The organism is Chitinophaga caeni, from assembly GCF_002557795.1.
Classification (GTDB): Bacteria; Bacteroidota; Bacteroidia; order Chitinophagales; family Chitinophagaceae; genus Chitinophaga; species Chitinophaga caeni.
The window spans coordinates 3496787-3612129 of the sequence record NZ_CP023777.1 but is presented as its reverse complement, the minus strand read 5'-3'; the positions used below and the strand labels follow the sequence as shown (position 1 = coordinate 3612129).

Below are 115343 nucleotides of genomic sequence, written 5' to 3'. Positions count from 1 at the left end.
TTAAACATCAAGGGAAAGAGCAAACCCCAAACGGCCCCCCAAAAGTGTGCACTATGACCAATATTGCTTTCCCTTCTTGACATGTATGCAGAATAAACCAAGAATAAAATACCGTACACGATAAAAGGTATCACGAACCAGATCATTGCCCAAGGTTGAAACAGGATAGCAGAAAATACAACTGCCGTCACTGCTCCACTAGCACCAACAGCACGGTAACCGAATACATTTTTGTATTTAAAATAATCGGAGATATTCGGCATGATTAAACCTGTCAAGTATAACAAGGGAAAATATAGTTTTGATCCGAAAACCATGGCAAATATTGTCTCCACATCCTTGAAAAAATAAAGGGTCAACATGTTAAACAGCAGGTGATTAAAATCACTATGCACGAAACCAACCGTAATAAACCTGTACCATTGATTCTTTTCCCTGATCTCGTATGGCCAAAAACAGAGCTTGTCAAATTGATCCGGGCGATTGAAGCTGGTGAAAGAAATCAATACCGTTACGATGATAATTATATAAGTAATAGACATAATGTAAATTATAAATTCAAAAATAATAAAATAATTACTGGTGGTGATACTTCTCGTGGTTAATTACCGTGAAAGCACGGTAAAGTTGCTCCAGCATGATTAAACGCACCAATTGGTGGGGGAAGGTAAGGGCGGAGAGGGAAAGTTTCAGATGCGCCCTTTGTAAAACGGCCTGGTCTATTCCGAATGCACCGCCGATCAGCAGTACCAGTTGGCGGGTGCCGCTATTGAGCCTTTGCTGTAAAAAATCAGCCAATTGAACCGTTGTATATGATTTACCATATTCGTCAAGAGCCACCAAGAAATCATTGGGCTGCAAAAGATCCAAGATCAATTTACCTTCTTGTTTTTTTAACTCGGCAGTTGACAAGCTGGCTGCCTGTTTCACCGGTGGTATCAATTTTAACTCGAAATCAGTATAATGTTTCAACCTTTTCTGAAAGAGCGCCATTCCTTCCTGGATATAGCTATCATGCTCTTTTCCAATACTCCATAACTGTATTTTCACGCTTTTCCCTTACTTTTAATTGGCTGTAAAAATAAGGAAAACAAAAATCTATAAAAGGTAGGGAAATAGATTTGTTGGTTTCAGGAAAACATCCTACATTTGCATCCCGCAATCAGCAAAATTGCAGTAATAATGGCTCCGTAGCTCAACTGAATAGAGCATCTGACTACGGATCAGAAGGTTTCAGGTTTGAATCCTGACGGAGTCACGAAAAAAAGCGATGATCTTATTTAGATTCATCGCTTTTTTATTCCTTGATAACTTCCGTAAATTAGAGATCAAGTTTATAATGCAATGAATTCAACTCCCATGGCATCCCAGCAAAAATTAGCGCGGCTAACTGGATTTATTTACCTTGTAGTTGTACCTACAGGCTTTTTTACACTCGGCTATCTCCCTACCAGTTTTATCAACTGGAAAGATGCAGGTGTCACGGCACAAAATATTAAGGAAGCAGAACTGCTATTCCGATTTGGCATTGCTTGCACCGTAATTTGTTACCTCCTTTTTTAGCCTTGCCATTCATATTGAACCAGTTGCTATCACGTATCACTAAAAAGATGGGTATCGCGATGCTTGTTTTTGTATTACTGAGCGTATGCATCTCGATGCTTAACATTTAACATTATTTAGCAGTATTGACCATTATTTCCAGCCCTAAATATATCGAGGTATTCGGTTCATGGCAAAACCACGCGAATTATTATTCCAATTAAACTTATACCAAGTAGGACTACAATTCAACCATCTCTTTTGAGGTTTATGGTTGTTCCCGTTCGGTTACATTGTATATAAATCGGGAATGTTCCAAAAACATTAGGTATGTTATTAATGCTGTGCAACCTGGTTTACCTGGTAGATTTCTTTGCTGATATTTTATTATCCCAAGTATATGGCAATGCTGTTATCTCAGATTATATTTTGTATCCTGCCAGTATTGCCGAATTACTCCCAACCTCCTGGTTGTTAGTAATCGGCGTAAAAAACAGGCCTCAAGATCCATCGGTCAAGATTTGTTAAAATTCAATTAGATTCATCAATAAATGATTCATTTTCCCCGAAAACAGGGTATCTTTAAACTTGGATAAATATTATTAGATAACTATGGACTTATTTAAATCTAGCAATCCCGTACTTACGGAAAAATCGATTAAAGACGCAGCCAGGTTAGATTACACGGAAAGAATGACCGTGAACGGCACGATTGGCAAAGTAGGTTTCTTACTGTTCCTGCTGGTAGCCGCGGGCGCATTTTCTTGGTCAATGGCAGCGAGGGGTGTAGCCATAACAGCCATGTTATACGGCGGCGCTATCGTTGGATTGATCTTGGCGATCGTAATGACTTTCAAGAAAACATTATCACCCATATTAGCCCCGGTATATGCGTTAGCAGAGGGATTATTCTTAGGAGCAATTTCCATGCTATTTGAATCCTTATACAACGGGATCGTATTGCAAGCAGTAGGCATCACGATCGGCGTATTCTTCTGCATGCTGTTCCTTTACAGGGCCAGGATCATCAGGGCAACAGAGCGATTTAAATCCATCATGTTCGTTGCTATTTCAGGGATCGCCGTATTTTACCTGGTTGCTTTTGGATTGAGTTTTTTCGGTATTTATATTCCTTTCTTATCGGAAGGCAGTCCTTTAGGTATCGGTTTTTCCGTTGTTGTAGCGGGAATTGCGGCATTGAGTCTAATCCTGGATTTCGATAGGATAGAGGAAGGGGCAAATTATGGATTGCCTAAGTATTACGAGTGGTATGCGGGCTTTGGCTTACTGGTTACCATTATCTGGTTGTACCTTGAAATTTTGAGATTACTATCAAAATTGCAAAGCCGCAATTAATCGTATTAAAATACAATTAGCTTTTATTGGCAGCTTCTTCAACGGGGCTGCTTTTTTTATTACCAGATTTTTTGGAGCTTCAGCAAGCTCTCTATCAGTGTACAACTAAATAAATCGAGATATTCTTCGGGGTGCCACTGCACCGCGGCAATCAGTTTATCCCGGTGTCCGAAAGCTTCAACGATGCTATCATTTATATACTCCAGCGTATTAGCGACAGCCAACACTTTTAAGTCCGGGCCAACTTGACTTAATAATAACCCTTGATGGTGTAATGAGTTAACCTCAAACTCTTCCCGTCCGAGCATTGAAGCCTGTTCCGTTGGCAAAACGGTGTGCACGGGTTCTGTTCTTTTTGCACTTTTGGGATGATAAGGCAGGTGTTGCTCCAACTTGGAACCGAACTTGGCCGACAACATCTGGAAACCGCCACAGATACCGAAAATAGGTATTTCCGCATCAATGTATCCATCTAGTTTGGTATCGTAAAAATATTGTTTAAATACATCCTGGTTAGTAGTTCTATAACCGGGAGCCGCCCCGTAAGCCAGGGGGGCAACATCCAGTCCGCCGGGAACGAGTAACAGGTCTACATTCAATACATCATCCTGTGGCATCAAGATCCTGGGTTTCCCGAAGCGGGTAATAAATTCAAGGTAGGGAGCCGAGGCGCCAAAAAACTGGCTCTCATCATGGCGGTATCCAACAATACCAATGGTTTTCATAAATAAATATTATGCGAGAAAATAGAGATCGATTAAAAATTACGAAATTGTACCCAATCATACAAGTTAGCCGGTGATAAATCCTTAGACCGATTAGGTAAAATTCAAATATCCTGGGTATCTTCGCCCTCCAGAAGAACATTGATTTTCAATATGCACCAGGATATATCCGTCATCATACCCATTTACAATAGGCCGGGAGAAGCAGCAGAATTATTAGAAAGCCTTTCTAAACAAACTGACCGCGATTTCGAATTGGTGATGGTGGAAGATGGTTCTTCTATTCCCTGTAAAAGCGTTTGCGACCGGTTTGCCGACCAACTGCGCATATCTTATTATTTTAAAGAAAACGGTGGTCCCGGCAAGGCGCGGAACTACGGTATGGCAAAAGCAAAGGGAGATTTTTTCGTTATCCTGGACTCGGATTGCATTATACCGGCGCATTATATAGCCACGCTAAAAAATCAATTAAAAGAAGGTCTCCGCTTTTACGGTGGGCCAGACGATACGCTACCTACCTTCACGCTGATGCAAAAAGCAGTTAATTATACGATGACGGCTTTTATTACTACCGGCGGCATCAGGGGCGGCAAAAAGAAAGTAGCTAAATATTTTCCCAGGAGCTTTAATATGGGCTTTGTAAAAGAAATGTATGACCGTATCGGTGGATTCATCGATATGTATTACGGGGAAGATTTAGATTTCAGCATGCGTGCGATCGATCATGGCTATCAACCTGTATTGATTCCCTCGCTCTATGTTTTTCACAAGCGGAGAACCAGCTTCCGGAGTTTTTCGAGGCAAGTATACCGGATGGGGTATGCCCGTATCATTATTTCCAAGCTACATCCCGGTAGTTTGAAATTACCGCACGCGGCTCCGGCGGTATTTTTTATTGCTTTATTGGCTTGTTTATTCTTAAGCTTGCTAACAATTAATATTTGGTGGATGGCGCCTTTCGCCTGTTACGCCGTCATGGTATTTCTCGATGCTACCTTGCGTAACCGTTCCCTTACCGTGGGAATATTGGCTGTTGTTGCAGCATTTACACAACACTGTTCTTACGGTTACGGGTTTGTAAAAGCTATTATAACCGGGGCCAAGTTTAAAGCCAAATCTTAACAACCTGCAATCAACTGGTTTTGAATACCATTCAACGTCAATATTAAAAAAATAATAAAAAAACACCTTAATATAGCGTATTCATCCAGATTTCCTCTAAAAAGAAAGAGGATTGTTAATAAATAGTTAATATAATAATAACTCTGATTCGTTAACAATTAATTTTCAATTCATTCAAAACTTTAGTTGCTCTATTTACGTAGATAGATAATAGTGCAGAATTTGTAAATGGATAGTCAAAACTCGTTTATTGCCAGCTAAACATAGAGTAAACCAGTATTAAAACTGGTGGCGCAACCACACTGCGTCTAACAATTTCGGGGTCGGTAATTTTTACCGACCCCTTTTTTTATGATCATCCATTAGAATGATTTTCTATTATATTTGTTTCAAATGAAAAGAAATGGATCGCAAACCTAAATTGGTGGTATTAACCGGGGCGGGCATTAGCGCTGAAAGTGGTTTAAAAACATTCCGCGATAGCGGTGGATTATGGGAAGGTTATGATATCGAGGAAGTGGCAACCCCGGAAGCATGGGAACGGAATCCCAAGCTGGTATTAGAATTTTATAATTTACGCCGCGATGAAGTGAGAAAAGCACAACCTAACAGGGCACACCTCGCGCTGGCTTCCCTGGAAAACGAATTCGATATTACCATTATAACGCAAAATATAGATGACCTGCACGAAAGGGCCGGTTCTTCCCAGGTGCTGCACCTCCATGGACTTATCAACAAGATGAGAAGCGATTTGGATGTACATAGGTTATATGATGTCGGTGAAAAAATCAGCATCGGGGATCTTGCGCCGGATGGTGGACAGTTCCGTCCACACGTAGTTTGGTTCGGTGAAGCCGTTCCGATGATGGGAACTTCTATGCAGGTAGTGCAGGAGGCAGATATCTTTTTACTGGTAGGGACATCGCTGAATGTTTACCCCGCTGCCGGGCTTATACATTATATTCCCAAAACCGCACATAAATTTGTTATAGACAAACAGGTTCCCAAGATCGGGGATGAGCTTGGATTTACGATCATTGAAGCGCCGGCAACCGAAGGTATCGAAGATTTTCTTGATTATATTAAGATGTTATAAAATAGCGGGGTTTATAGATGGATAGAAAAAATTTTTTATCGCTAGTATGTACGGCCGGGGCAGGGGCCGCCATTCCATTGCCGAGCAAGGCAAGTAATATTCCGGATGAAAGTTTGCCTTTAAAAATTCCACCCTATTTAAAAAGGGGAGATATAATCGGTATAACATGCCCTGCCGGTTACATTACCTACGATGATATATTACCTGCCATCAGGATAATGAAAGATTGGGGCTTTGAAGTCCGCATCGGCAAAACTGTAGGGGATCGCTATTACACTTTCGGCGGGACGGACGAGCACCGGCTGGATGATTTTCAAACACTCCTAGATGACCCGGAAGTCAAAGCCATCATGTGTGCCAGGGGAGGATACGGGATCGCCAGGATTATAGATGATATTGATTTTTCAAAGTTTCGCAAACGCCCTAAATGGTTAATCGGTTTTAGCGATATCACGGTTTTGCATTGCCACCTGGATAGAAACCTACAGGTAGCGTCCTTGCATTCCAAGATGTGTAATAGTTTCCCTGAAGATTTTACCGGTGCGAGCCAAGAAGTGCAGGCAACGATCTTGTCGATCAAGGAAGCACTAACAGGACAAAGAATGGTTTACAATGCGGCATATAATGAACAAAACAGGCCCGGGAAAGGAAGGGGCAAGTTAATCGGTGGCAATTTGTCGATGCTGCAAAGCATAGCAGCCACCCGTTCTGACATTCATACGAAAGGTAAAATCCTCTTTTTGGAAGATACCGGCGAATACCTTTATAGCCTGGATCGTATGATGGGCAATTTACAACGCTCTGGTAAATTGGATCAACTAGCAGGTTTGCTAATTGGTGGATTCACAAAGATCAAACCCGATGATCCGGGAGAAGAGTTCGGAAAAAGCATATACGAAATTGTAATGGAGAAAATTGCAGGGATAAATTTCCCCGTGTGTTTTGATTTTCCCGTTGGGCATATCAAGAATAATTATGCTTTGAAATGCGGTATCATACATGAACTCAACGTAGCGGAAAACGGCGACAGCAGCCTCGTTGAAATCCGTTAATTATTTATCTCCAATACTTTCCCTCGTTTTCTTAGGGAGTTTCGCAAATACAAGATCATAAGAATCTTGTATAAGTTTTTTCATCATAGAATTGGAAATACTGCCATCGTTGATAATAGTGTTCCAATGTTTTTTATTCATATGGTAACCGGGGATGATAGCGGGGTAGCGTTCCCTTAATTCTATTGCTTCACCGGGATCACATTTCAAGTTTACACTTTCAAAGCTAGTAACATCAGTTAAAGCGAACATCTTACCTGCCACGTAAAATACCAATGTTTCTTCCCCGAAAGGGAAACCTTCGCTCGTACCCTTCAATGTTAAACAAAATTCCCTGAATTGTTCTATATCCATTTGCAAATAGAATATTAATCCTGTAAATATTACAAATCTAACCGAAAAATTACATCTTGTAACTAACACCCAGTTGAAAATAAATATTATACATCGGGAAATCCATCCCTTTGAAACTTGAAGGGAATACCGGTCTTAAGCCCCAGTTCAATTGCGCCTGCAAATTGAGTTTCTTTCCCAGGCGCCTTTCCCCGGCAACCCTTACCCCGAAGTCAAAACTACGCACCTCGTCTCCAAAATCAAATTCTGCCTTATCAACAATAATCTTTTCACCGGTAGGACCACCGTTTCGAATATAACCATTCGATACGTTCCCGGAAAACTGGCTACTAAAAAGCCAAGCCATGTAAACTCCCGCTTTAACACGCCAATTTTCATCCGGAATAAAAACAAAACTAACAGGAATGTTTACATATGCATTACGGATTTCAGTTTTATTCCTGCCCGTAAATGTTCCTTCAAATGTTCCCGTTTGCCCGCCTTCGGTTACATTGATTACAGTCGGGAAGTACAAGACGCTATCCTTCACGTCCATCCCTTTGTAATCGAGCCCTACGCCGATAGCAACAGCCATCTTTTCATGGAAGCGGTAACCTAGTTCATACCCTAGCGATGGGGCAAACGTCGGCTTCCAACTATAAATCTTGCGGATGGTATTCGGCAATGGTATAGGACTGGTGCCGCCGATGTTAAGGCCCGCTATGATATGGTGTTCCCAACTAGGTGTATATATACCGGCCGTTTGGGATTTCACATTCAGAGATGATAAACAGGCTATTAATAACGCTAAACAAACATGTAATCTATATCTAAAAAACATATGGCTACTTTAAGGTTTCATTTTGATTGACAAACTGTCGACTACCAACCGGCTGCCGATAGCCCCGCGGTATTGGTCCCCATCCCGGCTCGAAGAAGCAACGATCGTTAACATAAAATCATCACCGTCAGCGGGTTGCCTTATATAAGTAAAAGGGATAGAGAAGTGTGTATATGCTTCCCTCCTTGAGCCATCAGGCAAATAAGCCGTAGCAATAATCCTGGGAGAGTTATGGATATTCGTAGCGTCCAAGCGTTCGGTACCGGAATAGATTACAGCGTATAAGGCGCAAGAATCCGTGATCCCGGGTAAAATATTCCCATCCTTATCCTGGAAGTTTTCGCCGGGCGTGTACTTGTAATAGCCGGTAAAAAATTCCGGTATCCCCTTGGAGATAGGCTGCCCGAACCTTGTTGCCTTCAACGGTTCAAGCAAGGCATTCTGCGAATCGAATATGCCGAGGAAAAGTGAGCCGGCAAAAAGCTTAACGCCGAATAAGCTAGAAAGGGTGGTACCTTTCAAAGTGACCAGCTCGGCGGCTGTATTTCCAAACCTGGAATCCGTAGTTTGCCGCAGGGGATAAGCATCCGGACGTTTAGGTACACCTGATAGCGCTACGCCGGGATTCCCGGAGGACCACAATACCGTACCATCCTCTTCTACCGGGAATTCGTATTGATCCCTTTCGTTCTTATCCCAATATTCAAAATCAAAATCCCAGGTGCCGGTTTGTACAACTTCTACCTTGTACACCTTTGTCGAGGTTTTACTTGCCGAAGTAACCGTGTAAGTAATTGGCTGATTGAAATGTATTGAATCACCGGTAGCGGGGCTTACCGTAGCACCATCGGAAACGGTGATCGAGGGCGCTAAGCCGGATTCGTAAGCGCTCTCTTTCAAATAAAGCATAATTTTAGAATTCGCCTGGTCGATGAAAACATCCCCCGTAGTTAAAGAAGAGTCGACCACGAAAGATTCGATATCAGCCTCGGGATTTAGCGGTGCATCTTTAATACAGGAAGAAAGTTGCAATGTAACAATACAGGTAAAGCCATATAAAATATTACTCCATTTACATTTTTCCCAGCATAACCAGGTAGATCTTTTCATAAAGATAAGCATGGATACAAGCAGTTGTAATTAAGAAATTTCTTTAGTTTCACTAAATTTAACAAACAACTTAGCATAAGGTTAAGGTTCCGTGATATGAAGCAAGGTAAGAAAAATAACAGACTTAGGCTCAACCTCGATAAAGAGCGGGTAAAAAGGATATTGGTATATGCATCGAAATGTACGGTAGGTGCATTGATTGTTGTTTTACTTTCAAAGTCTTTGCATTACGAAGACTATATCTGGTGTTTAATTTCCGTGATGTTAGTTTTAAGTCCGGATGGCAGCGATGCCATGTCATTAGCGATCACTAGGATCAAGGCAAATATCGTCGGCGCCATTTCGGGTTTAAGCATGCTTTACCTCCACCAAGATAAAATCATCATGTTATGTTTCGCTATCATTATAACGGTGGCGCTATGCAACTTACTGAAATTAGAAGTGGCAACAAGAACGGCACTGGCTGCAACCATCATAGTAATGACGCACCCAACGGGCCCGCATGTTTACGATGCATCGGTTGAAAGGGTGTTATCGGTATTAGTAGGATGTAGTATCGGCCTGCTAATCACGTTTGCTTTTCACAATAAATATATATTAAAACCGGTCGAGCATACTAAAGACAGCAACGAAGCATAAAACACCCCGGCATCATAAATTAATTATATACCAGTTAAATATAATGAGGAGAAAAAGGGTAGGGTTTGTTTTTAAAAAATGAAAATATTAGTCGCACAATTACTTTTTTTTACTTAACTTGTTGTAGTGGAACTTGCGTAACATACCCTAAGTTAAAGAATCTATTGCGAGGCAAATCCTTTTAATGCTTATATATTCCTTAATATAAGGGTGGTATCAAAAAAAGTTATTGAGTAAGCACATTTCTAAACCATTTAACTATAAACGATTTCATCAGGATAATATTCCTAAACTTTCAGAAATCATTGATTTAGACTGAAAAAAAAGTAAAATTTTAATATTTAATTAATACTTTTAAGACCAGAAAGCACACTAACCGAGTGCAAAACCTAATAATAAATAAGCTTGACATTACGTCAGAAACATTTGTTAACCTATTTTATACCGTTCGAATGCAACATTACCTGTAACCCAAAGGACAATAAGCATGTAATTGCTTATGGGTTGATGTATGTTATTTTGTTCCTGCTAGTCCAGTAACAATCTTGAGAAGATTATTCCTTTCTAATTTGTCCATTTACTATTAAAGACAGTTCAATATTTGACATTCAAATTATTACCATTTTATCTTGATTAAGATATACCCAAGGTTATTAAATTGGAATGAGAACGTAATAGTTAATTAATACAAAGATAAATACACCTTGGAATGATGAAATTTTATACTGTCATAGGTTTAGGTTGCTGCTTATGGAATACAGCTAGTTTTGCACAAACCGCTGCACCCAACGCCATGTACAGCGCTTATGCGGATCTATTCGATACCCGTAGCACTTTGTACAATGGGCCGGCCTACAACTCTTACTACGATCCCCAAATTTACGACAACAAGCACCCCTTCATGGGAACGGGGGAATTCGTCTACGGTTGTGTCGTGTACGACGGCAGATCTTACGAGGATGTACTCATGCAGTACGACATGGTGCAGGACGAATGTATCGTGGCTTACATGGATGAGCGGGCGAAAATCACGCTGCGTAAAAACTTGGTAAGCGAGTTCAACATCGATGAGAAACGCTTCGTAAACGTACCCGCAGCTCCCGGGTTAAAAGCAGGTTATTACCAGGAGATTTACAGCGGCAAATCCCGCATCCTGGCACGGTACCAGAAGAACTACCGCAGCAGGGTACCATACGGTAACAGGGTGTGGAGCTTTATCGATGATGTACCGGTAACCTACTTCCTCTATTACGGTGGCACGTACCGCTCTTTCGAAGATGAAATCACCTTGTTCCGCGCCTTGAAAGAACGGAAAAAGGATCTCCGCAAGTTTATAGATGACAGGGCTATTTCTATCAGCCTTGACCCTATCTATTCCTATATCTTGATCGGGAAATACCTCGACGGTTTTTTCGGGGATGCTGAAAATGTAAACGGGCAATAAACATTGTTTGTATGACTTATTATCCAAAATCTAATTGAACTTTTTCCATGAAGTGTTTATACACGGTATTACTTATCGTGGGCGGTAGCATTGCCGTTACTGCCCAATCGAAAAAATCGCTGGATGGCAAGGTCAGCCTGGAGCTCGACAGCGTGAAGATCTCCGCCTTGGTGAATGCCATCGAGCGGCAACAACCCGTATTTTTTTATTACGATAGCGCCGGGTTATCCGGTATCAACCTCAGCGTTCACGTGAAGGATAAACCCCTGGACGAAGCGCTTTCGATCGCCTTCGATACCTCGGGGCTCTTCTTTTCCGCCGATGACGACGGGCATATTTTTATCACGGTGGGCCAAGCTATCAGCATGAACCCCGGCACCACCACCCTGAAGCCGGGCGGGGCGGCAGCGACCTTACCGGGAAGTGCCCTGCAAACGGCAAGCCCGCCTACCGCCGGTACTTTCGTCCCCCCGGCGAGGCTCTCTTCGGAAGACAATAAACTCTACACCATAGGCACCGCTTCCGACCATTACGGCGAAGGCAAGGCCACGCTCTCCGGCTATATACGCCATAATGAAACCGGGGAGGGTATCAGCGGCGCTTCCATCACCGTGGAAGGCACACCGCTGCGCGTGATCAGTGACCAGTACGGTTATTACGTGGTTACCCTGCCCAGGGGGGCGAGGGTACTGCACGTCAGCTACCTCGGCATGGCCGACACCCGCCGCAAGCTGCGCGTGTTCGGGGATGGCAAACTCAATGTCCGCATGGATAATTACGTCACCGCGCTCAAGGAAGTGCGGATCTCCGGCGAGAAATCTTCCAACGTGCGTTCCACCGTGGTCGGTATGCAGAAGGTCGATATCAAGACCGTCAAGGAATTGCCGCGGCTGATGGGCGAGGCCGACGTGGTGCGCGTGCTGCAAACCCTGCCCGGCGTAACCAGCGTGGGCGAAGGCAGCACGGGCATGAACGTGCGCGGTGGCGCCGTGGACCAGAACCTCGTCATGTTCGACGGTGCGACCATCTTTAGCCCCTCGCATTTCTTCGGTTTCTTCTCGGGCTTCAACGCGGGGGTGGTCAAGGATGCCGAGCTCTACAAGAGCAGCATACCGGCGCGTTACGGCGGTAGGCTTTCCTCCGTGCTGGAGGTAGTGACCCGCGAGGGCAACCGCGAGAAATTCTCCGGGAGCGGCGGCATCGGGCCGCTCAGCGGCAACCTCACCCTGGAGGGACCTATCGGCAAAAAAACGACCTTCATCGCGGGGGGCCGGTCTACCTATTCCGACTGGGCACTCAACCTCCTCGATGACGATAGGTACAAGAACAGCAGCGCTGCCTTTTACGACCTCAATGCCAAGATCACGCACCGCTTCAACGACCGCAACACGCTGTACCTGTCCGGTTACTGGAGCAAGGACCGCTTCAAGCTGGACGGTGATACGCTCTACCGCTACGGTAACCGCAACGCCGTGCTGAAATGGAAACATTTCTTCAATGACCGTGCCTTCGGGCTGTTCAGCGCCGGTTACGATTACTATGACTTCGATATGGAAAGCGACCGCTCCACCGTGAACGATTTCCGCTTCCGTTTCAATATATCCCAACTGCATGCTAACTACGACCTCGTGTACACGCTGGATAATACGCACAAGCTCACCGCCGGGCTATCGGCCACGCGCTACGAGCTGCAACCCGGCGAGTACCGCGCGGTGGGCAAGGGCCAGGCATTACCCCGCGGCGTGCAGGGCGAACGGGGACTGGATGCCGCCGCTTACATCGGGGACCTGGTCAAGGTGAGCGCCGACCTCTCCATCGACCTGGGGCTACGGTTCAACTATTACTCCTACCTGGGGCCACACGATGTCTACAGCTACATCCCGGGCGCCCCGCGCGAAGTAAATAATATCACGGATACGGTTACACGTTCCGGCAACATCAAGGGTTACATGGGGCTGGAACCGAGGGTAGCGCTGCGCTATAGCCTTAACGGCAATACCAGCATCAAGCTGGCTTATAACCGTACCCGCCAGAACATCCACATGTTGAGCAATACCACGGCGATCAGCCCGCTGGACACCTGGAAGCTCAGCGATGAATTTATCAAGCCGGGCACCGGGGATCAACTGGCGCTGGGGCTGTACAAAAATTTCAGGGACAACAGCATCGAGACGAGCGTGGAAGTATATTACAAGCGCATACGCCACGCCGTTACCTACAAGAACAACGCGGAGTTATTCCTCAACGACCATATCGAGACGGACATCGCCAACGCTAACGGCAGGGCCTACGGCATCGAGTTCCTGGTGAAGAAGACCTCCGGTAAACTCAACGGCTGGTTTGCCTACACCTATTCCCGCACGGAGTTGCAGATGGACGACCCGCTCGTGCCGGAGCCGATTAACGGCGGCGCGTATTTCCCCGCCGACTACGATAAACCGCACGTGGTGAACCTGGTGGCCAATTACAAGGTATCGCACCGTTTCAGCATGTCGCTGCTCGGCAATTACAGCACCGGCAGGCCCATCACGCTGCCGGTGGCAAGGTATTACTACGGCGGCTCCTACAGGGTGCTTTACAGCAACCGTAACGCGCACCGGGTGCCGGGTTATTTCAGGACGGACTTCAGCGTGAACATAGAGGGTAGCCACAAGCGGAAGAAATTGGCACATAGCAGCTTTACCCTCGGCGTATACAACCTCACGGGGCGCAGGAACCCGTACTCCGTTTACTATATCTCGGAGGAAGGTAAAGTTAACGGGTACAAGCTCTCGATCTTCGGTAGCGCGATCCCCTTCGCAACGTATAACTTCAAATTTTAAGCACCATGGATAGGAAGCACCTACATAAGAACTGGAAAATGTATATAGCCGCGGTAGCGGCAACGGTTTGGTTACTGGCATACTGCCGCGATCCTTACGACCCCGGTATCAAGGGGCAAGACCTCGATTACCTGGTGGTGGATGGCATCATTACAACGGGGGAAGACACCACGGTCATCAAGCTATCGCGCAGCGTGCCGCTTTCCGAGGAGGTAAAAACGGTGCCCGAGAAGGGCGCCGCGGTGAGCATCGAGATCGAGGGCGCCGAAACTTACGGCTTGGCGGAGACGGCGCCGGGCGAGTATAAAGGTATTGCCACGAAACTGGCCGCCGGGCAAAATTGCCGCCTGGTCATCGCCACGGCAAATGGTAAGCATTACAGGTCGGCATCCGTGCCGGTACGGCGTACCCCGCCGATCGACAGCATCGGCATCTACCGCTACCACGATGGTATGCAAACCTACGTGGATGCAAGCGATCCCTCGGGCGAAACCAGGTATTACCGCTGGAGCTACGAAGGCACTTACGAGTACCGTTCCCAGTACATCGCCTATATTTATTTCGACAGGACCGACAGCCTCATCAAGCAGAACGGCTACGATTATTACATCGAGCTGTACCGCTGCTGGCAGGAAGATCCCAGCACGCAGCTTTTCGTGGCCACCTCCGAACAACTCGGCCAGGACGAAATCTACCATGCCCCGCTGAAACTTTTCACCCACAACGATCCGCGTTTGGCTTGGGGCTATAGCATGCTGTTAAAACAGTATGCCCTCACGCCGCAAGCATATGACTATTACAAGAACTTGCGCGCCGTAACCGAGCAGCTCGGGGACATCTTCGGGCAATTGCCCAGCGAGCTGCGGGGAAATATCAGCTGCGATGAAGATCCCTCGGAAACGGTGATCGGTTTCATGTCGGCCGCCACGCTTAGCAAGAAAAGACAATTTTTTGGGCGGCCGGGCAACTGGACCTACCGGGAAGTTTGCGAGACGGCGGACACCGTAACAACTACTACAAAATTGGGGCGCTACCAGCACTTCTCAACCAGTAACGTGTTCCCGGTTTATATCAATAACGATGATCAGAAGAAAGAGCTCGGCAAGATCAGGAATTTCAATTGTATCGACTGCCGGAGCCAGGGCGGCACGAACGTAATGCCGGAATTTTGGCCATAATAAAAAAGGAATGCATACATCATTCTGTATATACTAACCTGAAGCGAATACTATGAGAGTTTACCTATTTAAGATTACAGTCATTTTAACAATAGTCATCATTCCATATATATCCGGGGCACAAGCTCCCGATCCACAATTACTTGATAAAAGTAACAGGGATCTCGCTTATATACACGAGCAACTAGATCATTATAATAGGTCCAATTATCAACAGCAACTATACGTCCAAACAGATAAGGATACTTACCTTGCCGGGGAAACCGCCTGGTTAAAACTATACTGTACTATTATGGCTTTCAAGGGATTGCCCGATATGAGCAAGGTAGCATACGTTGAGATACTGGATGGCAACAACGCGCCGGTTGCACAGGGGAAAATTGGGATTGATAAAGGTAAGGGAGAAGGCAGTTTATTGTTACCATTGGATATTCCAAGCGGTCATTACACGATCTGCGCTTATACTAGATGGATGCAAAATTTCGGAGAAAAAGCATTCTTTCGCAAGCCGGTTGCAATCATCAATACTTTTGAACCTTTGCCCGTTGTAGATGATGTTACGAGGCAATTAACAAGCATGAAGTTCGTTGCGGTAGGAAATAAACTTGTAGATGGATTGCAGACCACCGTAGCTTTTTCTTTCAACGATCAATATGGAAAAGGTCTGCCCGCGCAGGCGGTTTTACTAGGTAAGGAAGGAGAAGAGCTATTACGGTTCAAAGCAGGCGATAGGGGAATAGGTTCCTTTACATTTAGCCCGCAGAAGGATCAAGAATATAGCGCACTTGTTACATACCGGGGCAAAGATACTTTGTTCAAATTCCCGGGAGTTCAAGAAAAGGGCACCCTCGTTTATACCGGCACGACCAAGACCAATGATGTATTAGAAATAAAAGTTGCAGGCAATGAAAACGTTAAAAGTAAATATTACTACGCTGTTATTCACCGCGACGGGAAAATCAAACACCTGGCCAGGAGCAACGCCACCGGCGATTCCTCGTTTTTCTATATCTCTTTCAGCTGGATGTATGACGGTGTTAACGAAATAACAGTGCTGGATGAGCATTACAAGGTAGTGGGAGAGCGCTTATTTTTCAAACCGCCCGGTAACAAGTTAAACATCGATACTAAAACGGCTAAAGCCGTATATGGCAAAAGAGAAAAAGTAGACCTCGCATTAGGCACCAGCGACAATTTGAGTAAAGGCATCGCTGCCGACCTCTCGGTTAAAGTCTACAGGCTGGATTCCTTAACCGGTGTCGACCCTTACGATATTGAAACTTATTACCTGTTTACATCGCACCTGGTGGGCAGCCAACAAGATCCCAGGTATTACTTTAGCGGGCAACCCGGTAGTATGGAGCAGGCCAATGACCTTTTACTCGTTGCCGGGAAAAATAGCATTGACTGGGCACAAGTATTCGAGACGCAGGGGAGAAGTGATAAAAAATTCATATACCCGCCGGAATTAAATGGTCATATTCTAACCGGGCAAGTCACGCTAAAATCAAGCGGGAAACCCATACGCGATGAAGATATTTATATATCCGTGCCGGGAAAAATACCCCGCTTTTATGTTACCCGGAGCGACCGCAACGGTAATATTGCAGTGGAACTGCCCGGGTATTATGGTGATGGAGAAATCGTGGTTCAACCGGCAGATGGCCGGGCAGATGCCGTAATTAATATTAACAGCCCTTTTTACGTGCATAGAAAAGGTGGAAATACAAGCCTTGGTAATAAACTCTCCATTGATAAAGCAACTTTAGCGGCGCTTAAACAAAGACACCGGCAATTGCAAATCGTACATACATATTTCTCCGACAGCCTAGCTCGCGTGGAGGTACCCAAAGAAGCGCTTGACAGTTTACCCTTTTTCGGAAATGCTGATGAGCAGTTTAACTTGGACGACTACACGAGGTTCACGACCATGGAAGAAGTGTTTAGGGAATATGTGAGAACCGTTATGGTACGAAATTGGAGGGATACGCTTCACCTATTAGCGCTCAACAATGCTAAGGCCTCACCCGGATTTTTCAATACAGACCCCTTGGTATTGATTGATGGTGTACCGATTAAAAACAACAAGAAATTCTTCGCCTTCGATCCGCTAAAATTAAGGAAAGGAACGGTAATGGCAAGACCCTATTTCTACAATACTTCCGTATCGATGGGCGTGGTTTACCTGCAAACATACAAGGGAGACCTGGCAGGATTCCCTTTGGACAATTATGTTACAATCATGGACTATAACGGCATACAATACCCGAAGAAATTTTATTCGCCAGATTATAGTACTCAAAATAATAAACGCTTGCCGGATTACCGGAATTTATTGTACTGGCAACCGCGTGTTAAAACAGACGCATCGGGAAAGGGCCAACTGGAGTTTTATACCTGCGATGTAGCAGGGGAATATCTTGTAGTGGTAGAAGGTACATCCGATGATGGAAAATTAGGTATTAGTACTGCACGGTTCAAGATTCAATGATGGCTATATTCCAGTATCATTCAGCGGATACTTCGATAATGGCCCGGGAATCTACCGGGCCATATTTTTAATCCATCCAGTGTAAGTGGTAAGATAAGTGCTAATACTTTACATCTTTCCTTGAATTAACTTGTAAAATAAATTTTGAAAACCCTTACAGTGAAATAAAAAATAAATAGTAAGGATTTGCAATTCATTATTAGAATCAATTATTGACAAAACTAGTTAAAGGAACAAAAACATAAGGGTTTCATGTTATCATAAAAAATATGTGAAAAAAACTTGGTTTAATAAAAATCTTTTTCTATAACTTTGTTATCAACAGAAGAACCCCATTTGGAAAACCCCAATTCTCCTAATAGTAAGTTCTTCCTTTTATAATCCCGAATTGCCCCGAGAGCTGCAAGGAAATATTTATAAAGGGATTATCTGAAACAATAGTACTGTATTAAGGATTGATTAAGATTAATTAAAAACCATATTAATGCACCCCAAAAAATGGCTAATCAAATATTAGCAAGGATTGATTATTGAAGTACCTGTACTGACTATTGTTTTATTCAATTATTTTATTGTGATGGTTCCTGTTTAATTACAGGAGCGAGCCTTATTGCATTGACCCCAAAATAAATCCAATGGCGAATAACTTTAACAGTTACCAGCATGATTTTTTATTGGCTACCGGGCTGGATTGGAAAACCAATATTGACACTTATATTCAATATTACCAAGCCCGCGTATTAGACGATATGAGAGAACAACAAAGCACCAAGCTGAATCAACTGATCGAGGAAGTCAAGAAGTTACAGTATCCATAATTCTCTGCATTACCCCCAAAAATTTATTCATGATTTTTAAGTCCATTGAATTTTTAAAAGAACAACTTACGGTTTATACGGATGGATTCCCAGCCAGCGATCTCCCAGGTGTTGTGAAACCTTATATCAAAGCTGAAAACTTAGCCGCGATAGAAGAGGGAGAACTCTTGAACCTAAATAATTTGGTAATCACCTTGGTAAATATCAACGAGGATGCCACGCTAAAGAATATCCCCAACTATCAAACAGATGTTGAACATACCATTTACAAAAATCCACCTGTATATCTCAATTTATTCCTGTTGTTCAGCGCATGCTTTAAATCGTATAGCAACGCGTTACTGATGTTATCGCGGACCATCCGCTTTTTTCAAGCAAAAAATACATTTACACATAAAAATAGTATCACGCAGGTTAAAGATATGGATAGCTTCCATCTCGTGATGGATTTATATTCCCCTTCTTTCGAGCAAGTGAATTACATCTGGAGCACCTTGGGCGGAAAGCAAAGGCCTTTCGTTATGTATAAACTCCGGATGGTCGAAATGAAACGTGAAAGCATTGATGAAACCAGGGGCATTATCAAAACCATCAGCATGGAAAATTCATCCATCCTCAAATAAGTTTCGAATGGCATTTACTATCACATATCACACGTTATTGGAAGTAAGGATACTGCACCATTATTTCTTGGATAGGGGAACGGATTTGTACGACCTCATGAGTGATACTGAAAAAGGATTCATGTTAAGGGGCTACGATATTGCCAAGTTCATAAGGATCGCCCCCACGGCTGCATGCTCAAAATTATTAGCCAAGTACAAATGCGTATTTAAACAAGCTCCTTTCGGTTTTCTCATCGGTATCCAGGCAACTGAAGTAGTGGGAAAGATAATACCGGCTATACAAGTAGAAGATGCTGATCAATTTACATTTACTTATAACGTAGTTGATCCTTATTTTAATAATTATACTGCTTTACCATTAGTGTACCCGGGTCAGCAACTATATTTTATGCAGAATTTGACACAACATGCCCCTAAAACATTCCCGCATTTATGTCAATACGCAAAAAAATATAATGCCGGGGAACTTTACGCCTCCGGTGACATCGTAGCGGATGCGGATACCCCGGCAAAATTGTTCCTAGCTAAAAAATTCACTTCCAATCAAGCACCGCCGGGTACCGATTGGATCAATGATCCGCTGATATCAGGAAAACCGCTGCAATATCTTAACCGTCAAGACCTGTTGCCTTGGAAAGCCCGCCTCGCCAGGATTGCTTCGGGAGAGAACGGCTTGAACCCCACGGTGACATTGAAAAACAGGGCAGGCATTACGCTGCAACCTAATTTCAAAATAATTCAAGAAAATGCAGCAGATACCGTTTTAATTGAACTGCAAAATTTCCCGGCAGATGTTTACGAACTGGAGATTGATGACCCCGCGATTCCATATAACTTCAAACAAACGTTTTATAACCTATCTGGAACCGAACTGCCGTCAGGGATAATTGATTTCACCGCCAGGAGTAACGCGGATGATTATTCATTAATCGGGGCCGACGGATCGTTGAGATCGCCCGTCTTCGAAATAAGATTTAAGAACAGGTATAGTCAATGGAGATATTTAGGCGAATCATTTACCAACAAACCTGAAAGCGGGCCGCACCCTTTCACCGCTAAAGGCGTGATCGCGGTAACTGTCAAAAACAAGGATAATGTCAATGTAGACGATATGCCCAATCCGAATATCCGGATGGTTAAGACAGAGCACCCCGCAGGTAATGAGCAACAATACAATATTGTTTCTGAAATATATATCAATTAACCAATAAACTTTTCCAATTATGGCTACAAGCTATAAAACTCCAGGAGTATACGTGGAGGAAATCTCGAAACTGCCGCCTTCGGTGGCCCAAGTTGAAACGGCGATCCCTGCTTTTATCGGTTATACTGAGAATGATACTTATAATGGGCTTAGCCTGGTAAATAAACCCACCAGGATTAAATCGCTGAAAGAATATGAAGAAATATTCGGGATGCCGCAAGCCACTACGATGACACTTAACATCGTGAATAGTGATGGCCAAAGTGCATTGGGTAGCGATGTAACGGTACCTGCACTTAGCTTCAGGATGTATTATAGCTTGCAAGTTTATTTTGCTAATGGCGGTGGTCCATGCTATATAAATTGCATAGCTAAATACACGAATATCGCTGGTAATTCTGCCCAGAAATACACGCAGCTTTCAAATGGCTTGGCGGCCGTCAAAAAAGAAGACGAACCCACTATCCTCATATTTCCCGATGCCCTGGTGCTTGATTCCGGAGATTTTCATACCTTATTTCAAGATGCATTGAAACAGTGCGGGGAATTGATGGATCGCGTTGTATTGATCGATGTATTAGCTCCCAACGGTAATGATACGTTTGCCAGCCAGGCCAGCACATTCAGAACCGGGGTAGGAAATAATTTCCTTAGCTACGGCGCGGCATATTATCCTTACCTGAGAACTAACCTCCTGCCTTATATCAATGAAGCCACACATGCCGTAACAGGATTCGGCATTGCTGCCGGTACCATGTTGCGCTTGGATGAAACGACGCCGGGAGTTGACTTGACCAAGTCATTATACCACGCCAATAGCAAATTATATTTTGATATCAAAAAATCTCTTTCCAAGATACAAATCATCTTACCACCCAGTAGCGCCATCGCGGGGGTTTACTGCCAGGTGGATAGCACCAGGGGCGTATGGAAAGCGCCTGCTAACGTAAGCCTTTCCTTGATTAAAGAACCGATGGTCAGGATCGATGATGAAGATCAGAAAGATATGAACGTTACAGGTACGGGGAAATCTGTCAATGCCATAAGAACTTTCGCCGGTAAAGGCATTATCGTATGGGGAGCTAGAACGCTTGCCGGAAACGATAATGAATGGCGCTATATCTCCGTAAGAAGGTTCTACAACATGGTTGAAGAATCTGTAAAAAAGGCTTCGGAACCATTTGTTTTCGAGCCTAACGATGCGAATACCTGGGCCAAGGTAAAAGGCATGATAGAGAACTTCCTAACACTGCAATGGAGGGCCGGGGCATTAATGGGCGCCAAGGCCGACGATGCTTTCTTCGTCCATGTAGGTTTAGGTGAAACGATGACTGCCCTGGATATATTCGAAGGAAGGATGATCGTGGAAATAGGTATGGCCGCAGTTAGACCTGCCGAATTTATCATTTTGCGTTTCTCGCACAAGATGCTTGAATCTGCATAATTCTTCACCCCAATAAAAGTAATTGTATGCCTGTTGTAAAAACCCCGGGAGTATACGTTGAAGAACTATCCTTGTTCCCCCCGTCTGTTGCGCCGGTAGCTACAGCCGTGCCCGCATTCGTTGGTTATACCGAAAAAGCGCAGGATAGTAATTTAAATTCATTATCCAATATTCCTACCAAGATTACTTCTTTCCTTGAGTTCAGCCAGTTATTTGGGGGAGCTTATCCAACGTTGAGCTACACGGTGAAAGTTGACCTTACCCAAGCAAATACGATATTGACCGTAAACCCCGATAAAAGATTTTTCTTGTATGATATTGCCCGGCAATATTATGATAATGGCGGCGGTGATTGTTACATCGTTTCTGTTGGAAGTTACGATGACACCATCGATGCGGGGATATTAAAAACCGGGATCGAGGCATTGAGAAAGTTTGATGAACCAACCCTGATTGCCTTTCCCGATGGGGTATTATTGAAGGATGGAAGTGATCTACCTGATTTCAGTAATTATGCCGATTTGCAAAAAGCCGCGCTGGCGCAATGTAATGACTTAAAAGATAGGTTTACATTGATGGATATCATGCAGGGCAACCTCAAGGAGGATGTTACGAACAAACCTATCAGTAATTTCAGGGACCAGGTAGGCGTAAATTTCTTGAGCTATGGCGCCGCCTACTATCCATGGATAATTAGTTCTTACGGTGTGAATGTTAATTTTCGGCAATTGAAATTTATTGACCAGGCCGATGCTGATATCAACAATATCGCTGCATTTTCTTTAAACGCCAATCAAACGGCGCTCGTAGGGGCAGTGAATACACAGGTTGCCGAAACAACCGCCATTATAAAAGATATTGGGGAAGATGTTCAGACTTCCTTTAAAAATGATATCGCGAACAATGATCTCAGCTTGTATTACGGTGGTTCAAATTATATCAACTCATTTCTTTCCGAACTGGAAAGCGATGCAAGGAACACGCTTTCTTTCAAGTCGAAATTGACGGACTACCTGCAACTCATCGGAACCATGGTGCGCAGTTTTGCAATAGCTGAAACGGCATTACCCGCAAGTTCACCAGTAAAGCTCGAAATTCCCAAGATAAAATCGGATCCCAAGCTGGTGACCGCGCTAACCGCCCTGGTGAGCCTCGAAAAAAATCCCAAGGTGATCGACAATACATTAAGCGGCCGCACGATAGCGGAAGTTGATGCCTTGTACGCCCCGCTTGATGCGGCGCCAAATTGGTTTGGCGGCACTAGTTATGGAAGCATTCCTCAGGGCAATAAAAATTATGCCGCCAGTAAAGATGGCTGCTTGGAGATTATCGCTGATGTAAAAAAGGATATACTGGGCATCTTGCTTTCTTCCTTCGATGCCCTGTTAAATGCCGCGCTATTCCATGAAAGCAATGCCGCTAACCTGCTATTTTCAATTCACCCCTTCTTTAAAGGCGTTTCAGATAAAGTAACGGAAACCATGAGAACAATCCCCACATCGGGAAGCATAGCCGGGGTTTGTGCACTGGTTGACCGTAGCCGGGGTGTTTGGAAAGCGCCGGCAAACGTGAGCTTATCCTCGGTACTCGGCCCGGCGGTGAAAATCGATAACCGGGAACAAGATGATCTCAACGTTACCGCTACGGGAAAATCGATCAACGCGATCCGTGCATTTACCGGGAAAGGCACCTTGATATGGGGCGCCAGGACTTTAGCCGGTAACGATAACGAATGGCGGTATGTACCTGTAAGGCGCTTTTTCATCATGGTAGAAGAATCTGTAAAGAAAGCGTCGGAACCTTTCGTTTTCGAACCTAATAACGCCACCACATGGACTAAAGTACGCGTTATGATCGAGAACTTCCTGTCATTGCAATGGCGTGCCGGGGCCCTACAAGGCGCCAAGGCGGAAGATGCCTACTTCGTAAACATCGGCCTGGATGAAACCATGACGGCCGATGATATCCTGAACGGCCTAATGATCGTAGAAATCGGTATGGCAGTCGTTCGTCCAGCCGAATTCATCATCCTTCGTTTTTCACATAAAATGATGGAACAGTAAATAACTATTAACTAATTAAAACATCATAACATGGCAAACTATCCATTACCAAAGTTCCACTTTTTAGTTGAATGGGGTGGTACAAGAATCGGGTTTACCGAAGTTTCCGGCCTTAGCCTAGAAACCGAAGTGATTGAATACCGCGAAGGCAGCAGCCCGGAATATAGCAAAATCAAGATGCCGGGTCTTCAAAAATTCGGGAACATCACGCTAAAAAGAGGTGTATTCGCTTCGGATAATGAATATTATGATTGGTTCAATACCGTTAAGCTAAATACCATCCAACGCCGCGATATTACCATTAGCTTGCTCAATGAAAACCACGAACCGGTAGTGGTTTGGAAAGTAAAATCCGCCTGGCCCGTGAAGGTGCAATCGCCGGATTTAAAATCAGATGCCAATGAATCAGCTATCGAAACATTGGAAATTGCCCATGAAGGGCTCGTAATTGATAATGGTTAATTATGGCTGCAAACAACAAACAACATTACCTGAAAACATACCCTGCGGTAGCTTTTTACTTCAGGGTTGCCTTCGGAAGCGGCAACGAAGATGATGGCGATAGCCGGTTTCAAAGCGTTGCCGGTTTAAACGTGGAGTTGGAAACAGAAAACCGGAAAGAAGGTGGCGAAAATAGATTTGAATATGCTTTGCCTATCCGTACTAAGTACCCCAACCTCGTACTTAAAAAAGGATTGATACAAAGCAAGAGTCTTAGGAAATGGGTAATCGACAATATATATGCCATTACTAATATGGCCTCCGATAATCCCTTCAAGAGATTGATCACACCGAAAGATCTAACGGTCACTTTACTAAACCCCGAAGGGGAGGAGCTGATGGTTTGGAATATCGTGAAAGCATTCCCGAAAAAATGGAGCATTTCTGATCTCAATGCCGAACAAAATGCCTTGGCGATTGAAACCATCGAATTACAATACCAATATTTCACCGTTAAAGATAAAGTAAATGCCAGTTGAAATACGCGAACTCAATATCCGTGTTAATGTAAACCAGGTTCAGCCGGAACAGGATTCCATGCAGAACCAATCACGGAACACAAATACAACCACGGGCGAAAACGACCGCGAGGAAATCATCGCTACCTGCGTAGAACAGGTGATGGAAATATTGAGAAATAAGCAAGAACGATAATTATGACCAAACTGAAAATCATATCATTTGATGATCCGAAAACCCGCATCCCTGTTGGGCAAATGGATGTATTGATTAACCCCGATACATATAGCAAGAAAATAGAAATCAAATACTCGGAAAAACAGGCGCCCGGTACCACGGGAAAATTACCCAAATTCTCCAAGATCGAACCGGATAAAATGGATTTCGAATTGCTCTTTGATAGGACAGGGGTCATCACGGATCAACCACCGGGATTGCTGGGTGTCGAGGAAGATATCGATCAACTCAAATCTCTCACGGTAGAATATAAAGGCAACAAGCATAGGCCACGTTTCGTGAGCCTCTATTGGGGTACGCTCAAATTCGATGGCTGTTTGCAGAATATGGACATCAGCTACAAATTATTTGACCCCAGGGGATTACCGCTAAGGGCTGTTGTCAGGACTACCTTCATGGGTTGTATAGAAGATATTAAAAGAATTAACAGGGAAAATGCTCAATCGCCGGATCTAACACATGTAAGGGTTGTCAAACAAGGAGATACATTACCATTGATGTGTTATGAAATATACGGTGATTCTAAATACTATATCGAGGTGGCAAAATTTAACGGCCTCGATAATTTCCGGGAAATACAACCTGCTGATAAAATCAAATTTCCACCCTTAGCTTAATTATAATGCCGGAAGATAGAACAATATTACCCGATACTGCCGCTACCGTTGTTAGTTTTGAAATAAAAATTAACAATGCAGCCATTCCGCTTACCATCGCGGTTGAATCGATATTCGTACAGAAAGAACTGAACCGGATACCGGTGGCTAAAGTAGTATTGATCGATGGTAACCCTGCCGAAGAACAATTCGAAACATCCGACGGCAACTTATTTATTCCGGGAAATGAAATAGAAATACTGGCCGGCTACGATTCGGATAATAAAACGCTGTTCAAAGGACTGATCGTTAAACAACAAGTAAAAATACGGAGCAATAATTCCATACTTATCGTGGAATGCAGGGATAAAATCATCCAAGCTACAGGGGTTAAAAAAAACAAGTACTTCTCCGAAGGGGTAAAAGACAGTGATATTTTCAGCGAATTACTACGGCCTTATAATCTCGGCACCGACATTCAAGCAACTGATATTAACCATAAACAAATCATCCAATACCAATCTACTGATTGGGATTTCATATTAACCCGTGCAGATGTTGCGGGAAAAGTAGTGATAGCCGATGATGGTAACATCCAAATTAAAGAACCGGATTTAAATAGTAATCCCATCATTTCACTCGTTTACGGCGCCACTATTTTGGAACTGGATGCAGATATAGATGCCCGTTATCAATATAAAAAAGTCCTAACCAGGTCATGGAGTAGTGATGACCAAGCTATTACCGAGGTAGAGATTAGCGATCCCGGTATCCAGTTAAACGGGAATATTGAGGCAGGGGACTTATCAAAGGTCATGGATGCGGAGCAAGTAGTCCTGCAACATGGTGGCGACATCAATTCTGAGGAATTGCAAACATGGGGTAGTAGCTTCTGGGAAAAACATCAAGCTGCAAAAGTCCGGGGAAGGGTAAAATTCAAGGGAACCGAAGCGGTAAAACCAGGCAAAACAATTGAATTAGGCGGTGTTGGCGACCGCTTTAACGGTAAGTGCTTCGTGGGTGGAATCCGGCATTTCATTAGCGCCGGGGAGTGGCAAACGGATGCCCAACTTGGAGTTGACCCGGAATGGTTTTCCAAGAATTATAATAATGAAAATAACCCTGCCGCCGGTTTAGTACCGGGGATCACGGGATTACAAATCGGCATCGTTACACAACTGGAAGGTGATCCCGACGGCAAGAACAGGATCAAGTTGTACTTGCCTATTATCAATAAAGATGAACAAGGTTGTTGGGCCAGGGTATGCACCTTGGATGCAGGGCAAGACAGGGGCTCCTTCTTCCTACCCGAAATATCGGATGAGGTCATCGTTGGTTTTCTCAATGATGACCCGAGGGAAGCGATTGTGCTCGGCATGTTGAACAGCAGCGCCAAACCAGCGCCGCTCACGGCATCAGACGACAACCATGAAAAGGGATTCGTGACAAGGAGCAAGATGAAAATGATATTTAATGATGAAAAATCATCCTTTACACTTGAAACACCCAAAGGCAAATTTTTCATACTCGATGATGATGCGGGAATAATCAAGTTGGAAGACGATTTCGGCAATAAAATCATATTGGACCAGGATGGCATTAATATAGAAAGTAGCAAGGACATGAAACTAAAAGCCAGTAACAATTATAACCTGGAAGCCTTGAAGATCGAGTCCAAGGCTAATACAACTTTACGCGCTGAAGGCTCCGCCGGGGCCGAATTTGTATCGAGTAGTACCGTAACGATTCAAGGCGCTATAGTAAGAATTAATTAAACTCATTATATCATGCCTCCTGCTGCAAGAATTACAGATATGCATACTTGTCCCCTCGTATCGGGTGTCGTACCACACGTTGGGGGGCCCATCTTACCCCCGGGAACACCGGCAGTATTTATCGGGGGGGTACCTGCTGCTACTGTTGGCAGCATGGCGCTTTGTACCGGGCCTATTGATTCAATTGTAATGGGTAGCAGCACGGTACTGATAGGTGGTCAACCGGCAGCCAGGATGGGTGATAGCACGGCACACGGTGGTATTATCGTGGCCGGTTGCCCAACAGTTTTAATCGGTTAATATAAAAACATCAGCATATGGAACAAGATCGCGCATTCTTAGGAAGGGGTTGGAGTTTTCCTCCAAAATTTGATAAAGCAGCTAAAGGCTTGGTGATGCTCGAAGAAGAAGCAGATATTGAAAGCAGCTTATCCATCTTATTATCTACAAAATTAGGCGAGCGGGTCATGCAGCCAACCTTTGGTTGTAACCTCGACAATATGGTATTCGAGAGTATGAACCTTACCATGCTGACCTATGTTAAGGACCTCGTCGAGAACGCCATCCTGTACCATGAACCCAGGATCGAGCTGGAAGGAATCGAGATAGACACGGGTAACCAGTACGAAGGCGTATTGAATATAGAAATTCAATACATGGTTCGCACTACGAACTCAAGGTATAACTATGTTTACCCCTATTATATTAATGAAGGCACCAATGTGAAAAGCTAAACATCCATGAGCAAAATGAATTGTCCAACCAAGAACCCCTTACAACGCGATGGCACCAGTCAATTCCAACGGATGTTGGAAGCGCTGGACCCGTCTTATGCACGGATCCATGATTTCAGCACGGCGGATTGGATGCACTTTGCCTGGTATTATGCCTACAAGGTAGCCTATTTTAATGTTGGGAATAACTTGAACGCGCAAGGTGACTGGCGGAGTTTTATGGTGGCTGAAGAAGAAATCAGTCATTTCCTTGCTTCCGTCAATCAAGAAGAAAACGGCGCCGCTGTTGAACCCCACCTCGCCCTGTTTCTGTCTTTCCTGTTGTTGATGAAGGAACCACAACAACAAATGAATAGTTTAACGAAACAGCACCTGGATTTCTATTACAAGAATATACTACAATTGCGAAAGCAAGCGCCCGCTATGGATCAAGTCCATATCGTATTCGAACTTGCCAAGCATGTTAAGGAACATAGGCTGGAAGATGATTGCTTGCTCGATGCCGGGAAGGACAGTAAAAGCATCCCGCGAAATTACATCATCAAGGATAACCCCGTAATATACCCGGCGAAAGTATCCGCTTTAAAATCTATTATTCATAAGGATAATCAATTTGTGAGATCCGCCGAGGTTGCTAATTCCCTGGATGGGAATGGCACCGCCTTACTTCCCGAAAACCCAACATGGTATCCTTTCGGCTTCGAGAATGTTCCATTGGAAAAAGATAGCGCCGCGATGATCAGCCTACCGGATGCTAAACTGGGATTCGCGATCGCATCCGGGGTGTTATTGATGAAAGAAGGGCAGCGAACAATCACCGTTAGTATAGATTTTAATTTTCCAAATTCCGGCGTTAATTATAGCAGGTTTAATTTCTTAGAAGATCAATTAAAAATATTTATCACGGGCGAAAAGGGTTGGATTACCCCTTCTACTTTAGATATCGTCCAATCACCAACTGCCGGGCAACAGAAGCTAATTTTCGAGCTGGTCATCGATAGCGCTGAAAAAGCCATTGTCTCTTATGATGCCGCGCTGCATAAAGAACGTTTCAACACCGATAGGCCGGTGCTACGGGTATTGCTAGAAACCGGCATTGGTGCCGGCTATAAAACATATAAGGAATTAAGCAAGGCAAGCATCAAGAAAATTAAAATCAATGTTGCCGTTAGCGGGATGAAGGAAATTACTATTGAAAATGACGGGGGAAAACTTGATCCGGCGAAAGCCTTCCTACCTTTTGGGCCGATGCCCAAGAAAGGTTCGAATTTTTATATCGGCAGCCCCGAAATATTCCAAAAAAAATGGGAAAAGCTCTCCTTAAACATCGATTGGAAAGATAAGCCGGGTAATCTTTCAGATCATTATACTGCTTATAGGGATCGATATATGGGTGAAAAATTCACCCGGAATAAATACGATCTCGTTGTCAACAGCAGCAATAACTTATCAACTGCCTCCGGGGCGCAAGAGATCGTTGTGAATGATAATTATTTTAAAGTGGACCTCGCATATATCAAGAACAACCGCTGGTCCACGGCCCAGGAAAGGAACCTATTCGCAACGGGAGCCATGGAAATTACGCCCGGCGGCGGGAATAGTATCCTGAACCTCAGTTATGGCTGGCTGCAATTATTCATTACCGGGTTCAATAGTAATAAATCCTATTTACAAAATTATATACAATCTTCCCCTGTAAATAACACTTTCAATTACCCTTTATTTAACCCCGGTTTCGTGATTACGGATTTCAATCAACAAGCCTTCGGGGCAAATACCAAGGATAATTTTTTGCGCTTACAGCTGCAACAGGATTTTTTTCACTCGGTATACCCGGTTTTATATTCTGCTGCCATGGGGATTCCAGGCGCTGTAATACCCAAGGAGCCTTATACGCCGACGATCGCTTCGATCACTTTAAATTATGAAGCGGGAGAAGAAAACGAGTTTAATATCGGCATACAATCTAATTCTTCTAAACTGGAAAATTATCAATCGAGAAATATTCAATATTTCCATGAAGCGCCATTCGGTCAAGCGGAACAACATGTATTTCTAAAAGAGCAAGCAAAATTTTTGCAAGACAAGCAAAATATCCCGGCAGTACCGGTATATTTATCGGAAGGAAACTTGTTTATAGGTATCAGCGGGGCTATCCCGCAAACATCTATCCGGCTACTCTGCCAAGTTGCCGAAGGGAGCGAAAACCCCGAAGCGCCGATGTTTGAAGAAAGCGCGCCACTTGAATGGTCCGTTCTCTGCAACAATGAATGGAAGCTCTTAAACAGGGATTTTATCATCGCGAACGATACCAATAACTTCCTCAAACCCGGAATCATCCAGCTACAGTTGCCTATTGAAACCACGACGAACAATACGCTCTTCCCGGGAAACCTTACCTGGTTACGGGCACAATTACCCCCGGGGATGCCCTACGATGCAGTGTGTAAATTCCTGGATATCATCGCCCAAACCGTTCAAGCGGGATTTATTAACCAGGGAAATGACTTAACGCATTTATCTACAGCCCTGCCTGCCGGCACCATTAGTAAATTAATCAACCGCGTGTCCGCAGTAAAAGAGCTAAAACAACCGTTTAATTCCTTTGGAGGAAGACCGGAAGAAAATGATACGCAATTTTATACCAGGGTCAGTGAAAGGTTAAGGCATAAAAACCGCGCTATCATGATTTGGGATTATGAAAGGTTGGTATTGCAAAATTTCCCGAATATTTACAAGGTAAAATGCCTGAACCACACGTCCAGTAATTTCGAACTGGCGCCGGGATTTGTAAGGGTTATACCCATCCCGGACACCAGGAATAAAAATATCTATAACATTTACGAACCACGGGTCAGCAAAAATATGCTTACGGAAATTGAAAATTTCCTACAGGGAAAAATCGGCTTCCATATCGACTGTAAAGCTGAAAACCCCCAATTTGAAAATATACAGTTCGACTTCAAAGTGAAGTTTTATCCCCAGTACGACCCGAATACTTATCTCAAGATTTTACAGGAAGCGTTAAAACATTATTTAGCCCCCTGGGCTTTCGGGGAGCACAATTCGATTCAATTCGGAGGAACATTATATAAAAGCAAGGTGATTGCATATATAGAAGATTTGAAATATGTTGACTTCATCACCGATTTCAAAATGTACAATATGAAAATAGGCTCGATAGACCAGGATATGATCATAGCTGAAAATTCAAGGGCCATATTGACAACTTATAAAACACACCAGGTAACGCCTATTCAACCCCCAGTTTGTCCATGAAAGAAACACTAACCATACCCAAAATAATTAGTCCCGACCTGGGAAAAGATTACGCGTGGCTGCGGGAGGCCGGGATGCAGCATATCGAGCAGCTGGCCAGTAAAATTTGGACTGATTATAATACGCATGACCCAGGGATCACCATCTTGGAATTGCTGTGCTGGGTAATCACCGATTTACAGTACCGCTGTAATATGCCCATGGAGGATATCCTAGCCAGCGAAAAAGACAATGTGCTGGAGATGCACCGCCAGTTTCTTTCAGCCTTGAATATCTTCCCGAATGCACCGGTGACGCCCAATGATTACCGTTCACTCTTTACCAGGGTAGAAGGCGTTAAAAATGCATGGTTGCAGAAATCCAAGCAAAGCATCATCGCTAACTACAATACGCAACCACCCAGCTTACGATACGCGGCTGCGTATGAATTGCCGATCGCAGGGAAAGAGCTTTCCTTCGAGCTGAATGGGCTTTACGATATACTGCTAGATATAGAACCGGAATATGCCGCCAACCTGGATGATATCAAATCTAAAGTGGTATCGATTTATCAGCATTTCCGGAATCTATGCGAGGACTTAGTAAACATCCGCGAAGTACCGACGCAGGAAATTGTCATATGCGGGGAAATTGAATTAGAACCCCAGGCAGATCCTGAAGATACCTGGGCGATGATTATTTATGCCATTGAAAATTACCTCTCGCCATCGATCCGGTTTTACACCTTGCAGGAGATGCAGGCTAAAGGCAAAACTTCGGATGAAATCTTCGAAGGCCCGCAATTCGATTTTTATGATATTCCGCTTACCGGGAACCCGATTCCCGATGAAGCACACTTTTACAAAAAAGGTTTCGTGGATATGGATGAAGTAGCAAGCGCAGCATTACGGGAACAGGTACGATTGTCGGACATTATTAAAATCATCATGAAAATCCCGGGGGTAAAGCTGGTAAAAAGCCTGCAATTTGGCTTTTGCGGATGCGATGAACTGGATCCGTTTAATATCAACCAAATACTGGGTAAAAATGAATGGTTGCTTTGTGTTAAACCGGGACATAAGCCGGTTCTCTGCATGACCAATTCCGTCATCAACTTTTACAAGGATGTTATCCCGGTAGAGCTTAAAAAACTGGAAGCACAAGTAAAGTTACAAGGCTTAAAAGATGCTTTTAAAGTAGATCAATCATTAAAAGAAATAGAAGATTTACCCATGCCGCAGGGAAAATATCGAAATATTTCGAATTACGGTACCATGCAGCATCACCTGCCGGAAACTTACGGCATCAGCCAAGCGGGCCTTCCGGAAACGGCATCCACGGAAAGAAAAGCATTGGCCAAACAACTGAAAGCATACCTACTGTTTTTCGATCAAATTTTAGCAAATTATTTCTCGCAATTAGCTAATGTAAAAGAATTATTGAGCGCGAATAGCGATATCAAGAGAAGTTATTTTAATAATGTTGTAAAAGGAATCAAGGGTATTGAAGATATTTATGAAGATGCCGGGGATTGGGAAAACAGCCTGGATTGGCTGATGCAACAAACCGGGTTAGATAATTATGTCGAAAGAAAGAATAAATTCCTGGATCATCTCCTGGCCAGATTTTCTGAAGCGTTTAACGAATACGTATTTTTATTACACCGGATATACGGGGAAGACTATGATCATGCCATCATCCAACACAAAAGAAATTTTTATAACGATTATAAAAACATGAGTACGTACAGGGGAGATGCGCTGGATTATTATAATAAGAAAACCCCGGCTCAACGACTCCTGAACGTGAGCGGTATGGAGAAAAGAATCTCCAGGTTGCTAGGCTTCAATCATTATAAAAGACAAGCACTATCTCAATTACATTACGATATTTTCAAAATAACACCGGCCGATCCATTGTCAAAATTCAACTGGATTATCGACCAGGCAGGAACCGGCATTTTCTCCGGAACAGGGATACATACCACGGAAATTGAAGCCTATGAAGAAATGGGTTTAGCTTCGATACTGGCTTGTAATAGGGACAATTACCGTGTATCACTTTCAGCAGATCAGTCCCTTGTTAGCATAGATTTAGTTGATAGCAATGACGCGGTAGTCGCTACGGCAAACAGTACATTCCCCGTTTTACCGGGAGAGATCGATAGCGGCGTCTTTAGCAATGCTGAAACAGCAATTGACGGGTATATTACCTACTTCACTGATGAATTTAGATTAGAAGGGATGTACGTGGTGGAGCATATTTTACTACGCCCTGATAATACGCCCCCCGGTGGCATGATACTAGATACATTTATGCCTTTATGCATAGATGTAAATGGGAATTATTGCCGCCCCCTGGATCCGTACTCTTACCGCATAGCGGTTATTTTACCAGGGTATAGCATGCGTTTGCGCAACAAGGATTTCCGGAAATATGCCGAAAGGATGATCCGCTTAGAAACACCGGCGCATATATTACCAAGAATATGTTTTATAGGCATCGACCAGATGAAGGAGTTCGAAGAGCAATACGAACTTTGGCTTACAACACGTATAGAGAGAGCCGAGCCTATGAAACAAGTGCCCGATGCACAGTTGAAAAAATTTATAGAACTCCTTGAAGATTTATACACCGTGTATGAAACAGGAACACTAGCTGATTGCGATGACGATACGGATAATAGAAACCCCGTGATTTTGGGTAGAACGAACTTAGGTTCTCTCGAAGTTGCCCCGGAAAATGAATAACAAGTTTTTTACGAGTAAAAATAATATTTACCATGGCTACCAATCAATTTTTGATGTTGGAAGAAATATCGATGGATTACCATGCTTTCCGCAAGGACCAGGTACTCACCGAGAAACAATTGAACGATATTATCCATTATTTTGAAGACCAAGACCGGATGTCACGTACCTACCTTGTAGGTGTAGGATTGGTCTGCGGCCTGGTATTGAGCTTTGAAAACAACCCGCGATCAATAAGTATCAGCAAAGGTTGCGGCGTAACCACGGACGGCGATTTGCTATGGATGGAGCCGACCACCTTCCATCATTTCAAAGCCTATTCTAACCGGAAAAAGGGCACGAATGATCCCATTTACGATCCATTTTGGCCCGGTGGCGCCCAAATACCGCTCTGGGAACTCGTTATCCCGGACGAGCATGGAGAACTACCTTTAGAATCTAAACCTTTAACTTCATTTACCGCTGGCACTCAACAGAACCTGGGTGATATGGTTGCGTTGTTATATTTAGAATATTATTTACAAGATCCTGATAAATGCAGCGCGATAGATTGCGATAACCAGGGGCCACATCAAATAGCCAATATCAAGGTATTACTCCTGGCAAAAGAAGATATGGAACAGGTAATCAACCGTGACCCGGCGGCTGAAGAAATCGCTGATTCCATCTATAAAAATTATCATCAGGGGCAGCAATCGCAAACCGATCTCCCCGTATTAAAAGCGAAGAGGATCATATTAAACAGTACTAACACAGCCAATCCCACGATGCTTGCGAAAGATTATCTCGGCGCGGCGAAACTGGGCGCTGCTAACTTGATTGCCGCGATTCAAAAATTGTACGGGTCCTACCAGTTCATTTTAGACGCCAACCAGCAGCAGAATATAGTTCTTTTGATAAACAAGTTGAGCCAAGCACTGGAAGCCCAGGTTCCTATTTACCTGGCGCAATATGTTTATGATTTTTATAAAGATATCATCGTTACTTATAATGAATTAAGAGCTGCACTGTCTGGCTGCTTACCTATTTGTTGCCCGGATAAATTTGCTTTCCCAAAGCATATTATGCTGGGCGAAGTCAATAAATCCGGCAGCATTCCGGCGCCTTACCGCCATGAATTTTATCCTTCCCCGGCAGTTACATCTTGCAGGGATGGAATAAAACGCAGTAAAAGCCTCTGGTTAAGGTTGATAGGTATGATTCAAAGATTCCAGGCTACTAACCAGCCCCGCGATATCCGTATTACACCGTCATTAGACTATAAACACCTGCTCGAACATCGCGCCATTCCTTATTATTTCAAGGAAGTAGCTGGAATGATTGATCATTGGAACTACCAGCTATCCCGGAAAGGCTTGCAAAAACATAACTTATCCTACCATGCTAACCAGTACGGGTTCGGAATTGACAGCACTTTGAACCCATTGGAATACGATATAGATAAAAATGATTTTTACAGGGTTGAAGGACACCTGGGACAACCCCTGGCTACTGCCTTTAGCAATATCATTAAATCGCGCGATGAACACAGCCTCGCCTTTGATATCATAGCATTGAGAATTAATAAATCCGGTAACATAAAAGATATAAACATCAATGATTTTGATTGCCAGTTTGAAGATCTACAGGCCATACTGAAAGCCTTCCTGGTAGAGCAAAATTGTTTATATGCAAGCGTGACTAAGTTTTTTAGCGGGTTCAATAGCAACCGCAATAAAGGTTTCCATTCGCAGTTGACATTATACACCGCCGTACCTTACCAGTACATGGCGGTGGCCGCTAATAACAGCAGCCTCGGGTTGATAAGCGAAGAACCGAACACGGGCGGAAACACGGCACACCTAAGAATCAATACCAATATCAACTCACTCGAAACAGGAACTGAAAAATCCCCCGGCGGCCTAAACATCAACACAAATATGGATGATACCAGTGTCAAATCACGTTTGAGTACAAATATTGATAAAGATCAACCATTCTGTAAAACAGTGTATGTTGTAGATAAAACCGTCAACGATAACCTGGTCGTGGAAAATGAAGCGATCGGAATTTATATGGCCGGAAATCCTTATGAATTGAAGTATTCTGCGGAGAACTACATCATGCAACTCAAGGAGGCCACCGCGGGTGATGAACGTCTTGCATTATTGAGCGATGATGAAAAATTGCTGGTTTATGAAGCGCCCATTTATGTAATAGCCAATATAGCGGAAGCTTCACAATTAAGACCTTTCGATATTATTGATATTAATGAAGATTTGCTCGGTAAGTATATCAATAGGATGAAGGTTTTATGCAAGTATGCCAAAACCTTAAGGGCCAGGTTAGACAATATCCTCAATAAAAGTACTTATACAAGGAACGGCTTTGAAAGTTATTACATCTTTATCCTACAACAGTTGATAGCCAATTGTTGCGCGGCGGAAAAACTTGAAAGTCTCTTGGAAGAAATTCAAAGACGTAAAAAGAAAATATTAGATAGTTTGTTATTTGCAAATTATGCCAAGGCGCATCCAGGCTTAGAGCATAAGGCCGGCGTACACCGCGGCGGAACATTCGTGCTTGTATATGCTAACGAATACCGTGACAAGGGGATCGATTTTACCAGGGCTACCAACTTTGCCGCCCGCGGCAACGAAGATACCCTTAATTTGCGCGCCCCCATCAGCGATATTGAAGAATTTGCCTATTACCTGGTCAGCAATCAAGGAAAAATAAACTTTGAAAAAGAAGTTGACAATTATAAAAAAGAACATAGGATAAAAACCGGAAGTTTAGAAGAACAACAATTTGATAAAACGCTTTTGCGGTATATCAAGGAAATTTGTGCCAGGTTAAATAGGGAAGAGGAAGCAGCTTTAGCCGATAACCTCGTGGTGGCAGATTTCACGTTACCATATTTATGTTGTAGCGATTGTCCTCCTATGACATTTATATTGCCCCGGGAAACATATAACCTTAGCTTACCAAAAGCCACGGCTTGTTCCGATGAAGAACCGCTGTTATTTCAAAGACAGCCGGCGACCGGCACTGTAAAAACTACCGATGCATTAAAAGATACCATAACTGTTGAAGGCAATAATGTATTCTTCAACCCTGCGAAAGTTCCCGCGTCAACATTAGGGCAACCTATCTCATTTACGATAGATGACCAAGTAACCAATTGTAAAATCACCGTATATAAGCACCCGCAAGCAGCCTTTACATATGAAATAATCGAGCTTAATGACAAAGAACTTAAAGTCGAATTTCATAATCAAAGTAACGAAGACTCCGGGGATGAATTTGTATACGATTGGGACTTTGGCGACGGCAGGGCGGTTGAACGCAAGACCAACCGCGAAGTAGTACCGGTAACTTATAACCGCGAAGTATTAAAAAGGTTAAAGATAGATGGCAACATTCCTATCAAGCTGAATGCCATCAATTCCGGTTGCAGTGATAGCGCCGAAGACAACGTGCAATACGAAGTTAGCGGCCCCGTGAGCCTCTCTTTGCCGGTAAACGTTATATGCCATGATAGCAACCCGGTAGCATTTACTGTAAGCCCAACAAACGGCGAAGTAAAAGCTACAACAGAAGAAAAATCTGTTGAGAAAATAGGGGATAACCAATACCAATTTAATCCGTCCCTGGTAGCGAATTACGGCACTGCCATTCATTTTACCGTGAACGGGGAAGCCACGGATTGCCAAGTGACGGTGTATAAACGCCTTACAGCTAATTTCAGCGTTACAAATATCAACCTGATACCCGGCTCACCATTCCTGGAAGCAACATTTAACAACCTGAGCAACCCTGGATTATTACCGGGATATACCTACCACTGGAAATTTGGCGATGGCCAGGCACATTCCAGCAATAACGAGCTGCCGTTTACAATGCGGTTTAATTACCAAAATTTGATAGCGCAAGGCTTGAAGAGCATACCGGTGACACTTGAAGTGGTAAACCCCTCATGCGGTAGTAGTAAACAAGGTACTGTACCACTACCAACAGGCGAACAGCCCAATACCTGCTCCCAGTTAGTCAAAGAGCAGGCAACTAAAGACCTGCAATATTTTAGTTCTGCCAGGGTATTGAAAGCGCTCAATAGCATCCAGGGAACAGCGGAGTACAAGTTACTCTTACCGGTCGTCACGGAAACTCAAAATATCCTTAACGCGGTTAATAGCAGCACATTCGATATCAATCTTCCAAGTAATCAAGTAAAGTTATACAGGAGAATCATAGCATTATTAAAAGAATGTTATGCAAGTAACTTCAGCGATGGTATCAATCAGATAATTGTTACTTATATCATCCGCTCGATGATCGAATTAAGTATTAACCTGGTTAAATGCACAGATAAGGTTGACAATAATAGTAAGGAGATGCTGATGGCAATACTGAAAACATTCCTGGGAGAGATACCGAAAAGCATTAAAGAAAAATTCGGTAGCATTAACGGCAAGAATGTCCTGGGTATTTTCATCGAAGAATATTTATCCAGCAAAGCTTGGTCAGATAACGAATTGGAAAAATTGATCAAGGAAATACTTGATAAATTAAAATCGCTTCCGGTATAAAAAACAACCGTAAATGGAGCCACAATTATCGCATATTATTCACGCGGTAAACGTACAAGTAAACGTTGCTGATCGCGGGCAAGCCAATCACTTTTACACGGAAGTTTCGGCCTACCTGCAAGATATATTATTGCCGCAAATGAAATGTTTATGTGATGAACAGGGAGCGGATTACCATCGACTGGAAAGGGTAGACGTAGTGCTCGACATCGATAAATTAGATGATTGGCAGGCAGTACTAACACGCTCCGTTATTACAGCCATGCTGGACGCAATAGCCCGGGATCCATCAGCGTATTCCCAGTTGGGGACGATCTTGGGAGCCCATGCAACGCCGGAATTAAAGGACAGCAATTGGGAAATATTCTGCCATTTCCTGGAAACCGGCTACCTGCCATGGTTTGCACATTCGGGGCAAGATTATTTTTCGGAAACATTTCTATTGGATCAATTAGCGAATGCCTCCCATTCTTGGAAAGCGATGACATGGGAAGCTTTACAATCGCATGCAGGAGCCGTAGAAAGGCTTTCCAAGCAATTTAGCTGGGAGTTCAATATCTCTTTATTAGAATGGTTGAGCGGCATGAACTTCCTTCCCAAAGTAAATCAATGGCTACTAGCGGTAGACAGGCCTGGATCAACAATTTCTAAGCGACAAATCCAACAGCAGTTTATAGAGATTTTTATACAAAAATATATACAAGTTTCGACAGAAATTATAGGTACCGCCAGCATACTTCATCATGCCATGATGAAAACCGAACAATCATTACAAGAAAACAGGGAGGCAAATGATAGGGTATTATCCAACGATGCAATACTCGAACAGTATGTTCATGACCCCGTTCAGGATAGCGGGCTTATTATCGGAAATGCTGGCCTAATACTATTGCAACCGTTTATCCAATATTATTTCAAAGAAACAGAACTATTGGAAGGGGAACAATTTACAAATGCAACATCCCAGGTATATGCCGTACATCTACTGCATTACCTGGCAACGGGGAACGAATATGCCCCCGAGCAGGAACTGCTTTTTGAAAAATACTTATGTGGCATGCATATTCGGCAACCTATAGAACGGTTCGTTAAGTTAAAGGAGCGGGATAAAGAAGAGGCTGTTACCTTGCTAAATGCCGCTATAGCGCATTGGGAAGTATTAAAAAATACTTCGGCTGAAGGGCTGCGGGAAACCTTCCTGCAAAGACCGGGGAAGCTGATCCTCCAAAATCATCACCAACTAATCGTGGAAGCTAATACTGTAGATATTTTGTTAGAACAAATACCTTGGTCCTATAGCCTGGTTAAATTCCCATGGACGGCACAGTTACTGTATGTAGATTGGTCTTCGGCTAACAGGTAGCTTTTATATTTCTTCAAACGGTTTTCATATATGAACAGCGCGAATATAGCAAGGGATTTTTTTGTAGGCGATGTAATTTGTCCCAACTGTAAAGTGCTGGTACAGGTTACTATACCGACCGGGATACGGATGCAAAGCAGCAATTTGGATTACCTCGAAGTTGGGGACTTTATTCATATCCCTTCGATGGATGAGATGGAAAGCGCCGGTTACAAAAAGTTAAGCCAGGGTGAAAAGCATGGTCTAAACCTGTTAGAAATATGGGATTGCGTTAGCTGCAACACTGTTTTCCATTGGGCTATTGTACGAATCATGAAAGGATACTTACGGTCAATAAAAGCCATCCAACTAGATCAGGATTATTTAGATGAATGTCATTTTATAAGTGAGCAAGCGATCATGGTAGCCATGTCAATTTGCGGTTTGCCATACCTTGATTTTATTGACAAAGACTGGATTACTATTATCAGGCAGCATTTATAAAGTATTAGAAATATGAGTAAAATAGAAATACTGCCGTCGCTCCACCGTGTAATAGATTGCTTACGATATGTAATCAAGCAGCGGATGGATCATTATTTGGGAAGGGAAACGGCGCCGAAAGCATCTCCTGAATTTATACTGCCACTACAGTCGCCCTTAGGTGAATTTATAGCCCGGCATCAACTCAACCAGCAGGAAATAACGGTCCTATTCCTAGCGCTCATCCCGCATATTTACCCATCCTTTTACGATGAAATTTTCGCTTCATATATTGATTCTCCTACCGATTTTCCGCAGTTAGGCGGAGTTCGTGCAAAATCAGGGCGCAACTTTTTACCTACCGGGCAAACCGCTTTATTTATACTTGCAGGGCAAGAACTCGATAAAAGAATCAAATTTCAGCATGTATTTAACCCGCAGCATTTATTTTCAAAGGAAAGGATACTTTGGTTAGAAGATGTAGCGGAAGGAGAACCCTTTTTAAATGGCAAAATGATTCTAGCCGCGGAGCTCAGCAGTTATTTTATCAATGGGAAACTTCCATTACCTAACTTAAGCATTAACTTTCCAGCCCAACATTTAGATACCCAGTTGGATTGGGATAGCCTCGTATTGCCGGAAGAAACCAAGTTGCAAATTGAAGAAATTATCCGCTGGGTAGACCATCACGATTATTTTCAATCGCAATGGGATGCAGAACAGCATTTTAAACCGGGCTACAGGTCGCTGTTCTACGGCCCGCCGGGAACAGGGAAGACATTTACAGCAACATTGCTCGGCAAAAAGACGAACAAACCGGTATTCAGGATAGACCTGAGTATGGTCATCTCTAAATATATCGGTGAAACGGAGAAAAACCTTTCTTCGCTATTTAACCAAGCAGAAAGAAAAGATTGGATATTATTCTTCGATGAAGGAGACGCGCTTTTTAGCAAAAGAACAAACGTTAGGGATGCGCATGATAAATATGCGAACCAGGAAGCAGCATATTTATTACAGCGGATAGAACAATTTAATGGGCTTGTAATATTAGCGACCAATTTCAAGAACAATATCGACGAGGCATTTACGAGACGCTTTCATTCGATCATACATTTCCCGGCGCCGGGAAACGCGGAAAGGATGCAAATTTGGGAAAAAGTGCTGCCCGGGAAAGCACCGAAATCCGGGGAAATTGATCTAACAAGCCTGGCCAAGAAGTACGAGCTCACCGGCTCCGGCATTATGAACGCCGTTCAGCACGCCTGCTTTCTTGCACTGGCAACAAATAGCAGGGCCATCACGCAAGAAATGTTATTGGCCGGGATTAAAAGGGAATACGGGAAGGAGGGGAAGATTTGGTGATTTTTGCCCGATCAAATTTTTCTATGGTATGATCAATTAAATGCGCTATACTGGAAAAATTATTCGCAAGTTTTACTATTAGCTTTTCAAGATTTTCATGTTCTAACTGTTCCCAACCTTCCATTAATGTTAATGGTCCAAACTTCACGCTCACATTTTCCCAATCCTGTTTAAATTTCATAAAATCCTCCCTAAAGCTGTTCGCAAAGTCCCGGCTGGTAATTGAATATCCTTTCAATTCCCGGAGTTTTAATGCGTGAATATTGTAAAATACCTTGTTCCGTTTTATGGTTTCATCATTTACCCAAATAGCAAAAAAAATTCTTGTCTTTGCATTTATCGGGTCAATTTTGTCATTGGTCCATTCTTTTTTATACAACTTCAAAACGACCGAGTTTAAAGTAACGCCAACATAGATATCAAGATGCTTTTCCTTTAGCATTTCCTTGTTTAGTTGATCAGCCGATTTTCTAAATTTTTCTAAATAATATTCATAGTCCATGATTCCAGCTATTTTATTTATTAAGGATGAAGGGAACAATGAAAAATTGGTAAGAATTGAAAATGACCATATAAATATATAAAAAAACATTATTGTCCGACTAAATTTTAACCGGGGAACAATTTGATCCCTCAAAAGTTCGATTCAATGTTCATTTGTTCGTTTCTTGTACTTTTTTGCTTGCCCAAAAAAGGCACCAAAAAAGGGCACAAATTGGCCATTACGGCCGCCAATTTGATCGCTCGATCCGGCCTTTCTACTACTGTATGGCCAAACTACTCTTCGCTATCAACGGTGCGAAGTTCCACGGTTCTCTTGGCGGGGGGTGAATGTTTCATCCTTCGCTTATATCCTTGAACAGGTAAGGAATTCAAGTACCTTTAAAGCATTTTTCGTCAGACAACAATGATAAAAAATAACAGTTTAATTTACCTTCCCTGCATCCAATCTTCCATTTTTAACTTGCTCAAATAAAAGGGGAATTGATTATAACCTTGTATTTATACTTAATAAATTGATTATTGAAAACCCGCTGAAAAACTTTTCTGCAAGTACTATTTCCGGGATAATAATTCAGTATTGAGTAGCTTATGGTTCAAATTCAGGCAACAAACAGGTGGGTCATTACTCAAGAAATGTTGCTAACAGGGTTTAAAAGACACTATGCTGAGGAGAGAAATCATGTAGTCTAAACAAACAATAAATGTTAAATTTAGCTGTGAAAACGTATACTACGAGATGTTAAATTCAATCCAATTTGAACCAATAGATATCTATCAAGCTAGAAGTTTAGTAAAACAGTTACTTCCAGGGCTATCTGATCAGCAAATTGAAGAGCGGGTTAAGATGGTAGATGAAGCACAGATGATGAAGATCTCTGGAGGCAAGAGGGCATGGGGGTATTTTGTGGACAACATGATATACTTACAATCTGCCCCGGATGGAACCTCGCGTACACAGGTAGTTAAACATGAAGTAGCACACTATATATTTAACCGTTACCTCAGCGATAATGAAAGGGAAAGGTTCATCAAGGAGTTGCAGAAAGAGAACCCCAAGATGTACTATATGACACATGATGAGAAATTGGAATTTGTAGATGAATATATAGCTGATAAATATCAAACTATTGAAAAAGATAAGTCAATAGGTTCATTTATCAGGTCTATACTTCGGAAGATAGCACGCTTCCTTGGTTTCTCTACCCCGTTCATAAGGAATATAAACCAGTTCCTAGAAGCTATCGATGAAGGTGCTTTCACTAGGGTCAGCTCCGACGAACTCAATGTTTCCCGACCTCTCCTCTCCGTTAAAAACCATTTCAACGGTAACACGAAGCTATATATAAATGCCAAGGATATCTTTGCTGATTTTGTTAACCAATACATGAATCCCGGGGAAAATATACAACTTGAAGATGGAAGTATCGATTTTGACAACATCCCATCATCGAGGGAAGAAGCTGTAACACGAACACTATGGAATTTCCAAGATGAACTAGAAACTCTTGAAAAGAAAAACCAGGTTACCGAACTATCAGCAGAGGAACAATATGATTACGAGATGTACAAATGCGTCTTGTATAGGGATAAGAGGGGACATTACCCTGTGTTCGAGGAGCTAACAAAAGACTTCTATCCCAATATGAGGTTCATCAAGAGGGGAGAGTATTACCATGCTACGGAGGGCAACAAGGAATACGATTTTACATACGATTCATACGAAGACTACCATGAAAACTTACAAGATGACCAGGTAACAGCAGATACCTACGATGATACAGTTCCTGGAAATGAAGGATGGTTAGATAACCAGGACACCATCAACCCGCTAAAGAAGGCATCACAGTCTGTAAAGGAATTCATGTCCACGGTAACGGTAAAGGTACACGACCATTATGAGCTTGTAAACCCTAGCTATGTTTTCCTCAAGTTATTAGAAAATTTAAATAATATAAGATTAAACGATGCCTCCCTAGTAAACGAAGTAGGGGAGGAGATGGATCAGATAAGAAGAAACTTCATATCTAACGGTATGGGAGAGGTAGCTGATGAGTCCAGTGTAGACTATAATATATATAAATCCCTTACCGATCTTTTAAATAAAACAGAAGTATATTCCGATCATAAGGGTAGGAGATTACCTGAAGGTATATCTTTCAGATGGGAAGGTGATAACCAGAGGGGGCACTATGTTTTCGTCAGGGGTACCGACGTTATAAGTCCTATACTATCTTCAGGTAAGAAGATGACGACGGAGAACTTCTTCGAGAAGATACACTTAGAAACAAAATTAGCTTACGATCTTATAAAACTATTATATACCAAGGAAGAAGCCACGAATACTATCAACTCCCTTTACATGGTTGCTAACTCTATGAGGAAAAAAGCTCCCATGTTCGGTTCATATACATTAGAGTGGAAAGAGGGTAAACAGGTAATCACCAGGAAGTACGGGGAATTTGAAGATGAGACGGCGATCGCCCCCGTTAGGAATGCTGTTTCAAATATCCTTGCAGGAAAATATTCTATCCTCGATAATGAATACAGCCACGAGATAGCATCCAGGAACAATAAGGATGTAAACAAGATCAAGCTTGCCAAGGATATCATGCAGGACCTGGGGATGATCACTGCCCAATCTTCCGTATTCATGATAGGGAATACGGCTGCACACGTATTAGATATCTTCGATGCCATCATCAAGATGTCCAAGAAGATAGGTACGGTAAAGGGGAAGGAAGAAGATACGGAAGCCCCCGTTATTTATACCCCGCAAGACATGCTATCCGACTCGAAAGGTTACATCAAGACCTTAGCCAATACGATAGCCCAGGGTAATAAGCAGATGGGTAGATCCACGTCATACCTAGGTGGTGATAGGAAGCCCCGGTGGTTCTATATGAATTCTACACAGGGGTATGATACCCTTTACACCATGGTAAACGGGGGGATACCTAGGGGTTTCCTATCTAACAGGGGAACCATCTTTAATTATAATATCTTCAATTCCGGGGGAGACAACAAGATCTCTACTATTCACTCTATCAGGGATCACGACAGCATAGGGGAGAAAGACTCTACAAGGAATCCTATATTATATTCACAGGAGCTTTCAAGGGACTTCTTCGACAGGAACTTCCAGTATTCTTTCGTGGACTTCATGGCTACGAATACAAGGAGGGGATTTACTTACCTGCAACAGTTCTATACTATTTCTAATAAGCCGAATATGCTAGCCGCCCAGGTGGATGTACTAACCCCTGAAAAGGTGAGGGAAGCCATAGGGCTAGTAATACGTCAAGAGATGTCCCGCACGGCTAAAGGTATAGCTAATTACGATAAGAACGTGAAAAATAGGGTTACCTATCTTGTAGGTCTTGACAAGGCATTGGAACCTACCGCTACAGATAAAGAAGTTGAAGAGGCAATAGGTAAAGTATATGATGCTTTAAGACTTAGGGCACTTGATGCTTTCGAGGGATACATGGATTTAAACCCCGTACTAGATGATAGCTTCGGGAAAGTAAAAAGATCATTAGAAGAATATAATAGGTTAGATGAAAATGTACTTAAGATCTATGATAGCAAGGGTATAAAGATAAAAGATATAGTAGGGGCTCACAACTATGATAAGTTGACACAACAGGGGGACAGGGATATCTTCAAAAAAGTAGTTTTCCCCACTTTCCACCTCTTCTATATCAACTACTTCATCAATTCTATCTTCCTGAATCAGCTTGTAGCAGGTGATGAAGCCCAATATAAAGATCAATACGATGAGATCAAGCGTATGTCGATGGCCTTCGCTATAGGTTACGGGGGTAGGGTAAACTCCATGTCAGGGATGAGGAGGACATTCAAGGTAGCGGTGATGAAGGATTTGACAGACTTTATAGATAATTCTACAATAATAGGTAGACGCTTCAAAAGGTTGTTCGGTTCTAAGTATGATCTTACAGATGCGCAAGGTTTCGCAACACCTGAACGTGTAGATAATATTAGGAAAGGGTTCTCAAGGGAAGCAAATATAGGTTCAACGCTGAAACCTGTATATTTTGGCATCGACCCTGAAGGTATTGCGCGCGGTATAAAATATTCTACCGTCGAGATCACCAATGAGCTTGCGGTGGCATTTCCAGAATTGGCCAAGTTAAGGTTCCAGATGACATTTGGAAACACGGAATATGCAACCGATCCAGAGATACAGGATTTATATGATAATTATATCAATAACAGGCTCGATACCAAGGAGTCTGAAAGGTACAAGAAGTTAGTCAACGGGATAATAGATGCGGGTAACCATGTCGACGAGGTGGTATTCGATTCTGCTTTTAAAGTGGGTAGGCCAGCAAAATCTACAGACTGGAAAGCCGATGGTAAAATCTACGGTGACTCTATCGTTACTTTATCCAGTGATAATTATAGGCACCAATTGAATCCTAGGCACGATGCGGATGCTAAGACACGTAACCCATCGCAGTTAACATACCAAGTTAATACTAACGGCAAGAACTTCGCAAGACAATCCAAGATGTTGAATCTCAATGCCTTGGCACATAAACATGGTCTTACCTCGGTGATGAGGAAGGTATACCCCGATGGCCAGATAAATAGTGCTGCCCGTCACCAGGTTAGGAAGATGGTATCTGAACCTTTATCCAAGGTTCCGGGCAACGAGCGCTATGCAGAGTTCATGAATGATCTCGACATCTCTCTTAACCTCCCTAACATCACTAATAAACTACAACAGTCATTCCTAGCGAGCGTGTCGAAGAGGACAGTAGAGATTAGACATAAGGGTTCCAAGCTTGTATTACAGTCATCATTTGGCACGACAGGTTCTACTGTAATTAGGGACATGCAATACCATGAACCGAGGTTAGTATTTATAGATGAAAATGGTAAGTCTTCGACAGAGGAGGGATTCGATGAGGATAAGATCCATACCTATTATATGGAGGTATATCTCCCGGATATATATAAGTCATCGGATCTTAATATCGAGGATATAGCATGGATAAATGACCCGGTATATTCTTCAATCTTAGGCTACCGTATACCGTCTACAGAGTTACACTCTGCTGTACCTTTAAAGGTAGTAGGATTTTATCCGAATAAGTATGGAGATAATATAGTGATAGCACCGAAAGAATTGGTATTACTTCACGGGTCAGACTTCGATATTGACTCTTTATATACGGTGAATAAATTTGTAGCGAAGGATGATATTGTCTACAAGGGGGAGAAGCTAGCATATAAAGGGGTAGCGGTAAACTATAAGTTCAATGGTAGGGCTACTGTAAAGATAAGGGAAGGGCAACCGGAGTATATAGCGTCCAGGTTAGAAGAGATTGCAGATGAGATAGAGAAGCTGAAGGAGAACAAAGTTGATGATGATAATTTATCCAAATTAAAAGATCTATATCCGAAGGTAGAGAACTTATTATCAGAATCTATATCTAACGAGATATTAGATACTTTCCTAGATACGATCACTGCACCCGAGAATATAGATGACATGATGACACCGATCAGCATGGCAATGTTCAATGATATAAATGATGAAAGCTCGGTATTCTCCTTATTCGCAGATCTCAATGCCCGTAAACAAACAGGTAAGCCTTTACCTGCTAGGCCACAAAGGCATATGTACCCATCAGATGAAGCATTCCAGGATGCCGTATCACAATGGAACGACGACGCCTTGTCGTATATAAGGACAAAGCGTAACTTGAACACCTTGGAAGATGAGCTAGAGATGCACCAGGATAACTTCCGTGCAGCCATAGCTACAGGTATATCTGCTAATGCGTTCAAGATAGTTTCTTATCTTTACATGGGTGCTAACAGGATGGATATCAATACCGATCTTAAAGAGGAAGAGCAAAAATCCCCGGAGCTAAAAGAGAATTTTCACATAGAGTTAGATGGCAAGACCTATACTGGCTTCTCACGGTATATCTATAGGAACGGTGAGTTACAAGATGGGAAAGAGGGTAGGAAAAGGATAACATCTTTCCAGGTGTTAGACTCTATTATCAATGCCGCTATCGACCACGTTAAGGAACAGATACTTAACGTTATAAATGTATCTTCAGCTACTATCAATTCCTTTCTTACCATGATTGCTATGGGGGTAGATCCTAATATAGCATCACTGTTCATGACGCAACCTTCACTAAGGGAGTTATCCAATAGGCCAAGGTCATCGCTGAACTTAAATAATATAATGTCAGAGATAAAGGTAGCTGCCATGAAAAACTTTGGAGGTCAATCATACAAGGTAAAGTATAACCAAATAGTAAATAATGATGAGTTGAAGCCAGGGGTTAAGCGTACACAAATAAACTCGCTTGCATCGAAGTACTTCAACGAATCTGTAAGTAGTGATTCTTATCAAGATCTCGAACTGACAAAAGAAACGTTATCCACCAACTTCATTGTAGATTACGATCCTGATAAGATGGATGAAAACCAGTTACTATTCCAATTGAAGGTTCTCTCGGAATATAAGAAGTTAGACTTTATTGCTGGCTACTTATCTAAAGGATCTAGGGCTCTCAAATCTCTCCAGCAAATACCTTCTAATTTCGCCGACATACAGAATATATTATTACTATATGATAAGTTCTTCGATATAGACACTGCTATAAGAGCTGTAAATGGATCAGGTGAAGTAGTGAAAGTAGCTGGAAAGATACCATTCGAAAATGTTAACTTGTTCAATGTACCTAATATAAGATCTTCTATAGAGGTACTTGCATCTGTGGGTAATTGCCTAGGTAAATTCTTCCTTAGGGAAGGGAATAAAATGGTGAAATTCTCGGATGATGTTAATACGTCTATGCTTTCGGCAGGTATTGATAACACCCAGTTTGCAGACGACCATGAAAATGAGGATTATATCAAGGAGTTTGACAAAGGGTTCTTGGATTGGAATGCTGCTAGATCGTTACTGAAGATAAGGGAGAACTTTATAGAATACCTGATGACAGGCATCGCTTTCACCCTCCCCGGTGGAAGAAGGTTAAACATATCCACGTTGAATGAACCTATATTAGATTATACATATTCAATAAAAGAATATGATGTAGATGCAAAATCTTATACCCAGGTGACAAGGACAGCTACCGTGACAGGTACCGCTGCTTGGACACGTAGGTTCTTGTTTGAAGGGTTTGAAACGGAGAAGGATGGTAAGAAAGTTAAACTTAAACCTTTGAGTAAACTTATCTCGCAGTACGGGTATAGGAGTTTGGATTCTAATAAGTTTATATCTAACCTACAGATAAAATACAAATACGAAGGTAATGTCCCGTACATATCATTCGGAATAGGGCCGGCACTAGATGTTGTAGAAAAGGTTGAGTTTGAGAATGCCTTCTATAAAATTAAAAACTTGTGCATATATGAAGATGGGAACGGTAATGACATAGATCCGGAACCGTTAGGAGTAAACGAGTTCAACGAGTTACAATATAACCTTCTAAAATATGACATCTTAAATAACGGTTTAGGATTCGGTACTTATTCATATTCACAAGTTGTAGCAATACCTATATATAGGGAAGTATCAAAGCAATTAGATAAGATGATGTTTGAACTATTAGATGAAAAGAAAGCTAAATACGATTTGAATAATTTGAAAGAGCATTTCATGTTACAGCTTGCCCTGATGAATATAGACAAGGTTAAATCATTAAATAAGTATATTAATACAAATTCACCAATCGCTGGATATGATAAAAATTTTAATACATATTATGACTTAATAATTGAGAACTATAGCGATAAGGAATTATCATATAGTAGTCTCCCATTTTTCGGTAGGTGGGGGAAAATATTATACGTAAAAGTCATTGATGAAATTAACGATGCTTCACCACATCTATATTACCAAAAGATAGGAACTTTCAACTATTCAAGTGTTTATACTTTTTCAGCTAGCTTGTTAGAGCAGCCTTATAAGATATCCGAGCATTTTAGGCCCTCTACACTTTCATTGTCCGTCTTAGACCTAGAAAAATTGAAAAATGGAGACTTTGCAGCATATGTAAACCTTGAGCTTGAAAAGAAAGCTACACTTATAAAAATTGGAAATGAAATTTTTATAAACACGATATCCGATTATTCAAGACTATTTGCTAAAAGATTTACTGTCCTAAGCATAACCAAAACAAAATCTAACCACAATGAAATCTATATTTTGATACTGAAGGAAAGCTAAAAAATTATAATATAAAGGTAACTAAATCACAAGTATTTTTCTATTTAACATAATGTAAATTATAATACACTTAAAAATAAAGATGTTTACTAGGATCGTTTTTCCGCGTATAATTCTATTTATCGGAACCCTGCGATTATAAGACATCCATATATTGATTTTAAGCCAGTTTTAATTTTGCCCGGACTGCATCCATAACCAATATCAACGCCAAATTTGGTTTCCCGGTTACATAATTACCGAGTAGAAATCTTGTTTGATCGTTCCGTTCGTGGAAAGTCCATTGTAAATCTTATCAAGAGAGCTTATATTGTACCGTTATACAATTTGCTAAACCCGCACAATTAAATATGCATATTAAAAAACAATTGCTCGCAGGCCTCTGTGTATTAGCTTTTAATGCGCCGGCTGCTTGGGCACAATCTCAGCCAACAGGAAGCGAATCGATCTTCGATCAACACAAAGCTTTCTCCCCGTTATTTTATACCCAAAATGGTAATGAATTCCGGAGCGCCAGCGGTATTCCCGGGCCAAAATACTGGCAGAACAGCGCAGATTATAATATCAGCGCCAAACTGGATACCGTGGAACACGCGGTTTCCGGCAGTACCACGATCTCTTATACCAATAACAGCGGTGATGCCCTGGAATTCTTGTGGCTCCAAATGGATCAGAATATTTACAAGGAAGCATCTAGATCTGAATTAACGAGCCCCGTTGCAGGCGGTAGGTTTTCAAACAAAACATTTACAGACGGATACCAATTAAAATCTGTCAAAATCACGCAAAATGGTAGTACGCAACAAGCGGATTACCTGGTAGATGATACCCGTATGCAGATCAGGCTGAAAAACGCGCTGAAAGCTAACGGCGGCAAGATACAAATCAGCTTGGAATATTCTTTCAAAATCCCGGAATACGGAACCGATCGTATGGGCCGCCTAAATACTAAGAATGGTTGGGTGTACGAAGTAGCACAATGGTTCCCGCGGATGGCGGTTTATGATGATGTACTGGGCTGGAATACTTTACCATACCTCGGCGCCGGTGAATTTTACTGCGAATACGGCAATATCAGCTACAGCATTACCGCCCCGGCTAATTTGGTTGTTGTAGGTAGCGGTGAGTTAACCAATGCTTCCCAAGCTTTAACGCCAACGCAATTGAGCAGGTTCAACAAAGCTAAGAACAGCGATAAAACCGTGATGATCATCGACAGTACCGAGATCAATACCAGCAACCGTAAAGGTAATATCACCTGGAAATTTAACTGTGTGAATACCCGCGATGTAGCTTGGGCTGCTTCCAAGGCTTTTATTTGGGATGCTGCCAGGATCAATTTACCAAGCGGTAAAAAATCCATCGCCCAATCTGTTTACCCGATCGAAAGCGCCGGGCAAACTGCATGGTCAAGATCCACTGAATATGTTAAAGGTTGTATCGAATTATATTCTCAAAAATGGTATGAATATACTTACCCTTCTGCTGTGAACGTGGCAGGGATCGTTGGCGGTATGGAGTATCCCGGGATTGTATTCTGTTCCTGGAGAAGCCGTGGTGCCGGACTATGGGGCGTTACCAACCACGAGTTTGGTCACAACTGGTTCCCGATGATCGTTGGCTCTAACGAGAGAAAATTTGCTTGGATGGATGAAGGTTTCAATACTTTCATCAACGGCATTTCAACTGAAGCTTTTAACAATGGTGAATATAAACGTGAATCCGTAAATCGCAATGCAGCCCCGATGATATTCAATCCGAAGTCTGAACCGATCATGCATAAACCGGATGTATTACAAAGCGGCTTCCTCGGTATCGGCGCATACTATAAACCAGCCATGGGCTTGAATTTGTTGCGCAACCAAATACTCGGTAAAGATCGTTTCGATTACGCGTTTAAATCATACATCGATCACTGGGCTTTCAAACACCCTACCCCTTGGGACTTTTTCCGTAGTATAGAAAACGCTGCCGGAGAAGACTTGAGTTGGTTCTGGAGAGGATGGTTCATAGAGAACTGGAAACTGGATCAAGCTGTTTCCGATGTAAAATATGTTAAAAATGAAGCTGCTAACGGTTCATTAATCACCATCGAAAATTTACTGGAAATGCCAATGCCGGTTGTAATAAAAGTAACCGAGACTAATGGTAAAAGCGGTATCGTTAAATTGCCGGTTGAAATTTGGCAAAGAGGTTCCAAATGGACATTCCAATATAATTCAACTTCGACATTGAAAAGAGTTGAAATAGATCCTGAAAAGGATTTTCCCGATGTGAATCCTAGGAACAATATTTGGTATGGCGAACAACAATAATCTATAATCTATTACTTCCAACCAAATTTTGATTTGATATAATATTTTAGAATCCACGGGGGTTCGAGCATCAAAGCTCGAACCCCCGCCCGGTTTAAGGGTATTCTAAGAAACCATATTGAACATAAATTATTAAGGGGATCGCAATCAAGCGATCCCCTCTTGTATTTATTCAATTAAGAATGGTGATACTAGGTTTAAACTTATCTTAACGGTACTGCCTATTTGAATAAATTCAAGGTTAAGCCTAACTCGAACATACCGTCCGTATAATTTTTCAAGCCGCTCGTTTGCGATGTGTACATCGCATGCACTCCCAAGGTATTTTTATACGACAAGCCCGCACCCAGAGTATAATTCTTACTCGTATGATACATCCCGAACACGTTAAATAAATTATTAAAAAACGTAGCATTGGCCCCGAAATCAAACAAGTTATCATAACCCCGAACACCCCGGAAACAAGCTTTCGGTTCAATCATGACTTCTTCTGAAACCGGCAATTTATATGACAATGCCGCGTAAAATATTGCGCCGTCAATTGTCCGGTTCTCTTCCTTTCTGAATGTATTCATGATATTTGGTACAGAAGCTTGCAATGTAAACTTCTCCGAGGTATATGCCACTCCGAAATCCCCTTCGAAAAATGCTTCTCTCCTGTTATATAAACCAATCGAAGGGTCATCTTCGTTTCCTACTATGGCTGACCTATCAAGTCTTTCATTATTAAATCCTGCCGATATACCAAAATTTAAGCGATCTCCCCTATCGTTTACCGGTAAATGATAGGCATATGTCAATGCAACCCGTGTACGATTGATCAACCCCGCTTCATCGTTAAAAATATTGATGCCCGCCCCTACTCTATTACCTACATAATAATCTGCCGCGGCCGATTTCGTTACAGGTGAACCGGGGCTTTCATTAAACTGCGCCCGGTATGCCGTGGAAATATGTAAACCCGTATCAAGTCCTGCCATGGCTGGATTGGCAAGGTATTGATTGGTAAAATATTGCATCCCCAGGGGCTGTAAAGAGCCTGCCGTTTTTGAAAAGTTCTGTGCCAGCCCGGTAACCGGCAATAAAAACAAAACGGTTAATACGGAGAGGAAAGCTACCACCCCGCTAAAGGATGGCTTTACATTCCGGGGATGAATATCTCCCCGGAATGATGAACAAAATTTATTGCACATAATCTTATTTTTTCTCGGTTGCACAAGTATTAATATTTGTCGAGGATGATAGTGATAAACCCTTTCACTTTTTTCAGACCCGGACCGAAATCGATGATATAATAATAGGTGCCTTCACCCAAACGTTTACCATTTACCGTTCCATCCCATTCATTCATATAACCTTTCTTATAATAAATCATCCTGCCTGCACGATCAAATATTTTAACCTCGTTACCGGGGTAAGCGTCGATGTTCTTAATGATCCAACGATCGTTGCGGCCATCACCGTTTGGAGTTAATATATTCGTGCCTTCGATATTGAAGTCTTCTTTTACGGTCACATCTACTGAGGCAGAAGAAGAACAACCATCGGCATTGGTAACAGTTACACGGTATGTTGCCGGCTGCATCGGTCGAACAGATAAGATGGCGGAATTCATGCCGCCCATAATACCATCGGCCATATCCCAAACATATGTCACACCACCGCTGGCTGTTAACCTCGCGATATCTCCCTTGGAAATTTCCCAGCCTTTATCACTTGAAATTGTCGGCGTAGGCACGGCGATAGCAGTTAACATGAAAGTTGTGCTTACTTCATCCAAGCCACCATTATTTGAGCCACCATCATCCTTCACTTTCAAGGTAACGAAGGCAGTGCCAACGGCATTCGGTTTGAGTTTATAAGTAATGGTAATCGTTGCACTATTACTATTGTACTTCGCTACCAAAACATCAAACATATCCTGGTCGGCAGTAATACTTGGGCTGATCGTTTGACCGCTTTCAGGTCCAGGGGTAACTCCGGTAACCTGGATCGTATGCGCCATGATATCGGAACACAATTTCTGATCGCTGATCGGATCAACCGTAGGTGGTTCGTTTACATCTAATACCTGGATCGTAAACATCGATTCATAATATAGACCACCGTGATCCGTCACCCTGATTTTTACTTGGTAAGAGGATTTTAGTTCATAGTTCAGCGAAGTATTTAGCAATAACTGTGTGCCGTTAACCAAGAAATATTGATTGTCCATTTCCCCGGCTGGTAAGCTGAATGTAAAGCTCTCGTTAGCATCAGGATCAACAGCGGACAAATTACCAATTAGAGTATTCGCCACGGCTGTTTCCAGGACCTCGGCAGCGCTTAACTCCAGGGAAACCGGGGCTTCGTTGATATCTAGCACGTTGATTGTGAAAGTTTGTTCGCTATATAAACCAGCTTGATCAGTTACCCTAACTTTTACCTGGTAAGAAGCCCGTTGCTCCAAATCGAGTGCTGTATTCAATTGCAACTGGTTACCGTTGATCAAGAAATATTGGTTATCCAATTCTCCCGGAGGCAAACTAAAGGTCAATACATCATTGATATCGGGATCTGCCGCGGTCAAGGTTCCAATGTTGGTGCCGGTGGCCGCATTTTCATTAACATCATGATTGCTGAGCGTGAGGCTGCCCGGTACCTCGTTAACATCATTCACTGTTATGATAAAAGTATTTTCTGTAAACAATCCCGCTTGATCCGTAACACGTACTTTAACCTGGTAAGAAGATTGCTGCTCGAAATCTATAGAGGTGTTCAATGTAAGTTGTGTGCCGTTGACCAGGAAATATTGATTATCCAGTTCCCCTGCCGGTAGGCTGTAAGTCAATACATCACTATCATCAGGATCATGGGCAGATAATTCACCGATCAATGTCCCGATGGATTCGTTTTCATCGATTTGCAGATTACTCAACATCAAGTTACCGGGACTTTCATTAAGATCCATCACTTGAATATTGAATGTTTTCTCATCAAATAAACCTGCTTGATCGGTAACACGTACTACAATTTGATAAGTACGCTTCTGTTCATAATCAAGATCCGTGTTTAATTTCAATTGATTGCCATCGATGATGAAATACTGGTTGTCCAGCTGATTAGCAGGCAATGTATAAGCCAGCGTTTCCGCATTGTCAGGATCATCAGCAGATAAGGTACCAATAATTGTTCCCGTGGCCGCATTTTCATTCACCTGGTTATTACTCAAGGTTAAAGCATCCGGCGCTTCATTTACATCCAACACGTTGATCGTGAAGACTTGTTCAACAAATAGCCCTGCTTGGTCGGCAACCCGCACTTTTACCTGGTAAGAGGCTTGTTGCTCGAAATCAAGACTCGTATTTAATACAAGCTGGTTGCTATTTAAAGCAAAATACTGGTTGTCTAAGGACCCTGAAGGCAATGTATAAGTCAATATATCTCCGGCATCTGGATCAGTAGCAGTAAGCAAACCGATCAAACTTCCCAAAGCAGCATTTTCGCTGATACTGTTGCTGCCCAGGTTAAGATTCAACGGCACTTCATTCAGATCATTCACCTGGATGGTAAATGTTTCATCCTTCGTCAAATTTCCATTATCAGTTACCCTAACCCTTATTTGGTAGGATGATTTCGTTTCAAAATCTAAAGCTGTATTTACATTTAATTGGTTACCGTTAATGCTGAAATAATCATTATCCAATATTCCCGCGGGAAGGCTATAGGTAAATGTGCTGCCGGCATCAACATCAGCAGTTGATAATATGCCGATGGTTGTTCCTAACGCAACGTTTTCATCTACCTTGGTATTATCTAAGTACACCGTGGTAGGCGCTTCATTTACATCGGAAATATTGATCGTGAATACCTGTTCAAATAGCAGCCCTTCCGAGTCCGTTGTTCTGACGCGGATAGAATAGGACGATTTCGTTTCAAAATCCACCGCCGCAGCTAACAACAATTGATTTCCTGAAATATTGAAGCTGGCATTATCATCATCCCCGGTTCCACTAACCAAGCTATAAGTATGGGTATCTCCAGGATCGATATCTACTGTACTGAAAACACCGATTACGGTATTTAAAGCGCTGTTTTCATCAATGGCGCTATTACTGAGAATTATTCCTGAAGGGGCGGTATTTAGGCTGATTAATTTAATAGTAATCGTTGCTTCCGCGCTAGTTTGCAAACCGTCGCTTACCGTTACTTTAATATCCGATTGCGATTGAATGTCGTAATCGAGCGCAGCATCATTAATAGTAATGACACCTGTTGTTGGATTAATCAAGTAATCAGGAATACTGTTAGCGTTTTGATCTGCGTTCTGCGTGATCGCCCAATCCTGCAAATTGGCCGGATCAAGTTCGGTAGCTGCAACTGTGCCTACAACTGTATTAACAGGGCTCTTTTCTTCAATGCTAAACTCACTTGTCGTGATGACCGGGGCGGAAATATCATAAGTGATTTCTAGTTGGTTAGAGGCCAGGTTTCCATTGCCTAAGGCATCGGAAGTCTTGTCTGCCGGCAACTGGATCAAGATGCTTCCTTCCGCTGTTGGACTCAGCTCTATAGTATAATGAATATTATCCGGTGTAGCTAAATTGGACGCCGTGGCATTCGTGATGTTAAATTCCGAGATCGTTAATCCAGTAACCGCCTTGTCAAATGTTATCGTCACAGTGGTAAGGGCATTTACCCTATTTGTACCCGATAATACCGGGATTGATTTCTCGTTATCAATCTTATATGAAACACTCGAAGGACCGGCTGTCCCGATTGGATTACCATGTAAATCTTCGATATCCCTGCTGAGATTTTCACTAATAAATACCTCTCCTTTACCCGACAAACCACTTAAAACAACATGGTACGTTTTGCCGTCAATAGCCGTAACTGAAAGGGTTGGCGCTGTAAGTGAGCCGCTTGTAGTAGCCGAGAAATCATCAGCCGAAACATTTACCACCGCTTCGCTGAACACCACTTCGTAAGACACTTGGCTAAGATTGCTTTCGGCCGGGTCAAGCCTGTTTATGCTAGTTATTGATGGTATGATTCCATCAACGGTATTACCGAGATTTACAGCTGTAAATGCCAGATCCGCATCATTGCCCAAGCTATCTTTAATCGTAGCGGTATTTAGTTGTAAGTTTTGAACTGTAACGCCGATAGCCATATCGTCATCGGCTACCGTGTATTTGAAATGCAATTCCGTTGTGTTGGAGGCCGCTTCAATGGTAGCCGTTCTCGTTACGCCGCCTATGATCAAATCTAAGGTTGCTCCTGCCGTGGCTGTAACAGGTTCGCTGAAAGTAGCTTTCACATCGAGTACATCCCCTAGGATTACAGTATCCTTACTTGCCGAGATGGTAGTAACCGTTGGTTGCTGAATATCGTAGATATATTCTTCAATGTCATCGATATTATTATCCAACTTATTGCCCGCGATATCTGCCACTAATACACTGTCTAAACTCATCGCAACATTTCCGGTGGCCGGCATTCCAGAACTTGGATCAATCATGAATGTAACCGTGTATTCAGGATTTACAATCACATCTTGTGTTACCGTAAACGGAACGGGCGTAGCGTAACCGGATATCAACACCTTGATAGCATTATCAAGGTTAGTCACCAATTCGCTGAAGGTAAGTTTATAATGAAGCACGTTATTGTTAGTCGGTGATGCATCCGTCCGGGTGATAGACAATAATTCGGGTTGTTTTGCATCAACCAAAACTCCCGTGGTGACAGGCAAATTGTGCAATACGAAGTCGGATTGTGTATTGCCGATTGCATCTATAATTACGGCGCCGTTTAAATTAAGAGAGTTAATGGTAATACCATCTAAATCCTCATCATCTTCAAGCACCGTATATTGGAATGTTGCCACATTCGATACAACGGATGCCAGCTCTGCAAAAACAGTCCCGGAAGCCAGTTGTATTGCCAATCTTGGAGTACCGGTAATGTTTATGTCTTCATCGTAATTCAATGCTATTGTAAGTACCTCGTCTTTCAAATATGTTTTAGAAGCAGGAACGGAAACCGAACTTATAACAGGATCCTGTTGATCAATGTCATAAGAAGGCCCCGTAATCAATGTATTCAACATACTATTGCCCGCGATATCTTTTATTTGAGCTGCACTGGCTCCCGGTATCTCTATCGTAAGAGTTCCCACCGGGGCATACCCCTTCACTTTAAATGTATATACCTTGTTATCTGGAGTTAGGATATTACTAACTGCCGATGCCAACGGAACGGTTTGGAACTTCACCGAAAACTTGTCGGCAGTAAGACCATTCACAGCTTCGGAAAACTCGATCCTATATACTACTGAATCAGTATTCGTTACGGAGGGTGATAACCGCGTAAATGAGGCCAGGCTCGGCCTTACTCCATCCACGAGAACATTGGCTGTAACGGGTTGCGGTGTAGGAAGCGCGAAACTACTTAAAGCGTTTCCATACAGGTCCTCTATATCACTGGTAAGCTCCAAGCTCGTACCGAGCGTAATACCATCAGTATCCAGATCACCTTCGGCAACGGTATAGGAAAACAACATCGAACTATCCCCTGTTACGGTCGCATTAGCAGTTTTGGAAACACCGCCGATCATAAAATCATAGGAAGCTGTAGCCGCATTGTTGATCTCTTCATCGAATTTCATTTCGAAAGTCAGCACATCGCCAATCTTGTAGGTACTATCGGCAGGATATACAACGCTGATTACTTTAGGGCCTAGGCCGTCTACCAAAATGCCGCCAGTTGAAGGAATCACCGAATACGAGGCAGCTAGGAACCCGTTTCCCGCGGCATCCACCACCGATGGAATATCAATTCCAACAATGGCTATACCATCAAGGTCAAGATCGTTTGCTTGCACCGTGTAGCGGTAAACAAGCGCCGTATTATGGTTCGTAACGGAATTGGTTTCACTGTTCAGCGTTGCGTACTTGGTTTGGCCACCCACATTCAGTTCCAATTGGGAAGTAGCGGCGCTATTATTTAAAACTTCGTTTGTAAATAATGTTATATCTAACTGATCCCCTACTTTATAAGTACCTGGAGCGGGTATTGCAGCTTCAACAAAATGCGGACGGATACCATCTATATTAACTGATCTTGCGGGGTAAACCGTGTTGCCGCCGCCAATCGTAGGCAAGGTCAGATTCGCTTCCACCGTTTGCGCGAGATTCGTTATGGCCCCACCGTTTAAATTCAAAGCATTGGTTGCCTTGGCATCTAAAGCAAGGGTACTGTCTCCTTCCTGGATCGTATAGCTGAAAGTCAGCACGGTGCTACCCGATCCGCCCGAATACGTAAAGGCTCTTTCCGGTAAAATATTCGTTGTAATTGAAGGTGTGCCACCTGCCGTATTCACAGATACCGCCTTATCAAAAGTAAGGGTGATATTTACCGCGTCACCGGTACCGAATAAATCCGGGCTGGCAGGAAGTACCGAAATGTTCTGAACGCTTGCCACTTCGGAACTTATATTAAAGCTTACAATGCCGGAAACCGTTTGCGCTCCACCGGAGCCGGTATTTCCCAAGTCTGAAACTTCTATAGAAATCTTTGCATCCGTACCGTAATAAGAAGGATCAGGTTGGAATTGCAGGGCATTCAATTGGGAAAGAACGGTAGATAAAAGTCCCGTCTCCGACAGGGTCGTATTAAACGCGCCCGTGGTTCCGAATCTCAGTTTACCATTGGTCGCGGTAAGACTAAGCTGAATATTCCCGGTTCCGAGATCAGGGTCTGTAATATTAAAAGGATGGGTAGCGGAGAAGTCGTAGGTATCGCCTTGGTTCATATCGATTGCCAAAGTTGGAGCAGTTAAAACAGGCGGATCATTTACAATGTCAATGTTTATACCAGCAACAAAAACCGATTCTGCACCGAACCAGTCCGTGTAACTCACCGTGATCGACTTCCAAGTATATGCCGGTTCTGTAACTGAATGACTGTACTTAATATTTTCTATCGCCGCTGCTACCTGGGCCAAGGTGACTGACGAGTCGGCAGGTGTAATGGTCAATTCCCCGTTTGAAGGGTTAAAACTACTACTTAATGAACCGTACAAGGTGGCATTATCATTCACGAAAGATAAAACATCATCTCCCGTTTCATAATTCGTGGTAATCTTAGCGGTGATTGTCCCGGCAAAACCCGCATCATCGGAGAGGTTTACCATCGATGTAATATTAACTGCGGCACCGTCTTCCGTAAAGCTAGGCGCAGAGGTTGCAGCGCCTAAAACCGGGCTGGCGTTGGTAACATTAACAGTTCTGTCTGCCAAAGAGGCCAGGTTACTCACCGTGATACCACCACCATTTACAAATTTAACAGAGAAATTTCCCGTGATGGCGCTGGGTGTGGATTTATAATTGCCATAGCCGGAATTGATATGAATTTTATATTGGCTGGGGCTTAATTCTTCTATACTGGTAACCGTTGTTCTATAAACATCATTTTTCGTAATCTCGAAATTAGCAGCAGAAAGTCCGCTGATATTTTTATCGAAAGTAACCTCCAGTACAACATCGGTATTACTACCCACGGTAGCCGCTAATGTACCCCAATTCGTGATATTTAAATCGGGGGCAAACCTGTACATGATATATTCATCGCTAGCATTGGGGCCATCATTTACATAAATAATCCCGTTTACGATAACCATACCATGCGGTTGTTCATAGTAATTATTCACTAAATCCAGCTCCCCGTGTAAATTGGCGCCCAATGATTCCAAGGGCGTTGTTGCCGCTGTAAGTGAGCCATCGTATTTTTTAATATCGAAATTAGTACCATCGGTACTTTCCGTTACAAAAATATCCCCATCATCATCTAAGGCTAATGCCGAGTAATAGTTACCCGACAAGTAAATGGACTTCGAATAAATATTAGGGGCAACCCTGGTGTATTTTAAGACCTGTTTCCCGGTAACTAATCCCACGATGAAAATATCACCGTTGGCATTCACTTCCATATCATATGGCACCGAGTAATCATTCGCGATAACAGGTATGGCATTATCAATATTTAGTAATGTACCAGTAGTAGAAGACGTAATTGGTAATGGGTATTTCACTAGCACGAATTCTGTACCGCCGCCGATAGCATCCAAACCCACCCCTACCATATCACCTTCCGGAGTCATAGCTAATGTGCTGACAAAATCTTGAATTACGTTGTAGTTTACCGGATTAATACTGCCCGAGGAAGGGTCAAACTCGAAAAAAGCCTGGGCAATCGAGCTAATATAAGCCTTTCCCCCGTTGTAAACGATACCGAATGGAGCGCCGCCCGGGTCAAATGTAATTGCCGGTGTGGAGCTAACGGAAGAGGAATTTGCAGGATCGAGTTTAACCGCAAAATACAGGTTTGATACCGGATCGTAATCCGTGTACAACAAGTTGCCTTGATCATCTTTTCCCAAGGAAGTAAGATGTTGTCCCGTGACAACTTGCGTTTTCAAGTATTGCGCCTTTAAACCAAATGGCAACAAGATGCAGCCGAGCACAATCAGCCACACCTGCCGGTACAGGGTAAATTTTTTCGTCATGTCAAACTAGGTTATATGCAGAGGAAAGGGTTCTGCCACCCGGAAACGGAGTATTCATGTATACTTTCGAAATCCTTGTCGGCAAATATTTTCCCTTTTCCCTGTTCAACTATAATTCGTTGTGTCTTGTTAAATTCAACATTTACTTTGATAATCTGCGTACTTGGTAAACCGTTACCGGATTCCAAAGAAAAGCTCCTGGTCCCGCGCGGGGATTGGATTACTTCACGGTGCAGCAAGGATGTAACGGTGCTCCAATCCTGTTTCAAGGCATAGGGCAGCACTTCTTTCCAAGCTAAGCCGGCTTCGTAACCAAGCAGTGCATAAATGTTGGCCTTTTGGCCTGTTAATTGTTCGAAGGGTTTGACGAAGGATTGGTTAAGGGGAGTTTCATCATCTCTATTCCACATCATGGAAGAGTAGAATTGCATATCGATATGGGCTATGTCAGCCAACACATCATCGTATGCCATGGTTTCGATAACAACCAGCGGTATTTTCTTATGAAAACCTTTGGAAATCCAAAGTTTCAAGAAATCTGTACCCTGGTTGCCGCTAAAGATCGCGTGTACATAAGGAGGTTGGGTCTTTACAAGCGATTCAAAAAAGGGTTCATAATTAATGGCTGTTCCCGGTTGGTGCCCGGGGTAATCGTGTAAAACGGTGAGGTGCACCGCCGTTCCACCAGCGGCTTGGGCGCCGTTAGTGAAAGCGCTATTCAAATGGTAGCCTGATTCATACAAAGGCAATACGATGTGACCCGCATCACCAAATTGTTTTTGTGCCCAATGGCCGAGTGCGAATTGGGATTGCCACAGTTGATGGGATGCTAAAAAGGTATTAGGGTTTAAATGCTTAGCAGAAGGAATATATTCCCCCATATCAAAAAAGAATGAAGGTCTATGTTGCTTATCAATAAATGAAAATATTTCCGGTAAAGCTTTGTAACTGATTAGTCCGGAGAAAACGTCTACTTGATCTATAAATTGTAATTTCTTGATGGCTTGTTGCGTCATGCGCATACTACCGTTGCCCGCGTATTCGTAAATGAATTGCAGGGGACTATTTTGAGGCGCAGTTACACCCATCCCTATCATCCATGCCGTGGTAATGTGATGGTGATAATAAGGGTACACGCTTGAATAAGGAGTTAAGAATCCTATTTTTATCGGTCGTTGCATTGTTTCAAATCTAATAGCTTATGCCCTACTTGGAAATAGTCCTACCGTGCAAATAATAAAATTTAAAGTAAGGTACGGCTGCATGTTATTATGCGGTTGATTACCCCCAGTCGTATTAACAGTCGCTTGTACAGATCCGCCTTGTAAATAAGTATCCGCAGTTGCACCAGCTTCGGCATATGCCAATACCGGCCTTGCCGTAGGGCCACTACCCACTCTTGGAATGGAAGCCAATACTTTATTATCGCCCGGAATATTTGATGTTCCCGTGGCTGAAGATACGGGCAGTTTTGCTGATACATTCATAACTCCATGCGTATGCGCCGGCATCTGGTTCAATAATAGGGTCACCGTTTCCGCACCTGACCTTTCCCCTAACGTCCGATTTGTTAAACCTGGGCCTTGTCCCTGGCCGATAGGCGTCCTTCCCCTCAAATCAGGCAATTGGAAAGTTGTTACGCCATTACCGCCATAAGTGTTGCCGATTATTGCATACAGCACCTCGTTAGAATTTATCGCCAGCAACTGGCCTTGACAGAACATAAAATTAGTAGGTGCGTAATTACCTCCGAAAATTTTTATAATTGCTAAAACCTCATCCATTGTATCGAATTATAAACCTTACATATAAACCAATAAATTATCCCCGTGCCGGGAAATCCCCCACAAGAACTACTTGCAGGTTCAAAGCCAGGTACGGTGCCATGTTATAATGCGCCTGGCTAGCACCCATCATTGTTAAATCCGGCACTATACCTGTTTCAGCAGCCCTCAAATAGGCGCTTTCATTGCCAGCGGCTTCCGCATACATATTAATATCCAACATACCGGTGCCACTACCTTTAATCCGTGGTACCGATGCGGGTAAACTACCTGTTTGCAGGTTGCCCACCGTGCCTTCCCCACTCGTCACCGGCTGCCTGAATGTAGAATTCGACAGTGTATGTTGATGCATAGGGATTTCGTTGGTAACTAATGTTACGGTTTCAGCACCACCAAGTTGACCTAATTGATAATAGCTACCACCAATATTGCTTCCCGCACTCAACATGCAGCGTCCCCTTAAGTCTGGAATAGCAAACGTGCTCCTACCATCACCACCGTACGCTGTACCAAAAATTGCATAAAGTGCGGAATTGCTTGCTATCGCTAAAAGACTTCCATTTGCGCTGACTAAATTCCTCATATCGAAATTCCCTGCAAACATGATGATCACACCTATAAATTCATTCATAAATCCTTCAAGCTAAAAAAGTGTTAGGTAATGCTACTTTCAATCCGTATTCCTCCTTGCAATGATGCAAATGAGTTTCCACCAAGCTACAGTTAATCAGCAGCCTGTTCATCGCCAAATCTGTTTTACCGCTAAATGCTAGCCGGTAAAAATCATCTAACGCGCTATACATAGCCCAATCCGTTGCTTTATCATTCTTACGAATATCCGTATGGGTTAATTGATAATCCTGCTGCACCCAACCTTCGTGAAGAACGAGTTGTTTTAAATCCTTCATCCAAAAACCGTCTTCACCACGGATAACCGTACCCACGGTGAAAGGATTTTTATCAGAATTATTTAGTTGCACCTGGATTTCTTGCCCTGTAGCCGTCGTGAGCTTGGCCATCGTTACTTTTTCAGCATCTATTTTTGTCCTTAATATCCCCTTTTTATCAACCTGTAAACGAAGCACTTCATATCTCCCGGGCGAATAAATCTCCATATTGGAGAAATGATTGTCTCCCGAAATGCCCATTAACCTGGCAATATCCAGTAAACTGGCAGACGGGTAGGCAGCATGATAGGTATCGATATAATCCAGGTGGGCGCCAATCTTAGCAGAAGTCACCCTACCGATCTTAGCAGGCAGCGTGCGCTGTTCATGTAAGTTTTTACCTATCGACCAGCCCCTGTTTAAAATGAATAATTGCTTATTATACTTTTCGGAAGCATGCAATAATTTTAAATGCTCATCAACGGAGCCGGCCAAGATACCGGCAACAGCTACTTGCTTCCCGGCTTTCCAAGCCTCCATGATCATCCTGAAATGAAATTCCTTAGGACTAGCGATGATAACAGCATCTACATTTTGTTGTTGTAATAGTTGCAGGTAAGCATCAGTTGATCCGGCATAAGTTCGTGCGCTATTCTTTTTTAGAACGGTTACTGCATCATTCAAGGTTGCAGGATTAAGATCGCACAAAGCGGTGATTTCGATCCCTGGATGCAAGGAAGCATTATTAAAATGTAATAACCCCTCCTGCCCTAAACCGATTATTCCTACACGCAACTTCTCCTTTGACTTGGTAACAGTTGTTGGTAATAACGTGAATCCAGCGCCAATGATGGCCGCTTGCCGCAAGAATGTTCTACGGTGACTTCTATCCATATATAATTTGCACTTTCAGTAAGTGTTAATGGGGTTTATCGAAATAAAGCGGTTAAAATTTGGCTGACGATTTTGGAACGGCAATCGGGAGCTAAAATAGAAAGATCCCTGCAAAATATTGTAAAAATTTTCAATTTGGCAGGAAATTAAGTTCCACAGATATATTTTTCCTTATCAGTTAGCTGTATTCAGACAGTTTTTCACATTGATATTCAAACTGCTACAAACCAGACGCTTCATGAAGTGTTTAGTACTAGGTAAATAAAAAATTTTTTTGTCAATCAGATTTATCTATTTACTTTTGTACTGTAATTTTTAATATTACAGTTTATTTTTTACAGAACAAATATACCAGGTATGAAAATAGCGTTAATCGGAGCCTCCGGCTTTGTTGGAAACACGGTTTTAAATGAATTACTGAATCGCGGCCACGAGGTAACCGCGATAGCCAGGAATGTAGATAAACTAGGACTAGATAGTTCTAATTTGACTAAAGTTCCAGCCGATGTTTACGATACGGCAAGGCTTGCCCAAGTTTTGAAAGGGCACGATGCAGTGATCAATACGTTTAACAGTGGTTGGAATAACCCTAACATTTACGATGACTTTCTCAGGGGCTCCGGGAGCATACAGGAAGCAACGAAACAGGCCGGCGTAAAAAGAATATTAACTGTTGGTGGCGCCGGTAGTTTATATATCGATGGTCAGCAACTGGTAGATAGCCCAGGATTCCCCGAGGCATTTAAGGCCGGGGCATTGGCGGCACGCGATTATTTAAACGAATTAAGGAAGGAAGCTGTGCTGGATTGGACATTTTTAAGCCCGGCGATCGAGATGCATCACGGCATTGAAAGGAAACGTACAGGCGCTTACCGCAGCGGTTTAGAAAATCCGGTATTTAACGATGAACAACGTAGTTGGATTACCGTAGATGACTTAGCGGTGGCTATCGTGGACGAAATTGAAAATCCTAAACATATTCGGCAACGATTTACCGTTGCATATTAAAAACAGGAACTAACCGGTATCCCCCGCTCCCCGGGGGATATTTTATGACCTTAGCCCGTTACTTTTTCCTGAAAGAAGAAATATTATCCCCGGCATATGATTTAAAAAATTTACTGAAATGTGCCGGGCTTTCAAAGCCTAATTCATAGGCGATTTCCTTCGCAGATTTATCCGTGTAATGCAAGTACCTTTTAGCTTCCAGTATAATCCTGTTCTGAATCAATTTGGAGGGAGATTGTTGGTTCAGTAAAGCGAATAAGTTGGTCAATGTTTTCGGGGATTTATTCAAACCATCCGCATAAAACTTAACGCCGTGCTCCTTGCGGAAATTCCCTTCCAGGATTAAACTAAACTTCCTGACAATATCCAACTTATCATCTGGTAAATCACGGTAATCGTCACATTGCTCTTTCGCTACCCTGGTGGCTTTTATAATGAGGCGCTTCAGCAGGGTACGCAGCATTTCCCCTTGAAACTTATCCTTGAATTGCCATTCATCGCCAAAAGTTTGTTCCAACTGCGCCATGTCGCGGACTTCCTTCTCCCCTAGCAATATGAACATCGGGTGATGTATCCCGTAAAACAGGAAGCCGACGCAACCTACCTCCGCGTCATGATCCAAGATGCAATAAAATTCCCGGTTAAACTGCCAAGCTAATAATGCTGCCGGGTGCTCGAATGAAAAATGCTGGTTGGAGACTAAGGGTAAAATGGATTTAGATGGCATTTTATAATTTATCTCATCAATGGTAACCGTTTGCTCCTCCCCCTTGTTATAAACGAATGTATTGATCGTCTGCGGTACTTCATCGCGCATCCCCAGCCCATGTAAAAATTCATTATTTACATGCATGATAAATCTACCCGCGGTATTTGAATCGTTAAACTCCCTGATCATGATATCGTGTCCTTATTTCAAATTTGTCGAAAAATATATTGTTGAATATTCTTTGCCAATGATGCAATTGCTTGGGAACATCCGGGGCATTTGCGTAATATGTTTCAATGTTGTATGCCGCTGCCGTTGGGTATTGGCAAGGATTAGTATGGTAATTATGTCAAACTGCTATTGTGCGCTCGTATTTTTAAAATTGTTTAACAAAAGTTTTCCCGTTGAATTTATAAACACCTCCTGCTGCCATTCCAAAAAGCAAGTTCTTGTCTTGGTCTTCATAAATGCTCCAAATCATCGGGTTAGATAGTTTTTCACTAATTGAATAGTTTGTCAACTTTTTACCGTCATATTTCCAAGCTCCTGAATCTCGATCTCCAAACCAAATGTTTCCTTCAGAATCTTCTTCAATGGCAAAAACGTGTTCAAGAGTGCCCCGTGGTGATTTATCTCCTCTTCTTGTGCTTGCCGGATGGATTAAATTATACTTTTCAGAAAAATTTATGATTGAATTACCTTCCATTAGCAAAACGCCAATCCCATTATTTCCTATCCAAATTCGACCTTTTGAATCTGCTAATACACTTCTTATATGCAGAAGCTCATTATCTTTAAGTTTTAAGGTTTTATGGTCAAAAATAGTTACCATTTTACCATCATAGTTAAATAGTGCTGCATAGGTTGCAATCCAAACGTTACCGTCTTTATCTTTCGAGATACCCGTTACGCCATAAGAATTATCAGGGGTTTCATTTTTAGGTTTTGGAAAAATCAGATAGTTCATATTGTTTCCATCAAAACGGTTTATCCCGCCTTCTTCGACAGCATAAAACCACAAATCCCCAATGGTTTTATTCCAGTCATATTTTGGTTCGTTGGCTTTAGTCGAATAATTAGTAAAAGTTCCTTTGTCATACACACTTGCTCCATTTGAAGTTCCAATCCAAATTTTGTCATTATTATCTTCCTGGATTGAACGGATTTGATTACCTGGTAAACCGTCATGGGTGGTAAAGTATTCAAATGATATCCCATTATAAACACTTACACCTTCTTCATGACTTCCAAACCAATAATTACCTTCACGATCTTGAAAGATAGCACGTATTCCCGAAGTAAATTTCAAGGTATCGGTTTTTGAAGTCGCTACCAATCCTGGCTTGTTTGCTTCTTTCCTTGTTGATATCCTTTCAGAACAAGAAAGGTTCAGTGTCAATATGAGCACTAAGAAAATCAATCTTACGCTTTTGTTCATTTCGGGTTTTTATAAATTGACGCACAATTCGTTTATATGTATGATAAAATTAAACATATTTCTATACATTGTTGTCCGACTAAATTTTAACCGGGGAGCAATTTGATCCCTCAATAGTTCGATTCAATGTTCATCTGCTCGTTTCTTGTACTTTTTTGCTTGCCCAAAAAAGCCACAAATTGGCCATCACGGCCACCAATTTGATCGCTCGATCCGGCATTTCTACCACTGGATGGCTTCCCTATCAGCAGTGCGTGGATACAGGGTATTCTTGGCGGGACTACCCGGGATTTTGAATAGATCATCCTTCGCTTATATCCTTTACCAGGTAAGGAATTAAAGTACCTTTAAAGCATTTTTAGTCGGACAACAATGATTCTTTATAAAAACTTAGTATTCCACCGATAGAGTTTTTCCTGAAAACTATACAATAAAATTAGGAATACCCCGGCGATCAAAAGATCGGCCCGGGGAGATTCCTTTCACATCACGGGTTGTCAATACTTCTCTAAAACAAAACTTATAAATCGTATTAAACTACATTAAATCCTTATACAAACCGGCTGCGACGGTTTTTAACAACCCGGCATCCAATCGTTGTTTAAAGTCGGGGTTGATATATTCAAAATGAATCACTCCTTTTTTATCCAGGATAAATACGGAGGGCACCGGTAATAGCAAATCTTTATCAAGCCCTCCCGTTGAATTAGGTAGTAATTTATGGTATGCTTTGGGCGCCATGTAAGCAATACCTAGGCTTTTAGCTGCGTGTAGATCTGCATCCGATAATAAAGTGTATTCCAACTGATCCTTCTCGGCGGTCATTTTCAGATTACCGGGGCTGTCGGTGCTAACGGCAATTAATTGGTATCCCATCTCCTTTAATGCGGGAAACGCTTCTTGCAATGCCGAGAGCTGTTTATTACAAAACGGACACCATCCACCCCTGTAAACAACCAAGACGGTCGGCTTATTCATAAATTCAGCATTAAGATCAACGCTTTTACCTGCCATATCTCTTAACATTAATGCCGGGATTTTTTCACCATTCAGCAACGGGCTTATATCTTCAGGCATGCTTGGATATTGATCCACCTGTTGAGCTTTTAAAGACGGCATTAATGAGCATAACAGCAATATTAGCACCGGCACCCCCTTTGTTAGAATTCCTTTTAACATGTTCATTTTTATTAGCTTATATAACATACTTCCATTTTCAGCTTAAAGCCTAGATACCGGGGCTGTACTAAATACATCAAATTTCCCCGGTACCATGGCTAATGATGGTTGGATTATTCGAGAGTTACTTTAATTATACTTGGCAAGGTGGTGAATTCGTTTGGATTAGGTACCGCTTCAATGGCTTTACTTTCATCCAACGGTGTTCCTGCCAAGTTAAATTGGGTAATGCCCGCCCCCGGGAATTGATTTACGGCTGTGCCGTCATCATACAAACCTATCGTATTGGATATATCTCCTTTTTCCATCGCATCAACACCATTATCCTTGCTGGCAAAAAACCAGTCATTCGACAAACCGTACATTGTAGCAATAGCAACACGATCCCCTTTGCTTACATTTAAGTCTTGGCTTACCTTGCTACCCGCAGCACCGTTAATCATCGGCAATAAAACAGTAGAACTTTCTGCTGGCAATACGTACACATTTTTCACACCCGGCAAAGTTTCCAAGTAAGCAGCCAATACGCTGGCATCACCTTTTTGAGCCAAGTTTTTCAACCCTTTGCCGCGATCATTTTCCCCTGTCTTATAGATCGGGTTATCGATACCGTTGTACACGACCACGAGAACAGGCGATAACGGGGTAAAGATTCCAGTTTGACCAGCGATATAATCGCCCAATACGGAGTTATCACCCATTTCCGCAATATTTGTTAAGCCGTTTTTGGACACTTCTCCATTTACGTATAATGGATTGGGCATTAATAAATTTCCACCGGCGATATAAGAGACTGCCCAAACACCCGGACTGAATGGCGTTTCATTCATCGTTCCCCCCGATATATTTTCTATTGTCAGTGTAAATTGAGAGTTTCCATCATAGTGTAAACTGGCTTTCATCAGGTTTGATGCCGCTTCGTATTTATTGCCCTGTTCATCCATGCCGGATATTTGCATAATATTTTTAGGGGATGTTTCCGCGGTACCGGGATGTGTAACGCTGGCACCGGGAGTTTGGTTGATGCGTGTTCCATTGTCCCACAACTTAATTTGACTTGACACATCGCCTTCGATCGGCGTACCATCTTCACTGTATAATTTTATACCGGGGTTTTCCGGTGCGAAGAATAAGTCATTAGACCAACCGTACATCGTTGCAAAGCTAATCGCCTGTCCCTTGGCAGCATAAAACTGTAAAGAGATGGATTCTCCAGGCATCACTACAGGAGCGGCGCCGTCATTTTTGAATGTACCTGATTCTACCAGTGGGCGGGAATCTAGAATATTTTCAATCGAGATAGTTACCTTTTGTTGCTTGGGCTGATCGTCGTCCTTATCGCATGACAACAAGAAAAAAGGTAATAATCCAAAGCTCAGCCATTTAAAGTTTTTGTAGTTCATAATCGTACCCCGTGTTTGGTTTATAAATGAATTACAAAACTAGCTGACTACGAAGTTGTAAATGGTACCTGCTTTTCCCTAAAAGTTGTCAATATTTCCCGAACCAGTTTTTGAGGCCCAAAGCCAGCATTATATCAATATGTTATAATTACGTGGCTTTCAATTAAATATAATAAATAACGAAATATATTCTTTTCACAGAATTTTAACAATTTGGTACAACACCTATTTCCTTTGGATGGAATTATTACTTTTCCAGCAATTTACATAATCTTAAAAATTCATCTTTCCGCCTGGTGGATACCTCCAACACTGTTTGATCGGAAAGTGTAACGAATCCACCTTTACCCTTGGTGTATTTTTGTATATAATCCATGTTTACGAGGTGGGAATTATGGACGCGGAAAAAATGAGGGGGTTTCAACAGGTCTTCAAAATGCTTCAACGTTTTCGATACAACGAATTTCTGTTGATCTGCCGTGAAAATATAGGTATAATTCACATCTGCCTGGCAGCGGATGATTTCCTGCATTTTCAGAAACACGTACCCATCTATGGTCGGGATGCAGATTTTTTTATGTTGCTGTCCCGATGATTCTAAATGCGACATCAGCACTTGCATTTTGCCGTTGAGCGCATCTTTCTCCGACTTTGCCAAAAGCTTCTCCATCGTTTCATTAAACTCTTCCCCGGCGATAGGCTTGAGCAAATAATCCATCGCGCTGAATTTAAAGGCAGTTATCGCGTATTGTTCAAAGGCTGTACAGAATACGAGATTAAAATCCTTGAACCTCAACTGTTTTAACACGTCGAAACCTGTTTGATCCTGCAATTGGATATCTAGGAACAAAATATCCGGCTTAAAGGAGTTGATACCTTTTACGGCAGCTTCGACATTGCCGTAAGTCTTGATCGAGGCAATATGTTCACTATAATGATTCAACAATTCCAATAATGCGTCGATACAATGTTGTTCATCATCCACGATCGCGATATTCATACCCATATAGTTTAAAACTTTTGGATTAGCGGCAATAATAATTCCACTTTAACCCCCTTTAACTTATCGATTATTTGTAAAGTGGCCAGCGCTCCCGATGTATGTTGCGCATTCAATATATCGAGCCTGCTCCTGGTGATGCTCATACCAAGGGAAGCAGGTTTTCCTACCGTATCGGCATGCCTGCGCCCCTGGCCATTATCCTCAATACTGCAAAGCAGTTTATTACCCTGCATAGCGATATTGATCTCGATCATCCCATTTTCAAAATCACCATGGAAGCCGTGCCAGATAGAATTTTCAATAAAAGGCTGTAAGAGCATCGGCGGCAACAAGATATTCTCGGCGTCAATCGCTTCGCTACACGATATCCTGTAATCAAACTTACCTTGTAAGCGTTTTCGTTCAACGGCCAAGTACATTTCTACAAACTTGAGATCTTCTTGTAAAGATATTTCAGGATAAAGGCTGTTCTCCAAAGTTAACCTCATAAGTTTGGAAAAGTTAGCCAAGTAATCCCTGGCCGCTTTCGTATCGTTTTTAAGGATATAATCGCCTATTGAGTTTAACGAGTTAAAGATGAAATGCGGGTTCATTTGGGATCTCAAAGCTTTCAACTCCGTTTCGGCTACCAGCGTTTTAAATGCTGCTTCTTTCTTGATAGAGATCATGTCCCTCCTTCTTTTATACAAGATAAATCCCAGCATGGCAGCGCAAAGCAATCCACCGCCAGCCAACATTGTAGCCTTTCTCATGGTTGATTGGCGTTGTATTTCAGCCTTCGCAGCGGCTTCTTTCTTTTCGAAATCAAAGCTCATTTGTTTGCGGGTAATTTCCCGGTCTTTTTCCTGGTTGTATATGGAATCCTTCAACGCAGCATGTTCCTTGAAAGCTTTCATCGCCGCGGCCCATTGCCCGCCGTGTTCATAAGTTTCGCTGATGGCAAGCAAGGCTTCACTGATTCTCAGCGGAATTTCACTTTCGCGGGCATTTTTTAGCGCCGCTTCTTGGATCTTCAGCACTTCAGCCGGGGGGCCGCCTATAGCACTTGCCAGGGAAATTTGAGCAATCGACAGGTCCCCTTTATTGCCTTGTTCACGGTATAATTCAATCGCATGTTTCAAATATTGAACTGCTGAATCTTTTTTGTTTTGATCGCGGTAAACCATACCCAAATTAGTTAAGTCGCTCGCCACCTTTTCACGGTTTCCAATTTCGGTATTGATCTCAAGAGATTTTCTAAATTGTTCGATCGCCTTACCGGGCTGATGCATAAAGTCATACAGGGACGCTATGTTGGAATAACAAGAAGCCATTCCCCGCTTGCTACCGAAATCGGTATAAATTTTTAGAGCATCCTGTTCATATGCCAGGGCCTTATCATATTGTTTCCAATTTTTATATACTAAGCCGATGTTGCTCAATACGCTGGCTTGCAAATAGGGATCATCGTTACCTTTAACTCTTAATGCCGAAAGGAATGCATCGAGGGCTTTGGGGTAGTCATTGAGGGTTAGGAAAACAGTCCCCATATTATTATAAGAATGTTGCACACCCGGTTGATAGAACAGCGACTGGAATGCAGCCAAAGCTTCTTCATGATCCCTTAGTGAAGCCACGTAATCCCCCAAGGCAAAATGACTGATTCCCCGGTTGTTCAGGTTTTTGGCATAACTCAGGCGGTTCCCTGATTCCTTGTATATCGCGATGGCCCTATTGTTATATTCCATCGCCTTACCATATTCACCTTTAGCCCAATAATTAACGCCAATCCTGCTGTTGGCGACAGCCATACCGTTGATGTTATGCAATTTTTTTGCGAGCTGTTCCGCTTCCATGGCAAGCTCCAAGCCCTTATCGGGACTTACTGAATAATAGTTAAACGCCAGCTCATTCAACAGTTTCAACCTTGTGGTATCTTGTTCCGTATGCCTGGAAAGCAAATAGTTTAATGAATCAATTGACCGCTGCAACTGCTGTGCTTCAAGCGGGAATATCATGTAAAATGCTACCAGGAATAGCAATAAGAATTTCATGGCGGGGGTATTAGGGTAAAGAATCGTTACCAAATATAGCGCTATTAGCAAAAAATAAGTATTCAGCAGCAGTAAATAACCGGGATTGAGCGGGTAATCATTCCATATTGTAAGCCTTTAGCAGGCATCCTAACTTAGATGTAAACAATTAAAACCCTAGTACATATGGAAGCGAGTAATCAAAGTTCCGGGGCGACCGCCGGTATCATGGATAAGGAAAATTTGAAGTCCTTTTATAAAAAGCAATTACCGGGCATCCTGAAAACAGTTTTCCTGAAACCGGTCAACGGCACTTATGACCTATTTAAACAGCCCGGCGAAGGCGTATATGGAAACGCGCTACTCTTGATGTTAAGTACGATGATATTGTATTTCTTAACGCCGTACATTTTAGCGGGGAAATATTTAAGGGAGATATTGTCCTTCGGCATGCTATTAAAATGCGGATTGGTTGCAGGGTTATTCATGCTTATTATTTCGACGCTTTCCTTCGGCATTAAATCCATTAGCGGCAAACCTGTATTCAAGCAAGAACTTTTGACCGGCGCTTTATGCGGGATTGGCTTGGTACTGCTGTTAGTGGTAGTTTTATTGGTTAAAATGTTCGGTAGTTCAGTGAATGTTTACGATATGATGAACCCCGCAGGAATTATCAGGAGTATAGGATTTATGATGGTATTTATTGTTTATATCTTCCTGTTCATGATAAATATATTCCAACAATCATTAAGGGCAAGTGGAACGCAGGAAACGATCAGTTGGTATATTTCGCCTATCGCGATTATGTTTGCGTTTTATATTACCGGTAAACTGGCCGCGGAATTTTTAATGCCTTCCAGCCCGTTTTAAACCGTAGCATTTCATCCGATCGATTGGTGTACGAAACCCGGGTTCGGTTTTTGAATGTTTGTCCCAATGCCCAATTTTATTTGCTGGTTCGGGCTTAAAAGCCAGAACCAGCAAATAAAAATATTGAGAACCTGGAAATCTCGCTAGGTTTAGACGCCCGCATAATCGCGCATATAACTATATTTCTTCGTCAACTTCCCAGCATCGATGATCGTGGCTCTCCTTATCAATTCGCTTTTTTCCATCAGCAGGTCATCGAACACATATTTCATCAATTGATCCCCGAAATATTGACTTGCATCCCTGGGTAATTCGTTTGGCAAATTACCAACGCACATCATCGTGATGCTATCCGGGTCGAAAGGGTCTTCCGTCTTTTCACGCTTTCGTTTATGAACACCGTAAATAGGGTCATCGATGCTAGTATCGCCCAGGTTGCAAGGAACAGATCCAAACTTATCGTCCGTAATATCAGCGATTGCCTGGATGCGGAAATTGTCCAATGCCAGGTCTTCCCAGGTAAAAAGCTGCGGGATATTTTTATCCCAATAGATACCGTTCATTAAGACATCGCTCACGGTAGCAAAAGGAAGAAATTTGCATTCGTAAGCGCCCGGGTTACGGTGAAAATCTTCGCGGCTATATGATTTGTCGGTTTTCTTTAGATAAAGTTCACCTGCCTTCAACTGCGTGTAAACGGGGTATTTATATTGGCAGATCAAAAACTCATCCGGTGTTACATACTTGATACCCAGCAAGCCCATCACCTCTAAAATCCCAGCGGCAACGCGACCAGAGCCGGTAACCACGATCTTCATCGGTGGTAGTTTCACACCGAAATAATGGGTAATCAGCTCTTGAAAATCCTTGCATTGATGTACCCTTTTAAAAGTAAAAGAACCTGTTCTTTGCCCATAGGCAAGCAAGCCGTTATGGGCGCCCACCACCCCGGCAAAAAAACCGAAGCCCAAGATCCTTTGTCCATCATCATGAACCAAACATTCATAGTCGATCAACGTGATTTTCTTATCGATAATACTTCTCAGTAAATCCTTGTTTTGTTCCTGGAGCTTTTTTGTATGGGAAAAAAAGAGGTATTTCTTTCCGGGTATCAATTGCTGAACCGGCACTTCCTTGATGCCCATCAGGATATCGCAATGGTTTAAATCTTCAGACAGCGGAACGCCTTCCTGCCGGTATTCATCATCAGAGAAACACCTATCCGGCGAAGGCTGTACCGTGAAACTTACTTGCGGGTAGTTCTCCATAATCCAGGCGCATTGTTGTGGTGTAAAAGCTACGCGGTTGTCGGAAGGCACTTTCCCTTCACGGATCAAACCGATATGAGTGATCATAGACATAATGATTTCCTACTTAAGTTTAGTTAAACCAATTGGGGAGTGCAACATAAGTTAATTTTCATTCACGGCAAAAAGAGGGAGAAAATCCTTTATAGTTACGCATTTCAATGCTACTACCTATTGACAAACAATTTAAATATTACATTTTTCTCATTCATAAGAGAAATAAAATTTGTAAATTCCAAAAAGCTTTCTACATTTGCAACCCGAACAGCAACAAATAGTTGCGAAGTTCATGCCCAGATGGCGGAACTGGTAGACGCGCTAGACTCAAAATCTAGTTCTCGCAAGGGAGTGGGGGTTCGATTCCCCCTTTGGGCACTAAAGGGAAGAGGTTCATGGATCTCTTCCCTTTTTTGTTCACGGATTTGTAGGGATTCCGCGATTTCACGGATTGGATTAAAAAATTTTCAGGATCATTGTTTGTTTAAAGCGGGTATACTCCGTTTTTTTACTACCCGCACTTTTCTTTTCATCGCTTACCCGTTATAAAACTTGCCGCCCGAACTTGGAATGATTAACTTTGTAAAATATCGATACTTCCATTTGTAATACCATTAATCCTATTCATGCATGGCAAAAGATCAGGCAACTTATAATAAGAAACAAACCAAGAATGATAGGCTTATTTTTATTGTAAAACTTATCGTGTACATCGCGTTGGTGTATGTCAAGTTGAATCATGTTGATTGGTTTGCCAAATACAATTGGGTAACCAGGGTAATGGATGGCTTGATGTTCTTCCTGGGAGCTAACCTGGTTATAAGCCTGAGCAGGTTAGTATTAATTTCTTGGTATACCAGGAAACATAATCTCCCACCTTTGACAAGAGACAATTTTGTACTCGGTCTAAACAGGATATCGTCCGTATTAAATACTACGTTTATCGTGCTGAGCTTAATAATTGTGTTTGGCTATGACCTATCGCAGTTTATTACCAGCATTACAATCGTTGCGGCAGCTATCGCGATCTTGTCGAAGGATTATATTGCCAACATGATTAATGGTTTGATCATTATGTTCAGCGATCAATTATCATTGGGAGATCATATCAGGATAGATGATTATAAAGGGAAAATCTTGGATATCACCCTGGTCAATATCGTGTTGCAAAATGATGACGATGATATAGTATTGTTGCCCAATTCTGTCATCTTCACGAGCATTATCACCAACCAATCCAAACAAAACATCAAGAAGCTTTCGATAGAATTTGAACTGGATATCAAGCATGCACAATCTCCGGAAGAGCTGGAGCTGCAATTGAAAAAAGCAATTGCACCATCTATCAAGAATAATATTTCGGAACAGAGCTTCTCGCTAAAAACACTTGATATCAAGAAGGACCTGGTCAAGTTTAAAGTGCAATTATTATTACCGAATCAAAATAAGGAATTGGCTAGGACGATTAAAAGGGAATTGAATACGGCGATCATGGCGATTTCAAAAGAAATGGCGTAAATATTTTTTTATAAATGTTTGGAAATTAAATCATTCCCACTATATTTGCACTCCGTTATTGAAACGAATGGCTTTGTAGCTCAACTGAATAGAGCATCTGACTACGGATCAGAAGGTTTCAGGTTTGAATCCTGACAGAGTCACAAAAATTAAGATGGCTCCGTAGCTCAACTGAATAGAGCATTTGACTACGGATCAAAAGGTTTCAGGTTTGAATCCTGACGGAGTCACGAAAATACGGTGCCAATTCCTGCTATGGATTGGCACTTTTTTTATCCCCTGTTTCAGCGCCCGCATTTTGAACTTTCCCCATCATTGTAGAAATTTGTTAAGTATTCAAACCACCAACCACCATGGAAGATTACATCGTTGGCATAGGCAAGCGTATCAAGGAATTGCGTAAGAAAAACAATCTCACGATCCACAATATCGCTAGTAGTAGCGGTGTAAGCAACGGCTTGATTTCAAGGGTAGAAAACGGGAGAACCATCCCTTCCCTACCCGTATTAATCAGCATTATTCATTCTTTGGGAATCGATGTCCCTGGATTTTTCCAGGGCTTGCCGCAGCATGAAGAAAAGAAATATATCATAACGCGGAAATCTGAGCATAGCGTCATTGAAAAGGAAGACGAAGCCATTGGTTTTGAATACAGGTACCTTTTCGGCAAACAATTCATCTCCATAGGCTTCGAAGCCATCCTGCTAGATATTCAACCGGGATCAAAAAGGGAAAAAGTCGAAACCGATGCTTATGAAATGAAACTCATCCTTTCCGGCGATTGTTCTTATCAAATCGGTGATGACGAAGTATTGTTGCACGAAGGAGATACCTTATTTTTCGACGGCAGGGTTCCCCATGTCCCTGTCAACAACGGGAAAATACCCTGCAAAATGCTAGTAATATATTTTTTCAATAACACCCTCTCGACAACCTAAAACTTCCGAAAACAAAATTAGAAATCCTAGCAACACCTAAATCCCGGGTAGCCCGTGAACATGCAAAAGACTTTCGATACCTGTTAGCTTGTCAAAGATATAATCAGGAGCCGCGGCCTCCAATTGCAATCTACCCTGCGCCCCGCTCAATACCCCAACCGTCATACCGCAACCGGCATTCTTACCCTCCATGATATCTACATCAGAATCGCCGGCTTTTAAAACTAAAGCCGGGTTATTTATGTCAAATAATGCCATCGCCTTGAAGATCATATCCGGGTAGGGCCTGCTGCGCGCCACATCATCCGCGGTTACCAATGCATCGATGTGAGTACCGGTTTCCCAACCTAGTTTTGTCAATAATTTATGGGCAATCATCTTGCTATAACCCGTGTTCAAAACAACTTTTACGCCGCCCGCCCGCAGTTTCGCAAATAACTGTTCCACGCCATCGAAACCCTTTATTTGTACATGATCATACTGTTGCTCCAAGGTAATTTTAAACTGAGCGAATGCACGGCAAGCGATCCCTTCCGGATCTGGCAGCCCGCTAACGGAAGCCACTACATCCCTAATAGCTTGAAACTTCTCTTTACCGGCAGCATGTTTCAAAACTTCCTGCAATGACACCGGGCAGCCCTCATCCACTAAAACTTTATGTACTGTTTTGTAAACAATATTATCTTCATCTACCGTCGTTCCAGCCATATCGAAAACGACCATCTTAATGTCTTTCATTATGTATTTAATTTAAACGCTCAAGTATAATTCAATACTCCTGCAGCACTTTTCTTAGCAAATTTTTTATTAAAATACCAAGTCACGAATACTGTAATCAACAAGATACAGGAAGCCGCTTCAAGGTTCATGTTTACGAAAAAAACAGACCAGGATTGATGGAATCCCAACACCTCTTTTAAAACCAACACGGCAACACTCCCCAGGTACCCGAAGGCATCAGCCATATAAAACAAGAAGCCTACATTCCCTTTAAATTTCAAGAGGGCTACCAAACGCTCAAACACCAGGCAATGAAACAATATGTAAGGCAAATACACCCCGATGCCACTCACGATCATCCATACAACCGCGTTCATCCTACCCCAATTAAACAGCATCGTGGAGCATAACATCAACAGGGCGCTCAACATCATCAGCCACATGCCCACATTAAAAGCAGTTTTGTTGTTCCTGATTAATACGCCGGCCGATGCTACCAGCAGTACGGAAACAGCCACCGGAATTTCTGTTAATGTTACTACTTGCGGCGCTTTCGAAAAACCTTGCTCGGCCCAAAATTCAACTACGAAGTTATCCCTGAAATCCCGTACCACGGTTAGCACGATATATATCGCGACCAAACCGAAATAACCGGTGCCATTTTGGATCAAAAATTGCCTGCGATCTTCACGGTACATGGGTACCCTTTGCACACGTTCTCGGATATCGGAATCATCCGGCGCCCCTGTCCTATTTAACACCCAAACAGATAACAGGAAAAGTGGAAAAAATAGTAAACCCGTCAAAAAGGGCACCTGGTACTCACCCAAGTTAAAATCTTGCATCAATACCAAGCCCGTGGTTTTTACCAATCCGGTGGAAAAAATAAATGTCGCGCTCAAGGCAGCTGCCAGCAGCTCGGTATTCTTCCTTCCCTCGATGAATGAAAAGACGATTCCGAATACGATTCCCAATGATAAGCCATTAAGAAACAAAGCTGCTACTTTAACAAGCCCCGGGCCCCAGGCAAATACCGCGAGCATCAACAAGCCGAATGAGACCAGCCCGGTCAACCAGGAAACCCTATGCTCCTTCTTCATTTCCGACACGATCCTGATCCCGAAAAACTTCGACAGCATATACCCTAATACCTGGCTTAACACCAAGATCGTCTTGGCATCCAAACCATACCCAAAGTCCAGCCCGGTAAATTGACCTGCCAAGAAGGATTTCCTAACGGCATACATTCCCGTATAACAAATAAATACGGCAATTATCAAATATGCACTCGACCAATTTTTACTATTTGTAAAATTAAATATTTTATTGAACATTTCTTCCATTTCCTTTTAACAGCCATAAAATTAATACTACAAAGCACAAAGCATGTTAACTGAATATGAACTAATAGTTAAATAATTTTACTATTAGTAAATTTATTTTCAATTAGGGGCTCAATATTTTACCTTTGATTCAATCAATTTCAAGACTTATCAATATGTGTAATCCAAGCCCTGCATATGCAACCTCGATGGTATTTAGCGACGTAGGAAAACCATTAGAAGCGGTAACGATACCCATCCCAACCACCTCGAACGAAGAAGTGCTGGTTAAAATAGAATACACCACGATCTGCACGAGCGATGTCCATACTTACCTCGGAAGACGTCATGGCCCCATGCCTTGCGTTTTGGGACATGAAATTATCGGTAGAATTACCGCGAAAGGAACGGGCATAGATACCGACTTCGCAGGTGAAAATTTGCAGGTTGGCGACCTGGTTACCTGGTGCGTGTATGCATTCGATCCCCATGGAAACACGATGGCCTTGAGGGGCATGCCGCAAAAATCACCGGGCTTATATAAATATGGACATCAAGAATTTACCTTGGAAGATGGATTGAACGGGGGTTTCTCAACGCATTGTGTATTGAAAAAAGGGACGGCCATTTTCAAATTACCGGGGAGCCTAACACCCCGGGAGGCGGCCCCGATCAACTGCACCCATGCTACTATAGCCGGGGCCCTTCGCCTTGCAGGAAATGTGAAAAACAAAAATGTGCTGGTTACCGGATGCGGCATGCTTGGCCTTTCAGCATGTGCAATGTCCAAAGAAGCTGCGGCGGCCAAGGTGGTAGCGATGGATATTAACCGGGGAAGATTGGAAATGGCTACAAGATTCGGTGCAGAAAACACCCCGGTTACCAAAGAATTTGATATCGTAATTGATACAACCGGCGTTCCCGCCGTAATGGAAAGAGGCTTATCGTGTTTAAATACAGGGGGAACCGCCGTTTGGGTGGGCGCTGTATATTCCCAACCTGCCACCCTTGTAAATGCTGAAATGATCGTTAAAAATTTATTAACTATTAAAGGTCTTCATAACTACACGCCGGATGACTTGGCCCAAGCCATAAACTTTATAAAAAAACATCGACGAAAATATCCTTTTGACGGCTTAGTAGGCAAGGAATTTCCTTTGGAGCAAATTGACGAAGCTTTGCAGCAAGCGACGCGGGGACAATATTACAGGCTGGGAATCTGTTCTTAAACAGGTTTAGGGATTTTACTACGGTCAATAAAATGGCAAATCTCGAAAGTTGTAAGTTGATCAACAATGATTTCTTATATTCGAATAACGTTACTTTCAATATAATGCCATTTTTTATAACTACATTCAAATTCTATGAAGATCATTTATACAAGTCTCCTACTCGCCTTTGTTACGTTTTTATGCAGTAGTAAGGCGCAGGCGCAGCAAAAAGACAGCCTATTGAGCCAGCTTTCCGTAAAGTGGCAAAACGCAACGGGTTACGCGTTAAAAATGGCGGAATTAATGCCGGAGGAATATTACGATTTCAAACCGGTGCCAGAACAAATGAGCTTTAAAGAACAAATGGTACATATCGCCCAAAATATACAATGGCTTTCCAACAGTTATTTAATGAATGGCGGGACTGTTCCTAAACTCGATGCCGAAAATCTTGATAAAGCCGGTGTGATCCAAGTGTTGAAAGATGCTTATGCCAGCGGACTGAAAGCACATCAACAATTGCAAGCCTCCGAACTTGATGACATCGTGAAGTTCTTCGCGGGACCTAAAACAAAGCGGCAGATACTGATACTCTTACACGACCACCAATCACATCACTTGGGGCAAGTGATCGTTTATTTAAGGTTAAAAGGAATCAAACCACCTCCCTACATAGGTTGGTAATCATTTAAATTCGAAAAATTATTTATCTTTTATAAAATCATGATCCCATGAAATACTTCATTGCCCCTATATTCGGGATGACGCTTACGTTTTGTGCATGTAATCAAGATCGTATCCCGGCAGAAGATACCGTGAACACGCATTCTGCATTGATCAATGAATATTTCGATAACTTCAACCAACATGATTGGAAAAGTATGGCAGCTATGTACAGTGACACCGCGGCTTTCAAGGACCCATCATTGGGCCAGGGATTAGTGTATCAAACACATGAACAAATTATACACAAATACACGGCGTTACAACAAGGCATACCCGATGTAAATGATACTATCATCAATATGTATCCATCGGGCGATGATTATATGATCGTAGAATTTATCTCCCGTGGCACATTACCTGACAGTACCACGTTTACACTGCCTATCTGCTCAATATTTAAGATAGAGAACGGGAAGATCACCAATGACTTTACCTATTACAATAATTCCGGCGAAAAATAATATTACATATCCAGGGCCGCCGCTTGTGCTTCTTGCAATTCATCGATGAAAGGCAATTGTTCCTGGATCGAACTACTGATAACGGTTTGAATGTAATTCTCTAATTGCATGAATTTGGCGGCTCCTTTACCCCCGATCGCTTTACTAAAACGCTTTAAGTATTTCTTATTCAGCTTTTCGGCGGCTAGCTTATTCTTGATGGCCCTGTTGGCCAAGTTGATTGCCTCGGCATCATTTAATGTTTTATATTCATCTGCATAGTCCTTCAAGATATTCAACCGGTTATTGATAATTCCTTTACGGCTATTTTCATATTTATCATAGACTTTCCAAAAAGCGCCCCCCTTCGTGGAATCCAACTTCATATACTCCTTGATAAGGTCTCTTTTCGCTTTCTTCTATATCGCTTGTACAATAGCGAGTTCATCCTCGCTCCCACTGGAAGATTGTTGGGCCGATACCCAATTGGGGATCAACAACATGCATAATATCCCCGACAGAAAAACTAACTTTCCCATGGCGCATTGTTTTATTTGATATTAACAAAGGCCGCTTTGTAAATGTTTTGATGTTTAACGACTTATGTCATATGCTAATAAATTTTACACTTTATACAGCCCGCATTATTGAACAATCCCCTTTTGCAACACGTTATAATACAGATAGTTTAAGTGTAAAAACCTTTAGCAATGGAAAATGTAATAGTAGCCTCCTACGCCAAGAAGGAATCTGCCCACGACGCCTGGCAACATTTAAAAGATTTACAGGAAATTCATGATATCATCATCTACAGGAAAGTATTGTTAAAAGTTCTTGACGGCCAGGAAATAAAAGTATTAACGGATACCGATGATCCGGAGGAAGGATGGCGTACGATTACCGGTACTGCCATAGGTGGTTTAGTTGGATTATTAGGAGGCCCGATTGGCGTTGTTATCGGCGCTACCTTCGGCATGCTTGTTGGAGCCTACGGAGAGGTACAGGCTTTCGATATTTCAGAGGAATTTGTTTCTGAATTAAAAAAAAGAGCGAACCCGGGGAGCTACATCATTATCTTGGACGCCGATGAAGAGGAGCCCGTTTTCCTGGATAGCTATTTGGAGAAAGGGGCACAAAATGTAGTGCGGATGCCGGTAGACAAAGTTTATGACGAGTATATAGCCAAATCGGAAGAAGAGGAAAGAAACCTAGTGGAACAAGCAGAAAAGGAATTCAAACAAGCATTAAGAAGGGATGACAGCGAGGTGGATGATCAAAACCGGGTGAGCTTGAAAACACAGGCGAGCCCCGAATTACAGGAAAAGATGGAATACCTCGAAGGCTTGAGAAAGGACACCCGTTACAAATTATCCCAGGTAGAGAATAAAATTGCAAAAACACCCGGCAACGCGCTGGAAAAATGGCATCGCCAAAAAGAAAGATTCTTACCTGGATCCAATTCTAAATAATAATCATTCGATACAACCATGAAATCAAGCGAAAGAAAAAAGATGATCGCCGGAATTATCCTGGGAGCCTCCGTAGGCGCTTTTATCGGCTTCCTGCTTTCCTGTGATAAAGGCCGGAACATGGTACGGAAAATGAAGAAATTGCCCGGGATGGCGGCAGATGAATTAGAAAAGTTCGCCAACCCCATTGATGACAAAGAGATTCATGTTGATACCCCCCTGGAACATATACCGTAAACCCAAAGTATTTTAATTATGGACACGAAAGCAAAAATTTTAGCAAGCGCATTAGTAGGCACCGCGGTAGGAACCTTGATCGGCTATGCATGCACGCAAAGCGATCATAAGAAAGCCATCAAGAAGTTAAAACAGTGGATCGGCTTCGCAGGAATGAACGGAAACGATATTTCAAAATCGATAGCCCGCCTTGAAAAAATGCAGCAACAAACCATGAACAAGTACAAAGAATTGGCAGATAACCTTGAAAAAAAATTAAAATCCTCGTAAATTAATCCAATTATCAGTACTTACGAACCCCTTAATGTAAAAAACCTATATGAATAATTTGCCAATTACAGTCCGCAGGTCAATTGAACTGATGGGATTAGCATTGTTATGCTATATCCTGATAGTGGGAAATGGTATCATCACCCCGATCTTGCTCTCCTTTTTCCTATGCCTTGTTATTTTGCCAATATTTAGGAAGTTACGTTCATGGAAAGTACCCGAAGTGCTGAGTATCTTGATCTGTATTATCTTCCTTTTAATGTTGCTGGCCTTATTGATTTGGTTTTTCACCTCGCAAATTGCGGCCCTGGCAAGGGATTTTCCGAAGTTACAATCCAACATTACCGGCTACATCAATTCTATCAGCGCGTGGATTAATGAGAAAACAGATTTTACGACGGAGAAACAGCTGGAAATGATTAACAATGAAAGCCGTAACCTCGTCGGGTACGCCGGGAATATCCTGGGTACCGCCGCTTCGTCTATCAGTGGCTTGGTCGTTTTACTTGGCCTCGTACCATTGTATGTTTTCCTGATGATGTATTACAGGATATTAATTCTCAAATTCCTTTATATGTGGTTCCCACTGGAGCGTCATGGCACACTAACAAAAACGATCAAAGAAACGGAAAATGTCATGAAAAGCTACCTGGTTGGATTATCGATAGAAATTATTTACATGACGGTCCTGATCGGGGCCCTTTTATATTTCTTCGGATTTAAACATGCCTTACTCATAGGGGTCATTGTTGCGATCCTCAATTTAATCCCTTACATAGGCCCGTTTATTGGCAATGTTCTCGCTATATTGTTGACGCTCACCACGACAGATGACTTGTGGGCAATTTTGAAAGTAATCGCGATCATATACGTTGTGCAGCTTATAGACAATAATATATTAATGCCCAAGATCGTGGGCGGGCAAATTAAGATCAATGCTTTGGCTACCATCCTGGGTGTAATTATCGGCGGGGCGATCGCCGGGGTTCCGGGCATGTTCATGTCACTACCTGTCCTTGCTATCCTGAAAATCATCTTCAGTAACTCGGAGAAGTTCAAACATTGGGGACTATTATTAGGCGATGACAGGCCGGAAAGGAACCCGATGAAAACATGATAGTTACAAACCTAGTTCCGTTGTAAGTACTGGCTTCCAACCGGCTTCTTTCAATATTGATAACATGTACTTGATGAGCTCCATCTCCTTGGCAATGGAGATACCTGGTTCGCATTTTACCAATAAATAAAAGGGGTAAGCAGCGTACTTGGGCTGCAACATGCTCTCTTTATTCTTAACCAGGCACATGCTGATGTCTGAAAGATCTACCTGTTGGTATTCACCTCCTAAAGATTCGGCATATTTTTTCTCGTTCCTTAAAAATTCTGTTAACGGTTCCGTCTGATGCTGAAACTTAGCGCCCAGCAAATTAGACAGTTCATCGAATAGATCAACTGCCTGGATAAATATATAGTACACGCTTTTATGTCTTTGTTAGTTAAGCCAATGAGGCATTCGCCTTGGTAATTTCCGAAAGGCTTACAAACACAGCAAATTTTATTCCAATCAACACATTAATTTACATATCAATAAAAAACGCCCACTGGAAAACCAGCGGGCGCATCTGTTTTGAGTATTATCAATTTAATATTCCACGTGGTAATCTTTCTTAAACGGTTCGCTGCTCCATGCTTTCACGCTGGTCCATTTTTCAGCGGGCGAGGTCCAGAATTCGTTATCGGCAGGTAAACCCAATGGTAAGAAACTTAAAGTTGCCATGTATAAACTACCGGTAGATGTATAATAATCCGCGATATTGGGTTGACTTCCGCAAAAGCCCAGCACCAACCATCCTTTCTCGTTGAAATTATTACAGTAATCGTACATCTTGTGATATACCGCTGTCAGGGCGCAGCGGGCGGATGCAGGGGAAATATGTTCCGGCAACTGCTGCATCAGCGCTACTTGAGCCAATGCTTGGAAGGCACCCGTACGGTAAGTAATGGATCTGCCATAAGCAGGATAGGTACCATCCGGGGAAATCATCCTTTCATTAAACTCCGCGTACCGTATCATGCGTTTCAAAGCTTGGTCGTATTCAGATTTACCGATCTTTTTCCTATCCAGCAACACTTTAAACATCTCTACCAGCATCGGGTGTATCACGTATGAATTGTAATAATCCATGCTAAAGGCAGGACCGTCGCTGTAAAAACCATCCCCTACATACCATTCTTCGATCTTTCTGCGGGCAAATTCTATCCTGGAGGGATCTTCCTGGGCGCCTACTTTTAATAAGAACGCCTCGTTGATTCCCGCGAAAAGTAACCAGTTATTATAAGCGCCGGAACGGGTGCGAAGCGCTTTAAACTCTTCAATCACGCGCAACTTCGTCAATGAATCCAACGGTTCCCATAAGGCTTGCGGGGCGCGTAGGAAACCTAATGCCATGTATGCAGCGTCCACGATAGGTTGGTAATCGGTTCTGAAATTCAAATAATCCGGGCTTTGCGGATCAACCGCTTTGGCGATGCCTTTTAATAGGGCATCTCTTAATTCCTTTCTCATCTTACTTTCCGCCGTATTGTCATCTGGCAAAGCTAACCAGGGAGCAATCCCTGCCATGGTTCTACCAACTGCTTCCAAGTAAGTAACCCTTTCGTATTTTTTAGCGTAACCTTTCGGTGTTTCAACCGGCATGTTTTGCTTTAATGTCCCCTTGGCCAAGTTAAACACGACTGGCGATGCCATTTTGTATAATATTTTACACCAGTAAGCCCTGTCTTCACTACCGGTTGTTTGGCTGGGCACGGCTGATGATGTTGTTATTCTTGCCCTGTTCTTCTTTTGGGAAAAAGCAACGGTTCGCATCATTACGATGCAAAAGAGTAGCCATAATACATTCTTAAAGTTGATCATGCTTTGTACTTTAAAATTCTTTATGCGTACAAATTACACTTTATAGAACGTACGGAGGACTACTATTTTCGCAAAAACTACTAGGATTTGAATAAAAATTAAGAACGGGATTAAATTGAATTATTGAAAACGGCCGCTATCTATTACTTCTTGCAATTTTGCCAAAGCAGCTGCCGCGATATCATTGGCCTGTTGAAGCCAAGCCTGGAATTGCCCGGGATCCTCTGTTTCCTGTGTTTCAATTTGTTTAGCTACCTTGGCCAGGTCGGGCATACCTACCATGGAAGCAGTCCCGAACAACTTGTGCCCAACTGCCCTGGCGTTTATAAAATCGCCGGCATGCACAAATTCATTTAACCGTTCCATAGACTTGCCTACTTCCGATTTGGAAAGTTCCAGCATATCCTTACTGACATTCTCTTCACCCATGTATTGTATCAATACATTTAGGTCAAATATTGAATCCTGTAATTCCATTGTTTTTTGAGTGCTTGTTTGGCTTAGGGTTGTCCCGGGTAACCATTTTTTAAACATGTTGGCAATTTCTTCTTCCACGACGGGTTTGGCTAAAAAGTCATCCATACCAGCTAACAAACATTTTTCTTTTTCCCCGGCAATACTTCCGGCAGTTAGTGCAATAATAGGGATTTTCTTAGCGCCCTCAATGTTACGAATTTCTTTCGTAGTATCATAACCGTTCATGCCGGGTATCTGGATATCCATCAGGATGATATCAGGTACCAACCTTTTATATTGAGCCAATGCGTCGATACCATCGGTGGATTCAATTATATTAGCATGCGGGGCAAACTTGTTAATGATCGCCTTGGTTAACAGCATGTTGACTTCATTATCTTCAACAACCATCACCGTGAAAGTGCTGTTGGTGGAATCTGCCGATTTAACTTCCGCCTTAGCTTCGTCTTCATTTTGGCGGAACAACTTGGGCAATATTCCAAAAAGCTCCTGCATTTTAACCGGTTTCACCAAGCGGTGTTTCAGTCCCAGCCGCTCTGAATTTTTAATAATCCCCTCATCGTCGGCGCTACTGTGTAACAAGATGAAATGTTGGCAAGCACCGGGGAAATGCTTCTTGATTTTCTCAATGGTTTCTAAACCATCCATCAATGGCATGTGGTAGTCCATGACAACAATATCATAATTCATACCGTTTGAAAACAACCGTAAAGCTTCCAATCCATTTTCCGCTTGATCCGATAAAATCTGCTTGTACGCAAACATCTCCCGGAGAAGTTCCCTGTTATGCGGATTATCATCCACGATTAGCACCCGTTGAACCGGTAGCGGGTCGATCCAGGTCAACGGCTGCCCGGCCTCGGCTTTTATTGCCAGGTCAAAATAAAACCGGCTCCCCTTTCCAACGGTACTTTCAAGCTGTAAGTGGCTGTCCATCAATGCGAGCAGCTTATTTGAAATCGTCAGTCCAATGCCGGTTCCCCCGTATTTCTTGGTAGTGGAAGGATCTTCTTGGGAGAAAGCTTCGAAGATTTTCTCCAATTTATCTTCATGAATACCGATACCGGTGTCTTTCACTTCGAAACGTAATTCTAAACTCGATCCGTCCCATTCTTTTAACGGTTGAATGCTCAAGGTAATCTCGCCTTTCTCTGTAAACTTGGCAGCGTTGCTTAGCAGGTTCACCAGTACTTGTTTAAGTCTTAACGAATCGACATAAATATACCTCGGCAAAGTAGCGCTGATGTCTAGCAATACTTCCACTCCTTTTTTCTGCGTCGGGTAAGCAATGATATCTGCCGCCTGGCTCCCCAATTCAAAAATATCGGCTTTCTCCACGTCCAGCTCGAACTTCCCGGCTTCGATCTTCGATAGATCCAGGATGTCATTGATGATGCTCATCAAGACATTTGCGGATTGATTCACGATAGCCAAGTGTTGTTTTTGCGTTGGACTTAACTGTGTTTTAAGCACCAGGTCCGTGAACCCGATTATACCGTTTAACGGGGTGCGGATTTCATGGCTCATATTAGCCAAAAATTCCGATTTGGCCTGGCTCCCCCTTTCGGCATTCATTTTCGCCAAACGCAATTCTTCCCGCTGCTTGATGATTAGGCTGATATCTTGCGTAAACATCATGATCCCCCCTATCTTACCATCCAGTTGATACCAGGGTCTAACTTCCCAGCGCAAGTACTGATCTTGATCCCATCCCAATGGCCTCCAGCGATCTTCACGGCTTTGCAGTACTTCGCCCTGTAAAGCCCGCGCATGAATCTCCTTCCAGCGATTTTCTATATTCGGAAATACTTCGTAATGCGACTTACCGATGATATCCCCGGTAATTTGGTAATCTTCGTACCAACGATCACTGACAACAAGGTACTTTAAGTCATTATCGAACATTGCAACGGCTGCAGGCGCGTGTTCTACGAATGCCATGAGCCGAGCTTTTTCCGACAGCAACTCTTCCCGCGCTTTTTTCTTCTCGGTGATATCGGTTGCAATACCGAGGTAACCGATCACATTCTGTTGGGTATCTTTGATCGCTGTTATTACCAAGGTGACATCGCAGGTACTACCATCTTTGCGGATGAAAGTCCAATCCTTTTCAGCGATACCGTTCAGGATGGCCTCGTATACGAACACGTCGAAGCCCTTGATATCCATTTTATATTTTTTCGACATCTCCGCGCCTTCCATCAATATTTCCGACTCCATATGCAGCGAGGCCGGCGAATGCTTCCCGATCATTTCATCGGCTTTATAGCCGAGCATTTTTTCGGCCCCACTATTAAATACCGTGATGATTCCTTCCGTATCCGTAGCGATGATACTAACAGAAATGGCCGCATCCAATACATCATTCAGCAACTTCCGGGATTCAGCCATCGCTATTTCGGACCGTTTACGCTGGTCAATATCCTGCAATGTGCCATATAATCTTTTACACACCCCGTTTTCAAACTCTGCTTCCCCCTTCGCCCTGACCCATTTTTCTTCTCCCAAGGCATCAACCATGAGCAGCTCCAGTTCGTAAGGCAACCCTTGCATGATGGCTTGATTAATCGCGGTGCTTAACTGGGATGCGCTGGCAGGTTTATAAAAGTTGATGGCAGACTCGATACTGGGCACATAATTTTCCGGCACTTCGTGTATTTCACGCGTTACTTCCGACCAATAAACTTTACCTCCCGGGTATTCGACCATCCATGAGCCTATCCTGGCAATTTTATTGGTCAATTTTAATAACTCACCGGTTCTTTCCAATTCTTTCTGGAGATAAAACCGTTCCGTGATATCGATAGCGTTCGCGATAACATAGGAGTCGCTCCCAGGCTTAATTTCCAATATATTGTTATATAACCAAATTTTGCGGCTTCCATCCTTGTGCAAGGTGATCATTTGGCCCTTAGCAGTCCCTTCTTCCTGGATCACGCGGAGGTACTCAACCACTTCAGCATGAAGTTCGGCCGGAACAATATCAAAAAGGCTCATCTTCAATATTTCTTTCAGGGTATAACCTAACAAGGAAGCCCCGGCAAGGTTTGCGGATATGAACCTGCCTTCGAGATCATGTGTAGCCATGAGCCCTTGAGAATGCTCGAAGAATATCTTTAATTTTTGCTTGCTATCAATTAACTGCTCTTCTTTACGTTGCTCATCCGTTACATCCCTGGCAATACCGTATATATTACCCACTTTAGGTTCTGGTGTTAAAACCCATTGCAGCAGCTTATAATCACCCGACTTGGTTTTAAACCTAACTCTCACGTTATTTAAAGTCTTCCCTTCCTTCAAAAATTTGAAAACCTGCTCACCCTTGTGCGAGTCAACCGGGTGAATAAAATCGTGGTATGATTTTTTAAAAAATTCGGATAGCGGCCAACCAAGGATGCGGCTGAATGCGGGGTTTACCTTTTGGAAACAGCCGTCAAAACTAGCTACGCAGATCATATCATCCGCTTGTTCGAACAGGTTGGTATAATTCAGTAATTCGTCCCTTTGCTTACCCGCCACGATCAATGCCACTACCTGGTCGGCCAACAATTGCAGTTGCCTTCGTTGTTCGCTGCTTAATTGCCCGGGACTATAATCCATCACGCAAAATGATCCTAAAGCGAATCCTTGCGGGTCAATCAAGGGCACCCCGGCATAAAAGCGGATCGCTTTTTTTCCCTTGGCGGGCGGCAGATCTTTCAACCTTGGATCTTCCCGGGTATCCCCGACTTCCATCAATTCTTTTCCCATGATGGTATATTGGCAGAAAGACACATCCCTTGGCGTAGATTCGACATCGATGCCTATTTTCGATTTCAACCACTGTACTTGGTCATCGATCAACGTAATTAGCGAAACGGGCATCTTACAAATCAAGGAAGCCAATTCGGTTAATTTATCAAATGAAGGATCCATTTTAGAATACAAGATATTATAGCTTCTCAAAGCCTTCAAACGCTCCTTCTCATTTTTGGGAATCGGGAATTTTTGCATAATCTCTTTCACCGGCGGTGATTATTTTTCATTGGAAATGGTGCAATTGTTTTGGATTCGCTTGATTAAAATGCTCCGCCTATCATAAAAATAATCAGCTACGCTGACACGGCGAAATTTCAAGCCAAGAGTTTTACAAATATTGTTTAAACGGGATGATAAAAAAGGTTCACCGGTTAGTCTAATTTAATTACACAACCCTTTAAAAAATCGATTTTGCAAAAATTCTTTGCCCTAAAAAAGTATTAAGTATCCTCCTGATTATTTATCTTGTACCCATGATCCAAATAATAAAGAAAAAAATAATATTAGGTCTTGCCGGCACCATGCTGCTGTCTTGCACTATCCAAGATAGCTCAGCGCAACAAAAAACATCGGGCAATCCCTTATTTCCAGGCTGGTACGCTGATCCCGAGGTAGCTAAGTTCGATACTGCTTACTGGATATTTCCTACCTACTCTGATATTTACGAAAAACAAGTGTTTTTCGATGCTTTCTCGTCTAAAGACCTCGTGCATTGGAATAAGCATCCCCGAATTTTAGACTCCAGCGCCATCAAATGGGCCAATAGGGCCATGTGGGCGCCGGCTGTTATTGAAAAAGACGGAAAATATTTCTTCTTTTTCGGTGCGAACGACATACAAGACCCCAGCCGTGATTACGGGGGCATCGGGGTTGCCGTGGCAGATCAACCTGCCGGTCCATACAAGGACTACCTCGGCAAACCGCTAATCGACAAGTTATACAACGGTGCGCAACCGATCGACCAGTTCGTGTTCCATGATAAGGATGGGCAATATTATATTTACTACGGGGGTTGGGGACATTGCAATGTTGCCAAGCTAAATAATGACTTTACCGGTTTCGAACCTTTTGAAGATGGGAGCTACTTCAAGGAAATCACCCCTGAAAAATACGTGGAAGGCCCCTTCATGTTCATACGTGGCGGTAAATACTATTTCATGTGGTCGGAAGGTGGCTGGGGCGGCCCGGATTATTCTGTCGCTTACGCTATCGCGGACTCCCCAATGGGGCCCTTCAAAAGGATCGGGAAAATTTTACAACAAGATCCTAAAATCGCGACGGGCGCCGGTCACCATTCAATACTGCATGAAGAAAAAAGTGACAAATGGTTTATTATTTACCACCGCCGTCCTTTAGGGGAAACTCACGCCAACCACAGGGCTACCTGTATTGATGAGATGCATTTCGATGCCAAGGGGAATATCTTGCCGGTTAAGATTACGTTTAGCGGCGTGAAGCCATTGCCATTATCATCGAATTAACTTATTCTTTAGAAAAGATGTTGTTAATTGCATAGCAACCATAACATCTTATAAGCATGAAAATTGATCACTTGGCAATCTGGGTGGATGACCTGGAAGGGATGAAAGAATTTTACACCCGGTATTTTAAGGCAATAGCTAACGAAAAATACACCAACGAAAAAAAGGAATTTCAATCCTATTTCCTATCTTTCCCGGGGAGTGAAACAAGGTTAGAGTTAATGTCCAGACCTACGGTTCATTCACCGCTTACACCGCGTGGCTTTACTAAGGGCATTACGAATTTCAGCATGGCTGTTGGCGGCAAAAACGAGGTCGATGCACTCACCGAAAGGTTACGATCAGATAGTTTTACAATCGAGGGGGAGCCGAGACTTACGGGAGATGGTTATTACGAAAGTGTTGTATTAGACCCCGAAGGAAATCATATCGAAATTACATCTTAATAAAAAGCCCGGTTGCATCTTACGCAACCGGGCTTAATTTTTTATTGTTTCAAATCTTCAATTTCTTCGATTTTCTTTGGAATAGGCTTACCTAGCAAGCGCGACCCGGATTCAGTAATCAAGAAATCATCCTCGATACGAATGCCGCCAAAGTCTTTCAACTTGAATGCAGCATCGTAATTAATGAATTGTTCCAATTTTCCTTCGGATTTCCAAGCGTCCATCAATTCAGGAATAAAGTACAAACCCGGTTCAACGGTTATAACGAAGCCGGGCTCTAAAGCTTTACCTAAGCGGAGTGACTTCCAGCCGAAGGCCGTGCCTTTTTTCATTTCGTCCGTATAACCAACGTATTGTTCACCGAGATTTTCCATATCATGCACATCTAATCCCATCATATGCCCAAGGCCACATTGGAAGAACAAGGTATGGGCATCGTTCGCAACGGCTTCAGCGGCATCTCCTTTCATGACTCCCTGCGCGATCAACCCGGATACCAGGTGTGTTGCAGCTATGGTATGTACTTCCTTATAAGTAATACCCGGTTTTAATGCTGCTATCGCTGCCAGTTGAGCATCGAGTACAATTTGATACATCTCCCGTTGCAAAGCGCTGAACTTCTTACCTACCGGAGAAGTGCGGGTGATGTCGCCCGCGTAATGCATATGGTTTTCGGCGCCGGCGTCCACTAATAACAATTTACCATCTTCCAACGCGTTCATACTCGCATGATTGTGAAGATATTGACCATTTTGAGTAACAATTGACGGGAATGATAAATCACCGCCACCACTAACCGCGATTCCCTGGATGATTCCGGCGATATAGGTTTCCGTAATGCCAGGTTGGCCTAAGCGGATGGCTTCCAAGTGCATTTGCCCGGAAGTATTGACAGCTTCCTCGATTTGCAGCAATTCTTCCGCAGATTTAATAGAGCGTTGTTGAACTACTGCTTTTATTAAACCTACCGATGCCTTAACCGGCGTTTCTTCTATAGATATTCCCAGTAAAGCAGCTAATTGAATTTTTTGCTCCGGTCTATATGGCGGCAAGTAATGTACAGCCTGCGAAGCATTAGCCTTAACAATGCTTTCCAATGAGGACAAAGGTAATACGCTCGTTATACCGGACTTTTCGGCCAAGCTGTCCAGGGAGGTAATGGCCCCGGTCCATATGATAGCATCCATGGAGGCCTTGTTGCCGAATAATGTCGTTGTTCCTTTCTCAACATCTATCACGCAAGCCAAGTTGGGCTGATCAATACCTACATAATATAAAAAGGTGCTATCTTGACGGAAATGATACAGGTTATCTTTAAAATTCATGCTACTGTCACTATTACCCAGTAATAGGATCAGTCCTTTTCCCAGCGATTTTCCAAGCTGTTTTCTTCTTTCAACATAAGTGTTTTGGCTAAACATCTTCAAAATTTATAAGATTAACGATCTTTAAAATTACGATTCCATCCACTAAAAACCATGGTTCCGATATACATACTGATTATTCAAATGGATAACGCCTACCATATTAAAAAGTAATGCCATTTAACTATTCGCCGTATTTGATGGCATAAAGATTGAACATTCTCTATAGATGCCTGTTTTCCCAATATGAAGTTTACTAACGGAATAGCAAATATTTAGGCCATGAAAGTTACTGCCGCAGTATTACCTGAACCGAGAATGAAGCTTGAAATAAAAGAACTCGAACTAGATAGCCCGGGTGATAACGAGATACTGGTCCGCGTAGTAGCTACGGGTATAAGCGATATTGACCTGGCGGCAATCAGCCAAGCTTTACCACTGCCAAGCCCGATTGTGCTGGGCCATGAAAGTGCAGGGATCATTGAATCGGTAGGATACAATATAAAAGGGTTCCAGCCTGGTGATCCTGTTATCATGACATTCAATTCTTGCGGTACTTGCAATAATTGCCTTGCCGGCCAACCCGCTTATTGCCGGAGGTTCATGCAGTTAAATTTCCTGGGGCATCGCGAAGATGGCAGTTTTACAATGAAAGATGGTAAAAAGCACGTAGCGGCATCGTTTTGTAGCCAATCATCATTTGCAGATCACGCGATCGCTTACCCGCGTAATCTTGTGAAGATCCCGCCCTCGTTCCCATTGGATCACGCGGGGGTATTAGGTTATAGTTTCAGTAACGGTGCGGGCATCGTGACACATCATTTCAAACCCATGGCAGGGCAAGGAATCGCCGTCTTCGGAACCAATGCCCAGGCTTTGTCCGCTATATTCACGGCCAGCTTGCTGGGTTGCGAACCGATTATAGCTGTGGATCACCTGGACAGCCGATTAAAAATCGCGGAAGCCTGGGGCGCCAGCCATAGTATAAATAATAGCATGTCGAGTCCATGGGAAGTTATTTTCAATGAAATTACGGATGGCGGGGTGGATTACTGCTTGGAAACGACCGGGAATAATGAAACGATTACCCAGGCAATGGCCAGCCTAAAAACCGGTGGAAAGTGCATCTGTAGCGCCATCAACCAAGCACCCGCATTAGAAATAGATAATACTTTTTGCAGCATGGGTAAAAGCTTAGAATTTGTGTTGATGGCTAATTATCAACCTAAGCTATTTATACCGGCATTGATTTCACAATTTAAAAAAGAAGAGTTTTCGTATGATTCCATCATGAAAAACTACCCCCTTTCCGCAATCAACCAAGCAATAGAAGATATGCAAAACGGCTCTGTTATCAAACCCGTAATTCAAATGCCACGATAAGCGCGGCAAGCTACTTGGGAAAAGTCAAAGCTTCCATAAACTGTTTCATATAAGATTCCCCGATAGGAATGGTATGGGTACCGATAAATATCCGTTGCCTTTCGATGCTGTCGATTTTATCCAGGGCCACGATAAATGATTTATGCACCCGGATAAAGTTATCGTTTAACAGATCTTCAAAACTCCTAAGATTTTGCAGGGTGAGTATTTTCTGTTTACCAGTTTGGATGGCCACGTAATTGCGAAGCGCTTCCACGAATAAAATATCGCGGATATCTAGTCGAACAATACGTTTATCAGTCCTGACAAAGATATACTTATCTTTCTCAGCCTCTTTTATAACGGGCTTGTTTTTGGCAACTACCCTGGCGACAGATTTCGTGAACCGATCAAATGAAACCGGTTTCAATAAATAATCGACGGCTTCTTGCTCAAAACCTTTCACCGCGTAATCATCATAAGCAGAAACAATAATCACCTTGGCAGTATTTTGAAGTAGCTGCATGAACTCGATACCGTTTAATTCCTGCATCTGGATATCCAAAAACACCAGGTCAACCACGTTCTCCTTCATATAAGCCAAGGCATCTACCGGGTTTGTAAAGCTTCTAAGCAATTGAAGATCCGGGCATTTCTTAATAAAAGAAACCAGTACCTGGATCGCCAAAGGTTCATCATCAACCACGATACATTTCAAGCTCATAACTTACCATTTGATCATTAAACTACTAAAATATTCAACTTCCGTTTCCGTAATTACCAACTCATGTTTACCCGGGTAAATTAACTCTAACCTTTTCCTTACATTTTCCAATCCGATACCACCCACTTTATCTTTATGCGAAGTTGATTTCTTATTCCTTACTTTAAAAAGAATGCACGCCTCATCAGCTTCCAGTTCAATAACAACCGGGAATTGTGCTTGGTTTGTAACCCCGTGCTTGAATGCATTCTCAACAAATGGTACTAACAACAAGGGAGCTATTGACTTGCCAGGTAAGCTTTCCTGGAAATTTACCTGTACCCCTTCCGGGCAACCGGTTCTCAAGGTTTGCAGGCTGATATAATCTTCCAGGTATGCAAGCTCTTCTTTTATGGAACAGCGGTAAGTAATATCATCCGGTTGGTTGACCATATATGATATCAATTGCGCTAAAGTTCTATTGGCAGAAACTACTTCGGGCGAACCCACGAGCGAGAGAGAGTAAATACTGTTCAAGCTGTTGATTAGGAAATGGGAATTGAGTTGCATCTTTAAAAAACCAGATTCTGCCTTAGCTTTTTGTTGTTGCAATAAAGCCCTCCGGTGATCTTCGTCTAACCAGTGTTTAAAATAATACCATGCAAATGCAGCCAATAATAACACGAAGCCCGTCCATAACCCCATCAAGAAGTATTGTTTAAACGTAATGTACACTTCGATTCTCTGCTTGCTGATCAAATCGTAACGGTAACCTTGGTATAACTGAATTTTCGGAAACAACAGGAATGACATTGCATAGCGGAATAGGTTGAATACAATTACATTACCACTTACTACCAGGCTAAACCTCAACCAATCTTTTGCAGGGAAATACTTGGAAACTGCCCACCTGAAAAATATATAAAATTCTAGAAAGTTAATAAGACCGAAAATGCCGGCGCGTACATTTACAAACCGGATCGTTTCCCTTGTGAAAACGGTAAGCGTTAATAAGTTCATTCCGTAAATCACGAGCATGAACAAGATCAACAGTTCAAAAAATTGCCTCCACCTCGACTTAATCATGCAATAAACCCGATTTCATCTCTAATAATATACCCGGCGCTTGCGTTTGCAAAATATTTATCCCTACCCTGTTGCCGTGACATTTTAAAATCACATCCAAATCACCTTGGTATTGCCGGAATGCCGGCAACCGTTCTTCTACAGAATACTGCAAATGCATCGGCTCTAACTTTAACCCTGCCGTTTCTCCCAGCACTTGCAGGTGTAATGTTTGTTCCGGGTGCAATATTTTTTTTAATGATAAATATTGTTGAAAATAATACAGTTCCTTGTTAATATCCACGGTCATGTCTGCGGTTATTTTTTCGTACAGGTTATACCGCAATAATTCCGACAATAAAAGGATCGCTTCACTGCCCGCTTCTATCCGGCGCCGATCATCTTCCAATACCGGCGACAGTTCATTGATATGATGCAATAAAAACCTGGAACCTTTTTGCATCCGCTTAAACCGGAAGTTTGCAAGCTGCAATTCTTCTGCAATATCTTCTTCGCCCGACTGTTTATTACGGTAATACAAATATAAATGGTAACCGAAAGCCAATAAACCTACACCTAACCCTGTTTTGATAGCTTGCCTCATATATTCCCAAAAAGTAAAATACGATTTGGGCATACCGATTAACGCGATCATTTTTTGTAATATGATATCCGGGAAGAAGTATTTCCCGGCGAGATACTTTAGGACGCCGAATATGAAAATCATCGAAAATGCCAGTAACAAAGCCAAGCCATATTTCCGGCGTTTGACCGGGTATGCTAATACGGCAAATACCAAGCAATAAAACAAATTAAAATTTATAAATCCATATAATACATTCCTTACTAATACCCAACGCATACCGTTACCCGATCCCCAAGATGCATTTAACGATGGGAATGAATACAGGAAAATTAAGGCCATCCAGATGGCTCCATGTATTAAGTATCTGTTGATTTCGCGGTAATAATTCATGGCTAATTCAACTTGAAATTACTACAATATCCAAGCTAAACATTATCAAAACATGGATTTTTTTTTCATACCTATCCATTCCTTGATTGTACTCGAAAAACGGGGACTTGTCCAAAATCGGATAAAAGAACAATGAAGCTAAGTACTTTGGAAACCTATTCCAACAGATGGCCATCTGACAACCAAAAAATCAACCAACAAATCGTATGAGAAAATTACTCTTATTAATGCTACTCTGCTCTGGCAGCCTATTAGCTACCGCGCAGCAAGTCCTAAAAGGTACGGTGAAGGATTCTGTTTCACAACAACCGGTACCCGGGGCAACAGTCAAAGTAGTGGGTACGAACAAAGGTGTAGTAACAAATGAAAACGGCGAGTTTGAATTAACCGTTCCCGCTAATGCCCAAATCCAGATCTCATCCATTGGTTTCGAAAATGTTATACTCAAAGCGAGCTTTATCAGGAAGAATGTCATTTTTATGAAAATGCGCTCGCTGGAATTGGCTAGTACCGTGGTAGTGGGCTACGGTTCCCAAAGAAGGGGGACGCTAACAAATTCTATCTCTACCGTGAATAGCAGCGCACTCAGCCCAGAGAAAAATATCGTCTCCGACGTGGGCAAAGCCTTGCAAGGGCGTGTAGCAGGTGTATTTGTAGCCAATTCCAGCGGTACACCGGGTAGTACACCGAACATCCAAATACGGGGTACTCAATCTGTGAATGCTACGGCTGGCGGACCTTTACTGGTAATCGACGGACTAGTTGTTGAAGGAAATACCATCAGCCTCAACTCCATCAATCCACAGGATATAGAGAATATCGAGGTATTGAAGGATGCAGCTTCCGCCGCAATTTACGGCGCCAGGGGATCTAACGGCGTTATCATCATTACTACTAAAAAAGGTAGGATGAACAGTGCGCCGAGCTTTAATGTCAATGCTTATACAGGGTACAATAATGTACCTACTAACAGGCGCATGCTAAGTACGGAAGAATACAGATCTGCTTTCAACGACGCGCGCAATAACAGGATTTCGGATATAGACAACCTGTTAAACAACCCGGGCAACCTGACGCCGGGCCAAATCAGCCAATTAAACAACGAAAAAAACCGGTTGAACGGTCAACTGGATGCTTTACAGCTGGCAGACAGGAGCACCGATTGGATCAATGCCGTAAAAAATAAAAATGCACCGGTCAATAATATTCAAGCTAGTATGAGCGGCGGTGGCAGTAAGAATAATTATTATATGTCAATAGGCAGGTATAGTGAAGATGCCCCTATTGGTACCGGCACTTTTGAAAGATATACAGGGAAAATTGATATTACCCAGATCGTGAACGACTGGTTAAAGCTGAACGGTAATATCAATATCACCCAGGGCGCAACCAAGAATATGTCGAACAACCTGGTGTCGGCATTCAATGCCCGCCCTGATACGCCGAAAGATCCAGTATATAAACCGGATGGAAGCCTGGGTTACTATGTAGGATACCAGCAACATCCTTTCGGGGTGCTCATGGATAACAAGAACAAGAATAAGAACATCATGTATCTTGGTAATCTTTCTGCCGACATTAAACTTTTCGACGGTTTGCAGTTCCGTTCGGCTTTCAACACGACCAAGTATAATACGGTTTCCAGGAATTTCTACTCGCCGTTTTCTTACCTGGGTTATTATTCCGGTGGCGAACAGGAAACCAATGGTTATGATAACCTGAGCTATACTTTCGACAACTATTTTACTTATAACAAGCGTATTTCAAAGCTAGGTATCAATGCAACCTTGGGGTACACTTATTATAGCAATGAATTTAGCAGTTTCGGTTACGAGATAAACGGTTTTCCCAAGATCGACGGCATCTCGGGACCTGCTGCGGGTTCAAGCTATGGTAGTAGCGGCATGATCCCCAGTTTGAATACTTATAACAAGGAAATTTCCGATGCATATTTCTTGAGAACAGGATTTGATTGGGAAGGTAAATATATGCTGAATGCTTCTATCCGGCGCGATGGCTCATCAAAATTGTTGGAAGACAAGCGCTATAGTTGGTTCCCCTCTATTTCCGGTGGTTGGGATATCGCGAAAGAAAATTTCCTGTATAACAACGGTTTATTCAACCAACTAAAATTACGCGCCAGCTATGGCATCAGCGGAAACATTCGACCAGTCGGTTACTGGGATGCGCAAAATTTATTGATCGTGGGTTCCTACATGGGAACATCCGCTTTAAAGTTGAACGGCATCATCGGCAACCCCGAGATACGCTGGGAAAGAACCAAACAGGTTGATGTAGGCCTGGATGCCGCGTTACTGAATAACCGCTTGAGCTTCACCGTTGATTTTTATAACAAGCTAACGGATGGTTTAGTGAGTAGGAACGAAGTTTCCTGGATATACGGGGCTTCCGCCATTCCTGATAATATCGGTAATATCCGCAACCGCGGCCTGGATCTCGAAGTTGCATTTTCCAGCAAAGCGGGCGCCGCATTCACCTGGAAGGTTTCATCTAATATGAATATCAACAGGAACATCATCATCTCGATGAAAGACTCCCTCACGAACTACGGAACGTACACATTTGGCGGCCCGATGTCGAAATCGAAGGTCGGTCAATCCGTTGGATCGGTATTGGTTTATGAATCCCTCGGCGTAGATCCGCAAACAGGTGATATGATTTATAATGATCGCAACAAGGACGGTTTATGGAATACCAATGATATGATTACCGTTCCGATCGCCATGCCCAAATTCATCGGCGGCACAACCATTTCCTTGGGTTATAAGGGTTTCGGATTGGAAGCGCTGTTTAGTTATGTTTCAGGAAACAAGGTGTATGACTACTACGAACAAACCTTGAGAAATTATGACCTCGACTATTTCGGCGTGATGCCCAACAAGTTCGACATCGTGAATAAGCGTTGGCGCCAACCCGGCGATAAAACCGATGTACCGAGAGCTATCACGGGCGCCCATGGCGCGGGAAATTCAACCGATTGGAACTACCGTCCTTCCACTCAATTCGTGTATGATGCCTCTTACGTAAGACTACGCAACCTGAGTGTTAGTTATACCGTACCGAAAAAGCTGGTTGCCAAGTTGAAAATGAACAGTGCGCGTTTCTATGTTGCTGCTCAAAATCTATTTACCATCAGCGATTATATAGGTTTCGATCCTGAAGCAGCCTCTAACTCGGGAATTATCACGAGCAATTTACCGAATCCACGTTCCACGGTTCTAGGTCTTGATCTATCATTCTAAACTCAAATGTACATGAAGCAATTATTTAACTATATCATACTCGTCCCCGCATTCGCAGTGATGGCTTCCTGTAGCCAAAAGCTCGATGAAATAAAGCCGGACACACAAATTACATTCGATCAATTAAATGATAATAATTTACCCCTGGCTTTAAACGGGGCTAAACTCGCCCTGACCAGCAACAACGCATTTTACCTGTACTATTCCCATCAAGATATCATGTCGGATGATGTAGAGTCGATTACCCTCACATCCTGGGAAAGTAACAATGTATCGCCTACGGAGAATACGCTGACCTTCATGTTTCGCCAACCTTACACAGCGATCGCTACGGCCAACATGATTATCAAGTACGGTATAAAAAATTCGATCAGTGAAAAAATCAGCGCCACCGTAGGTGAAGCTTATTTAATAAGGGCATACAGCTATATGTTATTATCAGAACATTTCGGCGGTGTAGTATTAGTATACGGTGATGAAGATCCGAAAGTACGCCGTGACAGAAATACATTAGCAGAAGTACAGGATCAAATCGAGAATGATCTGAAAGAAGCAGCGTCTTTACTACCGGATTATTCTGATGCCAGAACCGGGTCTAAACAAGCGGCACAACTTTTACTCGCAAGATTATACCTTAACCAAGGGAAAAATGATGAGGCGATCTTGCTCGCCAAAGATGTGATGGATCCCTCGAAAAGTCCGTTACAACTAGGTTCCGACTTCCCCGCGATTTTTAAATCCATGGCCAATAGTAAGGAATCTATTTACAAGATCAATGAAACAACTACGCCTACTTCAGATCAATACGGTTTAAGCTACATCTTCGGTCCCGGTAAAACCGTCGGCCCGGATTATCCCGGAAGTGGCAATAACTGGATTGATTCTAACCTGGTAAAATCGTATGAATCCAATGATATTAGGAAAGCTTATTTCCTAAGAGCCAAAGGCGCTAGCATCGTTGATACCGTTTATTTCCTCATGAAGTTTAGCCCCGAAACTACCCCCTCATACCCGGTATGCAGGTTGAGTGAAGCTTATTTAATTATAGCCGAGGCCAAGGCCAGGAAAGGCGCCGTGGAAGTACAGGAATATAATGCTTTAAGAACAGCCCGCCATGCGAGTACGGTACAAGCGCTCGATTTCAGCAGCCCCGCAGAATTTCTAGATGAAATTGAGAAGGAAAGAAGAAGGGAATTTGTAGGGGAAAGACTCCGTTGGCAAGACATGCGCCGGTTCGGGAAACTAGATAATTGGCTCAGTTCCCTCGGGCAGCCTGCCACACATGCCTTGTTACCCATTCCAAGTCACGAGTTCCTAGTAAACCCTGATTTGGAGCAAAACGAAGATTATAGTAAGTAAAATCAGTTAAGTAAAATAAAATGAAACGATTCGTATTAAAATCTTGGATGCCGCTTGCCTTATTAGCGAGTCCAATTACCATGCTGGCACAACAAAACAAGATCGTTAAATCGATCACCGTAAAAGGAAAAGTGCAGTTTAGAGATCCAAGGACCAAGGAGCAAAAAATTTGGCTCATGAAAGAATCCCTGGTTGGGAAACCAACAGCAGTAGACAGTTGTTTGCTCAAGGAGGATAACAGTTTCACATTTACACTCAAACAGGACCACCAGGGAGTATATTCCATCGATGCCCTGCATTGGGATCATGCCACTTTTTGGAGCGATGCAGATGTGAAAGTTTCCATGCGCGGCTACGATACGGCAAGGTACAAAGTAAAAGTACCGCATTATAATTATGTAGAGGGATCGTATGATAACAATTTCGTCAACATGAGCGTGTTGAATTCCGAATTGAATTACCGCAGGATGATCGACGAATATAACATGCAATATTATGCTAAGAAGTCCACTGACTCTGCATTTAACCATTACCTCGAAACAAGAACGGTTTACAATCCTTTATCGAAGGATTTCGAAACCAGGCAAGAAATATTGATCCGCTCGTACCAAGATCGGCCCGTGGCTATATATGCCATCCGCGGTATGGCGGGTACAGAAGCCGGGGAGAAATATGACCGTGCATTGTCGATGCTGGATGTATTAATCGGTAAATATCCCTGGTTGACAGAGGCTAAAGACCTGAAGAAGAATATCATCTTTAACATGGAGCAGGCACAAAAGCTGAAGGCTGGAAAACCGATGCCTTCCATCTCCTACCCCACGCCCGGCGGACAACTTGCCAACTTGGAAAAGTATAAAGGAAAGTATTTACTGGTTGATTTCTGGGCTAGCTGGTGCGGTCCTTGCAGGCAAGCCATCCCTAAAGTCAAAGAATTATATGAAACGTACAAAGAAAAAGGATTTGCCGTGGTAAGTATATCTATCGACACGGATGAAAAAGCTTGGAGAAAAGCGATGAAAGATGAAAATATGCCCTGGGAACAAATGCTCTCCAGCAATAAGGATGAAACCATGAAAACATTCCAGTTCAGCGGTATCCCGACACTCTACCTCGTTGATCCGGAAGGAAATATCATAAATAAATATACGGGCTTCACTGATGAAGCGCATGAAAAAATAGAAAATGCTATTAAAAACAAGGAGAAGGCTCCGAAAGCGGTTCGCTCTGCTTCCATGTCAAGCTTCTAATCAAAAACCAACCATGAAAAGAATCAGTTTGATCTTGGCCAGTACTTTTTTACTGGCCAACATGACCCGGGCACAAAAAAAAGAATACAGGATTAATTCGGATATTAAGAACCAATCGGGCTATAGCGTGAAAGCTTACCTGTTGGAAGGTAACAAGCAGCATGTCGATAGCCCCGCTGTTGTAAACGGCGATCATATTCAATTCCGGGGTAGCTTCCAGGGGCCGACTTTTGGATTCTTAATCTCCAATCATCCTTCTTCGAAGTTCGAGCTGGTTAAAGGAGGGATGTTTATGCCTAGCCCAAGGTTACAGTTCTTCGTAGAGGATGCGCCCATTACAATTAAAGGGAATGCAGATGAATTGTTCATGGCCAGAGTCACCGGGGGGAAATTAAACAAGGAATATAATAAGCTGAAGAAAAAAACGCTTCCTTTAATCAAAGAGAACTGGGAGTTAAGGAAAAAATCAGCGAAAATGCCACTATCGGATAGCTTGAAACGTAAGGCTATCATGAAAGAAATGAAGGATAATAGTGATAAGATTGATCGCCATGAGAAGCAGTTTATCAAATCACATCCTAACTCTTATGTTAGCGTACTTATATTATCTGGAAAATACGAAGAATATAGTTTAGCAGATTACGAGCGTGCATATAATCATCTTTCAGATGAGATGAAAGCAACAGCCATGGCCGAAACGATCCACGAAAAAATAGAAGGCACTAAGAATACGGCGATCGGTTTTAAAGCTCCCAATTTTACGAAACCCACGCCCGGCGGTGATATGCTTAGCTTAAATTCACTTAAAGGAAAATACGTGCTGATCGACTTTTGGGGTAGCTGGTGTGGACCATGCCGCGCGGGCAACCCGCATTTGAAAGATTTGTATGCCAAGTATAAATCAAAAGGCTTCGAAATTGTAGGGATCGCCAATGAGAAAAGCGATGAACTTGATGCAGCGAAAACTAGCTGGCTCAAAGCTGTTAAAGATGATGGATTGCCATGGTTGCATGTATTAAATAATTACAATAAGGATAAGGACAACTTGGTAGCTAAATTTGCGGTAACGGGTTTCCCTACTAAAATCCTGGTTGATAGAAGCGGAACTATCATTTACAAGGAAGTAGGTACCGGCGGCGATGGTTTAGACAAAGAGTTAGAAAAAATCTTCGGAATGTAGTTGGCTTTACGCATTGAACCAAGTAAATGTGATACTAAAAAAACCCGGGTAATTTTCATTGCCCGGGTTCTTTTTTACATTCGCTTAATTCCAGTTGCTCATTATTTGCTGTTGCTACAGTTAGTAGCTACCGATTTTAAAATTCTTAGGGTGGCTGGCTCCCATCAGGTTCTCGACAAAATAATCCCAACGCCTGCGCATCATGTAATTACTATCTTGCCCGTAACCATGCCTCGCATTGGGAAAGATGATCAAATCGAAATCTTTATTCGCTTTTACGAGGGCATCTACCACGAGATAAGTGTTATATGGCGGTACATTATCATCTGCATTACCCGTGGCCAACAATAGCTTACCTTTTAAATTTGCAGCATTATATTGATTGGCTTGTATCTCGTAATTGGTTTTGCCGTTGCTCATTTTCTTTTCCAAACCGATGTAACGTTCACCCCAATCATCTTCATATCCCCTATTATCGTGGTTGCCGGATTCGGCGATACCCACTTTATAAAAATCCGGATAGCTAAACAAGGCATCCACCGTGGCAAAACCACCGCCGGAGTGCCCCCAAATGCCAACGCGATCCAAGTCGAGGTAAGGATATTTTGCAGCTAACTGTTTAATACCGGAGATCTGATCTTCCAAGGTATTATCAGCCATATCGCCGTAACATACATCATGGAAATCCTTGGAGCGGTCCGGGTTGCATGTGCCGTCAATGACGATCACCACGAAGCCCAATTCTGCCAAGGCGGCATGGTCGCCCCTCGAAGGACTGAAATTGCGGCTTCCCACACCACCGCCTTGCGGGCCGGGATAGATGTAATTCACAACCGGGTATTTTTTACCAGGATCCAAATGGCTCGGCGTAAACATCAAACCATATAAATCCCAACGACCATCGCGTGATTTGACCTTCACCGGTTGCGGCGCTTTCCAACCGGTAGCTTCCAGAGCTGAAATATCTTGTTTTTCCAATGTGGTAATCAACTTACCATTCATATTTCTCAATACGGCTACATTGGGTACATCCGGTTGGGAGTAATTATCAACAAAATACTTGAAACCGGGAGAAAAGGAAATGTTATGGTTTCCAATTTCCGGCGTCAGGGATTTTAAGTTTTTTCCACTGAAATCGATGCTATAGAAATGGCCGAAATAAGGATCTTCGTTCGTATCCTTACCATTTGCCATAAAGTAAAGCTTACGCTGCTTAGGGTCGATATGCAACAGTCGCGTCACCACGAAATCACCCTTGGTTATTTGATGTTGCAACTGCCCAGAATTGGCATCATACAAATATAAATGCCCCCAATTATCACGTTCCGAATACCAGATGATTTCATTGGTTTTAGAAAGGTAGTGCCAATTAATCTCACCTTGCCCGGATTCAAATTGAGTCGGAACTTCTTCTGTAAATATCTCCCTCACATCACCGGTATTGGCATTTGCCATGCGAACTTTCTCCACTTTATGATCCCTCGATGTAGATACGAATACCAAGGTATTGCCATCCTCGCTCCATTCATTATCATCGAAAGCGCCGGAACAAGAAATATCGTCGCACAAGGTACCGCGTCGGGGATCTGCCGGAATTTTCAAACGGATCACCTTCGGTTGATCTACTTCAATTATAACCCTATGAATCTGGATAACCTGGGTATCGCCCGGTAAGGGGTATTTCCAAGCTTCTAATCCAGGTTCGCCTACCTTCGTTTTCACGAGGTACATATTGCTAACATGGCGCTGATCTTGCTGAAAAGTGGCAATTTTTTTCGAATCCGGCGACCATAATACGATCGGGCGATCACTATGCGTCCAACCTGCATTATCGGTGGCATAGCCAAAATCCTTAACCCCGTCATTTGTCAATTGCGTTTCTTTCCCTGTTTCCAGGTTACGCATATATAAATTCCAATCCTTTATAAACACGACCTTCTTACCATCGGGAGATAGTATCTCGTTCCTGCCTACGCGGATACCGGGACGACCATTTTCCTTCAGCTTCAAATCAGCCTTATTGGTAGAAGATTTTGTTTTACCGGTTTTGGCATCCACTAAAACATAGGAGTTTCCATCCGCGGTACTTACATTATACCAAAAAGAGTCGCCATCGATCCAATTTGGTCTAACGGTACCATGCGTAACTAACTTATAAGTGTTGAAGAACAGGAATTTCTCCGCATTTTTATAATCTTGCTCCGTAAGTCTATTTTGCCCAAATGAAGGCAGCACTAAACAGCAAAGCAAAAAAAGCAAAGAAATCAAAGTAAGCTTTTTCATTATAGGGTAAATTAAGTTCAGCGATTATTTTAAGGATTCTAATCATTATTATCCGACTAATTTTCAATGAAAAATTATCATTGCCTCAAAAGTTCGATTCAATGTCCACCTGCACATTTCTTTGTACTTTTTTGCTTGCCCAAAAAAGTACCCAAAAAGGGCACAAATTGGCCATTACGGCCGCCAATTTGATCGCGCGATCCAGCTTTTGTACTACTGTATAGCCCAGCTACCGTTCGCTATCAACAGTGCGAAGTTCCACGGTTTTGTTGGCGGGGCTGAATAGATCATCCTCCGCTTATGTCCTTAACCAGGTAAGGAATCCAAGTACTTTTGAAGCATTTTTAGTCGGACAACAATGGATTCTAATATTAAACGGATAACCCACATTTCAGCACACTATTCCCATCAAAAAATCCGTGTTAATCCTACAAATCTATTCAATCCGTGAACAAAATCAATATTATTCCCTTAAATCTATCTAACCCATGCATGAAATACTTGCATCTTGTCAAATTAGTCAACAATGTCGGTAGCGGTACTTAAAGTCTCCAATTGTTTGATAGACTCCGTCCATGATTCGATTTTATCCAGTGCCCGCTTGTAAGCATCAGAGCCCAGGAACAATAAAACCGGCGCATCGGGATGATTCGCGATATCCATCATCACTTTCGCGGCCTTCGCGGGATCGCCAGTTTGTTTACCATGGTATTGTGCATACCTGGTTTGCGTTTCCCGCACTGCTTTATATTCAGGCATTTCCTTGCCGGCTTGTACCTGGTAAGCGCTGGTAATAAATTCGGTCCTAAAAGCTCCAGGCGCAATAACAGTTACCTGTATACCAAATTCCTTCACTTCTTGAGCAAAGGCTTCGGAAAAGGCGATAAGACCAGCCTTTGCAGCATTGTAGATACCCCAAGACATGGCGCCAGCAAACCCTGCAATAGATGAAATATTAATAATATGACCGGATTTTTGCTCCCTTAAATAAGGGATGGCATATTTCATTACAAAAATTGGGGCATTGAGATTGATATCAATTGCCTGCTCAATTTCATCCGAATTTAGCTCTTCGAGCGTCCCTCCTATTCCATAACCGGCATTGTTGACTATGACATCCAGCCTACCAAAATGCTGCTGGGCTTCCCGGAGGGCGGACCCAATAGCTGCTTCATTCCGCAAATCCAGCTGTAGTGATAAAAAATTCTTTGAAGGATCCCCCACCGCTGCTGCAAGTACATCGGCATCCCTTGAGGTGGCGGCTACGCTATGCCCTTCAGTTAATAACTTCTTAACCAGCGCCAAGCCTAAACCTTTGGATGCGCCTGTAACAAACCAAACTTTTTGTTTCATCGGTATCAATTTAGAATACAAATTTCCGAAACTTGAACCGGTTATCCGCTACGCAGTTCAAACAAAAAATAATAAAAATCAAACAATTTCCTTACGGAAAACATGTGGGGTTTTCCGGGTATTCTTCTTGAAGAAAGCTATGAAATGTGAAGGTTCATCAAATCCTAAGCAAAAAGCTATATCAGAAACACTCCAATCAGTATGTAACAGTAATATTTTTGCTTCCTGGGCAACCCTCTCCGCGATGAGCTGGGAAGTAGTTTTGCCTGAAACCGATTTCAACGCGCGGTTCAAATGATTGGTATGGATAGAGAGATACGCTGCAAATGCAGCAGGATTGCGAAGTTCAAGCCGCTGATTACTGGAATCGATCGGGAATTGCCTTTCCAACAGCTCCGCGAATAAAGCAGCAATCCTTGTATTGGCAGGACTATCTTTATATAAGTTTGTTTCTACGGGCTGTAAGCTATTCGCTTTATGGACTAGTTCATATATCAAATTTCTTAACAAGTCGTATTTATAGGCATATTCCGAGCGTAATACCTCGAACATTCTATCATAAATCGCTTTCATTTCTTTCACCTGTTCCTTACCCAGTAAAAACACCGGGCTGGAGCCCGGCTGGAATACGGTGTAATCGCGGATTCTACCAAACTGGTTAAAGAATGCTTCGGTAAAGATGCAAAAGCAACCATCTTGTTCCCCATCTAAAGGTTCCCATTTATAAGGAATCATCGGGTTGCCAAATAGCAGTGCAGCCTCTTCTATCTCGATGGTTTTATCTGCATAATAATACTTATTACGCCCTATGACCAAGCTGACCTTATAAAAATCTTTGCGGCTGTACGGTGCGGATCCAGGTTGCTTGCCAACGAAGTCGCGCATGTGGAATACGTTAAAATGACCGATACCGTTTTTCAGGTTACCCGGAATCCAATTCATTTTCCTCTGGTAAAAACTTTCTAAACCTTCTGTACGATGATCCATACCCTGAAAATAAGAAATTATAAAAATCAAACCATAATATTTCTTGAAATTTAACTTTTAACACGGCTACCAAAGTTCGATTATACCAGGGTTAAACAATTTGTATCTTCAACTTGAATCTTGGATTATGAAATTAGAAACTACTGTTTGCGTATTAGGCGCCGGGCCGGCAGGCTCTTGTGCAGCATTGCAATTGGCAAAGTTGGGAATTGACTGCATCGTGGTTGACAAGGCAAGCTTTCCTAGGGACAAGGTATGCGGCGATGCCTTAAGCAGTAAAGTGCTAACGCAATTAAAAAAGATAGATGAAAATATCGCGAAGCGATTACAATCTTCAATTTTTAAGAAAGACAGTTGGGGAGTGACCTTTATAGCTCCGAATAATATTTCGTTGGAAATTCCCTATGCGCCAAACTACTTGGAAAAGAAAGGTGACCCGGGAAGCTTCGTCTGCAAGCGGATCGATTTTGACCATTTCCTATTTCGAGAAATGAAAATGAATCCAGGTATACATGTTTATGAAAGCATTGATATCGTAAAACAGGTACGGACGGAGAATGGTTACTTACTTTCAAATGCTTCCGGCAATTTCCAAGTACAAGCAAAAATGATCATCGTAGCAAACGGGGCACAATCTCCTTTTACTAAAGAAATAGCCGGTTTCAAAGTAGAACATAAACATTATATCGCCGGTATCAGGGCATATTATTCAGGGATCAAAGAAATCCATGATGATAATTTTATCGAATTACACTTCCTCGAAAACGTTTTACCGGGTTATTTGTGGATATTTCATTTGCCAAATGGTGAAGCAAATGTTGGCATTGGAATGCTAAGTAAATCCGTTGCGAGGAAAAAGATCAACTTGAAAAAATCGCTGCTCGATGCTGTACAAAACACCCCCGAACTGAAGGATCGCTTTGCAAAAGCCAACCTATTAGGAAAGATCCAAGGATATGGACTCCCCCTGGGTAGTAAAAAACGGAAACTTCACGGGGATCACTACGTGTTAACCGGCGATGCCGGTTTCCTCATCGACCCATTTAGCGGGGAGGGCATCGGCAATGCAATTTATTCTGCAAGGATCGCGGCCATAACGGTGGCAGAAGCCATATCCCGGGATGATTATTCTGATAATTTCTTAGAACGTTATGACAGGGAAGTTTACCGGGTATTGTGGCCAGAATTACAATTGAGCCATAAACTACAAAAGTTGGCCCGTTCTTCGTGGCTATTTAATTTCCTGCTGAGACTCGGATCAAAAAACAAACAAGTAAAAGCACTCATGATCTCGATGTTCCACGAAGTAAACATCAGGAAGAAACTGGCCAGCCCAATGTTCTATGTAAAGCTATTATTCAATAAATCCTAATAACCTCTTCAAATAACTTTTCAACTTGATCCGAAATCGTGGAATCCCTACAAATCCATGAACAAAAAAGGGAAGAGATCCATGAACCTCTTCCCTTTAGTGCCCAAAGGGGGAATCGAACCCCCACTCCCTTGCGAGAACTAGATTTTGAGTCTAGCGCGTCTACCAGTTCCGCCATCTGGGCCTGAACTTCGCAACTATTTGTCGCTGTTCGGGTTGCAAATGTAGACGATTATTTTAATTCAGCAAAAATATTTTTAAAAATGATTGAAAAATTTTCGCCCCGCGAGGTTTTCATCTAATTCAGTAAATTAGCACTTTCACCAAAGCCTATTTCAACCGGTATTCCGAAAAGATTATGAAAGTTTGCATCGCCGAAAAACCCAGTGTTGCCAGGGATATTGCCGAAGTTATCGGTGCCAAACAAAGAAAAGATGGTTATTTCGAGGGTAATGGCTACCAGGTCACCTGGACCTTCGGTCATTTCTGCACACTTAAAGAACCTCACGATTATTTCGATCAATGGAAAGCTTGGCGACTCGAAGACTTGCCGATGATCCCCACCAACTTCGGCATCAAGCTAATCGAGAACGACGGCGTAAAAAAGCAATTCGGTATTATAGAAAAACTGGTCGACGCTTGTGAAGAAGTGATTAATTGCGGGGATGCCGGCCAAGAGGGTGAATTGATTCAACGCTGGGTTTTGCTCAAAGCTAAATGCCAAGCGCCTGTGAAACGCCTATGGATATCTTCCCTGACTGAAGAAGCCATCAAGAACGGCTTCCAACAACTCAAAAATGCCGAACAATTCGATAACCTTTACGCCGCCGGTAGCGCGCGGGCAATTGGCGACTGGCTTCTCGGCATGAACGCCACCCGTTTATTTACGAAGAAATTCGGCCAAGGGAAGGCCGTATTGTCTATCGGCCGCGTGCAAACGCCCACGCTCGCCATGATCGTTCAAAGACAAAAGGAAATCAACGCCTTCAAATCCGAAGACTACTGGGAGCTGAAAACTATTTACCGCGATGTAGAATTTACCGCGACTATCGATCGATTAAAAACGCTTGATAAAGCCAATAAGGGTTTAGCATATCTGAAAGAATATCCTTTCGTGGTTACTTCTTTCGAGAAAAAGGATGGCAAAGAAGGGAACCCGAAATTGTTTGACCTCACAGGTTTACAGGTAGAAGCCAACAAAAAATTTGCTTTTACCGCCGATGATACATTAAAGTATATTCAGAGTTTGTACGAAAAAAAATTGGTAACCTACCCAAGGGTAGATACCACTTATCTCTCTGAAGATTTACATCCTAAGATTGCAGGGATATTGCAGGACATGGCGCCGTATGCCGCGCTGACCGCCCCTATCCTTCAGCAACCTATTCCCAAATTGAAATCTGTTTTCGATGATAAAAAGGTGACCGATCACCATGCTATTATCCCGACAGGTATTTACCCCAGTAATCTTCCTTACGAAGAAAAACGCATCTACGACCTGGTTGCCAAGCGCTTCATTGCCGCTTTTTACCCGGAATGTAAAATCTCGACAACTACCGTATTCGGCACCGTGGGTCAAGTCCCCTTCAAAGTTACCGGCAAGCAAATTATTGAACCCGGATGGAAAGAGGTGTATGCTAATGATGTAAAAGAAAAGGATGATAACTCCGACAAAAAAGAAGGCGAAGAGGTAGAAGAAAAAACCTTACCGCATTTTGAGGTTGGCGAAAGTGGTCCGCATACACCGAGAATACATCAAGGGAAAACTTCGCCTCCGAAACCTTACACCGAAGCG

84 protein-coding genes and 5 tRNA genes (2 of these 89 running past the window's edge) are annotated in these 115343 nt (G+C 42.7%); 55 read left to right on the top strand and 34 right to left on the bottom strand.

Annotated features, from left to right (window positions below; translation table 11 throughout):
• Both COR50_RS15205 and COR50_RS15200 read right to left on the bottom strand, forming a co-directional pair.
• Positions 1-542: the 5' portion of a rhomboid family intramembrane serine protease gene (locus COR50_RS15205; RefSeq protein ID WP_098194776.1), read on the bottom strand. Its footprint begins 52 nt before the window's first position; only the first 542 of its 594 coding nucleotides appear in the window; its start codon is at positions 540-542; the stop codon falls past the left edge of the window.
• A gap of 34 nt (positions 543-576) precedes the next feature.
• Positions 577-1050 (bottom strand): 23S rRNA (pseudouridine(1915)-N(3))-methyltransferase RlmH, encoded by a 474-nt coding sequence (locus COR50_RS15200; protein WP_098194775.1) that lies wholly within the window; start codon positions 1048-1050, stop codon positions 577-579.
• A 134-nt stretch (positions 1051-1184) separates the two neighbouring features.
• On the opposite strand from COR50_RS15200, the gene COR50_RS15195 reads away from it, so the two are divergent.
• From COR50_RS15195 to COR50_RS15180, 4 genes are all read left to right on the top strand, one after another.
• A tRNA-Arg gene (locus tag COR50_RS15195) sits at positions 1185-1258 on the top strand.
• A 101-nt stretch (positions 1259-1359) separates the two neighbouring features.
• On the top strand, positions 1360-1563 hold the full coding sequence (locus COR50_RS15190) for a DUF4386 family protein (protein ID WP_157760900.1): 204 nt from the start codon (positions 1360-1362) through the stop codon (positions 1561-1563).
• Positions 1564-1845: 282 nt separating this feature from the next.
• Positions 1846-2070, top strand: a complete 225-nt coding sequence (locus COR50_RS15185) for a DUF4386 family protein (protein ID WP_394336713.1) — start codon at positions 1846-1848, stop codon at positions 2068-2070.
• 84 nt (positions 2071-2154) lie between these two features.
• A complete protein-coding gene (locus tag COR50_RS15180) occupies positions 2155-2898 on the top strand; it encodes a Bax inhibitor-1/YccA family protein (RefSeq protein WP_098194772.1) in 744 nt (247 codons plus the stop codon).
• 59 nt (positions 2899-2957) lie between these two features.
• Here the strand turns inward: COR50_RS15180 and COR50_RS15175 are convergent, their stop codons facing one another.
• Complete coding sequence (locus tag COR50_RS15175) at positions 2958-3623, bottom strand: gamma-glutamyl-gamma-aminobutyrate hydrolase family protein (protein WP_098194771.1); 666 nt, start codon at positions 3621-3623, stop codon at positions 2958-2960.
• 153 nt (positions 3624-3776) lie between these two features.
• Here COR50_RS15175 and COR50_RS15170 point away from each other — a divergent pair, with 153 nt between their 5' ends.
• The 3 genes from COR50_RS15170 (at position 3777) to COR50_RS15160 (ending at position 6893) form a co-directional block, all read left to right on the top strand.
• Positions 3777-4745, top strand: coding sequence for a glycosyltransferase (locus COR50_RS15170; RefSeq protein WP_157760898.1), 969 nt, complete (start codon positions 3777-3779; stop codon positions 4743-4745).
• Positions 4746-5148: 403 nt separating this feature from the next.
• Positions 5149-5841: an SIR2 family NAD-dependent protein deacylase gene (locus tag COR50_RS15165; protein WP_098194769.1), complete on the top strand. Its 693-nt coding sequence runs from the start codon at positions 5149-5151 to the stop codon at positions 5839-5841.
• 17 nt (positions 5842-5858) lie between these two features.
• Positions 5859-6893 (top strand): S66 peptidase family protein, encoded by a 1035-nt coding sequence (locus COR50_RS15160; RefSeq protein ID WP_098194768.1) that lies wholly within the window; start codon positions 5859-5861, stop codon positions 6891-6893.
• Here the strand turns inward: COR50_RS15160 and COR50_RS15155 are convergent, their stop codons facing one another.
• The 3 genes from COR50_RS15155 to COR50_RS15145 form a co-directional block, all read right to left on the bottom strand.
• A complete protein-coding gene (locus COR50_RS15155; RefSeq protein WP_098194767.1) occupies positions 6894-7247 on the bottom strand; it encodes an MmcQ/YjbR family DNA-binding protein in 354 nt (117 codons plus the stop codon).
• Between the two features lie 49 nt (positions 7248-7296).
• Positions 7297-8001 carry a porin family protein gene (locus tag COR50_RS15150; protein WP_157760896.1) on the bottom strand — a complete coding sequence of 235 codons (705 nt, stop codon included), beginning with the start codon at positions 7999-8001 and terminating at the stop codon, positions 7297-7299.
• A gap of 75 nt (positions 8002-8076) precedes the next feature.
• Positions 8077-9177 (bottom strand): PCMD domain-containing protein, encoded by a 1101-nt coding sequence (locus COR50_RS15145; RefSeq protein ID WP_157760894.1) that lies wholly within the window; start codon positions 9175-9177, stop codon positions 8077-8079.
• A gap of 96 nt (positions 9178-9273) precedes the next feature.
• On the opposite strand from COR50_RS15145, the gene COR50_RS15140 reads away from it, so the two are divergent.
• The 23 genes from COR50_RS15140 (at position 9274) to COR50_RS15030 (ending at position 41974) form a co-directional block, all read left to right on the top strand.
• Positions 9274-9816: an FUSC family protein gene (locus COR50_RS15140; protein WP_098194764.1), complete on the top strand. Its 543-nt coding sequence runs from the start codon at positions 9274-9276 to the stop codon at positions 9814-9816.
• 709 nt (positions 9817-10525) lie between these two features.
• Positions 10526-11260, top strand: a complete 735-nt coding sequence (locus COR50_RS15135; protein WP_098194763.1) for a hypothetical protein — start codon at positions 10526-10528, stop codon at positions 11258-11260.
• Positions 11261-11307: 47 nt separating this feature from the next.
• Positions 11308-14082, top strand: a complete 2775-nt coding sequence (locus COR50_RS15130) for a TonB-dependent receptor (protein WP_098194762.1) — start codon at positions 11308-11310, stop codon at positions 14080-14082.
• 5 nt (positions 14083-14087) lie between these two features.
• Positions 14088-15260 carry a DUF4249 domain-containing protein gene (locus COR50_RS15125; RefSeq protein ID WP_098194761.1) on the top strand — a complete coding sequence of 391 codons (1173 nt, stop codon included), beginning with the start codon at positions 14088-14090 and terminating at the stop codon, positions 15258-15260.
• A 52-nt stretch (positions 15261-15312) separates the two neighbouring features.
• The gene (locus COR50_RS15120; protein ID WP_098194760.1) at positions 15313-17751 is read left to right on the top strand and encodes a hypothetical protein; all 2439 of its coding nucleotides are present in this window, start codon (positions 15313-15315) and stop codon (positions 17749-17751) included.
• A 635-nt stretch (positions 17752-18386) separates the two neighbouring features.
• The gene (locus COR50_RS15115; protein ID WP_098194759.1) at positions 18387-18569 is read left to right on the top strand and encodes a hypothetical protein; all 183 of its coding nucleotides are present in this window, start codon (positions 18387-18389) and stop codon (positions 18567-18569) included.
• A gap of 29 nt (positions 18570-18598) precedes the next feature.
• Entirely contained in the window at positions 18599-19192 is a 594-nt protein-coding gene (locus COR50_RS15110) for a DUF4255 domain-containing protein (protein ID WP_098194758.1), read from the top strand.
• Positions 19193-19199: 7 nt separating this feature from the next.
• A complete protein-coding gene (locus tag COR50_RS15105) occupies positions 19200-20399 on the top strand; it encodes a hypothetical protein (protein ID WP_098194757.1) in 1200 nt (399 codons plus the stop codon).
• Positions 20400-20418: 19 nt separating this feature from the next.
• Positions 20419-21843 (top strand): phage tail sheath family protein, encoded by a 1425-nt coding sequence (locus COR50_RS15100; protein ID WP_098194756.1) that lies wholly within the window; start codon positions 20419-20421, stop codon positions 21841-21843.
• Between the two features lie 26 nt (positions 21844-21869).
• Complete coding sequence (locus tag COR50_RS22615; RefSeq protein ID WP_098194755.1) at positions 21870-23906, top strand: phage tail sheath C-terminal domain-containing protein; 2037 nt, start codon at positions 21870-21872, stop codon at positions 23904-23906.
• Between the two features lie 30 nt (positions 23907-23936).
• Positions 23937-24368 carry a phage tail protein gene (locus COR50_RS15090; RefSeq protein ID WP_098194754.1) on the top strand — a complete coding sequence of 144 codons (432 nt, stop codon included), beginning with the start codon at positions 23937-23939 and terminating at the stop codon, positions 24366-24368.
• Between the two features lie 2 nt (positions 24369-24370).
• Entirely contained in the window at positions 24371-24886 is a 516-nt protein-coding gene (locus COR50_RS15085; protein ID WP_098194753.1) for a phage tail protein, read from the top strand.
• On the top strand, positions 24876-25061 hold the full coding sequence (locus tag COR50_RS15080; protein WP_098194752.1) for a DUF5908 family protein: 186 nt from the start codon (positions 24876-24878) through the stop codon (positions 25059-25061). Before COR50_RS15085 ends, COR50_RS15080 begins: the two co-directional genes overlap by 11 nt.
• Before the next feature lie 2 nt (positions 25062-25063).
• Positions 25064-25720 carry a CIS tube protein gene (locus tag COR50_RS15075; protein ID WP_098194751.1) on the top strand — a complete coding sequence of 219 codons (657 nt, stop codon included), beginning with the start codon at positions 25064-25066 and terminating at the stop codon, positions 25718-25720.
• Positions 25721-25725: 5 nt separating this feature from the next.
• The gene (vgrG, locus tag COR50_RS15070) at positions 25726-27474 is read left to right on the top strand and encodes a type VI secretion system tip protein VgrG (RefSeq protein WP_098194750.1); all 1749 of its coding nucleotides are present in this window, start codon (positions 25726-25728) and stop codon (positions 27472-27474) included.
• Positions 27475-27486: 12 nt separating this feature from the next.
• Positions 27487-27774: a PAAR domain-containing protein gene (locus COR50_RS15065; protein WP_198405665.1), complete on the top strand. Its 288-nt coding sequence runs from the start codon at positions 27487-27489 to the stop codon at positions 27772-27774.
• A gap of 17 nt (positions 27775-27791) precedes the next feature.
• The gene (locus COR50_RS15060; RefSeq protein ID WP_098194748.1) at positions 27792-28208 is read left to right on the top strand and encodes a GPW/gp25 family protein; all 417 of its coding nucleotides are present in this window, start codon (positions 27792-27794) and stop codon (positions 28206-28208) included.
• Positions 28209-28214: 6 nt separating this feature from the next.
• Entirely contained in the window at positions 28215-31487 is a 3273-nt protein-coding gene (locus COR50_RS15055) for a baseplate J/gp47 family protein (RefSeq protein ID WP_098194747.1), read from the top strand.
• Positions 31484-34216 (top strand): hypothetical protein, encoded by a 2733-nt coding sequence (locus COR50_RS15050; RefSeq protein ID WP_098194746.1) that lies wholly within the window; start codon positions 31484-31486, stop codon positions 34214-34216. The genes COR50_RS15055 and COR50_RS15050 overlap by 4 nt, the downstream gene beginning before the upstream one ends.
• Positions 34217-34248: 32 nt before the next feature.
• The gene (locus COR50_RS15045) at positions 34249-38784 is read left to right on the top strand and encodes a PKD domain-containing protein (protein WP_098194745.1); all 4536 of its coding nucleotides are present in this window, start codon (positions 34249-34251) and stop codon (positions 38782-38784) included.
• A gap of 13 nt (positions 38785-38797) precedes the next feature.
• Complete coding sequence (locus COR50_RS15040) at positions 38798-40147, top strand: contractile injection system tape measure protein (RefSeq protein WP_098194744.1); 1350 nt, start codon at positions 38798-38800, stop codon at positions 40145-40147.
• 30 nt (positions 40148-40177) lie between these two features.
• A complete protein-coding gene (locus tag COR50_RS15035) occupies positions 40178-40630 on the top strand; it encodes a hypothetical protein (RefSeq protein ID WP_098194743.1) in 453 nt (150 codons plus the stop codon).
• A 12-nt stretch (positions 40631-40642) separates the two neighbouring features.
• Positions 40643-41974, top strand: coding sequence for an ATP-binding protein (locus tag COR50_RS15030; protein ID WP_098194742.1), 1332 nt, complete (start codon positions 40643-40645; stop codon positions 41972-41974).
• Here the strand turns inward: COR50_RS15030 and COR50_RS15025 are convergent.
• Positions 41937-42476 (bottom strand): hypothetical protein, encoded by a 540-nt coding sequence (locus COR50_RS15025; protein ID WP_098194741.1) that lies wholly within the window; start codon positions 42474-42476, stop codon positions 41937-41939. The two genes, COR50_RS15030 and COR50_RS15025, sit on opposite strands and share 38 nt — an antisense overlap.
• Positions 42477-43214: 738 nt before the next feature.
• On the opposite strand from COR50_RS15025, the gene COR50_RS15020 reads away from it, so the two are divergent.
• Together COR50_RS15020 and COR50_RS15015 are read left to right on the top strand one after the other, a co-directional pair.
• Positions 43215-50705, top strand: coding sequence for a hypothetical protein (locus tag COR50_RS15020; RefSeq protein ID WP_098194740.1), 7491 nt, complete (start codon positions 43215-43217; stop codon positions 50703-50705).
• A gap of 350 nt (positions 50706-51055) precedes the next feature.
• A complete protein-coding gene (locus COR50_RS15015) occupies positions 51056-53020 on the top strand; it encodes a M1 family metallopeptidase (protein WP_198405664.1) in 1965 nt (654 codons plus the stop codon).
• Positions 53021-53241: 221 nt separating this feature from the next.
• Here COR50_RS15015 and COR50_RS15010 read toward each other — a convergent pair whose 3' ends face one another.
• From COR50_RS15010 to COR50_RS14985, 6 genes are read right to left on the bottom strand one after another with little or no spacing between them, the layout of a single operon-like run.
• Complete coding sequence (locus COR50_RS15010) at positions 53242-54213, bottom strand: PorP/SprF family type IX secretion system membrane protein (protein ID WP_098194739.1); 972 nt, start codon at positions 54211-54213, stop codon at positions 53242-53244.
• 29 nt (positions 54214-54242) lie between these two features.
• Positions 54243-62570 (bottom strand): cadherin domain-containing protein, encoded by an 8328-nt coding sequence (locus COR50_RS15005; protein ID WP_098194738.1) that lies wholly within the window; start codon positions 62568-62570, stop codon positions 54243-54245.
• 11 nt (positions 62571-62581) lie between these two features.
• Positions 62582-63751, bottom strand: a complete 1170-nt coding sequence (locus COR50_RS15000; RefSeq protein ID WP_098194737.1) for an ABC transporter substrate-binding protein — start codon at positions 63749-63751, stop codon at positions 62582-62584.
• A gap of 18 nt (positions 63752-63769) precedes the next feature.
• Positions 63770-64354, bottom strand: a complete 585-nt coding sequence (locus COR50_RS14995; RefSeq protein WP_098194736.1) for a phage tail protein — start codon at positions 64352-64354, stop codon at positions 63770-63772.
• A 37-nt stretch (positions 64355-64391) separates the two neighbouring features.
• The gene (locus COR50_RS14990; RefSeq protein ID WP_098194735.1) at positions 64392-64985 is read right to left on the bottom strand and encodes a phage tail protein; all 594 of its coding nucleotides are present in this window, start codon (positions 64983-64985) and stop codon (positions 64392-64394) included.
• A 7-nt stretch (positions 64986-64992) separates the two neighbouring features.
• Complete coding sequence (locus COR50_RS14985) at positions 64993-66135, bottom strand: Gfo/Idh/MocA family protein (RefSeq protein ID WP_098194734.1); 1143 nt, start codon at positions 66133-66135, stop codon at positions 64993-64995.
• A 357-nt stretch (positions 66136-66492) separates the two neighbouring features.
• On the opposite strand from COR50_RS14985, the gene COR50_RS14980 reads away from it, so the two are divergent.
• Positions 66493-67143: an NAD(P)-dependent oxidoreductase gene (locus COR50_RS14980; protein ID WP_098194733.1), complete on the top strand. Its 651-nt coding sequence runs from the start codon at positions 66493-66495 to the stop codon at positions 67141-67143.
• A 58-nt stretch (positions 67144-67201) separates the two neighbouring features.
• Here COR50_RS14980 and COR50_RS14975 read toward each other — a convergent pair whose 3' ends face one another.
• From COR50_RS14975 to COR50_RS14950, 6 genes are all read right to left on the bottom strand, one after another.
• Positions 67202-68041, bottom strand: coding sequence for a helix-turn-helix domain-containing protein (locus COR50_RS14975; RefSeq protein ID WP_098194732.1), 840 nt, complete (start codon positions 68039-68041; stop codon positions 67202-67204).
• Positions 68042-68228: 187 nt separating this feature from the next.
• Positions 68229-69290 (bottom strand): ligand-binding sensor domain-containing protein, encoded by a 1062-nt coding sequence (locus COR50_RS14970; RefSeq protein ID WP_098194731.1) that lies wholly within the window; start codon positions 69288-69290, stop codon positions 68229-68231.
• A gap of 537 nt (positions 69291-69827) precedes the next feature.
• Positions 69828-70469 (bottom strand): peroxiredoxin-like family protein, encoded by a 642-nt coding sequence (locus COR50_RS14965; protein ID WP_232516178.1) that lies wholly within the window; start codon positions 70467-70469, stop codon positions 69828-69830.
• A gap of 113 nt (positions 70470-70582) precedes the next feature.
• A complete protein-coding gene (locus COR50_RS14960; RefSeq protein ID WP_098194729.1) occupies positions 70583-71872 on the bottom strand; it encodes a spondin domain-containing protein in 1290 nt (429 codons plus the stop codon).
• Positions 71873-72119: 247 nt separating this feature from the next.
• Entirely contained in the window at positions 72120-72872 is a 753-nt protein-coding gene (locus tag COR50_RS14955; RefSeq protein WP_198405663.1) for a LytR/AlgR family response regulator transcription factor, read from the bottom strand.
• An 11-nt stretch (positions 72873-72883) separates the two neighbouring features.
• Positions 72884-74908 carry a tetratricopeptide repeat-containing sensor histidine kinase gene (locus COR50_RS14950; RefSeq protein WP_098194727.1) on the bottom strand — a complete coding sequence of 675 codons (2025 nt, stop codon included), beginning with the start codon at positions 74906-74908 and terminating at the stop codon, positions 72884-72886.
• Positions 74909-75073: 165 nt separating this feature from the next.
• Between COR50_RS14950 and COR50_RS14945 the strand changes: the two genes are divergently transcribed.
• Positions 75074-75757, top strand: coding sequence for a hypothetical protein (locus COR50_RS14945; RefSeq protein ID WP_098194726.1), 684 nt, complete (start codon positions 75074-75076; stop codon positions 75755-75757).
• A 149-nt stretch (positions 75758-75906) separates the two neighbouring features.
• On the opposite strand, the gene COR50_RS14940 is transcribed toward COR50_RS14945, so the two are convergent.
• Positions 75907-77112: an NAD(P)-dependent oxidoreductase gene (locus COR50_RS14940; protein ID WP_232516177.1), complete on the bottom strand. Its 1206-nt coding sequence runs from the start codon at positions 77110-77112 to the stop codon at positions 75907-75909.
• A gap of 243 nt (positions 77113-77355) precedes the next feature.
• On the opposite strand from COR50_RS14940, the gene COR50_RS14935 reads away from it, so the two are divergent.
• From COR50_RS14935 to COR50_RS14915, 5 genes are all read left to right on the top strand, one after another.
• Positions 77356-77439, top strand: a tRNA-Leu gene (locus tag COR50_RS14935).
• A 252-nt stretch (positions 77440-77691) separates the two neighbouring features.
• The gene (locus tag COR50_RS14930; RefSeq protein ID WP_098194725.1) at positions 77692-78579 is read left to right on the top strand and encodes a mechanosensitive ion channel family protein; all 888 of its coding nucleotides are present in this window, start codon (positions 77692-77694) and stop codon (positions 78577-78579) included.
• Positions 78580-78648: 69 nt separating this feature from the next.
• Positions 78649-78722, top strand: a tRNA-Arg gene (locus COR50_RS14925).
• Positions 78723-78735: 13 nt separating this feature from the next.
• Positions 78736-78809: transfer RNA gene (locus tag COR50_RS14920), tRNA-Arg, on the top strand.
• A 123-nt stretch (positions 78810-78932) separates the two neighbouring features.
• Positions 78933-79517 carry a helix-turn-helix domain-containing protein gene (locus COR50_RS14915; RefSeq protein WP_098194724.1) on the top strand — a complete coding sequence of 195 codons (585 nt, stop codon included), beginning with the start codon at positions 78933-78935 and terminating at the stop codon, positions 79515-79517.
• A gap of 36 nt (positions 79518-79553) precedes the next feature.
• On the opposite strand, the gene COR50_RS14910 is transcribed toward COR50_RS14915, so the two are convergent.
• Together COR50_RS14910 and COR50_RS14905 are read right to left on the bottom strand one after the other, a co-directional pair.
• Positions 79554-80255, bottom strand: coding sequence for a phosphonatase-like hydrolase (locus tag COR50_RS14910; protein WP_098194723.1), 702 nt, complete (start codon positions 80253-80255; stop codon positions 79554-79556).
• Positions 80256-80275: 20 nt separating this feature from the next.
• On the bottom strand, positions 80276-81517 hold the full coding sequence (locus COR50_RS14905) for a DUF5690 family protein (protein ID WP_198405662.1): 1242 nt from the start codon (positions 81515-81517) through the stop codon (positions 80276-80278).
• 218 nt (positions 81518-81735) lie between these two features.
• Between COR50_RS14905 and COR50_RS14900 the strand changes: the two genes are divergently transcribed.
• The 3 genes from COR50_RS14900 to COR50_RS14890 all read left to right on the top strand — a co-directional run bounded on the left by COR50_RS14900 (position 81736) and on the right by COR50_RS14890 (position 83957).
• On the top strand, positions 81736-82788 hold the full coding sequence (locus COR50_RS14900; protein ID WP_098194722.1) for a zinc-binding dehydrogenase: 1053 nt from the start codon (positions 81736-81738) through the stop codon (positions 82786-82788).
• 135 nt (positions 82789-82923) lie between these two features.
• Positions 82924-83454, top strand: a complete 531-nt coding sequence (locus COR50_RS14895) for a DinB family protein (protein WP_098194721.1) — start codon at positions 82924-82926, stop codon at positions 83452-83454.
• 47 nt (positions 83455-83501) lie between these two features.
• On the top strand, positions 83502-83957 hold the full coding sequence (locus COR50_RS14890) for a nuclear transport factor 2 family protein (RefSeq protein ID WP_198405661.1): 456 nt from the start codon (positions 83502-83504) through the stop codon (positions 83955-83957).
• A 2-nt stretch (positions 83958-83959) separates the two neighbouring features.
• On the opposite strand, the gene COR50_RS14885 is transcribed toward COR50_RS14890, so the two are convergent.
• Positions 83960-84322, bottom strand: a complete 363-nt coding sequence (locus COR50_RS14885) for a hypothetical protein (RefSeq protein ID WP_098194720.1) — start codon at positions 84320-84322, stop codon at positions 83960-83962.
• A gap of 324 nt (positions 84323-84646) precedes the next feature.
• Between COR50_RS14885 and COR50_RS14880 the strand changes: the two genes are divergently transcribed.
• Genes COR50_RS14880 through COR50_RS14865 form a run of 4 tightly spaced genes read left to right on the top strand, consistent with a single transcriptional unit; the run spans position 84647 to position 87029 of the window.
• A complete protein-coding gene (locus tag COR50_RS14880; RefSeq protein WP_098194719.1) occupies positions 84647-85405 on the top strand; it encodes a DUF1269 domain-containing protein in 759 nt (252 codons plus the stop codon).
• 18 nt (positions 85406-85423) lie between these two features.
• The gene (locus tag COR50_RS14875) at positions 85424-85642 is read left to right on the top strand and encodes a YtxH domain-containing protein (protein ID WP_098194718.1); all 219 of its coding nucleotides are present in this window, start codon (positions 85424-85426) and stop codon (positions 85640-85642) included.
• An 18-nt stretch (positions 85643-85660) separates the two neighbouring features.
• On the top strand, positions 85661-85912 hold the full coding sequence (locus COR50_RS14870; protein WP_098194717.1) for a hypothetical protein: 252 nt from the start codon (positions 85661-85663) through the stop codon (positions 85910-85912).
• Between the two features lie 49 nt (positions 85913-85961).
• A complete protein-coding gene (locus tag COR50_RS14865) occupies positions 85962-87029 on the top strand; it encodes an AI-2E family transporter (RefSeq protein WP_098194716.1) in 1068 nt (355 codons plus the stop codon).
• A 3-nt stretch (positions 87030-87032) separates the two neighbouring features.
• On the opposite strand, the gene COR50_RS14860 is transcribed toward COR50_RS14865, so the two are convergent.
• The 3 genes from COR50_RS14860 to COR50_RS14850 all read right to left on the bottom strand — a co-directional run bounded on the left by COR50_RS14860 (position 87033) and on the right by COR50_RS14850 (position 93311).
• The gene (locus COR50_RS14860) at positions 87033-87389 is read right to left on the bottom strand and encodes a hypothetical protein (protein ID WP_098194715.1); all 357 of its coding nucleotides are present in this window, start codon (positions 87387-87389) and stop codon (positions 87033-87035) included.
• A 165-nt stretch (positions 87390-87554) separates the two neighbouring features.
• Complete coding sequence (locus COR50_RS14855) at positions 87555-88829, bottom strand: DUF2264 domain-containing protein (protein ID WP_232516176.1); 1275 nt, start codon at positions 88827-88829, stop codon at positions 87555-87557.
• Between the two features lie 120 nt (positions 88830-88949).
• A complete protein-coding gene (locus COR50_RS14850; RefSeq protein WP_157760892.1) occupies positions 88950-93311 on the bottom strand; it encodes a PAS domain S-box protein in 4362 nt (1453 codons plus the stop codon).
• Positions 93312-93577: 266 nt separating this feature from the next.
• On the opposite strand from COR50_RS14850, the gene COR50_RS14845 reads away from it, so the two are divergent.
• Both COR50_RS14845 and COR50_RS14840 read left to right on the top strand, forming a co-directional pair.
• Positions 93578-94585 (top strand): glycoside hydrolase family 43 protein, encoded by a 1008-nt coding sequence (locus COR50_RS14845; protein WP_098194713.1) that lies wholly within the window; start codon positions 93578-93580, stop codon positions 94583-94585.
• Positions 94586-94641: 56 nt separating this feature from the next.
• Positions 94642-95031, top strand: a complete 390-nt coding sequence (locus COR50_RS14840) for a VOC family protein (protein WP_098194712.1) — start codon at positions 94642-94644, stop codon at positions 95029-95031.
• 41 nt (positions 95032-95072) lie between these two features.
• On the opposite strand, the gene COR50_RS14835 is transcribed toward COR50_RS14840, so the two are convergent.
• Positions 95073-96452 (bottom strand): aminopeptidase P family protein, encoded by a 1380-nt coding sequence (locus COR50_RS14835; RefSeq protein ID WP_098194711.1) that lies wholly within the window; start codon positions 96450-96452, stop codon positions 95073-95075.
• Between the two features lie 225 nt (positions 96453-96677).
• Between COR50_RS14835 and COR50_RS14830 the strand changes: the two genes are divergently transcribed.
• A complete protein-coding gene (locus COR50_RS14830) occupies positions 96678-97778 on the top strand; it encodes an NAD(P)-dependent alcohol dehydrogenase (protein ID WP_098194710.1) in 1101 nt (366 codons plus the stop codon).
• Positions 97779-97788: 10 nt separating this feature from the next.
• Here COR50_RS14830 and COR50_RS14825 read toward each other — a convergent pair whose 3' ends face one another.
• The 3 genes from COR50_RS14825 to COR50_RS14815 are packed head-to-tail and all read right to left on the bottom strand — an operon-like array spanning position 97789 to position 100450.
• Entirely contained in the window at positions 97789-98481 is a 693-nt protein-coding gene (locus tag COR50_RS14825; RefSeq protein WP_098194709.1) for a LytR/AlgR family response regulator transcription factor, read from the bottom strand.
• 3 nt (positions 98482-98484) lie between these two features.
• A complete protein-coding gene (locus COR50_RS14820; protein ID WP_098194708.1) occupies positions 98485-99546 on the bottom strand; it encodes a sensor histidine kinase in 1062 nt (353 codons plus the stop codon).
• Positions 99539-100450 carry a LytS family sensor histidine kinase gene (locus COR50_RS14815; RefSeq protein WP_198405660.1) on the bottom strand — a complete coding sequence of 304 codons (912 nt, stop codon included), beginning with the start codon at positions 100448-100450 and terminating at the stop codon, positions 99539-99541. Before COR50_RS14815 ends, COR50_RS14820 begins: the two co-directional genes overlap by 8 nt.
• 257 nt (positions 100451-100707) lie before the next feature.
• Between COR50_RS14815 and COR50_RS14810 the strand changes: the two genes are divergently transcribed.
• The 4 genes from COR50_RS14810 to COR50_RS14795 are packed head-to-tail and all read left to right on the top strand — an operon-like array spanning position 100708 to position 107553.
• A complete protein-coding gene (locus COR50_RS14810; protein ID WP_098194706.1) occupies positions 100708-103764 on the top strand; it encodes a SusC/RagA family TonB-linked outer membrane protein in 3057 nt (1018 codons plus the stop codon).
• 12 nt (positions 103765-103776) lie between these two features.
• A complete protein-coding gene (locus tag COR50_RS14805; RefSeq protein WP_198405659.1) occupies positions 103777-105123 on the top strand; it encodes a RagB/SusD family nutrient uptake outer membrane protein in 1347 nt (448 codons plus the stop codon).
• Positions 105124-105143: 20 nt separating this feature from the next.
• Positions 105144-106373: a TlpA family protein disulfide reductase gene (locus tag COR50_RS14800; protein WP_098194704.1), complete on the top strand. Its 1230-nt coding sequence runs from the start codon at positions 105144-105146 to the stop codon at positions 106371-106373.
• A gap of 13 nt (positions 106374-106386) precedes the next feature.
• A complete protein-coding gene (locus COR50_RS14795) occupies positions 106387-107553 on the top strand; it encodes a TlpA disulfide reductase family protein (RefSeq protein WP_198405658.1) in 1167 nt (388 codons plus the stop codon).
• A gap of 120 nt (positions 107554-107673) precedes the next feature.
• Here the strand turns inward: COR50_RS14795 and COR50_RS14790 are convergent, their stop codons facing one another.
• The 3 genes from COR50_RS14790 to COR50_RS14780 all read right to left on the bottom strand — a co-directional run bounded on the left by COR50_RS14790 (position 107674) and on the right by COR50_RS14780 (position 112176).
• Complete coding sequence (locus COR50_RS14790; RefSeq protein WP_098194702.1) at positions 107674-109836, bottom strand: S9 family peptidase; 2163 nt, start codon at positions 109834-109836, stop codon at positions 107674-107676.
• A gap of 516 nt (positions 109837-110352) precedes the next feature.
• A complete protein-coding gene (locus tag COR50_RS14785; RefSeq protein WP_098194701.1) occupies positions 110353-111189 on the bottom strand; it encodes an SDR family oxidoreductase in 837 nt (278 codons plus the stop codon).
• A gap of 78 nt (positions 111190-111267) precedes the next feature.
• A complete protein-coding gene (locus COR50_RS14780; protein WP_098196255.1) occupies positions 111268-112176 on the bottom strand; it encodes a helix-turn-helix domain-containing protein in 909 nt (302 codons plus the stop codon).
• A gap of 127 nt (positions 112177-112303) precedes the next feature.
• Here COR50_RS14780 and COR50_RS14775 point away from each other — a divergent pair, with 127 nt between their 5' ends.
• On the top strand, positions 112304-113548 hold the full coding sequence (locus COR50_RS14775) for an NAD(P)/FAD-dependent oxidoreductase (protein ID WP_098194700.1): 1245 nt from the start codon (positions 112304-112306) through the stop codon (positions 113546-113548).
• Positions 113549-113648: 100 nt separating this feature from the next.
• On the opposite strand, the gene COR50_RS14770 is transcribed toward COR50_RS14775, so the two are convergent.
• Positions 113649-113732, bottom strand: a tRNA-Leu gene (locus COR50_RS14770).
• Positions 113733-113906: 174 nt separating this feature from the next.
• Between COR50_RS14770 and COR50_RS14765 the strand changes: the two genes are divergently transcribed.
• A protein-coding gene (locus COR50_RS14765) for a DNA topoisomerase 3 (RefSeq protein WP_098194699.1) crosses the window boundary here: on the top strand, positions 113907-115343 show its 5' portion. 687 nt of this gene lie beyond the right edge of the window; the window shows 1437 of its 2124 coding nt (coding positions 1-1437); the start codon lies at positions 113907-113909; the stop codon falls past the right edge of the window.

Excerpts from the sequence above, each read along its gene's own strand:
- COR50_RS15190 (WP_157760900.1), top strand. The coding sequence starts at position 1,360 with ATGGCATCCCAGCAAAAATTAGCGCGGCTAACTGGATTTATTTACCTT.
- COR50_RS15180 (WP_098194772.1), top strand. The coding sequence starts at position 2,155 with ATGGACTTATTTAAATCTAGCAATCCCGTACTTACGGAAAAATCGATT.
- COR50_RS15175 (WP_098194771.1), bottom strand. The coding sequence starts at position 3,623 with ATGAAAACCATTGGTATTGTTGGATACCGCCATGATGAGAGCCAGTTT.
- COR50_RS15170 (WP_157760898.1), top strand. The coding sequence starts at position 3,777 with ATGCACCAGGATATATCCGTCATCATACCCATTTACAATAGGCCGGGA.
- COR50_RS15165 (WP_098194769.1), top strand. The coding sequence starts at position 5,149 with ATGGATCGCAAACCTAAATTGGTGGTATTAACCGGGGCGGGCATTAGC.
- COR50_RS15160 (WP_098194768.1), top strand. The coding sequence starts at position 5,859 with ATGGATAGAAAAAATTTTTTATCGCTAGTATGTACGGCCGGGGCAGGG.
- COR50_RS15155 (WP_098194767.1), bottom strand. The coding sequence starts at position 7,247 with ATGGATATAGAACAATTCAGGGAATTTTGTTTAACATTGAAGGGTACG.
- COR50_RS15145 (WP_157760894.1), bottom strand. The coding sequence starts at position 9,177 with ATGAAAAGATCTACCTGGTTATGCTGGGAAAAATGTAAATGGAGTAAT.
- COR50_RS15140 (WP_098194764.1), top strand. The coding sequence starts at position 9,274 with ATGAAGCAAGGTAAGAAAAATAACAGACTTAGGCTCAACCTCGATAAA.
- COR50_RS15135 (WP_098194763.1), top strand. The coding sequence starts at position 10,526 with ATGATGAAATTTTATACTGTCATAGGTTTAGGTTGCTGCTTATGGAAT.
- COR50_RS15130 (WP_098194762.1), top strand. The coding sequence starts at position 11,308 with ATGAAGTGTTTATACACGGTATTACTTATCGTGGGCGGTAGCATTGCC.
- COR50_RS15125 (WP_098194761.1), top strand. The coding sequence starts at position 14,088 with ATGGATAGGAAGCACCTACATAAGAACTGGAAAATGTATATAGCCGCG.
- COR50_RS15120 (WP_098194760.1), top strand. The coding sequence starts at position 15,313 with ATGAGAGTTTACCTATTTAAGATTACAGTCATTTTAACAATAGTCATC.
- COR50_RS15115 (WP_098194759.1), top strand. The coding sequence starts at position 18,387 with ATGGCGAATAACTTTAACAGTTACCAGCATGATTTTTTATTGGCTACC.
- COR50_RS15110 (WP_098194758.1), top strand. The coding sequence starts at position 18,599 with ATGATTTTTAAGTCCATTGAATTTTTAAAAGAACAACTTACGGTTTAT.
- COR50_RS15105 (WP_098194757.1), top strand. The coding sequence starts at position 19,200 with ATGGCATTTACTATCACATATCACACGTTATTGGAAGTAAGGATACTG.
- COR50_RS15100 (WP_098194756.1), top strand. The coding sequence starts at position 20,419 with ATGGCTACAAGCTATAAAACTCCAGGAGTATACGTGGAGGAAATCTCG.
- COR50_RS22615 (WP_098194755.1), top strand. The coding sequence starts at position 21,870 with ATGCCTGTTGTAAAAACCCCGGGAGTATACGTTGAAGAACTATCCTTG.
- COR50_RS15090 (WP_098194754.1), top strand. The coding sequence starts at position 23,937 with ATGGCAAACTATCCATTACCAAAGTTCCACTTTTTAGTTGAATGGGGT.
- COR50_RS15085 (WP_098194753.1), top strand. The coding sequence starts at position 24,371 with ATGGCTGCAAACAACAAACAACATTACCTGAAAACATACCCTGCGGTA.
- COR50_RS15080 (WP_098194752.1), top strand. The coding sequence starts at position 24,876 with ATGCCAGTTGAAATACGCGAACTCAATATCCGTGTTAATGTAAACCAG.
- COR50_RS15075 (WP_098194751.1), top strand. The coding sequence starts at position 25,064 with ATGACCAAACTGAAAATCATATCATTTGATGATCCGAAAACCCGCATC.
- vgrG (WP_098194750.1), top strand. The coding sequence starts at position 25,726 with ATGCCGGAAGATAGAACAATATTACCCGATACTGCCGCTACCGTTGTT.
- COR50_RS15065 (WP_198405665.1), top strand. The coding sequence starts at position 27,487 with ATGCCTCCTGCTGCAAGAATTACAGATATGCATACTTGTCCCCTCGTA.
- COR50_RS15060 (WP_098194748.1), top strand. The coding sequence starts at position 27,792 with ATGGAACAAGATCGCGCATTCTTAGGAAGGGGTTGGAGTTTTCCTCCA.
- COR50_RS15055 (WP_098194747.1), top strand. The coding sequence starts at position 28,215 with ATGAGCAAAATGAATTGTCCAACCAAGAACCCCTTACAACGCGATGGC.
- COR50_RS15050 (WP_098194746.1), top strand. The coding sequence starts at position 31,484 with ATGAAAGAAACACTAACCATACCCAAAATAATTAGTCCCGACCTGGGA.
- COR50_RS15045 (WP_098194745.1), top strand. The coding sequence starts at position 34,249 with ATGGCTACCAATCAATTTTTGATGTTGGAAGAAATATCGATGGATTAC.
- COR50_RS15040 (WP_098194744.1), top strand. The coding sequence starts at position 38,798 with ATGGAGCCACAATTATCGCATATTATTCACGCGGTAAACGTACAAGTA.
- COR50_RS15035 (WP_098194743.1), top strand. The coding sequence starts at position 40,178 with ATGAACAGCGCGAATATAGCAAGGGATTTTTTTGTAGGCGATGTAATT.
- COR50_RS15030 (WP_098194742.1), top strand. The coding sequence starts at position 40,643 with ATGAGTAAAATAGAAATACTGCCGTCGCTCCACCGTGTAATAGATTGC.
- COR50_RS15025 (WP_098194741.1), bottom strand. The coding sequence starts at position 42,476 with ATGGACTATGAATATTATTTAGAAAAATTTAGAAAATCGGCTGATCAA.
- COR50_RS15020 (WP_098194740.1), top strand. The coding sequence starts at position 43,215 with ATGTTAAATTCAATCCAATTTGAACCAATAGATATCTATCAAGCTAGA.
- COR50_RS15015 (WP_198405664.1), top strand. The coding sequence starts at position 51,056 with ATGCATATTAAAAAACAATTGCTCGCAGGCCTCTGTGTATTAGCTTTT.
- COR50_RS15010 (WP_098194739.1), bottom strand. The coding sequence starts at position 54,213 with ATGTGCAATAAATTTTGTTCATCATTCCGGGGAGATATTCATCCCCGG.
- COR50_RS15005 (WP_098194738.1), bottom strand. The coding sequence starts at position 62,570 with ATGACGAAAAAATTTACCCTGTACCGGCAGGTGTGGCTGATTGTGCTC.
- COR50_RS15000 (WP_098194737.1), bottom strand. The coding sequence starts at position 63,751 with ATGCAACGACCGATAAAAATAGGATTCTTAACTCCTTATTCAAGCGTG.
- COR50_RS14995 (WP_098194736.1), bottom strand. The coding sequence starts at position 64,354 with ATGGATGAGGTTTTAGCAATTATAAAAATTTTCGGAGGTAATTACGCA.
- COR50_RS14990 (WP_098194735.1), bottom strand. The coding sequence starts at position 64,985 with ATGAATGAATTTATAGGTGTGATCATCATGTTTGCAGGGAATTTCGAT.
- COR50_RS14985 (WP_098194734.1), bottom strand. The coding sequence starts at position 66,135 with ATGGATAGAAGTCACCGTAGAACATTCTTGCGGCAAGCGGCCATCATT.
- COR50_RS14980 (WP_098194733.1), top strand. The coding sequence starts at position 66,493 with ATGAAAATAGCGTTAATCGGAGCCTCCGGCTTTGTTGGAAACACGGTT.
- COR50_RS14975 (WP_098194732.1), bottom strand. The coding sequence starts at position 68,041 with ATGATCAGGGAGTTTAACGATTCAAATACCGCGGGTAGATTTATCATG.
- COR50_RS14970 (WP_098194731.1), bottom strand. The coding sequence starts at position 69,290 with ATGAACAAAAGCGTAAGATTGATTTTCTTAGTGCTCATATTGACACTG.
- COR50_RS14965 (WP_232516178.1), bottom strand. The coding sequence starts at position 70,469 with ATGTTAAAAGGAATTCTAACAAAGGGGGTGCCGGTGCTAATATTGCTG.
- COR50_RS14960 (WP_098194729.1), bottom strand. The coding sequence starts at position 71,872 with ATGAACTACAAAAACTTTAAATGGCTGAGCTTTGGATTATTACCTTTT.
- COR50_RS14955 (WP_198405663.1), bottom strand. The coding sequence starts at position 72,872 with ATGAATATCGCGATCGTGGATGATGAACAACATTGTATCGACGCATTA.
- COR50_RS14950 (WP_098194727.1), bottom strand. The coding sequence starts at position 74,908 with ATGAAATTCTTATTGCTATTCCTGGTAGCATTTTACATGATATTCCCG.
- COR50_RS14945 (WP_098194726.1), top strand. The coding sequence starts at position 75,074 with ATGGAAGCGAGTAATCAAAGTTCCGGGGCGACCGCCGGTATCATGGAT.
- COR50_RS14940 (WP_232516177.1), bottom strand. The coding sequence starts at position 77,112 with ATGATCACTCATATCGGTTTGATCCGTGAAGGGAAAGTGCCTTCCGAC.
- COR50_RS14930 (WP_098194725.1), top strand. The coding sequence starts at position 77,692 with ATGGCAAAAGATCAGGCAACTTATAATAAGAAACAAACCAAGAATGAT.
- COR50_RS14915 (WP_098194724.1), top strand. The coding sequence starts at position 78,933 with ATGGAAGATTACATCGTTGGCATAGGCAAGCGTATCAAGGAATTGCGT.
- COR50_RS14910 (WP_098194723.1), bottom strand. The coding sequence starts at position 80,255 with ATGAAAGACATTAAGATGGTCGTTTTCGATATGGCTGGAACGACGGTA.
- COR50_RS14900 (WP_098194722.1), top strand. The coding sequence starts at position 81,736 with ATGTGTAATCCAAGCCCTGCATATGCAACCTCGATGGTATTTAGCGAC.
- COR50_RS14895 (WP_098194721.1), top strand. The coding sequence starts at position 82,924 with ATGAAGATCATTTATACAAGTCTCCTACTCGCCTTTGTTACGTTTTTA.
- COR50_RS14890 (WP_198405661.1), top strand. The coding sequence starts at position 83,502 with ATGAAATACTTCATTGCCCCTATATTCGGGATGACGCTTACGTTTTGT.
- COR50_RS14885 (WP_098194720.1), bottom strand. The coding sequence starts at position 84,322 with ATGAAGTTGGATTCCACGAAGGGGGGCGCTTTTTGGAAAGTCTATGAT.
- COR50_RS14880 (WP_098194719.1), top strand. The coding sequence starts at position 84,647 with ATGGAAAATGTAATAGTAGCCTCCTACGCCAAGAAGGAATCTGCCCAC.
- COR50_RS14875 (WP_098194718.1), top strand. The coding sequence starts at position 85,424 with ATGAAATCAAGCGAAAGAAAAAAGATGATCGCCGGAATTATCCTGGGA.
- COR50_RS14870 (WP_098194717.1), top strand. The coding sequence starts at position 85,661 with ATGGACACGAAAGCAAAAATTTTAGCAAGCGCATTAGTAGGCACCGCG.
- COR50_RS14865 (WP_098194716.1), top strand. The coding sequence starts at position 85,962 with ATGAATAATTTGCCAATTACAGTCCGCAGGTCAATTGAACTGATGGGA.
- COR50_RS14855 (WP_232516176.1), bottom strand. The coding sequence starts at position 88,829 with ATGATCAACTTTAAGAATGTATTATGGCTACTCTTTTGCATCGTAATG.
- COR50_RS14845 (WP_098194713.1), top strand. The coding sequence starts at position 93,578 with ATGATCCAAATAATAAAGAAAAAAATAATATTAGGTCTTGCCGGCACC.
- COR50_RS14840 (WP_098194712.1), top strand. The coding sequence starts at position 94,642 with ATGAAAATTGATCACTTGGCAATCTGGGTGGATGACCTGGAAGGGATG.
- COR50_RS14835 (WP_098194711.1), bottom strand. The coding sequence starts at position 96,452 with ATGTTTAGCCAAAACACTTATGTTGAAAGAAGAAAACAGCTTGGAAAA.
- COR50_RS14830 (WP_098194710.1), top strand. The coding sequence starts at position 96,678 with ATGAAAGTTACTGCCGCAGTATTACCTGAACCGAGAATGAAGCTTGAA.
- COR50_RS14825 (WP_098194709.1), bottom strand. The coding sequence starts at position 98,481 with ATGAGCTTGAAATGTATCGTGGTTGATGATGAACCTTTGGCGATCCAG.
- COR50_RS14820 (WP_098194708.1), bottom strand. The coding sequence starts at position 99,546 with ATGATTAAGTCGAGGTGGAGGCAATTTTTTGAACTGTTGATCTTGTTC.
- COR50_RS14815 (WP_198405660.1), bottom strand. The coding sequence starts at position 100,450 with ATGGCCTTAATTTTCCTGTATTCATTCCCATCGTTAAATGCATCTTGG.
- COR50_RS14810 (WP_098194706.1), top strand. The coding sequence starts at position 100,708 with ATGAGAAAATTACTCTTATTAATGCTACTCTGCTCTGGCAGCCTATTA.
- COR50_RS14805 (WP_198405659.1), top strand. The coding sequence starts at position 103,777 with ATGAAGCAATTATTTAACTATATCATACTCGTCCCCGCATTCGCAGTG.
- COR50_RS14800 (WP_098194704.1), top strand. The coding sequence starts at position 105,144 with ATGAAACGATTCGTATTAAAATCTTGGATGCCGCTTGCCTTATTAGCG.
- COR50_RS14795 (WP_198405658.1), top strand. The coding sequence starts at position 106,387 with ATGAAAAGAATCAGTTTGATCTTGGCCAGTACTTTTTTACTGGCCAAC.
- COR50_RS14790 (WP_098194702.1), bottom strand. The coding sequence starts at position 109,836 with ATGAAAAAGCTTACTTTGATTTCTTTGCTTTTTTTGCTTTGCTGTTTA.
- COR50_RS14785 (WP_098194701.1), bottom strand. The coding sequence starts at position 111,189 with ATGAAACAAAAAGTTTGGTTTGTTACAGGCGCATCCAAAGGTTTAGGC.
- COR50_RS14780 (WP_098196255.1), bottom strand. The coding sequence starts at position 112,176 with ATGGATCATCGTACAGAAGGTTTAGAAAGTTTTTACCAGAGGAAAATG.
- COR50_RS14775 (WP_098194700.1), top strand. The coding sequence starts at position 112,304 with ATGAAATTAGAAACTACTGTTTGCGTATTAGGCGCCGGGCCGGCAGGC.